This is a genomic window from Lonepinella sp. BR2474 (assembly GCF_051851555.1).
Lineage (GTDB): Bacteria > Pseudomonadota > Gammaproteobacteria > Enterobacterales > Pasteurellaceae > Lonepinella.
The window spans coordinates 1-115,343 of record NZ_JBPDVH010000003.1; the positions used below are offsets into that span (position 1 = coordinate 1).

Sequence of the window (115,343 nt, forward strand, 5' to 3'; positions counted from 1 at the left end):
CTCTCCTCATTTTCCATTTTCACCACAAGGTTTTTACCTGCAGCATAAGTTACGTTATCGCCCGCTGAGATTTGACTTGATTTGTCTGATTTCTCAACTTGGTCATCGTTGTTTGATGTACTGACAGTGTGGTATGCAGAGTTAATCGCCTCAGCAACGTTAGTCGCATTGACAAAACCATTGCCTGCATCATCAGCAACCACGCCAGCTTTACCGTCTGTGGTGGTGCTGTTTAATGCACTTTTCGGTACTTCTGGAACAACGGCGGCAATGGTAATATTGTTACCGTCTTGGGTAACAGCAATATTATCGCCTGCTGTAATGGTTACAGTTTCGCTTGGGTTTACTAACTCTTCAGTTGTGCCGTCTACTGTACCTGTGCCAGTTTTCGCAGTGGTTAATTTGAAACCGCTGTTATTGATTGCATCTGCCACAGTTGAAGCGTTTACTAATGCTTCGCCATTTTCTGGTGTCTTAACTTTACCGTCTTCGTTGGTTAAGTCGCCAGTTACCGCAGTTACATTGCCATCGTCATCAACTTTAACGGTTGTGCCGTCAGTTTTAACGTTGTATTTCACTTTAGCAACAGTGTCGCCATCCATATCAACAACTGCCTCAGTGCCGTTACCGTTTACAAAGTTGACCGTATCGTAGCCTTTAACAAAGTCTTTCGCAACGTCATTGTTTTGTAAGTTCCAACCGATATTTAAGATATCGCCCAATGTTGCAGCTTTGGTTGTATCAGCCACAGTTGGTGCTGAAACCACTGTTGGTGAATCACTTACATTTGGTAAAGTTTGCGTTAAACCTGTAATTGCGTTGTCGCCAATTTTGATTGGGCTTTCGTCATCATCATCTTGAACAGTAATATTCGTTACAGTGATGTTTTCAGTTAAGCCGTAAGTAATGGTTGGGTTTGTGCTGCCGGTGTTAGACATCGCCACATTTAAGTTTTTACCTGCTGCATAAGTGATGTTATCTGCCGCAGAAATTCGGCTGCCGTCAGTGTCGTCTTCCGCATCAACTTGGTTATTGTTATTTACCGCAGTTACAGTAAATGCCGCATTGTTGATTGCATTAACTACGGTACTTGCATTCACTAAGGCTGAACCTGCATCAGAATCCGCTAACTCAACTTTACCATCATCATATTCTGTTTTGCTGCCGTAGTTAATGCCTGTTGTAATTGCCTCAACTTCGTTGTCTGCATTGATATGAACGGTTTTGTTGTCGGTTTTAATGCTGTATTGAACCGTTGCGATTGTACCATTTTCTTTCACTTCTGCAGTGGTGTAAGTACCGTTACCATCAACAAAGTTTACAGTGTCGTATGGTTGAACAAAATCAATCGCTTTGCTGTTGTCTTGCAAGTTCCAACCTGAGTTTAATACGTCGCCTAAAGTTGCAGCGTGTTCATCTGGGTTAATTGAGCTGTCTGGTGCTGTACCAACAGTTGCTTTAAATCCACTTGCTAAGGTTGTAGTTGGGGTTTCAACGTCTGGAATATCCACAGAGAAAGTGAAGTTTTGATCGCTTTGAACAATCTTCACATTATCGCCAGCGATAAGTTTGATTTGCTCATTTTGACCAATTAACACTTGTGAATCTGCTGTGCCTTCAACTGTACCGCCATTTGCTGTTGCAGTGATATTAAAGCCATTAACTAATTTGCTCGAAACGGAGTAAAGCTGTGAACCATTGATTGCGTCAGTTGAATTTTGATTAATTGCACCTGCTGCCACGTTTTTAATTTGGCGCTCGCCACCAACTTTACCCACACTCACGTATTGACCAGCATCGGTCGGTTCACCTGCGAAGTCTTCATAAGTAATGCTTGTGCCATCTGATGTACGTACGGTGGCATTTGGTACTGCCAACACCGCATCTGATGCACCTGTTGTGCCAACCACTTCAGTTGAACCATTACCTAACACCACAGAGTTATAAGTGGTTAAAGATTTAATATTTGGACCCAACGCCACAGAGTTATTCCCTGTTACGCAGCTTTGTGTACCAATGGTTACAGAGTCTGCACCTAATGCGTGCGCATATGTACCCAATGCTGTTGCATTTTGAGTAGCTGCAGTTTCATTACCTGCTAAAGCATAGTAACCCAATGCCACAGAGTTTTGAGTATTCGCTGTTGCAACCGAACCCATTGCAATAGAGTTGCTACCATAAGAAGATGCTGCAATACCTTGTGCGATAGAACCAACACCTGAAGAGATCGCATTCAATCCAATCGCTTGTGAACCCACGCCACCTGATTGTGATGCAGGACCAATCGCAATAGAAGCATCACCGATAGCCGCAGTACGTACGTCAGTAGAATACGTTTTCGCTAAACCTGCCGCATCTGCTGTCGAACCAGAAACAAGTAGTGTAGATGATACGCCATTTCCTGTTGGATTTGGTTGCTTATTCGCTAGAATTGTCATATTGGCAATGGTGCGGCTATCTGTACGCCATCTACCATTAGTTACCCCAATCGATTTTAGTTCTGTGCCAAGTGCAGCATTTAACGCACCCCAAGCTTTAGCCGTATCATCACCACCAATCGCAAGAGATGAGTTACCGATCGCTGATGAGTCCGCCGCTAATGCAGTGGCTTGGTCGCCGTAAACGAATGAACGTGAACCAATTGCTGTTGATTGACCGATTGCAAAGTCATTATTCCAGTCATTTGTTGCACGTGCACCGATGATAGTATCGCCGGCCTGACCTGCTGCTGTAGCGTTATAACCAACCACCGTATTAGACATATTAGACCATACGTTAGTACTTGTGTCACGTGCTGATGATCCGCCCTTGTTTGGTTCAACACTGGCTGCCTTAGCACCAATCGCAATATCGCCCACATATGGGGTTGTTGAACAATCACCGATGGAAACAGAGCTATTCGTTGCAGTGATACCAGAACCTACTGCTACAGAATAACCCGCTGCTGAAATATTTGTACCGATTGCGACTGCATCAGCAGTTGCACTTACGTTATTACCCAATGCGGTAGAATAGTTCCCTGCAGCATTAGCATTTGCACCAACGGCAGTTGCATTTATCGCACCAGCACCCGTTGAAGAGTTAATACCGATTACCGTACCGTTATAACCGCCTTGCTTTAGGTTTTCACCAACCAAGACAGAATCTTTTGTACCGTTTGCGGCGGTAACATTTAAGCCGACAGCAACAGTATTGGTTGCTGCTGATCCTGAGTGGGTAACTGTACCCTGAGAAATTTCAGAAGATGTTGGACTTGTGCCAATAAATGCCCCAGAAACGGTTGTGGCAGCGATTGCGTTAGTGCTGGCTACCCCCCCCCCAGGCGGCAATGAGAGAGGCTAAAACGGCGGGTTTTAGGCTTGTACGTTTGTCTGTGCTTGATGAGGATTTACCTTTTGACTTGCTTAGTTCAGATACCACGACGAAAGATTGTGTGGAATGGTTCCAAATGACTTTAAAAATTTTATTCATGAAATTACCTGATTTGTGAATAAAGTGAAACAATATAGCCGATAATCATTTTATCGAATACGTAATACAAAATGAATTTTTACGGCAATTTGTCTGAATAAGCAGTTTCTCTTGTGCCAAACATTTTTGTCGGTAAAAAAATTTTTGTAATGGTCCGACATGTTACGACTATTGGGGTAAAAATACAAGGCAATTATGCAAAATTTGATGATAATTTGAGCAATTGTTGTTGTTGTTGTTGTTGTTGTTGTTGTTGTTGTTGGTTTTTTTGTGTTTTTAAGGGCGGGTTTCGCCCGTTGGGCGACTGACTTTTTCTTTGTTTGTGCAAAGAAAAAGTAAGCAAAAAGAAAGCACACCCGATTTTGCCTTATCTCCTGAAAATGATTAAATTTGCTTAACGGAAAAGTTGTAAACTCGCTGCGCTCAGACAGTACAACTTTTCCTACAAATTTAATCATTTTCAGGCGGCAAAGACGGGACCCCAATGGGATCGAGGGGGGAGGGGTGAGTTTGGTAGTAAATTTCCCATATGAAAGTGCGGGGGATTTTTCATTAATTTTTTATCAAATAGTTTGATTTTTTGTTTTATTTTTCTTGCGAATAGGTGCGTTTTTTTAGAAAAAATCCTACCTATTAAATTAATTAGCTATTGAGGCGAAATTTTTTTTCAATTTACCTTAATTTAGTGGTAGAGTTAACGCAGTTTGACTTTTTTGTCATATTGACGGGTTGGATAGCCAGAAATGATCTGATTTATCCATTTATTTGTAATCAACCAATTTGAAGGAAACATTATGTTAATTGGTGTACCTAGAGAACTGCTTGAGAATGAAAGTCGGGTAGCGGCAACGCCAAAGACGGTTCAGCAAATTCAAAAACTCGGCTTTGATGTACTCGTAGAACAGGGTGCGGGGTTTAAAGCCAGTTTTGAAGATCAAGCCTTTATAGATGTCGGCGCAAAAATCGGTTCGGCGCAAGATGTTTGGAATGCGGACGTGATTTTTAAAGTCAATGCGCCAACGGATACGGAAATCGGGTTAATTAAAGAGGGCGCCACCTTGGTGAGCTTTATTTGGCCTGCGCAAAATCCAGAATTAATGGAAAAATTATCGGCGAAAAAAATTAATGTGCTAGCCATGGATTCGGTGCCACGTATTTCTCGTGCGCAAGCCTTGGATGCGTTAAGTTCTATGGCCAATATTTCGGGGTATCGTGCGGTTATTGAGGCCGCCAATTCATTCGGCAGTTTCTTTACGGGACAAATTACCGCAGCGGGTAAAGTGCCACCGGCTAAAGTGTTGGTGATTGGTGCGGGTGTTGCAGGTCTTGCAGCAATCGGTGCGGCAAATAGCTTAGGCGCCATTGTACGTGCCTTTGACAGCCGTCCAGAAGTAAAAGAGCAAGTGAAATCCATGGGGGCAGACTTCTTAGAAATTGATTTCGAAGAAGAAGGCGGTTCTGGTGACGGTTATGCCAAAGTGATGTCAGAAGAATTTAATCGCCGTGCCATGGAGCTTTATGCAGCACAAGCCAAAGAAGTGGATATTATTATCACCACGGCAGCGATTCCGGGCAAACCTGCGCCACGTTTAATCACTAAAGAAATGGTGGATTCCATGAAACCGGGGTCAGTGATTGTGGATTTAGCCGCAGCGACTGGCGGTAACTGCGAATACACCAAAGCAGGTGAAATTTTTGTCACAGATAATCAAGTGAAAGTGATTGGTTATACTGACTTCCCAGCGCGTTTACCAACCCAATCTTCTCAACTTTATGGTACTAACTTAGTTAATTTATTGAAATTATTAGCACCAAATAAAGATGGTCAAATTGATATTAATTTTGAAGATGTTGTGTTGCGTGGCGTGACTGTCATTCGTGATGGTGAGGTCACATGGCCTGCTCCGCCAATTCAAGTATCAGCTCAACCGCAAAAACAAGCGGCAGCACCAGTAGCGAAAAAAGAAGAAAAACCAACCAATCCAAAAGTTAAATATGGCATTATGGCGTTGGTGGCATGCTTGTTCTTAGCCTTAGCTTCAGTGACGCCAACGGCATTTTTATCACATTTTACCGTATTCGTGCTAGCTTGCGTGGTGGGGTATTATGTGGTTTGGAATGTCAGCCACGCCTTGCATACCCCATTAATGGCGGTCACCAATGCGATTTCAGGCATTATTATTGTGGGTGCGGTATTGCAAATTGCACAAGGCAGTTTCTTTATTAGCATTTTAGCATTTATTGCCATTTTAGTGGCAAGCATCAATATTTTCGGGGGATTCAAAGTCACCCAACGTATGCTTGCAATGTTTAGAAAAGGTTAAGGAGAAAAATATGTCATTAGGTTTAGTACAAGCGGCATATATTGTATCCGCATTACTTTTCATTATGAGCTTGGCGGGTCTTTCTAAACATGAAACCGCAAAAGCAGGTTGTTGGTATGGTATCGTCGGTATGGCGATTGCGTTAGTGGCGACCATTTTCGGACCCGCCACTGAAGGGCAATTCTGGATCATTATTGCCATGATTATCGGGGCGATTCTTGGTATTCATCGTGCCTTAAAGGTAGAAATGACCGAAATGCCAGAACTGGTAGCGATTCTTCACAGCTTTGTGGGTTTAGCCGCTGTTCTTGTGGGTTTCAATAGCTTTGGTTTGCATATTCATCCTGAATTTGTGGCACCAGAGGGCATGACTTTTACCAGTCCAGATGCCTTGGAAACAGCGAAAGCGGCCTTTTTAGCCGAGCAAGATGTGCTTGCTAATATTCACAATGTGGAAGTGTTTTTAGGCATCTTTATTGGTGCGGTGACCTTTACTGGTTCTATTGTAGCCTTTGGTAAATTACGTGGAATCATCAATTCTAAAGCCTTAGCTTTACCACATCGCCATAAACTCAATTTAGCCGCTTTAGTGGTGTCTGCGTTGTTAATGGTGGCGTTCTTAAACTCACCAGATAACATCTTCCCTGTGTTATTAATGACAGCCATTGCGCTTGCATTCGGTTGGCATTTAGTGGCCTCTATCGGTGGGGCAGATATGCCAGTGGTGGTGTCAATGCTGAACTCTTATTCAGGTTGGGCAGCAGCCGCCGCCGGTTTTATGTTGAACAACGACTTATTAATCGTCACGGGGGCGTTGGTCGGTTCGTCTGGTGCAATCCTTTCTTACATTATGTGTAAGGCCATGAACCGTTCCTTTGTGAGCGTGATTGCAGGTGGTTTTGGTAATGATGTGGTAGCAAGTTCTGATGAAGAACAAGGCGAACACCGTGAAACTACCGCAGAAGAAGTGGCAGAATTATTGAAAAATGCGAGTTCTGTGATTATCACCCCAGGATACGGCATGGCCGTGGCACAAGCACAATATCCAGTGGCAGACATCACCGCCAAATTGCGTGAACGTGGTATTAACGTACGTTTCGGTATTCACCCTGTGGCAGGCCGTTTACCAGGTCATATGAACGTGTTATTAGCCGAAGCCAAAGTGCCTTATGATGTGGTATTAGAAATGGATGAAATCAATGATGATTTTGCTGATACGGATGTTGTATTAGTTATCGGGGCCAACGACACCGTTAACCCTGCGGCACTTGATGATCCAAACAGCCCAATCGCAGGCATGCCAGTCTTGGAAGTGTGGAAAGCTCAAAACGTGATCGTCTTTAAACGTTCTATGGCAGTAGGTTACGCAGGCGTGCAAAATCCATTGTTCTTTAAAGAAAATACCCAAATGTTGTTTGGTGATGCCAAAGAACGTGTGGATGATATTTTAAAAGCATTGTAATATTGCGTTAAAATTGTTTACAATATAACCGTACTTGGGTGCAAGTGCGGTTATTTTTTAAGGTATTTTTTTTATTTTTGTGATCTTGATTCCATAATTGATAAGAAAATCTTTTGTTTTTAGCAAATTCTTTTATATTGCGTGTTACAATCAAACCAATATGAGAATTTGCTTATGCAAATAGAATATGATTTACAAAAATCAGAAAAAAATGAACGAGAACGGGGATTGTCTTTTGAATTAGTGAAAGGATTCCATTGGTATTCTGCTATTATTGTTCCTGACGTTCGATTTAACTATCCTGAGCCGCGTTTTACCGCCACAGGTTTTTTGGGGCGAACACAACGTTTGCATGTCGTTTGTTTTATACCTATTGAATCAGGCGTGAGAGTGATTAGTTTTCGTAAAGCGAATAAAAGAGAGATAAAAAAATATGAAAGAGAGAGAACCCTTAACTAATGAAGATGGCGAAGTGAGAGAACTTACAGCAGAAGACTTTGCTTTGGCTCGTCCTTTAGTAGAAGTTATGCCTCCAGAGTTTGTGGAAATGGTATTGGCTCATCAAAAAGAAATGGAAGAAGAACAAGCAAAGAAAACACCTAAAAATACACAATCTGTGACGTTATCACTTTCACCTGAAGTTGTTTCCGCATTTCGCTCTACTGGACGAGGTTGGCAAACGAGAATCAATGAGGCTTTATTACAATATGTGAAAACCTCCCTTGATTTTTCTTAAATAATTGCGACAAACTTATTGTAAAAGCACCGCACTTTAAAAGTGCGGTTCTTTTTTGTATTTTATTCCGTTTGTGTTGGTTTCTTTTCTAAAATATTATTTTCATCTAATGTCAGCAAGCGAGAAATGGCATTACGATAAGAGATTTCTAGGCTTTCTCGACTGGTGGCAAGCACGCCTTGATCCACTAAAAAGCCATCATTAACATCATAAACCCAACCATGTAAAGAAAGTTTAGCACCACGATCCCAAGCAGATTGCACAATAGAGGAGCGACCAAGGTTGTAAACTTGTTCCGCTACGTTGATTTTGGTCAGCATATCGGCCCGTTTTTCAGGCGACAGATTACCAAGCAAATGGCTGTGTTTAAACCAAATATCTCGAATATGCAATAACCAGTTATTGATTAGTCCCAAATCTTGATTTTTCATGGCGGCATTAATACCGCCACAATTCGTGTGGCCGCAAATAATAATGTGTTCAATATTTAACACATCTACCGCATATTGCACTACCGATAGACAGTTGAGATCGGTATGAATGACTTGGTTTGCCACATTACGGTGGACAAATAATTCCCCCGGTTCTAAATTGGTGAGTTTCTCTGCAGGCACACGGCTGTCGGAACAACCAATCCATAAATAATGAGGGGTTTGGTGTTCGGCCAATTCTTTGAAATAATGGGAGTTTTCTTCTTTCATTCGCAATGCCCAACTGTGGTTATTGGCGAATAATTGTTCAATTCGTTTCATCATTTTTAGGTTTCCTATTGAATAATTTCATAACAAGGTTCGTAGGTGTCACCCGTCGGCAATTTCATGCGGTGTTGCACAATAAAGTCCTGTAAGAGTTGATCGATTTTATTCATCAGTTGTTGATCGCCTCGTAGTTGGAATTTCCCTAAACTGGCAATTTTATCTTGGGTTTCCGCTTTAATATTACCTGCCACAATGCCTGAAAAAGCACGGCGTAAATTGGCCACTAATTCCACCGCACTTTGGTTTAAATGGAGGTTAAGATTCGCCATATTTTCATGGGTCGGCACGAAAGGCTGTTGGAATTCCTCATCAATTTCCAGTGACCAATTAAAGCTGTAACTATCGCCTTTTTCAAAGCGTTGTTGTTGAATTTGGGTCATGGCGGCTTTCATGTAACGTGACACTGTCACAGGGTCATCAATAATAATTTGATACAGCGATTGTGCTTGTTCGCCTAAGGTTTCTTTAACAAATCGATCTATGGCATCAAAGTAGCCTTGGCTTTCTTTTGGCCCTGTGAGAATTAACGGCAAGGTTTGTGCTTGATTTTTCGGATTAAGTTTTATGCCTAAAATAAACATAAATTCTTCAAAGGTGCCGGGGCCGCCAGCGAAGATAATAATACCATGTCCCATGCGCACAAACGCCTCGAGGCGTTTTTCAATATCGGGCATGATAATCAATTCATTGACAATCGGATTCGGCGGCTCGGAGGCGATAATGGATGGCTCAGTAATCCCAATAAAGCGACTGTTTTTATAGCGTTGGTTGGCATGGCCAATGGCTGCGCCTTTCATTGGGGCCTCCATGACACCCGTGCCACAACCCGTGATGATATTCAGTTCACGCAAGCCCAATTCTGTACCAACGGCACGGCAGTATTGATATTCCACCTCGCTAATCGAATGACCGCCCCAACAGACCACTAAATTCGGTTTTTCACCCACAATCAAGGCTTTGGCATTGCGTAGAATACTAAACACCAAATTGGTAGTTTGCTCGCTAGTTAAATCTGTTTTTGAAATCATGCTGTTAACAAATAAAATATCACGTAATACGGCAAAAGAATGATATTGAATATTACGAATCATCACATCATCCACAAATGCCGTTTCAGGCGGGTGATGTAATTCAAGGGCAATGCCACGTTCCCTTGCGACTAAATTAATATCGAAATTATCGTATTTGGCTAATAATGCTCGGCTATCATCTGTCACTGCACCAGAATTGAGTACCGCCAACGTACAATTACGATAAAGTTGATAGAGTGGCGATCCCGCTTGCTTGGTGAGTTGGCAAACTTCAATATGGGAAAGCTGATCCATGCTGCCTTTCGGATTAATATAATACACTTGATTCATCTTATTGTCTGGCTAATCGTTGGTTAAGGAGAATCGGTTCAAAGTTGGAACGGAATGGATTAATATCTAAACCGCCACGACGGGTATAGCGTGCATACACCGTTAATTTTTCTGGTTGAGCATAACGCATTAAGTCAGTGAAAATCCGTTCGACACATTGTTCATGAAATTCATTATGTTGACGGAATGAGATGAAATAGCGTAATAATTTTTCTCGATCAATTTGTTTGCCCACATAATGAATTTGTACGGAGCCCCAGTCAGGTTGACTGGTAATTAAGCAATTCGATTTAAGTAAATGGCTGACTAAGGTTTCTTCCACCGGTAAATTGTGGGTGCAATCTTGTAAGTAATCCGCATTAAACGCATAATCAGTGATTTCAATATCTTGATCATCAATACATTCGCCAGTAAAATCCACAATCTCTTGCTGTCTGTAAAATTCGAGAGAATTTAACCGCACGTTGACATCACCGTTAGCACATTGTGCTAAATCCTGTTGAATGGTGCGTTGTACCTGTTCAAAAGAATCAAATTTCGTTTGGTTAAAGCTGTTTAAATAGAGTTTGAAACTTTTCGATTCAATTAAATTTAATGATCGGTAATCAATTTCTACATCCGCAATGGCGACTTGTGGCAAGCCTTTGGGGTTGAGCCATGAAATTTCATAGGCCGTCCAAATATCCGCACCGAATGTAAAGGGCTGTTGCTCCGTTATGCCGAGAGTATCACGGTTCAGTGAACGTGGCACGGGTTGCAGTAAAGTGCGGTCATAAATGGCACAATATTCTGTTTTTTGCCCGAGTTTTAACGCTTTTAAGCTGTCGTTATTGTCGTACATTATTTCTTCCAGATAATATGATATTCACGTTCATCTTCGTGATGTGAAATTAAAAATTTAGCAAATACGTCGTCCATGATGTCTTGCTCATTAACAAGACCCACCCATACTTCAACATATTCAGTTGGGTCAATCAGCACGCCAATTTCTTGCTCCCAATCCTCAGCGGTTTCTACCACTTCCACACCGCCTCGTTCTTCAAATTGCAGATTGAACAACAGAATATCGGCAGGATCTAGATTTTCGCCCGCCATTTCAAGAAAAATATCATAGGCAATATCAATCGCCGTATCGGGATCCAGTTTTTTTATCGTTTCAGTCATATATTATTACGTTTGGGAAGTTTTAAAATAAAAAAGTGCGGTGATTTTCACCGCACTTTTGCTCTGTTTCGTGCCAGTGATGGATTAGGCTTTTTTACTTGGCTTAATGGCCAATAAATTACATTTTAATTTGCTAATCACATGTTCTGCCGTGTTGCCGAGGAGAGCAGCGGATAATCCCGTACGCCCCACGGTGCCTAAAATCACTAACTCTGCCTCAATGTCTTTGGCCACTTGCGGAATGATTTCTTCTGGAAATCCCTCATACACATGCGTATGATCTTCTGCAATGCCAAAATGCTGACGGAGGGCTTTCATATTAATTAAATGTTGACCACGTACACCGTTGACGTATTCACTGGAATGAAATTCGGGTAAATCAATCGCCATGTTCATTGGGGTTGGCGGATAAGCCGCCACCAAATGCACATTGCCACGTTCCAACTGATCGGCCAAATCCATGCTGAGGGATACCAATTCTTTGTTGAAAATATCATGGTATTCTTCATCACCAGACACATTCACCGCCACTAAAATACGGCGTTGATGTTTCCAGTCGCCATCACGCACCATTAATAATGGGGTTGGGCATTTACGCAATAATTGCCAATCCATTGGCGTCACAAAGAGGGAAGTTAAACTTTCTTCTTCTTTGGTATATTTAATCACTAAATCATAATGATGATTGTCGATTTCTTCTACGATAGCCTCTGATTCATTGCTTGACCATACCACACGAGAGTGGAAGTTGATCATCGGATCGGCGTATTTTTCTAAATAAGGCAATACATCTTTTTGACGTTGTGTCACCACGGTTTGGTGCATTTCTTCCCGTTCGTCGGAAGATAGCAACGCAGACATTTCATAAGACAGATCATAGACGGGCAGAAAAACCGTGATGTTGACGGGTGTGTCACTTTTTTGTTCTTTGACCAAACGAACAGCACGTGCAAGGCCGTATTGTTTTTCATTTTCTGGGTTAAGAATAACGAGAATATTATTGAATTTCATCATAACCTCCATGGAGATGTTGCAGTTCAGTTTTATTCAATTTTGAATATAACTAGCATAGTGCGGATTGCATAAAATAACAAGCAACAGTCTTTAAAAATGTGATCTAGCCGACAAATTTTATGTGATTTATGCACCGCACTTTTTATTCAAATGCAATCTTGGTGCGGTGAATGCCCGCAATTTCGGTTAATTCTGGCAAACTGTTAATGGTAATATATTTGCCTTGTACCGCTAACACGCCGAGTTTTTGGAAACGCCCCAATAAACGGCTAATGGTTTCCACGGTTAAGCCAAGATAATTACCAATATCGCCACGGGTCATGGTTAAACGAAATTCTCTGGGTGAAAAACCTCGAGCAGAGTAGCGTTTGGATAAATTGTAAATAAACGCCGCTAAACGTTCTTCCGCATTCATTTTGGATAATAACAAAATCATTTCTTGATCGCTTTTGATTTCGCTACTCATTAATCGCATAATTTGTTGGCGTAATTTCGGCAATTTGCCTGAAAGGTCGTTTAAAATATCAAAGGGAATTTCACACACCATGGCGGTTTCCAAGGCCTGAGCATAGCTTGGGTGTTTCATATTCATAATGGCATCAAAGCCGACCAAATCACCGGGTAAATGAAAAGAGGTAATTTGCTCCTCGCCCGCCTCATTAATAGTGTAAGATTTAATGGTGCCAGAACGAATCGCATACAGGGAAACCAATTCATCCCCTGCTTTAAATAACAGGTGTGATTTTTGGATCGGTTTTTTTCGCTCGATAATATTATCGAGCTGATCTAATTCATGAGCATTCAGGGTAAAAGGAATACATAATTGGCTAATACTGCAATCTTGGCAGTGAATCGCACAGCCACCAGATTGGATACGACGAGTCATGCGTGGTTCAGATGATAAAATACTCATTATGCCTCAAAATTTATGATAAAATTGATCTAACTCAAAAATGATAGCATTAAAACGCAAAATTAAGAAGTAGAAAATTGAAAAAAGGTGGGCTATGCCAGCAGAAAAATTAACCAAAAAACGTCTTATCCAAATTATCATTATGTTTGTGATTCTACTTGTCGCTTTTGGTTATAAGACTTACCAGTATTATCATTAAAAGTTAGTAATTATAAAAAAGCTGATGAAATATTCATCAGCTTTGGTAGAGTAGATTTATAGTCAGATTAATTTAATGTAGCAAGATCTTTATCAATCATGAAAATAGATTTGCCGTCTTCCCCTAATATATTGAATTTATCTAGGATACTACCGAATAATTTTTCTTCTTCGTGTTGTTCTGCTACATACCATTGTAAGAAATTGAACGCAGAATAGTCTTTGGCTTCAAAAGTTGCACCGACTAATTCATTGATTTTACTTGTAATTAATCTCTCATGAGTGAAAGTTAATTCGATAACTTCACGTAATGATTTATATTCGTGAGCCACTTCTTCAATCGCAGAAATTTGTGCGCCCGCACCGGTTTCATTTAAATAAGTGAACAATTTACGCATATGTTCCATTTCTTCAGCCGCATGTTCACGTAAGAATTTGGCAGCACCGACATAACCTTTTTGATCACACCATGCACTCATTTGTAAATAAAGATTGGAAGAATAAAATTCCAAATTCATTTGTGCATTTAATAATTCAACGATTTTTTTTGCTAACATGATGTTGTCCTCTTATTCTAGTGTAGATAATTCTTTATCAATTAAGTAAATAGCTTTGCCGTCATTGCCTAAAATATCAAATTTATCAATGACGCCACTGAATAAGGTTTCTTCTTCGTGCTGTTCTGCCACATACCATTGTAAGAAGTTGAAAGTCGAGTAGTCTTTTGTGGCAAAAGTGACTTCGACTAATTCATTAATTTTCGCTGTCACGTGTTTTTCGTGTTCAAAGGCGATTTCTAATACTTCACGTAATGACGCATATTCGGTACGTGGCGCCTCAATTTTGCCTAAAATTGGCAAGCCACCGGTTTCGCTAACATAATCGAATAATTTTTGCATATGTTCCATTTCTTCATCCGCATGACCGATAAAGAATTTGGCGGCACCTTCGTAACCATGGTTTGCACACCAAGCACTCATTTGTAAATAGGTGTTTGATGAAAAGAATTCTAAATTGATTTGTTCATTCAATTTAGTAGTAATTGCTTGGTTTAACATGTTTTGTTTCCTCGTAAAAAAATAAAGTGGAATAAATCCAACTGTTGCTATTATAACCATCTAAATGAGAATTGCAATATTTATTTAAATATAAGTGATTAATTTAAAAGGAAAAATCAATAACAACTATTATCATTTAGAATAACTTAACAATTTCTTTACATAAACAAGTTTGGAAATAATTCGCATTTTTTAACCGCACTTTTATTTTGCTCGAAAAGAAAGTTGTCAGAACATTTGATTTATCTCATAAATTCACTATAATATGCTTTCTCGAAATGACTTTTGAGCAAATTATGGGAAATCGTTGGGTCGCCTGCGGTTTCTGTTTTTAAACAATCTTACAAGAGAACATGAAAATGGCATTTAAATTTAACGCTGAAGTTCGTCAAACGCAAGGTACGGGTGCGAGCCGCCGTCTGCGTCACAACGGTCAAATCCCTGCAATCGTTTATGGTGGCAGCGAAGCCCCAGTTTCAATCATCTTAAACCATGATGAATTAAACAACGCACAAGCACATGAGAGTTTCTATTCTGACGTGATTACATTGGTGATTGGTGGTAAAGAAGTGGCTGTTAAAGTACAAGCTATGCAACGTCACCCATTTAAACCAAAATTAGCGCATATCGACTTTAAACGTGTATAATTTTTAGTTTGTTTGTTGAAAAACACCAATAATCCCTGATTGTTGGTGTTTTTTTTATTATAATGAAAAAAATTAAACATAAGGAACAGAATATGACATTAAAAATCGGTATTGTAGGCGCAGGCGGACGCATGGGGCGTCAATTAATTCAGGCAGTACATTCTGCCAGTGGCGTAGAATTAGGGGCGGCTTTTGAACGCTCAGGATCATCTTTAATTGGGGCAGATGCTGGCGAATTAGCGGGTATCGGTGCGTTAGGCATTAAAGTGGAAGAAAAATTGGAAAATCAAGTGGATCAATTTGACGTATTGATTGATTTCACTCGCCCTGAAGGTACATTGGAACATTTAAAATTCTGCGTAGCTCATCATAAAAATATGATTATCGGTACCACGGGTTTTGATGAGGCAGGTAAACAACAGATTCAACAGGCTGCTGAAAAAATTGGGATTGTATTTGCCTCAAATTATAGTGTTGGCGTAAATTTAGTATTTAAATTGCTAGAAAAAGCCGCCAAAGTGATGGGGGATTATTGCGATATTGAGATTATTGAGGCCCATCACCGTCATAAAGTAGATGCTCCATCAGGCACGGCGTTATCCATGGGTGAACATATTGCGAAAACCCTTGGCCGTGATTTGAAAACCCATGGGGTATTTTGCCGTGACGGTATTATTGGTGAACGTAAAGCGGATGAAATTGGTTTTTCCACCATTCGTGCCAGTGATGTCGTGGGGGAGCATACCGTGTGGTTTGCGGATATTGGTGAGCGAGTAGAAATTTCTCATAAAGCATCTAGTCGCATGACCTTTGCCAATGGGGCAGTGCGTGCGGCGAAATGGATTGAAAACCAATCTTCTGGCTTATTTGATATGACTGATGTGTTGGATTTGAATAATCTATAATCGGCATAAAAATGCCCTGTGATGTTCCTTTCGCATGAGGGAAATCACAGGGCGGATAGTTAAATTATTCAGCCCACCAACGTTTAAAGTTATCCCACCATCCATTTTCTTCACGGGTGCCACCAAACACAAAAGCATGGGCGGCTTTGAGTTTGTACTCCGTTTTGCCGTCTTCGGTTTTCACTTCTTGGTAATCTGAATACACCCCTGATCCTACAAATTCTTCCGCATTAGGGCCTTTAAAACTTCCTTTAAAGAAACCTTGATCTAATTCTTGGTTAGTGATTGGATCTTTGCGTGTTACCTTACCTCGAAATTCCAATTTATCTTTGCCATCTTGATATTGGGTGGGTTGCAAAATAGCGCTGTCCATTTTTTCTTCGTTAAAAGAAATAATTTCGCCCGACACCTCATGGGTGGCAAAATTCACCTGTAATCTTACTTCCCCAATCAAACGATTTTTGGGTAGATTTTCATAATCGTGGAGGTTTAATCCTGATAATTTCATAACATAATTTTTCACCTCAATAACATTTCCATTAAGGTCTGTGACGTGAGAGTTTATAGATAGAGATGAATTTCCCCTAGGTGTCCAAGACAATACTTTGCCATGATAAGTCGCTTTTTCTCCTTTTTTAATAATGTCTGCTCGTTTGGCATAAATAGAATTTTGATTATAATTATTACCGACACTTTCATATTTTAAGGCATAATTTGCTCCACTACCGCTGCCGAAGTGAAAGGTTACATAGGAAGAATAGGTTTGATTGACAAAATAGAAATCATCCTCACCATATTGTTGTACTTGTTGCGTATCAATAGGAAAGATGGATAAATCAAACACATCTCTTGATTTTTTAGATAAGGCATCTAAACGTTCTTGTTTATTTAATTTAAATGAAATATCTAGCACCCGCCAAATACCTTGCCCATCGGCATCAGTTTCCAGTTCTTTTCTGGCCGCATCAAATATATTGTGTTCACTAAAACCATACCACCACGTGCCAAGACCCAATAATAAAATCAACGGCAAACAGCATTTGCAGCGGTGAAATATATTCCCCTTCGTAGGTATTAGCCAAGCCCATACTGATCTTGATGTTTTTTGAGGGGACTTCTTAATGGGTCTTTTTGTTCCTTTCACCATGATGCTTTTGGCATCGGAGCTTGATGAAACAGCCGTGACAGGGTGGTCGGCCAATGGTGTGTGCTGAAAAGATTGTGTTGGTTTACTCAATTCACCGACTAATACGGGTTCTTGGTTGACTTGATAAATATCATATTTGATCACCTTGAGCTTATCCAACAAGGTTTGTATTTCATTCAGTTGATCTGCGGTGATTTTTCCGATAGTTTTAAGATGCCTCAACAGCCGAGCAATCCCATTTAATCGCTCATCAATTTTTTGTTGAATGACGTCATTGGGCTTGTCGAGTTTTTCTGGTTGCCCTTGAAGTGGGCTATACCATTCTACAATATCACCTTGAATCATCGGTGTGGCAAAGAGGGTTAAGGTGCTAGGCGGTAAATGTGGCACCATCAAGGGTTGATAACGTTGGAATAGTTCGACAAAATCAAGGACGATCTTTGCATTGGGCGTGATAGTCGTTCGAGCAAGACGTTGCATATCAATTTCCTTATGATAAAAATGGATTTTGAACAACCCTTAAACGTAGAGGCGTATGTTAAAGGTTTACGATAATCAAGGTGGACGATTTCACCCTGTTCATGTTAACGAAATATGCGTTTAATTGTATAGCGAACGAGATGATTAAGCAAAAAAATCTGCACCGTAATCCGTGTAAATCCCAACGGTTAGGGTGCAGATGATAGAATTGGATGCGCTGTGTTATTTAGGCAGCGTTAATTATTTGCTTGAATAATATCCACCCATTGCACTATAAATGGCATTTTCGTTTTGAAGTACCGCATATTTCGCATTTAAGATAGCCACTTGAGAGGCTTTCTCGGTATTCGCCGCTGTTAACCATTCTCTTAACTCTGATACCCCAGCGTTATAACGATTTTGATAGTATTTGGTAATCCGTTGATCATAATCGTATTTTTTCTTCAAATTGGTATAATTTTGTTGCGATTGGGTATAAGCAAAATAGTTAGTGTCAATTTCATTTAATGCCGTGGTAATGCCTTGTTCATAGGTGACACGAGCTGACTCATAAGCTGCCTCGGAAATTTTGACATTCCATTTTACGTGGTTCCAATCTAAGAACGGTAAGCTAATGCCTAAGGCACCGGCTGCAATAGGATTGCTTAAGGCCGATCCCACTGTGGTGGCACTAGAGGACAAGGTACCACTTAAACTAAGCGTTGGGAACCAAGATTTTTGCGTCGCCTTGGCATCTTTAAATGCACTGCTTAAACGGAATAAATTGCCTTTTACATCTGGACGATTCGCAATAGTCGATACCGGTACATTTAAATTCACGCCTGCAGTTTTCACATTTAAAATATGTGGAAAATTAATATCTAACGCTTGATCTGGTTTTAAATTCAATAAATTACGTAAAGTTTGCTCTGCAGTTTTACGTTGAGTTTGGTACGCAATTAAACTGTTCCGAGCTGACAAAACCGCCTGTTGTGCTTGGTCGGTACTGGCACGGTCGGCCACACCTTGTGCTAAACGGTTTTGCATAATGTTGTTGATTTGTCCGTAGTAGCTAATCGTGTCGTTGGTGGCTGAAATCGCATCATTGAGATAAGCAAGTTGATAATAGGTCACTACAACAGAGTTAACCAAGGAAAGGCGAGTGGCCTCTAAATCTTGTTGGGTGGCTTTGTAGGTCCATTCGCCGGCATCGGCGGCATCCGCTAATCGACGCCATAAATCTAAAGTATAACTCACGCCCAATGAGCCACCATGGCTAATAGTGGAATTGGCATGGGTGTCGGTACGACGGCTAGCAGAAGAACTTGCAGAACCATTAAAACTTGGTACTAAATCTGCACCCAATAAATTGGCTTGGTAAAGAGCTGAGTTGACAGAAATAGCGGCTTTGGCTAAATCTTTATTATTTAATAAGGCTTGTTCAACCACTTGGTTTAATTGTGCATCATTGTACAATGTCCACCAGTTTTCTTTGATGTTGTATTGTTGAGTAAGCTGTTCATATTGTTGATAGTCTTGTTGGCTAGTTTGGTAGCTATCTTCAATATTACTGGCACAGCCGGCTAAGGCTGTCGATAAAATCACAGTGAAAGCGATTTTGTTTAGTTTTAACATATTTTGTCCTTTAATATAATCGTTGGGACGTATTGCATACCCCAAAAACAGATCGAGCAATAGGGCGTATGCAATACGCCCCTACATCAAATTGTAATAAATGAACGTTCGTTCATTTTGACTTGCTTATTCTAACAGAAAAATAAAAATTTTCTACTATTCTCTCGCCAAAGCATTAATCGGATTTAACTGTGACGCATTTTTCGCTGGCATATAACCAAATACCACACCAATTAACGTGGAGCAGAGTACCGCAGAAATAATCGAGAAACTGGAAAATACCATGGTGAAATCCGTCATAAACAGATTAAAAATGGTACCAAATAACACCGATAATACAATGCCAGTCAGCCCACCAATTAAACAAATTAAGATCGCCTCAATCAAAAACTGTTGCAGAATATTAGCTTGTCTGGCACCGATTGCCATACGAACCCCAATTTCTTTGGTGCGTTCTGTGACGGAAACTAACATAATATTCATCACACCAATACCGCCTACCACTAAGGAAATCAACGCAATAGAGGAAATTAACAACGTCATGGTATTGGTGGTGGCTTCAATGGTTTGTTTAATGGTATCGGTATTCATCACGAAAAAGTCTTTTTTGCCATGGCGAACTTGCAATAAATTGGTTAAGCCCTTTTCTGCCACCGTGGAATTGACATCATCACGAATTTTTACCGTAATGCTATCAATTTTTTGATTGCCTGAAATTTTATTCATGGCCGTCGTGTAGGGAAGATAAAGTTTCAAACTGCTACTACTTCCGCCCATATTATTGTTTGATTTAGCTACACCAATGACTTTCAACGGCTTTTTATTCACCATTAAAATTTCGCCAAGTGGATCTTTATTGGGGAAAATTTGATTCACCGTATTATCATCAATCACCACCACATTTTCATTATTTTTCACCTCATCTGCGGTGAAAATTTTGCCATTTTCAGTGGTTAACCCTTTCACGTTAAAATATTGTTCCCCTACGCCATACACTTGAGCAGTAAAACTTTGGCTACCATAAGTTAGCGTTCCGCTCACGGAGCTATTTGGAGTGGAACTTTCAATATAACTTTGTTTGGCGAGAATATCGCTGTCGTTAACGGTTAAATTCTGGTTTTTATCAGCGTGTCGATCACCAAAACCGGTACCGTTAAAAATGTCCATAGTATTGGTTCCCATGGAATTAATATTGGCCAGAATTTTTTGCTGAGAACCGTTACCTAAGGCCACCACACAAACCACCGACGTGATCCCAATAATAATCCCCAACATGGTTAATAGGGAACGCATTTTATGTGCCACAATGGCCTTGACCGACATACGGAATGATTCCATAAATTGATCTTTATAGAAACTGAACGCGTTTTTATTAATTTTAGGCGTAGTGTCTTTGTGGGCAATTAAATCACTTTTGCGAGTATCTTCAATAATCCGACCATCTTTAATTTCAATCACTCGATTAGCAAATTCCGCCACATTTTTGTCATGGGTCACCAAAATAATGGTATGCCCCTCACCGTGGAGTTGAGTTAAAATTTCCATCACAGTTTCGCCACTTTTGCTGTCTAATGCCCCTGTGGGTTCGTCCGCTAAAATAATTTCCCCCCCGTTCATCAAGGCTCGAGCAATACTCACACGTTGCTGTTGACCGCCTGAAAGTTGGCTCGGTTTATTTTCTAATTTATCGCCTAAGCCTAATTTATCCAGCAAACTCCCTGCACGAGCTAAACGAGTTTGTTGATCGACGCCGGCATAAATTGCCGGAAGTGCTACATTTTCCACCGCACTTAAGGTGGAAAGCAAATTATAACGTTGGAAAATAAAGCCAAATTTTTGCTGACGTAAATCAGAAAGTTGGTCACGATTTAAATGACTAACTTCTTGGTTGTCAATTTTATAAGATCCAGACGTCGCCGTATCCAAACAACCAATAATATTCATCAGGGTGGATTTACCTGAACCCGATTGTCCAATAATGGCAATAAAATCGCCTTTTTTAATGTCTAGATCAATGTCTTTTAAAATCTGCGTACGGTTTTCGCCCTCACCAAAAAATTTGGTGATGCCTTTGATTTCAATAATATTCATAAAATTATCTCTTTTTACACCGCAGTTTTAAAATATTCTTGGGCCACGATTGCTATTGCCCACGGTTTCACCCTCAGCCACTTGCGAAGTGATGACTTTATCGCCCTCGTTTAAACCCGATAAGATTTGCGTATTCACATCGTCATTTAAACCAATGGTCACGTCACGTTTTTCCACTTGTTTATTCTCGTTTAACACATTGACATACACCTTATTACCGTCTTTTTGTAAACTTGTGGTCGGCACTAATAAGGCATCTTTCACATCGGCAATGGTAATGGTATTTTGCGTGGTCATCCCAATACGTAATTTGCCCTCTGGGTTATCCACTACCACATTCGCATAGTAATACACCGCATTGGTATCCGTGACATCTTCGGTATAGCCGTTATCGGTTAAGGTCGTCATGGCCGGATCCACGGAATTAATTTCTGCATGATATTTCGTATTCGGATCGGAGAGCGTGGTAAACTCAATGGGCATACCTTGTTTCACTTTGGTAATATCACCCTCGGAAATTTCTGGTTTAATCAGCATTTTGCTTAAATCTGCCACTTGTACGATAGTCGGCGTAGTTTGATTGGCGTTCACGGTTTGTCCGACGGAAACCGGAATCGAAATCACCGTACCGTTTAACGGAGAAACAATTTTGGTATAACCTAAATTGGTTTGAGCCGTACTGACTTCAATTTCCGATTGTTTAATCGAGGCTTCCACGCTTTCAATATCGGCTTCTGCACTGGATAGGGTATTTTTCGCCGTATTCACATCATCTAAGGTGGCAGAATTTTGTTTGTATAACTTCGACATCCGATTATAAGCAGACAATGCCACATCATAAGCGGTTTTCTTGGCTTTCAATTGTGCTTGATAAGAAGAAAGTTGTGCTTGAGCCGTGTTCAGGCTGTTAACTTGGGTTTTGGAATCAATTTCCGCGATTAAATCGCCCTCTTTCACCTCTTGCCCTAAGCTCACGTGAATTTTCTCAATTTTTCCTGAAACCTGTGCACCGACTTCCACACGGTTATAGCTCCGCACCGTGCCACTGGCTATCACTGATTTTTGCAAATTGCCACGGCTTACCGTTTCGGTTAAATAGGTGACTTGTGATCCTTGATCTGCTTTAAAATAAAACCAAGCTGCCGCACCCAAGGCAAGGATAATGACCGCAATTAATAATTTTTTCATCATAATATGTCCGATAATAAATAAAAGTAATAGAAGTATAAGGGATAAATCTTAATAAATCCTTAAGTATGATTGATAGATTGCATTTTTAGGAAAAAGTTGCAGGAAAAATTTCAAAGATTTTGTCCGCACTTTGTAATCTGACCGCAAACCGTGTAGAATAACCCCAATTTTTTAACCGTTTAACTTTTGATGATATGACAACAGAAAATATTGAAACAAACGAAACTCGTCCGACGAACTTTATTCGTCAAATTATTGATGAAGATTTAGCATCAGGAAAACATAGCAATGTTTACACACGTTTCCCGCCTGAACCCAATGGCTATTTACATATTGGCCACGCCAAATCGATTTGCTTGAATTTTGGTATTGCACAGGATTATCAAGGCAAATGTAACTTGCGTTTTGATGATACTAACCCAACCAAAGAAGATGTGGAATATGTGGACAGTATTAAGCAAGATGTGGAATGGCTCGGTTTCCATTGGGAGGGTGAACCGCATTATGCGTCAGATTATTTCGATCAGCTTTATGGTTATGCTATTGAATTAATTCAAAAAGGTTTGGCCTATGTAGATGAGCTTTCACCGGAACAAATGCGTGAATATCGTGGTACTTTAACCGAAGCTGGCAAAAACAGCCCATATCGTGATCGTCCGATTGAAGAAAATTTAGCCTTATTTGAAAAAATGAAAAACGGCGAAGTAGCCGAGGGCAAAATGAGCTTACGAGCCAAAATTGATATGAGTTCGCCATTTATGGTGATGCGTGACCCTGTGATTTATCGGGTAAAATTCGCTAGTCACCATCAAACAGGGGATAAATGGTGCATTTACCCAATGTACGATTTCACTCATTGCATTTCCGATGCCATTGAACGCATTACCCACTCAATTTGTACCTTGGAATTTCAAGACAACCGCCGTTTATATGATTGGGTATTGGAGCATATTTCTATTGAACGTCCATTGCCACATCAATATGAATTTTCTCGTTTAAATTTAGAGGGAACCTTAACATCTAAACGTAAATTATTAAAATTAGTGGAAGAAAAAGCCGTAGATGGTTGGAACGATCCACGTATGCCAACAATTTCAGGCTTACGCCGTCGGGGTTATACGCCAGCTGCTTTGCGTGAATTTTGTCGCCGAATTGGGGTGACCAAACAAGATAACGTGGTGGAATTTTCGGCGTTAGAAAGCTGTATTCGTGATGATTTAAACACCAATGCACCACGAGCCATGGCCGTGATTAATCCGCTAAAAATCGTGATTGAAAACTTAAAAAATTCGGAAATTTTAACCGCACCTAATCATCCCAATCGGGAAGAATTAGGCACAAGAGAATTGCCGTTTACTCAAGAGCTTTATATCGATCAAGCAGATTTCCGTGAAGAAGCCAATAAACAATATAAACGTTTGGTATTGGGCAAAGAAGTGCGTTTACGTAATGCTTATGTGATTAAAGCCGAACGGGTGGAAAAAGATGCGGACGGCAATGTGACTTGTGTATATTGTTCTTACGACCCTGAAACCCTTGGTAAAAATCCTGCGGACGGTCGCAAAGTGAAAGGCGTGATTCATTGGGTGTCAGCCACAGAAAATAACCCAGCAGAATTTCGTCAATATAGCCGTTTATTTGATATGCCAAACCCCGGGGCAGAAGAGGATATTATTGCCGCCATTAACCCAAATTCGTTGGTGGTAAAACAAGGTTTTGTAGAAAAATCTTTAGTCAATGCAAAAGCGGAACAAGCCTATCAATTTGAACGTGAAGGCTATTATTGTGCGGATAACAAAGACAGCCGTGCAGATCATTTAGTGTTTAATCTCACCGTGAGTTTAAAAGAAGGATTTTAGATGAAAAAATTAGTGTTAGTCGTGTTGACCGCCTGTGTGTTAGTCGCCTGTTCACAACCAAAAGATATTTATTTTAATGGAGCAGAGGGATCACATTCTGGCATTAAATATGATAAAAGTAGTGAATCCTTTGGGCTAAATCCTTAAGTCCCTCACCCTAACCCTCTCCCAAAGGGAGAGGGAATTTTGTATTTATCATCAACAATGACAACATCTCAATCACTCCCTTTTTGGCAACAAAAATCGCTTTCTGAAATGACGGAATCGGAATGGGAATCCCTTTGTGACGGCTGTGGAAAATGTTGTTACCGCAAATTTATTGAGGGACGAGGCAAGCGTGAACGCTTATATTACACCCGAATTGCCTGTGATTTATTAAACCTAGAAACAGGGAAGTGCGGTGATTATTGCAATCGTTTTACATTAATTGATGACTGCACCAAACTGACCAAGAAAAATCTCGCTCAATTTAGTTGGTTGCCAGATACTTGTGCTTATCGTTTACTTTATGAGAACAAGCCATTATTTGACTGGCATCCGCTGATTTCCAATAATCCCAACTCCGTTAAACTCGCTGGTGTCATGATTAAAAACGGCATTCACGAAAAAGATGTGATTGATTGGTTTGAGTATGTCATAGATTAAATCCGATAAATATGGCATTTCCCTGTTGGCATATCCACCGCAAGGCTTAATCTTCCGCCTAGCGTTTCCACATAGCGTTTTAGCGTGGAGAGTTTTAATTCATTACCACGTTGTTCAATTTGTGCCACCGCAGGTTGAGAAATACCGAGAGATTTAGCTAATTCTTTTTGTGACATTTCTAGTTCTTCGCGTAAATTAGATAATCTTGCTTCAAGAATAAGTTCTTCGGCTTCTTGTTGTATTTCTTTTTGTTCCTCTGGGGTAAATGTGGCAAGTAAGTCATCTAAGGTTTTCATTATGTTACTCCAATGTTTTTAAATAAGTGGTAAATTCTTGATCAGCTAGACGGATCATATGCTTATAAAATAATTTGTCATTACTTTTATCACCAGCACATAGCACGATAGCTTGACGTAGTGGATCAAATGCAAAAAAAGCTCGTAATGGCCTACCATTATGTTGAATGCGTAATTCTTTCATATTGGCATATTTTGACCCATTAACAGTATCAGCATAAGGTCTTGATAAATAGGGCCCAGCCATTTTTAATATCGTTAATGCTCGAGTAACACTTCGTTGTGTTTCTCTATTTTGTTGTTGTACCCAATCCCAAAAACAATCTGTTAATAGCACTGTCCATTCTTTTTTTGGCTTTTCTTCGTCAGTATTTTCTGTATAACTCATAACTTATTCTCCTTGCATTTTATAACTTACAGCTTATTTGTCAAGTTGCTCGTTTGTACGATTGAAACGAGAACATAACGCAAAATAATACTTGCAACAAACTTTGCTGTTTAAGTTTGGAATCTAGATCACAAAAATCCATTTTACAACTCGCCCCACTGTGATCCTGCGAATGATTGACAAATATGACAAAGATCACAAAATTCAACTAAATTGATTGTGTTTATTGTTGACCTTGTTAGAATATAACCAGAAACTTGAGGTACGCCTATGAATTTAACTGAACAACCACGCTTTACTGAACAGAAAGCTGAAAAATTAGGTATCTGTCCTTCGCATTATGATATTGATGGGCATTTTATTACGGCATCGCCCGAAACATTGGATTATTTCATCGCACTTTTGTCTGCGGAAAGTAGTCAGTCTGATGCTCATTTTGATGATGTCTTAGTATTAAATGCACAGCAAGTCACAGATTACGCTTTTTCTTCTTTCTTTTCATCCATCACCACCTGTCGTTTAACCAACGAACAAAACGAATTAATCTTTGAACAACAATCCGAACAACAAATTAGTTTACCGGCACTGCCAGTAGGTTATTATCAATTAACCCTTTCAGATAAAAAACAACAACGTAAAATTCGCTTGTTGGTGCAACCTAAAACCACATTCCAATCGCCGGTGTTAGAACAGCAAAAAGCCTGGGGGATTAATGTCCAGCTTTATAGCTTGCGTTCTGAGCGTAACTGGGGAATAGGTGACTTTGCCGATTTAACGTATTTAATCCAACATGCGACGCAATTTGGAGCGGATTTTATTGGGATTAATCCATTGCATAAAATGTATTCTGCAGTGCCAGATTGGGCCAGTCCTTATAGTGCGAGTTCACGTCGTTGGTTAAATCCGATTTATTTAGCGGTAGATTTGTTGCCTGAATTTAAATTGGCGAAATCGGTACAAACTTGGCTTACTCAACAACAAACTGAATTGGTGCGTTTACGTCAGCAAGAGGCGGTAGATTATCGTGCAGTTTCTGATTTAAAAATCACTGCGCTTGAACAGCTTTTTGCATTCAGTCAACGGAGTAAAACAGCCAAGATTGTGGCTCGTCGTCAAGCGTTTTTGACGTTTGTTGAACAGCAAAGTGAAAATCTGTTAAACCAAGCCTTATTTGAGGTGTTGGATAATATTGAGCACCCGACCAAACAAGCTGATGAAAAGACGATTGGTTGGTTAGGTTGGCGGAAAGAATGGCAACAATTAAGCGAAAAAAATCATAAAGCCTTAATTAAAAAATATCAACGTCAAATTGAATTTTATATGTGGTTACAATGGTTAACCGAACAACAATTGGCCGAAGTAAAAGTTTTTGCTCAAAAAGCTGGGTTACAATTAGGAATTTATGGCGATTTAGCGGTACAAAGTTCATGCGGTAGTGTGGATGTATGGAGTGACCCTGATCTTTATTGTGTCAAAGCGACCATCGGCGCCCCGCCTGATCCTCTTGGTCCTGTTGGGCAAAATTGGGGATTACCGCCTTATAATCCGACGGTTTTAAAAGCTCGTGGTTTCCAACCTTTTATTGATATGTTACGAGCTAATATGCAACACTTTGGCGTGTTGAGAATCGATCATGTGATGGGCTTGTTCCGGTTGTGGTTTATTCCGGAAAATAAAACCGCAGTTGATGGCGTTTATGTGCTTTATCCGTTTGCTGAACTTATGGCGATTTTGGCCATTGAAAGTCAGCGTAATCAATGTGTGATTGTGGGCGAAGATTTAGGCACTGTGGCAGATGAAGTGCGGTCTAAATTAAATGAATTTTTAGTTTATTCGTATTTTGTGTTGTATTTTTCACAAGCCAATGGCGAATTTCCGCTAGCAGAAAATTTCCCACCCCAAGCCTTTGCGACTATTGGCACCCATGATGTACCGTCTTTACGTAGTTTCTGGCATTGCAAAGATTTAGAATTGTTTGAACAACTTGGTGTGTTGCAAGGCGATTTTTTACAACAGAAATATCAACAACGTTTAGAAGATAAACAGGCATTATTAAATAGTTTACATCGAGATCAGTATTTGCCCGATGATTATTATGGTGATGCGTTAAGCATGGCCATGCACGATCATCTCAATTTGGTGATTCATCGTTATTTGGCTCAAAGTGAAAGCCGTTTGATTGGCGTGCAGTTAGAGAATTTGATTGATCAGGAAGTGTCGTTTAACTTACCTGGTACATCTGATGAATATCCTAATTGGCAGGTGAAACTCGCATTGCCATTAGAGCAGATATTTAGTGACCAACGCATTCAAGCGTTGCTAAATGAAATTAACCATAATAGGAAGTCATTATGAAAAAATTAGTAGAACAATCCGTGATTGATGCGTTTTTTAATGGAACGCACGCTGATCCATTTTCCGTGTTAGGTATGCACGAAACAGAAAGAGGGATTGAAGTTCGCGTGTTAATGCCTGACGCAGATAGCGTAGTGGTGATTAATCGTGCCACGCAAGAGGTGGCAATTCAATTAGAAAAAATTGATGAACGTGGATTTTTCACTGGCGTGACAGCCCAAACCCATGATTTCTTTGATTATCAACTTCAAGTCACTTGGGGGCATGAAACCATTGTGGTAGAAGACCCATACCGTTTCCATCCAATGATTGAAGAATTAGATAACTGGTTATTAGCTGAGGGTTCACATTTACGCCCTTATGAAGTGTTGGGTGCACATTTCACTGAGTGTGACAATGTCACAGGTGTTAACTTCCGTTTATGGGCACCGAATGCCAAACGTGTGTCTGTGGTGGGGGATTTCAACTATTGGGACGGTCGCCGTCATCCAATGCGTTTCCATGCGAACAGCGGCGTGTGGGAACTCTTTATTCCGAAAGTGGCTTTAGGACAATTATATAAATTTGAATTGTTAGATTGTAATAATCAACTACGTTTAAAATCTGACCCTTATGCCTTTGCTGCACAATTACGCCCAGATACCGCCTCACAAGTGAGTGCCTTACCTGAAATCGTGGAAATGACTGAGGCTCGCCGTAAAGCCAACCAATCAGATCAGCCGATTTCTATTTATGAAGTGCATTTAGGTTCATGGCGTCGTAATTTAGAAAATAATTTCTGGTTAGACTATGACCAATTAGGAGATGAGTTAATTCCTTATGTGAAAGATATGGGCTTTACCCATATTGAATTGTTACCCATTTCAGAATATCCATTTGACGGTTCGTGGGGCTATCAACCGTTAGGTTTATATGCACCGACTAGCCGTTTTGGTACACCAGAGGGCTTTAAACGCTTTATTGCTAAAGCACACGAGGCCGGTATTAATGTGATTTTAGACTGGGTACCGGGGCATTTCCCAAGTGATACCCATGGTTTGGCTGCCTTTGACGGTACGGCGTTATATGAACATGCGGATCCAAAAGAGGGTTATCACCAAGACTGGAATACCTTAATTTATAACTATGGCCGTCATGAAGTGAAAAACTTCTTGACAGGTAATGGCTTATATTGGTTGGAACGCTTTGGCTTAGACGGCTTACGTGTGGATGCCGTGGCGTCTATGATTTATCGTGATTACAGCCGTAAAGACGGAGAGTGGATTCCAAATGAATACGGTGGTCGAGAAAACTTAGAGGCTATTGATTTCTTACGTCAAACTAACCGCATTGTGGGTACCGAAGTCCCAGGGGCAACCAGTATTGCGGAAGAATCGACCTCTTTTGCTGGCGTCACCTTACCGCCTGAAAATAACGGTTTAGGGTTCCATTTCAAATGGAATATGGGTTGGATGAATGACACCCTTTCTTATATGAAACTGGATCCGATTTATCGCCAATATCACCACAATAAAATGACCTTTGGTATGGTGTATCAATACAGCGAAAACTTCTTATTGCCATTGTCCCATGATGAAGTGGTGCATGGTAAATGTTCGTTGTTAGGCAAAATGCCTGGGGACGCATGGCAAAAATTCGCTAACTTGCGTGCTTATTATGCGTATATGTGGGGCTATCCGGGCAAAAAATTACTCTTTATGGGTAACGAATTTGCTCAAGGCCGTGAGTGGAATTATCAAGAAAGTCTGGATTGGTACTTATTGGACGATTTCCACGGCGGTGGCTGGCATAAAGCCGTTTTGCAATTAGTCAAAGACTTGAATAAAACTTACAAAGAAAACGCCGCACTTTATCAATTAGATAACAAACCAGAGGGTTTTGATTGGTTAGTGGTGGACGATTATCAAAATTCTGTATTTGCCTTTGAACGTCGTGACAGCAACGGTGAACGTATTTTGGTGGTCAGTAACTTTACCCCAGTGGTGCGTGAAAATTATCGTATTGGCGTCAATGAAGCAGGGGAATATGAAGAAATTCTCAATACCGACTCGGCTTATTATAAAGGCTCCAATGTAGGTAACTCTGGTGTCGTTACTACAGAAGAAATTGAAAGTCATGGCAGAGAACAATCTATTTCAATTGTGATACCGCCATTGGCAACGGTTTATTTGCGTTGGAAAAAAGTTGCAAAAAAGGTCAGAAAAACAGCAGTAAAGCGTACTAAAAAAGCGGAAACTGCGGTAGAAAAACCCGCAAAAACGGCTAAAAAAGCGACCACAACCAAAGTAAGCAAAGCAAAAGCAACGAAAGCGGAGAGTGTGAAAGCGGCGGTGGCCGAAAGCGAGGCGACTAAAGCAAAAACAACCCGAGCTAAATCCGAGAAATCGGATACGGTAAAAATGGATGTGAGTAAGATAACTACACCTATCGAAACCGAAATTGTGCCTACCACGGCAACAAAAACGACCGCTAAAAAGGCGACCAAAGTCACCACTAAAAAAGCGGCGTTAGAGGCAGAGCCGGTGAAAAAAACAGTGAAAGCAAAAGCGGAGACCAAAACCACCAAAGCGAAAGCGAGTACGGTCAAAAAAGTAGCCTCAGAAACTGAAACTGTGAAAAAAGCAACCAAAGCAAAAGCGAAAAAAACGGCCGAAGTATAACAGGTAGAACATTGCGTAACGGAGTGGTGTAGTTAACTACACCATTCCAAACGCTTTGATGTTAATGGATTATTTTTAAATTATTATTTTATGAGTACATTATTAGGGGCGAATGTTGAATTTCGCAATAATCAACAAGGGGTGAATTTTGCCCTCTATTCAAGCCAAGCCAGTCGCATTGAGTTATGTTTATTTGATGATAACGATCAGGAACAACGCATTGCCATGGCGAAAAATGAACAAGATATTTGGCATTGTTGGTTAGCCAATGTAGCAGTGGGGACAAAATACGCTTACCGTCTTTATCCTAAAGATGAAAAAAGTTTGAACAACCCCAACAAATTAATGTTAGATCCCTACGCCAAAAAAGTCGTTGGGAAACCTGATTTATCCACCATCAACAAACGAGCATGGTTTTTATTAAACGACGCTCGTGATAATGCGAAAGTTGCTCCGAAGGGCGTCGTGACTGCGCCTTCTGATTTTGATTGGCAAGGTGATGACCAGCTACAAATTCCGTGGGCAAACAGTATTCTTTATGAATTACACGTGAAAGGCTTTACCCAATTACGCAAGGATTTACCCGAGCATATTCGAGGCACCTATGCGGGTTTAGCCCATCCGAAAAGTATCACCTATTTAAAACAATTAGGCATTACAGCAGTTGAATTATTGCCCGTAAATTATGCGGTAGATGAACCGCACTTACAAGAAAAACGCTTACACAATTATTGGGGTTATAACCCCTTAGCCATGTTTGCATTAGAGCCTCGTTATGCGGCGACGGATAATCCAGAAAATGAATTTAAACAAGCAGTCAAAGCCTTGCATCAAGCGGGGATTGAAGTGATTTTAGATGTGGTATTTAATCACAGTGCCGAGGGCGAAAAACATTTTCCAACCTTTAGTCAACGAGGTATTGATGATGAGGCTTATTATTATCACAATGCAGATGGATATTATGAAAACTGGACAGGCTGTGGCAATACCTTAAATTTATCGACGCCACAAGGCCGAGCTTGGGTGTTGGATTGTTTAAGATATTGGGTGAAAGAATACCATATTGATGGTTTCCGTTTTGATTTAGCCAGTAGCTTAGGGCGAGAACAACCCCATTTTAATCCGCATTCTTTATTATTTCAGGCCATTGAACAGGATCCATTATTATCCCGTTGCAAAATGATCAGCGAACCTTGGGATTTAGGCGAGGGTGGCTATCAAGTCGGCAATTTCCCACCGTATTTTGCTGAATGGAATGATCGTTATCGTGATGATATTAAACAGTTCTGGTTATGGAAAAATGGCGCATTAGGTGCGTTAGCAGAACGCTTTGCTGGCTCAAGTGATATGTACCGAAAAGAGGGACAACAACCGCATAAAACGTTAAATTTTATCACCGCACATGATGGTTTCACCTTGCGTGATTTAGTCAGTTACAACCATAAACATAATCTGGCCAATGGCGAAGATAACCGTGATGGACGTAATGAAAATTACAGTTACAACCATGGTGTGGAGGGATCCGCCGATGGCTTGCCGTTAGCTGAAAAAAGTGCGGTGGAAAAACAACGATTTTTAACCAGTGTGGCGTTATTACGTACGTTGTTATTATCCAATGGGACGCCCATGTTATTGGCCGGTGATGAATTTGGGAATACACAATATGGCAACAACAACGCCTATTGTCAGGATAGCCAAATTGCTTGGTTGAAATGGTCGGCATTTAATCATGATTTATTTACGGCCACCCAGAAAATCATTCAGTTACGTAAAAAAATCAGCAGTTTATCTTGCGATCAGTGGTGGACAGACCAGAACGTGACTTGGTTAAATGAATTTAGCCACCCTATGCAAGTGGTGCATTGGAACGATAAAGCTATAAAAGCCATGCAAATCTTATTAGATGATGAATGGCTATTCGTGATCAACGCAAAAGATGAATTGCAGAATTTTGTATTACCGGAGGGAAATTGGGAAATTTTAGTGTCACAACAAGCCAAGCCATTAAAAGGGCAAGGTTTATTGCTTGAAACCTTAGATTTCTGTGTATTACAACGAAAATAAACGTTTTTTTTAATTAATTTTTTCAAAAGTTTGAAGTCTATCACAGAATTTTATTTTTATTTTCTGTATAGTGATGACAGATGATGAAATTCTCACCATTTTAACTAAACGATTAACCCGAAATTTTATTTATGGAGAATAATTATGAGTAGCAAAGTAGCAGTACCCAACAGATTCGAACTTGTTAAAGAAACCTTGGTGTTAATTTTAGCGGGTGGACGTGGTTCTCGTTTACACGAATTAACCGATAAACGTGCAAAACCTGCACTGTATTTTGGTGGTAATCGTCGTATTATTGATTTCGCTTTATCAAACTGTATTAACTCGGGATTAAACCGCATTGGCGTGGTAACACAATATGCGGCACATTCTTTGTTACGTCATTTGCAAAACGGTTGGTCTTTCTTGCCACAAGAACGTGGGGAATTTGTGGATATGTTGCCAGCGCGTCAACAAATTGATAATTCCACATGGTATCGTGGCACGGCGGATGCGGTATATCAAAATATGGCGATTTTGAAAAACCACTATAAACCAAAATATGTATTGATTTTAGCCGGTGACCATATTTATAAACAAGATTATAGCCAAATGTTGCTCGACCACGTGACCAGTGGGGCAAAATGTACCGTAGGTTGTATTGAAGTACCTCGTTCAGAAGCGTCCGAATTTGGTGTTATGGCGGTTGATGAGAATTTGAAAGTGAAAGAATTCGTGGAAAAACCTGAAAATCCACCTGCTATGTTTGGTAAACCAGATGTTTCATTGGCCTCCATGGGGATTTATGTGTTTGATGCGGATTATTTATATGATGTATTAGATCGTGAAGTTAAATCACCTTACACTTCCCATGACTTTGGTAAAGATATTTTACCGAAATCCTTGGAAGAGGGCGTATTGTATGCACATCCGTTTAGCCGTTCTTGCATGGGGCGCAATACCGATGGCGAAATTTACTGGCGTGATGTGGGTACCTTAGACAGTTTCTGGCAATCAAACATTGACTTAGTATCTGAAAAACCACAATTAGATATTTACGATCAACGTTGGCCAATTCGTGGTAATCCAGAACAAACTTATCCATCAAAATTCTTCTACAATAACCCACATGTTAAACCGGTGGATAACTCGTTGATTTCTGGTGGATGTTTGATTACCGACGCAAGCATTAGTTATTCCGTGTTATTCAACAATGTAAAAATTAAAGCCAATTCCAGTGTCGATCACTGCGTCATTTTACCACAAGTGACCATTGGTAAAGATTGTGTGTTGAAAAACTGTATTATCGACCGTCACGTGGTGATTCCTGATGGCACTCACATTGGGATAAACATTGAAGAAGATCGTCAACGTTTCCGTGTGAGTAGTACAGGTAAAGTGGTGCTAGTGACAGAATCCATGGTTAAAAAATTAACCGGTGAACACATTGGTGACGAAACCCATTTAGATTAATTTTATTCACCCTCATTACCCTCACCCTGGCCCTCTCCCAAAGGGAGAGGGGAGTTGGATTTTCGGGTGGTGAGGGTTTTATTTATTCAAGGAAAACAAAATTAAATGAGAGTATTACACGTTTGTTCTGAACTCTATCCATTACTCAAAACCGGCGGATTAGCCGATGTGATGGGGGCATTGCCTTTTGCACAAAAGCAAGAGGGGATTGATGCACGCGTTTTATTACCAGGTTATCCTGCGATTTTTGCAGGGATTCCAGAAACCTATGTGGTGGCTGAATTTTACAATTTTGCTGGCCGTATTTTATTACGTTATGGTGAATACAATGGGGTAGGCGTGTATATTATTGATGCACCGCATTTATACGATCGTCAAGGTAATCCTTATCACGATCAATGGTATCAAGATTACACCGATAACTATAAACGTTTCGCTTTACTCGGTTGGGTTGGTGCAGAATTGGCTACAGGATTAGACAGTTGGTGGAACGCCGAAGTGGTTCATTCTCACGACTGGCACGCTGGCTTAACCAGTGCGTATTTATATAACAAAGGTAAACCGGCTAAATCCGTATTCACGATTCATAATCTCGCTTACCAAGGCCGATTTGAATATCATCATTTATACGAAATTGGTTTACCTGCAGGCATGTTCCATGTGGATGGCTTAGAACTATATGGCGAAATGTCTTATTTGAAAGCCGGCTTATATTATTCTGATGCTGTCACCGCCGTGAGTCCAACTTACGCCCAAGAAATCACTCGACCAGAATTTGCTTATGGTTTACAAGGCCTATTAGGCACCTTAGCTTATCAAGGACGTTTACACGGAATTTTAAACGGGGTAGATGACAATATTTGGCATCCAAATAACGATCCTTATATTACGGACCACTATAAATTAAAATTTATGGCTGGTAAGAAAAAGAATAAGGAACAGTTACAAGCCTATTTCAATTTACCACAAAATCCAGATGTGCCGGTTTTCGTCATGATTACCCGTTTAACCGAACAAAAAGGTGTGGATTTATTGTTGGAAACCACCGATGAAATCGTTAGCCAAGGTGGACAGTTAATTGTGCTAGGGTCTGGTGCTCAACATTTTGAACAAGGATTGTGGGGCTTAACCCAATATTATCCAAACAATGTGGCGGTGAAAATCGGTTATGATGAAGCCTTATCTCACCTTATGGTCGCAGGTGGTGACGTTATTTTAGTACCAAGTCGTTTTGAACCTTGTGGATTAACCCAATTATATGGTTTAAAATATGGCACATTGCCTTTAGTTCGCAAAACAGGTGGCCTTGCTGACACCGTAGTGGACAGCACCAGTGAGAACATTAAAGCCGGTATTGCTACTGGTTTTGTATTTGAACATGCTGACCCACAAGGCTTGCGTTATGCCATTAACAATGCCTTTGCGTTATGGAAAAAACAACGTTTATGGGTGAATGTCAGAGCGAATGCCATGGCTCAAGATTTCAGCTGGGCATTAGCCGCAAGACATTATCTGGCACTTTATAACAGAATTTAGTTGTAAAAGTCGTCAAAGTGCGGTTAAAATACCGCACTTTTTATTTTTATTGATTATTTAGGATTATTTCTATGCACGAAATTCAAAATTATGCACGTCCATCTAATGACGTAGAGTCGCTGAAAAAAGCCATTGTTTATAAATTAGTTTACCTTATCGGACGTTCGCCAGAAGAAGCCAGCCAACGTGACTGGTTAAATGCCACGTTATATGCCGTACGTGATTTAGTCACCGAGGGATGGATTTCTACCGCCAAACAATCCAGAGCGGAAGAAACTCGCCGAGTTTATTATCTTTCAATGGAATTTTTAATCGGTCGTACTTTATCTAACGCTATGTTAGCGGAAGGCGTTTATACCACGGTAAGTAAAGCACTTGCCGAATTAGATGTCGATTTAGAAGATGTGTTAGAAAAAGAAGTTGACCCAGGTTTAGGAAACGGGGGCTTAGGTCGTTTAGCCGCTTGCTTTATGGATTCCTTAGCCACATTAGCTATTCCAAGTATGGGCTACGGTATTCGTTATGAATATGGGATGTTCCAACAACATATTGAGGACGGACATCAAGTTGAAAAACCGGATGCGTGGTTAGAAAAAGGTTCATCTTGGGAATTTATTCGCCCTTCTAAACGTTTTGACATTCGCTTTGGCGGTCATATTTATTTTGAAGGCAAAAAATGTGTATGGAATCCTTCCGAAGAAATCACCGCACTTGCTTATGACCAAATGATCCCTGGCTATGACAATGACAGTGCGACCACATTACGTTTGTGGTCTGCCAATGCCAGTGATACTTTTAATTTGGCAGAATTTAACAAAGGGGATTATTTTGGTGCGATTGAAGAACGTTCATCTATTGAAAACGTCTCTCGTGTGCTTTACCCAGATGATTCTACCACCGCAGGGAAAGAATTGCGTTTACGCCAAGAATATTTCTTAGTGTCTGCCTCATTGCAAGATATTATCCGCCGTCATGTGCGTATTCACGGTACCATTGAAAATCTTGCTGATCATGTAGCCATTCACTTAAATGACACCCACCCAGCTTTAGCGATTCCTGAATTAATGCGTATTTTAGTGGATGAAAATGGCTATATTTGGGGTAAAGCATGGGATATGTGTTGCCGCATTTTCTCTTATACTTGCCATACTTTAATGTCAGAGGCCTTAGAAACATGGCCAGTGGAAATGATGGCGAAAATTTTACCACGTCATTTACAAATGATTTTGGAAATCAACGATTATTTCTTAGAGCATGTGAGAAATCATGTAACAACCGATAATGACTTTATCCGCCGTGTTTCTTTGGTAGAAGAAGGCGATGTACGTAAAGTGCGTATGGGGTGGTTATCCGTGGTCGGTTCACACAAAGTCAATGGGGTAGCCGCCATTCATTCTGATTTAATGGTGACATCAACCTTTGCCGATTTTGCTCGCATTTATCCAGAACGTTTCACCAATGTCACCAACGGGATTACACCACGTCGTTGGATTGCGTTAGCCAACCCTGATTTATCGGCATTGTTTGATAAATACATTGGCACTGAATGGCGTCGTGATTTAACTCAGCTTGAACAGTTCAAAAAACACATTCAAGATCCAGATGTGAGAAAAACCATTCCAGCCATTAAACGTGCTAACAAAGTGCGTTTAGCGGATTACGTGAAAAAAGAATTGGGCGTGGAATTAAATCCAGATGCGTTATTTGACGTTCAAGTGAAACGTATTCACGAGTACAAACGTCAAAGTTTGAATGTATTGCACATTATTGCTCGTTACAATGAAATGTTGGCTCACCCAGAAAAAGACTGGACACCACGTGTTTTCATTCTTGCGGGTAAAGCAGCGTCAGCCTACTATGCTGCAAAACAAACCATTAATTTGATTAATGACATTGCGAACGTCATCAATAATGATGAACGCTTACAAGGTCGCTTAAAAGTCGTATTTATTCCAAATTACAGCGTGAGCCTTGCACAAATCATTATTCCAGCAGCAGATATTTCAGAACAAATTTCTTTAGCGGGTACGGAAGCATCAGGCACCAGTAATATGAAATTTGCACTAAATGGTGCATTAACCTTAGGTACGCTAGATGGTGCCAACGTTGAAATTCTACAAAATGTCGGCGAAGATAATATCTTTATCTTTGGTAATACCGTTGAGCAAGTAGAAGAATTACGCCGTCAAGGTTATCGTCCATTTGATATTTATCAAGCCGACGAGCAATTACGTGAAGTGGTTGACCAAATCAGTTCAGGCCGTTTCTCACCAAATGATCCAAATCGTTATCAAGATTTATTGAATGGATTAAGATACCACGACTTCTATCAAGCCTTTGCGGATTTCCGTAGCTATGTAGAAACCCAAAAAGCCGTGGATGAGAAATATAAAGATCAAGCTGCTTGGGTTGACAGTGCATTACAAAATATTGTCAACATGAGTTTCTTCTCATCTGACCGTACTATTGCGGAATATGCGGAAAAAATCTGGCATATTGAGCCACTGAAATTGGCTTAATCAAATAGCGTTTTGATAAAGTGCAACTGCGGTCAAAAAAATTGAATATTTTGACCGCAGTTTTTTATTGGGAATTTACACTAATATGTTTTAACACCGGATCATCTTGATGTACAGCCAATACATTAATACCTTGCAAGAACGTTTTATATCCCAAAGGGAGTAGAAGATTATTAACCGGTTCTAATCCCGTCTTTAGAATTTCTACCAGCATTACTGGCTTAAATCGTTTAATTAAATTTAAACCGCTTTTTAATACCTCTTCTTCCATACCTTCAACATCCATTTTAATCAAATCTAAGCGTTGTAATTCAAGGCTATCTAAAGATAATAAAGGAACTTTGATTTTCTCAGATTGTTGATAATCAATATGTTGACCAATAAATTCAGGGTGTGCTAATTGTTTTAATTCAAAACTGCCAAAGGAAGCATGTTGGTTATAATCTAATTTAGGAATAAATAAGAATTTCTGTTGGCTATCATCCCCTAAAGCAACATTTAATGCCGTAACATTAAAGCAATTATTAATCGCAATATTTCCTGCTAACGCATAATAAATACGTTCCTGAGCTTCAAAAGATAACACACTTCCCCAATGGGTCATCTCATTTCCCCAAGCAATCGAATGTGCACCAACATTTGCTCCACAATCCAAGGCTTGAACACCATCACCATAATATTGACGGCGTAGTCGTAATAATTGTAAAGCAAGATTAATTTCATGCTGATCAAATTCGGATGTTGTCAAATATTGATAACCTACGCCAAAATATTCGCCATTGGCATTAGAGGTATAATCTTGTCGATTTAAGATCATGGTTCCAGTATGGGTGGAAGCAAGAATAAAGGATATAGGCCGAGTAGTGGAATTAGTTATGGTTGTGGTTGGTTGGTTGGTTGGTTGGTTGGTTGGTTGGTTGGTCAGGCATTTTGAGTAAACTCCAATCTAATGTAAAGGGATTTTTAATACGATTATTCTAACATACTCAATATCATTGTATAGGGACCTAGTAACAAAAAATGCGATGAAAAATTCACCGCACTTTGGCTTATTTAACTAACGGTTATTTCAACCACTTATTTGTCAACGTACCTGCTACCATGGCACCATTGACATTTAACGCCGTACGTCCCATGTCAATGAGCGGTTCAATAGAAATTAATAAACCAACTAAAGCGAGCGGAAGATTTAAGCTAGATAATACCACAATCGCTGCAAAGGTTGCACCGCCACCGACACCAGCAATACCAAAAGAAGAAATGGCAACTACTAGAATAAGGCTTAAAATATATTGTACCGTGAAGGGGTCAACACCGACGGTTGGGGCGACCATGACGGCTAACATGGCTGGATAAATCCCCGCACAACCATTTTGTCCAATGGTTGCCCCAAAGGTTGCAGAGAAATTCGCAATCACGCCTTTATTGCCTAATTTATCGGTTTGCGTTTCAATATTCAGCGGAATAGAAGCGGCACTTGAACGAGAAGTAAAGGCAAAACTTAGAACCGGCAACACATTCTTGAAGTAATTTAATGGGTTAATACCGGACAATGCAAGAATAAGACCATGTACGATAAACATCAATAAAATGGCTAAATAAGAGGCCACAATAAAGCTCCCCAAATTCACAATATCTGCCCATTTTGCAGTAGAGGCCATTTTTATCATTAATGCAAACACACCATAAGGCGTTAAGCGAATAACGAAACGAACCAAACGCATCACTAATTGATTTAAGGTGTCCACACCTTGTGCAATACGGTTACCCAATTCTTCATTTTCTTTACGCAAACTCAATGTGGCAATGCCGAGTAAAGCAGAGAAAATTACCACACTAATAATTGAAGTTGGATTGGCTCCCGTGAGTTCGGCAAAAGGATTTTTCGGAATAAAAGAGAGTAGCATTGCTGGAATGCTTAAATGGCTTACTTGATCTACACGTCCATCTACTTTTGCTTGTGCCGCTAATTCACGTTCACCCGCAATTAATCCATCTGCCGATAAATCAAAAGCATACGCCATGGCAATCCCAATCGCAGCGGCAATGGCCGTGGTGACTAATAATACGCCCAATACACTAAAGCTGATTTTCCCTAATGAACTGGCCTGATTTAATTTGGTAATCGCAGACAGAATAGAAACAAAAACCAACGGCATTACAATCATTTGTAATAATCTGACATAACCGTTACCGACTAAATTAATCCAGTCAAGTGTGGTGTCAATTAATGATTTTTCTGCGAAAGTTTGCAGGGTAGCCCCGAATAATAAACCTAGCATTAAAGCGACAAATACGGTTGAGCCTAATTTTTGATTTTTACGATACAGTACATTTAAGCCGTAAAGAATGGCTAAAAATGCAATAAAAGTGACAATAAGCATGAATTTAATTCCTTATAAATAAAAAAGAGAAAATAGGCGAGTATGATACCAGAATACTCAAAATGAAGTTATGACAATTCAGAATAAGTTATAACGAGAAAAAATGACAAATACACGTGACAATGTCACATATAGTAAAAATATTATTGTCAAAATCTAGCGAGAATTTATGCCTTATCTTTTCTAGATTTCACATAGCGTTATCAACGAAAACAAACTCAAGAAATAAACCGTTCAATAAAAAACAACATCACCACAATTTTTATGGAAAAACATAAAATCTAATACTTAGTTCTCATCATGGCATGGAAACCATAAATTTCATTTTTTACCTAAACTAAATCCATATTATAGAGTAGCTGTAAACAGCCGCTTTAAATGTGACATTTTCATTACATGATTTAACATAATACACATTATGCGAAATTAGTTATAAGGTTAGCAGATACTACGAATTAAATAAATCACAGAGTTATCAACAGTCACGTTGCAACAGTTAAACAAGACAAATAAAGGTATAAACGAGATCTGTCACGGTTATTTTTAGAGGTTGTTCACATAAAGTCACGGTTTGTACTAGTGAAAAAAGAAGATTTAGACAGGTATTTCTAACGGCTATTTTTGACAACGCTACGTAAAATCTGGGTAATTATTGTTGATAGTTGTGTCAAAATTTATCTAGATGAGATAATCAGATTTAAGATGATTCACAATAGGACTTGAAAATTACGTTGGAAACCTTATAATAGAAAGACAGCAAGGGTTTCCCCTTACTGTCTTGACTGGTTATTCGTGTTACCAAGCTAACGGGCTATAAAGCAACACAAATAACACGATTAAAATTATAAATATAATTCTCATCGGTCTTTCTCCTATTTGGTTTAATTAAAACAAACTGGAGATGTGTCACTACCTGACCTGCCCGTCAGGTAATAAAAACACCTGACCAGCCGAGATGAATTATAACAAGAAAACCGCCTTATGTATATATGTACATTATGGCGGTTTTGTTTTTTATGAATTATTACAAATAAGCCTGCATACTAAAATCATATCGCTGAATCTGTGCTGGCGTTAATAGCTTTTGTTCGCATAACTGCTCTGCCACCCATTTCCAGTCAACGCAAGGAATATTATAGTGACATTGTAACTTTTTAATCCCCAATGCAATATCATCAATAATCAAATTACCATAGGCTTTGGGTGAACTGGTGAATTTATACTGTGTTGGATTGACATTAATGCCATACAATTCAATTTTATTTTGCTTAAACCAATCCAAGGCCTCGGCCAGATAACAATCTTCTGCTCGCATGGTAAACAGAATCAGATTGTGGCCATTTTTCACCAAATCACGTAACACTTGTGCTGACCCCACATCATCACCAATCTCGGGAAATTTATGGGTGACGCAAGTGCCATCAAAATCAATTAAGATATTCATGTTGTTTATCTTATCTTTGTTTACAATAATTTCGTAGCGTATTCATACACTTGCTGCAATAACGGCAATTTTTCTTCATCATTGCTGTATTCTTCAATCAGATTTTGAATTTTTTGCTCAAAATCCACCGCAGTTTTTTCCAATTTACGGCGACGATAACGCTCCCATTGCAACTGCTCTGTTCGATTTAAGGTTTTGAAATAATGTCTAGCTCGATAATGGAATAGCAACTTCTCTACCCTGTTATCTTCAAAGGTTAAACCGTGATTTGCCAATTGTTCGGGCGATAACTGGCGTAAAATGGCCATATTATTGCGATCATTTGGACTAAAAAAGCCACTGTATAATTCAGTTTCTACATTATCACGTACTTCAAATTGGCGTTCTTGGCTGAAAATGTCTTCCACTTTTGACCGCACTTGCTGTGATTGTCGGAGTTTTTGTAAATTTGCCAAGCATAATTGACGATCAATCCCTAAACGTTCGGCATTTTCAGGCAGTAATACTTTGGCTGGTGCAAGAATCGGACTTTTATTTAAATGCACTAATTTAAGCGGAACAGGCAAAATCCCCTGTTCTTCCAATTCAGATTTTTTGGTATATAAATGTGTTCGCAGTTCATCGGCGGATTTTGTGAGCAAATCGTCGATATTTTGCGATAAATCGCAGACAATCACCGCATTTTGATTTGTTGGGTGCCAGGCTAAAGGTGCAATCCAGGTGCAATTTCCCCGATAATTCCCTAGCATGCCAGAAACATGCACCAACGGTGTCATTTCAGCGATATTCACTAAACTTTCAAGGGCTTTTTTGCCCCGATTTTCAAAGAAAAATTGGAATAATTTAGGCTGTTTTTGCTTGATCAGCTTAGCCATGGCAATAGTGGCATACACATCTGCCATGGCATCGTGAGCGTTACTATGCTCAATGCCGTTGGCAACGGTCAATTTTTCCAAACGGAAACTCGGCACACCGTCATCATCATACGCCCATTCAATACCGTCAGGTCGCAAGGCATAGCACGCACGTACGACATCCAACAAATCCCACCGAGAATTACCGTTTTTCCAACTGTATTCATAAGGGTCAATAAAATTGCGATAAAAGGTATAACGGGTCATTTCGTCATCATAACGAATGCTGTTATAGCCCATTATGCACGTATTTGGCTGGCTAAATTCGGCTAAAATCTTTTCTGCAAATTCAGGTTCAGGCAAGCCTTTTTCATTACATTCTTGTGGGGTAATGCCGGTTACCAACACCGCTTCGGGACTCGGTAAATAATCATTGCTTTGCTTGCAATATAACATTACTGGTTCGCCGATAATGTTAAAATCTTTATCGGTCCGAATACCTGCAAATTGTGCAGGACGATCTTCGCTTGGGCTGATACCAAAGCTCTCATAATCGTAAATAAAAAAGCTAAATTCGTTGTTCATAATTTACAGTCTTAATAATAAGATAGCCACAATACCTAACAGGATACCCGCCATATTCATTTTGCTAATTTTCTCTTTAAAAGCAAAAGCACCCACAACGGCACCTAAACAAATCACGCCTAAATCCATAGTAGCAAACACAATGGTTGGGTTTTCTTTATAGAATTGGTGGGCATAAATATAAAACAGAATATTACCGAAATTTAATGCCCCTAATAACATCCCAGCCAGTAAACTCGGCACTGTCCATTGGGTTCGTTTAATGAGTAAATAGGCGAACATAATCACCATAGCACAGGCGAATGAGATAAATAACGTGGCTGGAAATGCCCCACCTTGTAAGGCAATTTTCTTAAATAAGATGCCAGTGGTTCCCCAAATTAACCAGACGCCCCCTAAAGCCAGTGCTGCTTTTGTGGCATTTCCCATTGCACCAGCAGGTTTAAACAACAAACCAAATAACGCAAAAAAGGCCACAACGACCCCAACAATTTTCATATCCGTTAGGGTTTCACCGAAAATCACTACCGCTGCCACAATTTGCAAAAATAATGCTAATCGCTGTGCAGCGTCGGTACGCACAATCCCGCCATGTTCCACGGCTTTTGACATAACCAAAAAGCCTACCGGTAATAATACGCCAAGGGTTAAGAAAATCGATTTAGACTCACTTTCTACCACATATTCGGTAAACCCTAATCCTTTGAAATCAGGAGATAATAGGAAATAACTCAACAATAACGCAATAATATAGCCAAATGCGACCATCTGATCAGTAGCGACGTTGTAACGTTTTATCATCTTAAATAAGATAGAAACGGAAACGCTACATAGAATAGCGAGAATGAGAAAGTGCATGTTGGCTCCTAAATAGTTTGTTTAATTAAACTCATAATATATTCCACATCACGAGAATCTTTCACGGTGATTTGATAATCCCCTGTGCCGTGATGTCCTTTTTCTGACACATCTTCCGTGATATTTTTCGGATCGTTTAATGTGCCTTTTTTCAAATTAATGAAAATTTTTAAGCTGTTTTGCTGGATTTTGATATAGGCAAGGTTTTTCTTCCCTTTTTTAAAGGCAATATAATGCTTGAGTGCTTTTGGTTCTAATTCTGCATCCAGTCTTAAAATAGCTTCTTGAAACTGTTCATACAGTTCGTATATTTCATCGCTTTTGTTGTTCAGATGATCTTGCTCCGAATAGGCTTTGATTTCACCGACCACTTTCTCTAAATCCGTATTTTGTGCCGTTTTAATTTGTTTAAAACTCGGGGCGGATTTGGATTTTTTCAGTGGAACGATGGACACAATCCCCTTTTCAAATTGATGAATTTCCCATAATTCTATTGGTAAATCTTTGAAATTCGCCGCTTGGCTCTGAAAATCCGTAAAGGCTGGTGAGACAAAAATCACCTTAGATTGCGACCAATCAAATTCATCTCGTTTTAACTTCGGCAAGCCACTTTCATAATATTCCACGATAAACTCGCCTTTGTTTTCTAGCATTAAATTCAGGTAAGAAATCCCCTGATCCACGACGCTAAAATTTTGGCTACGTTTATATTCAATAATTACAAAAGCATTATTTTCAGGGTCAAAGGCTAAGGTATCAATACGGCTATTTTTAATGCTAAATTCCGATTTTATCAGCTGATAATCGGAAATCACCGCCAGATTTTGCTCAAACAAGCGTTGAATTTCTTTTTCCAATTTAAAGGGCTTTTCTTGTAGTGAAGATAAGCCGTTTTCGTTTTGTTTAAATAGCAACATTGTCCTATTTCCGTAGGGGCGTATTGCATACGCCCTTTGCTCAATCTGTTTTGGGCGTATGCAATACGCCCCTACAATTATTGTCCAAATCCCCGAAGTCCAACAACGTGAACCTGCTCCTGATTCCCCGCAATTTTCCGCACCAGTTTATAGGTCGTGCCTTTTTCTGGGCTGATATTTTCAGGGGCGGCGATTAATAATTGCATATCTAACCGTTCGCATAATTCAAACAAGGTGGAAATGGATTTGCCGTCAAGTCGTGCGGCTTCGTCAAGGAAGAGCAAGCGGCAAGGCACAATGTCTTTGCCACGAATACGGCGGCTTTCTTCTTCCCAGCTTTGCACCACCATTAATAAGATAGACATCCCCGTACCAATGGCTTCACCTGTTGATAATGCGCCACTTTCGGCACGCAACCAGCCGTCTGCACCACGGAACACTTCCACTTCTAAATCCAAATAATTGCGGTAATCGAGCAATTCTTCGCCGATGGTTTGGGCGGTACGGTTACCCATATCAATATGCGGATTAATGCGTTGATAGAGTTTCGCCATCGCTTCTGAGAAAGTGATGCGATTGTCGCTAAATAAATCTTGGTATTCCTGCTGTTCGCCTGATAAGGCATCTAACAGCATAGCGTGGGTATCACGGATATTCACCACCAACCGCACGGATTTCACTTGTCCAAAGGAAATATTTTGTAATCCTTGGTTGAGCTGACGAATACGATTTTGTTCACGTTGAATGGTTTTTCGCATAATGTTCGCTACCGATTCGCTGCTGATCGCCAATTTTTGCTCACGCCCTGTGAGTTCGTCCGTTAAGCGGTTAAGCTCAATTTCCATTTGTTCAATGGCATCAATTGGGTCGTCGGTTTTGATAATATCTTGGCGAATCCGCTCACGCAAATGTTGATACACCGCAATAAAGAACCGCACTTTGTTTTCAGGTTTGCGGTTATCTTCCGACAAACGCAGGCTGTCACGCAGATATTCATTGTCTGCCACCGCTTGGCGTAATGCCCCAAGGGCTTTATCCGACATTGAACGCAAATCGTCTGCGGATAAATAGGCAAGCTCACGGCGGTGTAGTCGTTTTTCCACATCGCTGTTGCGAGATAACCGTAATACCACGCACCAACTGGCTTTGGCGGCGACCACGATTTCACGTTGCTGTTTATAATCTCGCTCTGCTTTGCGAATACGGCGAGTTAAATTTTCTGCATCGCTTTCAATCAAGGTGAGTTGTTTTTCCACATAAGAACGGCGTTGGCGGTTGGTGGAAAGTTGTTGATATAATTCATCTTTCCGCACTCTCGCACGCTCTTCTGCTCCAAGGTCTGCTCGTACGCCTAATTCACTCACTTCCGCCAATAATTCTTTGAGCAAATCATTTTTACTGTTATACGCACTTTGCAACTGAATCATCACCTGATTATATTGGGCAAATTGTGCTTGTTTTTGGCGGAGCTGTTCACGTTGTTGCTCACGGCGTGCTTGGGTCTGCTCCAATTTCAACCGCAGTTGCTCATTTAGGCTGTTGCTTTCGGTTTGAATGGCATCATCATAGGCAAAATGGGCTTTGCGTTGTACCACATCCTTCAGGGCAAAGATTTTCTGTTGCACTTGTTTTTGCATTGCCACGGCTTGGGCTAAATCGTCTTTTAAACGCTGGTAATTTTCAGGGTCGCTTTGCAAGCTGTTCGCTATCGGCTCTAACTGTGACAATGTCACGCCGTGATGGCGGATAAACAATTCATCTTGCTCAAGATTATCCAACTGCTCCCGACATTCTTCAATGCGGTCTTGCAGGCTTTCATCGGCAATCACGGCTAATTGTGGAATAATCCGATTGAGCAACTGCATTTTTTCTTTGGCTTGATCTAATTTCAAGCGTGCCTGTTGTTCGCCTGTGGAAAGTGCGGTTAATTCTCGCTCAATTTCATTGCGTTCCGTATTAATGGCTCGCAGGTTTTCTTCTGGGTTTGGCAAGAATGCCAAGGCTAAATGCAAGCCGACAAATTGGCTAAATTGTTGGTGTAAGCGTTGGCATTTTTGTACATCAAAGGCGACTTCGGCATATTTTTCTGTGACATTGTCACGCTCAATTTCCAATTCCGCTAAGTGTTTTTCCCGAGCCGCACGCCCGAATAACGGAATTTCAGGGAATTTGGAATAACGCACTTCCCTATCCGATACCTGCACCACCACCCCGTGTTCCAACTCATTGGCAGATAGCACGCTGTCATCAAAGGCACTTGGATCGCCTTCAATTAAATACAAATCATCAGGGCAATCGTCTAAATTGGCAAGTTGGGCTTTCACGGCGGCTAAATCACGCACCACAATGGCATGGCGAGCAGGACCATAAAGGGCGGAGAAATACGGAGCATCTTCTATCGGCACATCATCGTAAAGTTCGGACAACAACACGCCGCCAAAACGCTCTGCCAACACATTCAAACGCGCATCTTCTGAGCCATCAGGTTGGCTTAAACGTGAAATTTGTGTTTCTAACTGTTGACGTTTTTGAGCTAGCTCGTCCCGTTGCAAGGTGAACTCACGTTCTTTTACCAACAATGATTGCATATAATTCATCACATCTTGGCTGTCACCAAACTGCTCGCCCGACTGTTCGGTTAATCGTTCAAGTTCGGCTTGAGCCAATAACCACGCAGGGGCTTTTTGCGAATGTTCATTATAGGCTTGATTTAACTGCTCTCGTTTTTGACGTAAGGTAGAACGGTTTTCCACTTGATCGGAAAGTTCGCTAGTTAAATCGTCAATCATGGCTTCTTGTTTGCTGTAAAATTCTTCTAGCTCATCCGCGGTGTCCAACTGCATATTGGCACGTTGATTAAACTCTTTTAATAAACGCACCGCAGCTTGTTGCTGGGCAAAACGCTGTTCCAATTCGTGTAACTTCGCTCGTAATTGTGGGGTTTGGGTCGCATTGAGTTTTTGGGTTGGGTATTCACGCAACAGTTCTTTCGCCGATTCCCACGCTGCACTTCTTGGCACGTCACCTGCAATTTTGCACACCAACTGGTAGGCTTTATCAAATTGCGATTTTGCCGCTTCGGAAATGGACATTTTATGCTCAAGCTCTAGCACTTTTTCGGTCAGAATCTCCCCTTGAGTGGCAAACTCCTGCTGATAATCGTCCACATTTTTCACGCTCAAATCTGCCAATCCGCAGAGCTGTTTGGCTTTTTCTAACGCCGCAATGGCTTGTTGATATTGCAACGCTCGAGTTTGTTGGGCATCTAATGCTTGTTGATAATCGGCAAGCTGGCTGCGAATTTGATCCACTTCGCTTTCTAATTGCTCAAATTGGGCTTGGCTTTCTTCTAGCTGTTCTTGGCTAGTTTCCACCACCATTTTTTGTTCTTCAAGACGTTCGGTTAAGCCACCAATATCGTCTTGATAACGCTCAATTTTTTCTTGATGACGTAACGCATTTAGTACCAAATTTAAATGATCCGCCGCACTTTGATGATCTACTTCCAGCCCTTTTTCGGTTTCTGCCAATTCCTGAGCTTCACGGCTTAAATCAATCAAACGATGTTGCGATAACGCCTGTTCCGACTTAGCTTGGTACCACTCACGGCGGAACTTCAAGGCATTTTCAATATTGCCCTGACGCTCATTGGCGTTACGCATATAATCCGATGCCACATAATTGGTGGTTTCGGTAATCAAATGTTTAAATAAATCCCGATCCGCTTGGGTCAGCTTAATGGCTTCCAAAGTCATACGGTTTTCCCGCAACGCCGATTCCATATCCTGGAATGCCTTGCGAACGCCTAAATTTTCAGGCAACAAATAATCACGCAAGGATTTGGTTATGGCACTAGAAATCCCCCCATACAAGGACGCTTCAATCAGTTTATAGAATTTCGCACGATCACTGGATGAACGCAGACGTTTTGGAATAATCCCCAAATCAAACATCATTGCGTGATAATCGGCGATGGAATGATATTGCTTGAATTGTCCGCCAATATCGTCAATCTTGTCTTTAAGTTCGTTTAAATTCAACACTTTGGCTTGGCGGTCATTGACCACTTCGGTGAAAATCGTAGTGGGATTAATGGATAATTCCACTCCTTGCAGACTGAACGTTTTAATATCCACTTTCTTATCACGCCCTGCAATTTGTTGCAATCTTGCCCCAACCAAGGTGCGTTGATGACGTGAATTAATGGTATCCAACACCGCATAACACACCCCAGGGCGAAGTTTGCCGTGCAACCCTTTATCACGGGATCCGCCACTTGCCCCTGCTTCGGTGGTATTGCGGAAATGCAACAAGGTCAAATCAGGAATCAACGCCGTGACAAAGCCTGCCATTGTGGTGGATTTCCCTGCTCCGTTACCACCCGACAGCGTGGTCACCAGTTCATCTAAATCAAAGGTGCGAGCAAAAAAACCGTTCCAGTTAATCAGCGTGAGCGAGCGGAATTTGCCCCGTTCTACCCCTGCTTGCGGTTGAAATGGCGAAACGGCGGTGAAAATTTCTTCTGTTTCTTCCTGCATTTCTTCTACCACATCTTGTTGGCTTAAATCATCTTGTTCTAATTCAAACTCTGCCATTATTCCGCCCCTTCTTCATTCTCATCTTGGCTATCATCAAAATCTTCGTCATTTTCCACCGCAGTTTCTTGATTGAACGCCGCTTTTTCCGCTTGCAACGACTGTGGATTTGCCGCTTCACCGTCCCGAATCAAGCGTAATTGGGCTTCTAATGGATCATCCCCCGACCGCACTTCCGCCCCAAAACGGAACACCGATTCGGAAATGGTAAACTTACCGCTATTCTGCTCGCCCACCGTATGCAACATTCCCAAACGGCGTAACCGCCCAATGGCTGCTCGCACTTTTTCCGCCAGCTTTTGTTTATCCAAATCCGACCCACTGGCACGCAAATTAATCGCTTTCAATAATTTCGCTTCATCCGCCAAATTGAGCAACTCATCATACACTTCTTGCACCGAAAAAATCCCCTGTTGAGCCAACCGTTCAGGGCTTAAATACAGATAACAAAGCACTTTCCCCACCAACATTTCCAGCTCCGACAACACGGAACGTGAAATCAAAGTCGTGGCTTTTGGTCGCAAATAGAAAAACCCTTCGGGGGCACGAATCAGCTCCACATTATAACGGCGATAAAAACTGTCTAATTCTGCCTGAAAATCGCCTAAAAACGCATAATTATCTAAATACTCTTGCCCGATATGCCGCCCTGCCCGTAACTGGCTATCCACCGCAGGAAATAGCGGATTGGCAATAGCGGCTGCAAGTTTGGTTGAAATCACGTCTTGAAGATTGTCTGTCATTTTTTGTTCTCTTCTTTTTTATACTTAAAATGTCATCGCTAATTGGGTAGGTATTTCCCGATTAGGTTGGCGATAATAAAATGTTTTTTCTATTTTAGCGACACCCATTGCCTGTCGCATATTATCCGCAATGGCTTTCACCACAGGCACACAAACGCTATTTCCAAATTGTTTGTAGGCTTGCACATCAGAAACAGGAATCGTAAAATCCCGTGGAAAACCTTGTAATCTTGCCGCTTCTTTTGGGGTCAATTTGCGTGGATTTTTCCCTTTTTGCTCAATTAAAATCTCACTACCGTCTTTATAGTAACGAGCGGAAATGGTGTTAGTGTATTCTGAATTCGTATTAAACAACCCGTAACCAAAGCCCTTTCCGTTACGTTTATTATTTTCTTTCCGCCGTTGATGCCCTTGCCAAAGTCTGTCTGAAATGGTGTATTTTTCATCTACATCATCGTCTAAAATATCGCCCACTCTTGTGGTTAAATCAAGGGGTTTGGGAAATTCAAAAGGCACGCTATGATCCAAAAAGCCTACAATATAAATGCGTTCTCGGTTCTGCGGAATCCCAAAATCTCGGGCTTTCAACACATCATAATAAACCTTGTAACCAGCGGATTTCAAATGCTCTAAAATCACGGCGAGCGTTTTGCCCTTGTCGTGTCCTTTTAATTGTTTTACATTCTCCAATAAAAAGGCTTGCGGTTTTTGGGCTAACAAAATCCGTTCAATATCAAAGAATAACGTACCACGAGTATCCGTAAAACCTTTCTTTAAGCCAGCTTGCGAAAAAGGCTGACAAGGAAAACCAGCCAATAAAATATCGTGATTTGGCACCGCACTTTCATCAATTAGGGTAATATCACCACTGATTTTTTCATTGGGAAAATTGGCTTGATAGGTCTGCACTGCATATTTATCAATTTCTGACGTAAATACGCAATCCACTGCTCCAAAGGCTTGTTCAAAACCAAGCCGAATACCACCAATCCCTGCGAATAAATCAATTATTTTTATCATTGTGATTTACTCCAATAAGTCATAATGGCTGGAATTTCGTCTAAAAAATAGCTTTCAAAATCAATAATACTGCGTTTGTTTTTCAAATGTGCTTGTTGTTTGACGGCGTTCAATACCACCAACACAATATTATGATTGCCCATTTGAACCGCTTTATTGTCGGAAATATCATCATCTACGGTCAATAAATAAATACTTGGCACATTGGAACGGCTAACTTCTTCTACCACTTCTTGCCAACGTTCTCTTAGCGTAGTCTTCATTGACCCTACAATCACTTTATCTCGGCGTTCATTAAAGGCTTCCACACTCGGCAATAAAGAATCGACCAGTTTTCCTAGCCCTAATTTAGAAAAAGTTTGTCGCCCAATTTGCGATTGAGAATTAAAGGGATAACCAAAATACTCATATAAAAAATAAACAATCCCTTCAAACACTTTGCCTGCACGAGAACGGCGAGATTGGGTATTGCTCAAACAAAGTTGATAAATATAAGGGCTAATCGCTCCAGCATATTCGCCTACCAGTTGAATTAACTGTTCTTGGCATTGCTCAAAAGAAGAAATATCTTGCTGAAAAAAATCAAGGCTTAAATCGGTGATAAATTGCTTAGGTGTGTCAAATTGTCGGCTAATTTCTTGCAAAATCACGCTATTAAAGGCAGATTCTTCCTTTAAATATTCTTCATAACTATATTCACGCAAATGCAAAATCGCTTGTGAAATTTGCTTATCTTTCAGTAATTTATTGATTGATTTGGCATTATTTTCTGTTGCTTTTTTGGCGGTATCTTTCGGGCTAGAAATATGCAAAGCACGTTGCTTTTTAATAAACTCCGCAAAGTGTTGTTCTTCTTCCGCTGGCAATTTAAATAATTTCTCAATGCTTTTCATCAACATACCCTATTTAAATTCATCAATCACATTCGCTTGCACTTCTGCACCTGCGTTATTAATCGGTTGCCACGGGGAATAAATGCCCGAGAGATCTTGACTGGCTAAACCTAATCGCACTGCTTGATCCACGATAATGCGTGCCACGTCAAAATGGCGAGAAAGTGGATAATGTTCAAGCTGTTGTTTTAACACAAGGCTTAAATCAATCGGTTGATTGTGTTCACGTTGGGCGATGAGCAAGGTTTGCATCGTTTCTACAATTTGATCGTGCAAGTCGGAAAGCTGTTCATACTGCAATTCATCAGGCAATTCGCCTAAGGCATCTTCATCTCGCAACAGCAATTCTTCATCACGCAAATCGATTAAGCGTTCCGCTTGTGCCGTCCACAAATACCACGGGGCATCAAAATAATGATGAATGGAATTGCGTAATCGTTGGCTAAACACCCGATTTTTATCCATATCAATGGCGGTACGAATAAATTTATGCACATGGCGGTCGTAGCCGATCCACAAGTCAATGGCTTGCTGTCCCCAGCTGATAATGCGGTCAAGTTTTGCCTGCAAATCTACAATCAACTGGTCAATAAAATACAGCGTACTATTCCCGATAATACAGTCTTGAATCCGCAATAATTGGGCTTGTAGCTTGTCGCCAGCAGCATTTAAGGTATCTTGCAATTCTCGCAAATTGCCCGATGTTTCATCTAACAACCGTTCACAGCTGGCAATAGCTGCTTGCCAATCTTTGCTTAACAGATCGGCGATTTCTTGCTTAATGCCCTGCTGATTTTCGTCCATAATGCGTTGTGATAAATCAATGCTATCAAAAATCTCCGCCACGGAATATTTGAGCGGTGCAAACACATTTCGCCGCCAAAAATACGCATCTTCGTTTTTCCGCACACCTTCTTCCGCTGATTCCGATGCACGCTGAATTTCATCTGCCACAATGGCAAGCTGCACGGACAACTTAAGAGCGGAAAATTCACGTTGACGAATATAATAATCAGACACGCCCACACCCAACGGGGTCAAGCGGTAAATGGAAAGTCCTTCGGTAAACTCGCTACTAAAACGGTTTAAAAACCGCTGTTTCACCAAATCATTAATGGCATTGTTGGCTCGGGTGACGACACTCTCAGAATACTCAAATTCAGATGACACTTGACGGAAAATATCCACCAGATCAGATTCTTGCATCTCGCCGTCAAAGCGTTCGTTATTATAAAGTGCAATGGCAAGTAAAAACGCTAGCCGTTCGGTGTTGAGCGACAGCGAAAACTCTCGCTCTCTCGCCCACGACACCAGTTCGGGGATAGTTTGTGATGTTTCAGACATTAAAATTTCTCACAACCTTTGAAAATAGACATAATTGGGAAAGATTATACAGGATCTTTGTTGATATTGTAAGTTCTTGATCGTCACAAAAAAGTGCGGTAAAAATTTTAATTTTTTATTGAATTTTTTCGCCTACCCTTTACTATACACAAATCAAATTTTAATGGATAGCACCAATGACAACCGAACAAGACAAAAAACACACCTACAACCTAAACAAACTACAAAAACGCTTACGCCGTAATGTGGGTAATGCCATTGCGGATTTTAATATGATTGAAGACGGCGACAAAGTGATGGTTTGCCTGTCAGGCGGGAAAGATAGTTATACGCTGTTGGATATTTTACTGAATCTTAAGCTCAACGCCCCGATTCATTTTGATATTGTAGCGGTGAATTTAGACCAAAAACAACCGGGGTTTCCTGAGCATATTTTGCCTAGCTATCTTGCCAGCATTGGCGTGGATTACAAAATTGTGGAAGAAAATACTTACGGCATTGTGAAAGAAAAAATTCCTGAAGGCAAAACCACTTGCTCACTCTGCTCTCGTCTGCGTCGTGGGATTTTATACCGCACCGCCACGGAACTCGGTGCAACAAAAATTGCCTTGGGTCATCACCGTGATGATATGTTGGCAACACTATTCTTAAATATGTTTTATGGCGGAAAACTCAAATCAATGCCACCGAAATTGATTAGTGATGACGGAAAGCACATTGTGATTCGCCCACTGGCTTATTGTAAAGAAAAAGACATTGAGAAATACGCCATTGCGAAACAATTCCCGATTATCCCATGTAATCTTTGCGGATCACAACCGAATTTGCAACGTCAAGTGGTGAAAGAGATGTTGAACACTTGGGATCGCCAATACCCAGGGCGATTGGAAACCATGTTTAGTGCGATGCAAGATATTGTGCCATCTCATTTGTGTGATGCGAAATTATTTGATTTTAAAGGGATTAAAAAAGGTGGGGTAATTGAGGGCGTTGAGGGAGATTTGGCGTTTGATAAGGAAGAATTTTCTGCGGTGTCCTTGAATGATGAAAATGAAGATTTTGAGTTAGAGAATAAGATTGATTTTAAAGAAGTGATTTAATTTAAATCGGGTTTCGCCGATGGCGACCTACTTTTTCTTTGCTTTGCCAAAGAAAAAGTAGGCTTAATAGACAAAATGGTTGCTAAGTAGTGAGTTAAAGCCTTATAGTATCGGTATTATGTAGCAAATGCACAAAGCCTAAAACCCACTCTATCCCCTGTCCCAACAGGGGATCTTTACGCCACAGCCAAATGCACATCTTGCGGGAAATTATTTAGCAATACTTCTCCTCTAAATTCTGCTCAAATTTGGCATGATTACTCTGTTAAAAAACAAACGTTAAAAGAGCTATCAGAGACGTATCAATGTTCAATACGAACCATTCAACGACACATCAAAAAAGCCCCCAAATCGCTGCTTATTGAGCCTGAATTCACCCCTATCAATATCATCATGGATGTTACCTTCTTTGGACGTAAATTTTGGGTTATGGTTTTTATGAATTCGATTACCGATACAGTGATCTATCATCAAATTGTAAAAACAGAAAAAGCGATTTATTACAAAGTTGCAATGAACAAGTTACGAGAAAAAGGATATAAAATTCAATCCATTACTTGTGATGGGAAACATGATTTACTGAAAGATCTTTTTGATACTCCCATTCAACTTTACCAGTTTCATCAAGTTGTACTCGTTATGCGAAAGCTCACAAGGAAACCAAAATCTGAAGCAGGAAAAGAGCTACAAGAGCTGATAAAAACGCTTAAAAAAGTTCTAAAAAAGTATTTTATCGTAATCTAAATGAATGGCATCAGAAACACAAAAATTACTTGCTAGAGCGTTCAGAAAAAGCTGAACAAAATGGTAGAAAACCGTTCAAACACAAGCAACTTAGAAGTGTCTATTTCAGCTTAAAACGACATGAAAATATCCTGTTTACTTTTGAGAAATATCCTGAACTAAAGATTGAAAAAACAACAAATCGGATTGAAGGGCTATTTAAAGAACTGAAGAAGAAATTAGCTGCACATAGCGCTTTAAAAACAAAGAATAAGATCTTGTTTATACAGGATTTTTTGAATAAGAAAAGTTGCTATTCAGTTAAAGAAAATGCTAAATAGCAACCATTTTGTCCATTATGCCAAAGAAAAAGTAAACAACAAGAAAGGTAGCCCAAATTTTACATCGTTCTGAAAATGGCCCCTATTTTGTTTTCAATACTTAGCACCGGCATACTAAGTTAAGCATGGTGACGGTACTCCGTAGCTTAGGGAAAAATAACTATTTTTTCACCGCACTTTTATTTGCGTTCGATCAAAACTTGGCGCACTGTCTGAACAGTCTTTATTTAATATCTCTGGCTAAATTTTTCCTATCTGAGCGAAGATAATTCAACATGACTACCTTTCATTATGAATCTCTAAATTCGTTGCATCTTTTTCACGTTTTTTCTTGGCTTTATCATTACGTTTTGAGGCAATGCTATCTAAATATTCAGGCGTAATATCGCCGGTGATATATTGGCCTGTAAATACCGACGCATCAAATTCTCGAATAGCTGGGTTTTCTTGCTGAATGGAAATTTTTAATGCCTCCAGATCTTGGAAGATTAGACCGTCCACCCCAATTAACTGCGCAATTTCCTCAACATTACGGCCATAGGCAATTAATTCATTCTTGGTTGGCATATCAATGCCGTACACATTCGGATAACGAATTTCGGGCGCCGCCGAGGCAAAATAGATTTTATTTGCCCCCGCCGCACGTGCCATTTCGACAATTTGCTCTGAGGTTGTGCCACGCACAATGGAGTCGTCCACTAATAGCACGTTTTTGCCTTTAAATTCCGCAGAAATCGTATTTAATTTGCGTCGTACCGCACTCACCCGTTGGGTTTGCCCAGGCATAATAAAGGTACGTCCTACATAACGATTTTTCACAAAGCCTTGACGATAAGGTTTGCCCAATACATTTGAAATTCGCAAGGCAATATCATTGGAGGTTTCTGGTACAGGAATCACCACGTCAATGTCAATATCTTTCCATTCTCGAGCAATTTTCTGACCTAAACGTTCGCCCATGTGTACTCGCGCCGCATACACAGAAACGCCATCTATGGTGCTGTCAGGGCGTGCAAAATACACATACTCAAAAATACAAGGGGTGAGTTGCGTCTGTTCCGCACAAATTTCGGAAAAAATTTCGCCCTCAAAGGTCACATAAATGGCCTCACCCGGTTTTACATCTCGCACAAATTCAAAACCAACGGTATCTAACGCCACGGTTTCAGAGGCAAACATATATTCCATTTTTCCATTTTCTTCCCGTTGTCCTAACACCAACGGACGGATACCATTTGGATCACGAAACGCCACTAAGCCATGCCCAATAATCATTGCCACACAAGCATAAGCGCCTTTAATATCCTGATTCGTGGCACGAATGGCGCAAAATACATCTTGCGGAGACAGGATTTCTTTGTCGATCTGATCGATATGGTGAGCAAGAATATTCAGTAAGGCTTCAGAATCGGAATGAGTGTTAACATGGCGACGGGCTAATTTATACAGTTTATCTTTCAGTTCATCCGAATTGGTTAAATTACCGTTATGCACTAAGGCTAACCCATAAGGTGAATTCACATAAAACGGTTGCGCCTCCGACACATTAGAACTGCCCGCCGTTGGATAACGCACATGCCCAATTCCGGCATTTCCTTGTAATCGTTGCATATGCACTTGCTGAAACACATCCGTGACCAAACCATTGGCTTTGCGTAAGCGGAAACAGTTTTCGTCATCAACGGTGACAATCCCAGTGGCATCTTGCCCACGGTGTTGTAACACCATTAACGCATCATAAATAGCCTGATTAACGGGAGTTTGAGAAACAATACCGACGATGCCACACATTTGCTATGCTCCTTTTATTTCACGGGGGTTAAGGTTGAATTTAAGAAACTGGAATTGGCTTGTAATTGTTGGAAAAACCACTCGACCACAAAACCAAAGTGCGGTATTAATTGCGACGATTTCCACGCATCACTTTGTTCAAAATTAGTAAAGGTATCTACAAAGAACAGTAAAGCGGCAACAATCAATACACCACGTAAAAAACCGAAACAGGCGCCTAACACCCGATCCGTGCCTGACAGCCCTGTTTTATCCACTAATTGCGAAATGACATAATTCACAATCCCCCCCACAATCAGGGTTAATATAAACAAGATACCGATAGCCACGCCGTTACGGATATATTCAGAATCAATTTGGGTTAACAGGCCGGCTAAATAAGGGTAAAACTGGCTAGCAATAATAAACGCCACAATCCACGTTGCCAGTGACAACACTTCACGCACAAAGCCCCGTAATAAGCTCACAATCACGGAAAATACAATAATACCAATAATAATATAATCAATCACTGACATAATCATCTCAAAAATAGGAAAAACAACGTTGGCTATTCTACCGAAAATTCCGCAAAAAGAAAACGATTGCTTTTAGATTTAGAGGTCTTGCCAGAATGTGTCGGGTAAATGTTGGTTGGCTTTGTTTAATAAAAAAGCTAAATCTTGATAAGTCGGTTTATCCATCTGTGGCAACGCTACACCTTGTTGGCGAAGTTGCATAGAAATTTGCTGAAATTTCACCGCAGTTTGCTTAGGTAAACTGGTTTTGGCACGTTTGCCGAGCCAATATAGTCCTTGTAGCGGAATACACAAGGCAAACAATGCGGTTAATATTGCCGCCGCCAATGCCACTTGACTATGTGGTACAAAAAATTGTTGCCAGACAATGGCAAACACGGCAATAAAAGGCATGAGGGTTTGGGCAAATTTGGTGGTTTTAATGACCCGATTTTCAGGGAAAATTTGGTTGAGTTTGGGGTGAGGAAACCACGTTTTTTGGTAGGTTTGGCCGTTTTGTAGTGTGTTGAATAATGTCATTTTTTCTTTTTATTACAATATTTTGTTGTTTTTAAATTGGGTTTCGCCGTTGGCGACTTACTTTTTCTTTGCTCGTGCAAAGCAAAAGTAAGCAAAAAGAAAGCACGCCCCGATTTTGCCTTGTTTCCTGAAAATAGTTAAATTTGCTTAACGGAAAAGTTGTAAACTCGCTACGCTCACAAACGCTTTAGCGTTTGAACGTTGCTTTAGCAACGGCCCGTAGGGCGAACCCAGTGAGTAAACAGTACAACTTTTCCTACAAATTTAACTATTTTCAGGCGGCAAAGACGGGGACCCCATTTTGTTAGAGTATTATTTTATTTTTTCCGCTCAACCCAATGCTTACCATCAAAATCAACAATCCATTTAGTCTGCTTCCCATTTACTTCCGATGTCACATATTGCCGTTTTTCCTTACGACTAAACCGCACAATCGCCGCATTACCCTCAGGATCTTTTACTGGTGCATCGGCTAAATATTGCAATTTTTCAGGCAAACGATCTCGATATAACGCTAATTCGGCCACTTTAGGCGCTCTTGTTTCACGAGATTTCGGGAAATTATGCGCAGACATAAATACGCCACTGGCGCCATCACGCAACACAAAATAAGCGTCGGATTTTTCGCATTTCAATTCTGGGAAATGGGTCGGATCTTCTTTTGGTGGGGCAACGTCGCCATTTTTCAATACTTTACGGGTGTTGTCACATTGCGTACAGGCCATGTATTTGCCAAAACGCCCTAATTTTAAGTGCATGTCTGCACCGCATTTATCACATTCCACTACGGGACCGTCATAGCCTTTGATTTTGAAACTGCCCTGTTCAATCACATAACCATCACAATTTGGATTATTCCCACAAATATGTAATTTACGTTGCGGATCCAATAAATAGCTGTCCATGGCGGCATCACATTTTGGGCAACGTTTACGAGCAATCAAGGCTTTTGCCTCGCTTTCGCTGTCTAACACGTTTAACAATTCTGCCTCTGGAATTAAATTCACCGTGCTTTTACAGCGTTCTTTCGGCGGTAAGGCGTAGCCTGTGCAACCTAAAAAGACGCCAGTACTGGCAGTGCGAATCGCCATGTTGCGACCACAAGTTGGACAAGCGATATCGGTTTCCACCAAGCTATTCGGTTTCATGCCGCCGTCTAGTTCATTTAATTCTGCGGTGCTAAGTTGCTCAGAAAAATCTTTAAAGAATTGATTGAGTTCGGTTTTCCAATTTTTGCTACCGTTGGCAATTTTATCTAGCGTATCTTCCATATTGGCGGTGAAATCGTAGTTCATCAATTCACTGAACGATTGATTTAAACGATCGGTCACAATTTCGCCCATTTTTTCCGCATAAAAACGGCGGTTTTCGGTACGTACATAACCACGTTCTTGAATGGTAGAAATAATTGCGGCATAGGTTGACGGACGGCCAATACCTCGTTTTTCTAACTCTTTCACCAAAGCGGCCTCAGTAAAACGTGCCGGTGGTTTCGTAAAATGCTGACTTGGTAACACGGCGTCTAATTGCAATGTGTCTTGCACCTTGACGGATGGCAATTCTTGATCTTCAGGCGATTTGGTTAATTGCGGCAAGACTTTTGTCCAACCATCAAAACGTAAAATACGGCCTTTGGCTTTTAATTCATACTCCCCTGCTGTCACCGTTAACGTGGTGCTGTCATATTGCGCTTGTGGCATTTGACACGCCACAAATTGACGCCAAATTAAATCATATAAACGTTCAGCATCTTTTTCCATGCCTGATAATTGGCTTGCTAATACCTTAACATCAGAAGGACGAATGGCCTCATGCGCCTCTTGGGCATTTTCTTTACTGGAATAAAAATTCGGTTTGGCGGGTAAGTAATCCGTTCCAAATTGCTGTTCAATATAATGGCGAACCATATTTAACGCATCTGCACTTAAATTGGTGCTGTCGGTACGCATATAAGTGATGTAACCCGCCTCATATAAGCGTTGTGCCAACATCATGGTTTTTTTCACGCTAAAACTCAATCTTGTGCTGGCCGCTTGTTGTAAAGTGGAGGTAATAAACGGTGGACGTGCTTTTGATGTGGTCGGTTTGGTTTCTAAATCAGATACCACAAAGGCGGATTTTTGCAAAAAATCCACCGCACTTTGTGCTTGTTGTTGGTTTTTCGGCTCAAATTTTTTGCCTTGAAGTGCGGTGACATCTAAGCGAATTTTTTGTTTTTGGGCCGTTTGCGTATCTACTGCCACTTGCCAGAATTCTTCGGGCAAAAAGGCTTTAATTTCACGCTCACGTTCCACCAATAATTTCACCGCCACCGATTGCACACGTCCTGCGGATAAACCTCGAGCGACTTTTTTCCAAAGTAACGGCGACACCATAAAGCCCACCACTCGGTCTAAAAAACGGCGGGTTTGTTGTGCATTCACTCGGTCTAAATTTAAATGTTCTGGCTTTTCAAAGGCTTGTTTAATGGCGTTTTTGGTAATTTCGTTAAACACCACCCGACTAAAACGCGCATCATCCCCGCCAATCACTTCACGCAAATGCCAAGCAATGGCCTCCCCCTCTCTATCCAAGTCGGTGGCCAGATAAATATGATCGGCTTTTTTCGCAAGGGATTTTAATTCTGCCACCACTTTTTCCTTGCCTGGCAAAATCTGATAATTGGCTTTCCAGCCATGATAAGGATCAATCCCCATGCGCTTGACTAAAGCATTCTGATCTTTCTCTGCTTTGATACTGGCCTTTTCTTCCGCACTGAGTCCTTTGGTGGAAATAGGCTTTGCTTTTTCGCCGCTAACTGTCCCTGTGGTCGGCAAATCACGGATATGTCCAACACTGGATTTCACCACATAGTTACTGCCCAGATATTTATTAATGGTTTTCGCTTTGGCTGGCGATTCCACAATCACTAAGGATTTGCTCATATTTAGATACCTAATTTTGTTTAATTTGTGTAAAATTGATTACTTTCTTTTTTTATATTGCCTAAGGAATGGTTATTAGGTCAACAATTTTTTTTCAAAAGGGTGTTAAATGGATAAACTAAACGCAATTTCGGTCTTTTGTAAGGTGATTGAAACCCAAAGTTTTACCCAAGCCGCCCAACTTGAAAATATTTCTGTTGCCATGGCGAGTAAATTAGTCGCTCAACTGGAAGAACAATTACAAACACGTTTATTGCAACGCACAACCCGAAAAATCTCCCCAACTGAGGCAGGCTTAGTTTATTATCAACATTGCCAACCTATATTAACAGAATTACATGAGGCCGACGCAAGCATTAGTAATCTGTCATCTTCCTTACAAGGCAATCTTGTGGTGTCTGTCCCAATGGATTTTGGTTTACGTTTTATTGCGCCGAATTTAGCCGCCTTTACCAAAGCCAATCCCAATTTGCATATTGAAATGGATTTTAGCGATCGTCGTGTTGATCTGTTATCGGAGGGATATGATGTCGCCTTGCGTATCGGCACCTTGCAGGACAGTTCCTTAGTGGCCCAAAAGCTCGCCACCACAACCATGCACCTCGTTGCCTCGCCTGATTATATTGCACGAAAAGGCCAACCACAAACGCTCACGGAACTCCAACAGCACGATTGTTTGCTCTACAAAAATTCTGGCAATCAAATTTATTGGGAATTTACTCACAATGATGGTCAAGTTCAACGCATAAAAATGCCATCTAAACTCATTTCCAACAACGGCCTCACTCTTGTAGAAATGGCTAAGGCGGGATTAGGCATTATCCATCAGCCTTATTTTCTCATTGAAAAAGAACTGGCCTCTGGTGAATTAGTGGAACTGTTAACCCATTACAAACCACAAACCCTTGACTTACACGCCATTTACCCACACCGTCGCCATTTGGCGGCGAAAGTCAAAGCCTTTGTGGGATTTTTGCAAGGGTTGAAGTTAGGGGGGATAAAAAACAGCCACAATTAAAGTGGCTGTTTTGGACTGTCTAAAACCTTGTATTTGGTTCTATTATTAATTCCGCTGTATTTTTTATCAATACTATATAAAAAACAAACAACCACTTTGAAAAGCAGTTGTTTGTGTTATAATCCCTTTCGTGCTATCGGCGTGGGCGTTGTGCTATTCCAGTAGCACATTGCCTAGTCGCTTAGTCTTGTAGCACTAAGGGGGTGATTTATGTGAAAACATCAGAAGTTATTACTCTGATCTTGTTGCTAGTTTTACTAGCACTTGCAAGTAGTATTAAAGTGTCCGCTATACTGAATATACTACTTGAAGTTGTAAGCAAAATAGCCTAACGGCTAGGAAGTGGGTGGGTTCGCTACCTATCCACGACCTTTCTTTATTATAAGCCTTTCCATTTCAATTTCAAGCCTATTGTAGCAATCTTTGCCAAATTGGTATCACATTTTCAGGCAAGGTGAGGGATTTTCCTAACTCAATCCAAGCACAGGGGAAATGGAAATCAGACCCTACCGAGGCCAATAATTGATGTTCATTGGCCCAACGTGCGATTAATTGGCGTTGATCGGGCGATTGTCCACAACCGGCGACTTCAATTCCGTCACCATGCCATTGGCTGAAATCCACCACTAAACGTTTTATCCAACGATTGGTCATGTTATAACGCAAGGGATGGGCTAATACCGCCAACCCGCCAGCTTGATGAATGACGTCAATAGCGGTGGCGATATCCACCCAATCGGCTTTCACATAGGCGGGTTTACCGGCGGATAAATAGCGTTTAAAGGCTTGCGTGTCGTTGGAGACTTTGCCTATTTGCACCAAAAAACGAGCATAATGCGCACGGGTCACTTCCCCACTGGCTAAGAATTTTGCCCCTTGATAGGCGTCGGGAATGCCTAATTGTGCTAATTTTTCGCCAATTTGTATCGCTCGATCTAAACGTAAGGCGGCTTGTTTGGCTAAAAGTGCGGTCATTTCTGGCGAAGTTTCATCAAAGCCTAAGCCCACAATATGAATGCCCCGATCTTTCCCTTGCCCTGACCAACAGGTGGAAATTTCCACGCCATTAATCAAGTGGATACCTTGCTTTTGGCATGCTGTTCTGGCCTCGGCTAATCCTGCAATGCTATCATGATCACATAAGGCCAACACATTTACCCCTTTTTCGGCCGCTCGCTGTACCAGTTCGGTGGGGCTTAACACGCCATCTGAGGCGGTACTATGGCAATGTAGATCGTAAATTTTTTCGTTCATCTTTTTCACTTCAAACGGAAAAAGTGCGGTTATTTTCACCGCACTTTCGCATTCTGTTATTTGATATTTTTGACCAAGGCTTTCACTAAAGCGGGGCCATGATAAATCAAGCCAGAATAAAGCTGTAACAAACTGGCGCCCGCCTCAATTTTTTCCTGTGCATGCGGCACGCTATCAACTCCCCCACTCCCTATAATCGGGATTTCACCTTGCAATTCTTGCTGTAAACGACGAATAATGGCGGTGCTTTTTTGTTGTAATGGCTTGCCACTTAATCCACCGATTTCTTGTGAATATTTTAAACCTGTGACATTTTCTCGATCGATTGTCGTATTGGTTGCAATGACGCCGTCCATTTTGTGACGGCGTAAGGTGTCCGCCAGTTGTACCAGTTCTGCCTCGGTTAGATCAGGGGCAATTTTTACCACAATCGGCACGTATTTATGATATTGAGCCGACAATATCTGTTGTCTGGCTTTAATGCTTTGTAATAAATCTTCTAAGGCCTCGCCATATTGTAATTGACGTAAGTCAGGCGTATTAGGCGAGGAAATGTTCACCGTAATATAATCGGCATAATTATAGGCTTTATTTAAACAAAACAGATAATCGTCCTTGCCTTTTTCAATCGGCGTGATTTTGTTTTTGCCAATATTAATGCCTAATATGCCGTTAAAACGAGCCTTTTTCACATTGTCAATTAAATGATCTATCCCTTTGTTATTAAAACCATTACGGTTAATTATTCCCTCGACTTCGGGTAAGCGAAATTGACGGGGTTTGGCATTGCCGTCTTGCGCCAATGGTGTCACCGTGCCGACCTCAATAAAACCGAAACCTAATGCCGCAAAGCCATCAATGGCCTCACCGTCTTTATCTACACCAGCTGCAAGGCCAATAGGATTAGGAAAGGTTAGCCCCATTACGTTTTTTGCTTGCCCCGTAGGACAAGCCAACAGGCTTTTCACTAGCTTATTAAGTAACGGATGTCGGGCAAAATGCAAGGCAGCAATCGTGGCATTATGTGCGGTTTCTGGCGGTAGGGCAAATAAGGCTTTACGGATTAGGGAATACATAAAAATAACGCTCGCTATAATATTCCCTCTCCCGTTGGGAGAGGGCTAGGGTGAGGGTTCAACTAACTATTTAACGCTTTTTCAATTTTCTCAAATAAATCTCGAGACAAATTTTCCACCTCAAATAGGCGTTGTAACGCACGTTTCATCAACTGTTGACGTTGGCTGTCGTAACGTCTAAAACGCACTAATGGCTCAATTAAACGGGCGGCTACTTGGGGGTTACTTTGATTTAAACGGAGCAAAATTTCCGTTAAGAAACGATAACCCGAGCCATCTACCGCATGGAATGCCCGTGGATTTTGATTAATAAAACTGCCCACCAAAGCACGCAAGCGGTTTGGATTGCTAAAATTAAAACTTGGGTGATCCATAAGTTGTTGGACAATGGTCAACACATTTTCATCAGGACGGGTGGCTTGTAAATTAAACCATTTATCCATCACTAAGCCATCTTGTTGCCATTTTTGTTCAAAATCCGCCATCAGGCTATCACGGCAAGCTAATTGCGCTTTGCCGGCAGCCTGTAATGCAGCAAGGCTATCAGTCATGTTGTTGGCATGCAAATAATGTTTGTTCACTAAGACATTACCCACCTCGGTAAAGGCTAAATAATGCAAGCACAAATTGCGTAAGGCACGTTTTGCAATGTCTTGCCTATTAATTTGATAATCCTCTAAACGAATTTGATTATAGATATCTAGCCATTGCGCTTTGAGGCTTTCTGCTAAAGTGCGTTGCATAAAATCACATACAATGGCAATGCCCTCGGGATCAATCACTTTAAATTGCTCCGCAAATTCCGTTTCTTTTGGCAACGTTAAGATCAAGGTGGTTAACTCAATATTGCTTTGATAGTTGCTTAAGACTTGAGAAAGTGCGGTTAACATTTCTGGAGAAAATTCAAGTGGCAGGCCATTTTTATAGGCTTCTAATAAACGGCGTAATTCTAAGCTGAATAACATTTGCACCGCATCCCAACGCACAAATTCATTTTGCGCAGATTTTAATAAGATCACTAACTGTTCAGGGCTGTAATCATAATCTAATTTCACGGGGGCGGAGAAATCACACAATAACGCTGGCACGGGGCGGCTCGTAATATCATGGAATTCAAATACCTGATCATTTTCCGTGACATTCAAGACGTCATCCACCAATTCGCCATTTTTCAATAAGGTAAATGGAATGCCTTTTTGATTATACAAAGCAATTTTAAGCGGAATATGTAAATTCACTTTATTCATTTGATCCGCTGTCGGCGGCGTCATTTGGGACACAATCAATTTATAGCTGTGTTTTTTCTCATCATAGCTGTCCGTAACGGTTAATTCTGGCGTGCCAGATTGGCTATACCAACGGCGGAATTGGGTTAAATCCACCCCTGACGCCCGTTCCATGGCAGACACAAAATCTTCACAAGTGGCTGCTTTACCGTCATTTTCCGCAATATACAGTTGCATGCCTTTTTGGAAACGTTTTTCGCCCAATAAGGTGTGCATCATGCGAATTACTTCTGCCCCTTTTTCATACACAGTCACAGTATAGAAGTTATTCATTTCTAATACTTTTTCTGGACGGATAGGGTGCGACATTGGGCTTGCATCTTCGGCAAATTGCATGGTACGCAAGTATTGTACATTTTGAATACGATTTACCGCACGAGATCCCGTATCGGAAGAAAATTCCTGATCACGGAAAACAGTCAAGCCCTCTTTTAAGCTCAACTGGAACCAATCACGGCAGGTCACACGGTTTCCTGTCCAGTTATGGAAATATTCATGGGCAATCACCCGTTCTACATCTAAATAATCGGTGTCAGTAGCGGTTTGTGGGTTGGCTAACACAAATTTGGAGTTAAACACATTCAAGCCTTTATTTTCCATGGCGCCCATATTAAAGAAATCCACCGCCACAATCATGTAAATATCTAAATCATATTCTAACCCAAAGCGATCTTCATCCCATTTCATGGATTTTTTCAGGCTTTGCATGGCCCACTCGGCACGATTTAAATTGCCACGGTCCACATATAATTCAAGCAACACATCACGGCCACTTTTGGTGATAAAATGATCTTGTAATAAATCAAAATCCCCCGCTACTAAGGCAAATAAATAACAAGGTTTCGGGAAGGGATCTTGCCATTGCACCCAATGACGACCATCATCTAAATCCCCTTGTGCAATGCGGTTACCATTGGATAATAAATACGGATATTTGCTTTTATCTGCGGTGATGGTGACATCATAACGAGCTAAGACATCGGGACGATCAAGCATATAGGTTATTTGACGGAACCCCTCTGCCTCACATTGTGTACAAATGCCATCGCCCGATTGATACAAGCCTTGTAATGAGGTATTTTCTGATGGTACCAAATACGTCACAATTTCTAGCGTAAATTGATCCGCACTTTCAGCACTTAGTTCGCTTAAATCTAAGGTTAGACTTTCTTTATCTTGTTGATAGGCGGTAAAATCGGTGCCATTTAATTTAATACTGGCAAATTGAAAGCTATGTCCGTCTAAACGTAAGCTGGTGGATTCTGGATTTAAACGCACCACTTGGCTAACCGCTGTGACCACGGTGTGAACGGGATCTAATTGAAAATCAAGAGAAATGTGTTGAATAGTAAAATCGGGAGTACGATAATTTTTTCTGTATTTAGCTTGCATAAGAATGTCCAAATAAAGCAAATGTAATAATAAATGACAATGACGTCAAAATTTAGGAAACATCACGAATAACGTTATCCCTTAAATTCGGCGAGCTTGCCAAAATACCTTGGTCCAATAAGGGCTATTTAATGAGGAATAAATCACCCCACCTTTGGTTGACGCATGTAAAAATTTATCTTCTTTCACGTAAATGCCCACGTGATAGCCGAAAGGCCCTCGCCCTGTTTTAAAGAACACTAAATCGCCCGTTTGAATTTGTGAACGGGGTACTTTTTTGCCATAACGAGATTGTTCTTTGGTAGTTCTTGGTAGTTGAATATTAAAACGGTCTTTAAACGTGGTGCGAGTAAATCCTGAACAGTCAATACCTGAACGGGTATTTCCCCCTAATAAATAAGGTACTCCCGCCCATTCTCGCTGTTGTTCGCTTAATAAGGTGATCACCATGATCGGGTCATTTAACTGACCTTTATAATTAATCCCGTCATAATCTTCTTTATCCGCAGAAGAAAATGGCGGAGACGAAGAACACCCTGTTAAAAATAAGGGGATTAATAAGAATAGAAAACCTAATCGCTGAGAATAGTTCATCGATCTTCCTTTTTATTATTTTGCGTTAACGTTGTGTTAAAGCCATTCATCAGCAAAATGAACGGCTTTTCGCATAAAGTTTAACCTTTTGGTTTTGCTTTTTCTACTCGAGCACGTAATTTTTGACCCGGTCTAAACACCACGACACGACGTGCTGAAACCGGTACGCTTTCGCCGGTTTTAGGATTACGTCCTGGGCGAGTGGATTTATCACGTAATTCAAAATTACCAAAACCCGATAATTTTACATCTTCGCCGCTTTCTAAGAAAACACGAATCTGCTCAAAAAAACCTTCTACAAATTCTTTTGCTTCGGGTTTGGTTAATCCACATTTGTCAATGAGGTTTTCTGCAATTTCAATTTTTGTCAATGTCATAATTAATCTCTCAAGTAAGCATTAAAACGTTGTTTTAATTCGGTTAATACAACAGAAATCACCGCATTAATATCATCTTCTTCCAAGGTTTTTTCAGTGTCTTGAATGGTTAAGCTAATCGCCAGACTCTTATACCCCTCTGGCACCCCTTGACCTTGGTAAACATCAAATAAATTCACGCCAGTCATTTTTTCACCCGCTACCGTGCGACACACCTCAAGCACATCACTGGCAGCCACATGATTTTCCACTACTAAGGCTAAATCACGACGGTTGGCTGGGAATTTTGAAATCTCTTTCGCCACGGCCACTTTACGTTGTGCAATTTTATCCACCAAAATTTCACAAGCAAAGGCTTTACCATTTAAGCCAATTTTTTGTGCAATACTTGGGTGGATTTGCCCGATAAAGCCGATTTCTTCACCATGCAATACAATCGCTGCCGATTGGCCAGGGTGAAATGCTGGGAAAGCTTTAGCGATAAATTTAACCTCATTTGCATAAGCCGTCAAGGATAAAAGATTTTCTAAATACCCTTTTAGATCAAAGAAATCCGCAGTTTCTGCTTTACTCGCCCAATGTTCATTTAAACGCGCCCCCGTCATCACGGCACTGAATACACGTTCTTGACGTACACCAAATTCGGCTTTTTCATCTGGAATAAAACGTAAACCCAATTCAAATAAACGAATGCGGTTTTGTTGACGGTTTTGATTATACAATACCGCCCCGAGCAAACCTGTTAATAAGGAAACACGCATAGCCGACATTTCCACCGAAATCGGATTCGGTAACATCAACGCCGGTTGATCGGGATGTAATAATTGCTGAATTTTCGGATCCACAAAGCTGTATGTAATCGCCTCATAAAAATCATTTCCCACTAACGCCGTTTTTAAGCGAGATACATCCACCTCTGCCTCATGATGTTCACGCATTTTTAAATGGGCTAACGGTGAATTATTCGGAATTTCATTATAGCCGTAAATACGTGCCACTTCTTCCACTAAATCTTCTTCAATTTCAATATCAAAACGCCAGCTGGTTGAGGTAACAGTCCAAACATCATTGGCAAAACTCACCGCAAAACCTAAACGTTGGAAAATATCAGTAACCGTATCATTATCAATATAATGCCCCAATAAGCTGTCTAATTTCTCACGACGTAATTGAACTTGTTTGACTTTCGGTAAATGCGCCTCACTTGCCACTTCACAAATTTCACCCGCTTGACCGCCACAAATCTCAATCAATAAGGCCGTGGCTCGTTCCATGGCTTGACGAGCTAATTCAAAATCAACGCCACGCTCAAAACGGTGTGAACTGTCGGTGTGTAAGCCATATTGTCTAGCACGTCCAGTAATCGCTAAAGGATGAAAGAAAGCCGCCTCTAAAATCACCTCTTTTGTATTTTCCGCATCCACGCCACTGGCTTGACCGCCAAAAATCCCCGCCATGGCTAAAGGACCAGTTTGATCGGCAATCACTAAAGTATTGGGTTGTAAGGTTGCTGTTGAACCATCTAATAAGACTAATTGCTCCCCCTCTTTGGCCATACGCACATCAAATGGTTGCGTCACTTTTGCCGCATCAAAAGCGTGCATTGGTTGACCGAGTTCAAGCAGAATATAGTTTGTGATGTCCACAATTGGATCGATAGAACGAATATCACAACGGCGTAACTTTTCTTTTAGCCACATTGGCGTAGCCGCTTTGATATTGACATTCTTCACGGCACGCAATAAATAACGTGGGCAAGCCTCGGGTGCGGATACCTTAATTTCAACTTTATCGCTGATCGTCACTGGCACTTTAGCAAACTGCGGTGCATTTACCGCCAGTTTATTGACTACACCTAACTCACGAGCAATCCCCGCAATACTCAAACAATCTGCACGGTTTGGGGTTAAACTGATTTCAATCGCTTGATCATTTAATTGTAAATAATCACGTAAATCAGTCCCTATTGGCGCATCTGCCGGCAATTCAATAATGCCACTGTGATCTTCTGTAATGCCAAGTTCACTGAAAGAACACAACATCCCTTCGGAGGGCTGACCACGTAATTTGGTTTTCTTAATTTTAAAATCACCGGGTAATACCGCCCCCTCTGTTGCACAGGCGACTTTTAAGCCTTGACGACAGTTTGGCGCCCCGCAAACAATATCTAATAGACGTTCGCCGCCCACATTGACTTTGGTCACACGTAATTTATCTGCGTCAGGATGTTGCGCGCATTCAACCACTTCCCCAACAACTACACCGCTAAATTCGCCCGCGACACTTTCCACGCCATCCACTTCTAAACCGAGCATGGTAATCTGGTCGCATAATTGTTCGGTGGTAATGGCAGGATTCACCCATTCTCTGACCCATTGTTCACTAAATTTCATCTATTCTTCTCTCTTATTTCAATACTTCAAAGGATAAGTTTTTAAATACAATATTATTAAACTGAGCGTCTAATTTATATTTACCCACTGGGTCATTCTTATCAAATCGCCAACATCTTGACACCACATTATTTTTAACGTCTGATTTTTTCACCGATGTTGTGATCAAAAAGCCTTTTTTATCCTCATCAATTTTGATTTCAGATCCTTGTGAAATCATCGTCATCGGTTCTGGCGCAAGGATATATTCAATAAAGCGATTTTGTTCCTGAATATCCACATTTGAAATCGCCACACATAAATGACGTGGTTTGGAACGGGATAACTGATTACCTGGTAATAACTTCGGTGTTTTGCCAGAGACATCCAAAACAAATATATTGGCTGTAGGTGACAGTTTTGGCGTAGGAACCGTTCCCTTATTTTCCGTTGCAGCCCACACGGTTGTAGAAATAAAAGCCAGAGCAATAGCGGTTAATTTTTTCATTTTCTACTCTCCCATTATTTAAACTGTTTCAAGAAACGCAGATCATTTTCAAAAAACGAACGTAAATCCGTCACGTTGTAGCGCAACATGGTTAAACGCTCTACCCCCATCCCCACAGCAAAACCGCTGTATTCATTTGGGTCAATACCGACATTGCGTAACACATTAGGATGTACCATGCCGCAACCTAAGACTTCTAACCATTTACCATTTTGGCGCATAATATCCACTTCAATAGATGGCTCGGTAAACGGGAAATAAGAGGGACGGAAACGCACTTGTAAATCTTCTTCAAAAAATGCCCGTAAGAAATCATGTAATAAGCCTTTTAATTCGGTGAAATTGGCTTTTTTATCCACATACAATAATTCGATCTGATGGAACATTGGCGTATGGGTTTGGTCGTAGTCATTACGATAAACACGACCCGGTGCCATAATCCGAATTGGCGGTTGCATTTTCTCCATGGTGCGAATTTGCACGCCAGAAGTTTGGGTGCGTAACAATAATTCAGGGTTAAACCAGAACGTATCGTGATCGGCTCGTGCGGGGTGATGTTTTGGAATATTCAAGGCATCAAAGTTATAATAATCGCTTTCCACTTCTGGCCCACTTTCCACGGAGAAACCTAATTCCGAGAAGAATTTCACCACTCGCTCAATGGTAATCGCCACTGGGTGTAAGCCTCCTGTTTCAACTTTGCGACCGGGTAAACTCACATCCACACGTTCTTGTTCTAATTTGGCATTTAATACGGCTTGTTCCAACTGCTCTTTTTTCGTATTTAAATGATCTAAAATAGCTTGTTTGGCTTCATTAATCTTCGCCCCCACCGCAGGACGTTCTTCGGCCGCCACATCACGCAACCCTTGCATTAATTGGGTAAAATGTCCTTTTTTACCAAAATATTCTACACGGAAATTTTCTAACGCCTCTAAGCCTTTGTCCTGTAATTCATCCAAGGCTACCCGAGCCTGTTCCGTAATCTCTTTAAGGTTTTGCATACCTACCCTTCTTAAATTTAATGTGTTTTTCAAAAATACGCTTAATGATAATATTAACTTATTAAAAAATCACGTGATTTTTAATAGAATTCGTCATTTTTGTGGATATTTTATGACGCTCAATAAAAAAGAGAGCAAATTTGCTCTCTTTTAGGCTAAATTAACGAGAATTAATCCTTGCCTTTGAGTAACCGATTCAGGGTTGGCACCAATAATAACAGGATAACCGCTGTGGCTAATCCTATGCCACCAATCATTTCATAGAAACGGGTTGGATCGCTTTCATCAAAGCCATTTTTAAAGATTACACCGCTTAAAGTAAAACCAAGGGAATAAGATAAAAAGGTTAAGGCGACCATGGAGGCTTGGAAATTTTTTGGCGCAATTTTGGTGGCCAAAGATAAGGATACTGGACTTAACAACAACTCACTGATGGTAATCAATAAAATAAAGAAAAAGAACAGCAAGAAACTCGTACCTTGCGCTGACACCATAAAAGAAAAAGCACAATACGTGATACCAAGTGACAACATGGAAATCACAAATTTCATTGGCGTTTTCGGCTGTTTATCACCCAATTTTGTCCAAAGTGTCGCGAGTAAACCGGCTAACATGATCACCCATAGACCTTGCAATGAACCTAACCACGCAATAGGCACGGAAAAACCGAAAATATTGCGATCGATTGTTTGCTCAAAATACAAAATCATAGCCGTATCAAACTGCGCCCATAAGGACCAGAAAATACTAATCACAATAAATAGCGGAATAAACGCCACAATATTGCCTTTATTTTCCACATCACGACTGATGAGCAAACGGACAAAATAACCGATTGTTAAGCAGATCACACAGATTAACAAGACTTGTGGGAAGTTTTGTAAAGTGAGGACACCTGATAAAATGGTCGCAATAATAACGATAAGTAGTGCAGCCCAAGATACCCCTGATTTAATTTTTTCTTTGCGATTTAACGGGTTGGGTACCGGACGTTGTGGTAGATTTTTACGGCCACGAGAATATATGATTAAGCCTAATGCCATTCCGATAGCCGCCGCACCGAATCCATAATGGAAACCGTAAGATTGTTGCAATATTCCTGTTAATAACGGCCCCAATAATGCCCCGATATTAATAGCGATATAGAAAATGGAGAACCCCGCATCTCGCATATGGCGTGTATCATCGGTTTCATATAAAGATCCCAACGTTGCACTGGCTGTGGTTTTCACGCCACCGCTACCTAATGCAATCAAGATCATCCCAAGTATCAGCCCCTCTAATCCAGACACAAGGGCCAACATAATATGCCCAAGCATCACCACAATACCCGAATAAAACAAGGTTCTTTCTGCCCCTAATACACGGTCAGCTACCCAACCGCCGACTAAACAGGACAAATAAACACTTCCCCCATAGGCACCGACAATACCACCGGCGATATTCTTATCAATACCTAATCCACCCTTTGTATATTCATAATACAAGTACAGGAACAAAATGGCTTTCATTCCATAGAATGAAAAACGCTCCCACAATTCAACGTGGAACAGGCTAGACAACGCATAAGGATGCCCGAAGAAAGTTTTTTGTTGCATAATGCATTCCTCTCGGTATAGTTATTCTCTTTTCTCAAAGTATAACATAACAATTTATTAACAAAGCATGAAATATCATAATTTAGAGCATGAGCAGAAAATTTTTATCATTTAGAACGAAAAACAAAAACCGACAGCATAAATTGCTATCGGTTGAGTATATTAAAATTAAAGGAGCTATCTGACCCATTCTGTTTTTAAATAGGTTAAACGCTCAATATTGGTCATATATTTTCCCACATCTTGGGTTTCGGGTTTATAAATATAGGGAATTTCCCCCAACAAAGGCGCATCAATTTTACTACACAGGGTATCAATCATTTCCACATAATGCCCCAAACATGGGTTAATCCGATTGGCAATCCAACCAATTAACGGTACACCGAGGTTCATCAGCGATTGCACCGTTAACAAGGTATGGTTAATGCACCCTTCTTTAATCCCTACCACCAATACCACAGGCATTTGATGTGTCACTACCCAATCGGCAAAGCTAAAATGCTTATTAATCGGTGACAACCAACCAAAACAACCTTCGACCACCACGGTTTGATAGCGTTGATTTAAGCGATCTAAATCTTGGTTAATTTTTTCCAGTTGGATTTGCTCCCCCTGATCCGTAAACAACGGCATGGTATGCCCAAAGGTATAACTATTAATATCTCGATAGCTCACCGCTTGCAAAGTGGTATTCATCAAGGTTAACACATCGGCATTATCTTCCAACCCATAATCACTCTCTTGTACGACCGAATCCCCGACGGCCTCATCATCTTGCGTACAAGCAATCGGTTTATAGCCCACTATTTCAATATTTTGCGCTTGTAACGCCTGAATAATTGCCCGTGTTGCCACGGTTTTTCCCACATTGGTGTCTGTACCTGTTACAAAAAAACTACTCATAACTACATCCTTTTCCGATAAAACGGAAACGATTGTAAGGCAACTTAGCTAAAGCGTTATTGCGCTAACGCAAGTTTTTGGCGGTTTTTACCGATTTTATTACAATTTATTGATCCAAAACAAATTTTAGCCCCGATTGACGCTTGCTTTTCCGCTGTACTGCCGCTTGCCACACCGCTTTACGACAAAATACCGTAAATTCTTTTTTTGCTCGAGTAATGGCTGTGTAAATCAATTCTTTGCTTAATACTGGCGTATTATTAGGCGGTAACACCAACAAGGTATGGTTAAATTCAGATCCCTGTGATTTATGTACCGTCATCACATAAGCTGGCTCATATTGCACAGGAATCCGATGGCGAGAAATCAAGCGGTATTTTCCTTGCTTATCCAAACTATCAAAACAGACCTGATTATTCCCCACATAAATGCCAATATCGCCATTAGCTAAATTCACATTACGATCATTTTGCGTAATCATTATCGGTTTACCCAAATACCAATCTCGTTCATTTTTAAAACTCACTAGCCCAGCTTGTTGTAAGGCATAGGCAATCCGCTGATTCAGTTTTTCCACGCCCAATTCACCGCCTCGTAAAGCCGTTAAAAAACGCACGGCATTAAATTTCTCAAATAAAACTTGATAATCTGAATCCTTTAATGGTGACGAATATTGCTGTAAATATGCTAAATAATCTCGATAATTTTGCACCGCACTTTGCACTACTGGCCGCACACAATCTTGCATAAAGGCTTTTTCTTCCGTTTCTATTGAGGATAAAAATTCCACCACATGTAGCTGGTCAGCCATTGCCTTTTGTTGGAATAACGCCCAACTTTTTTCACCACAAGTTGGCGCAATATTATTCACGACGGTGGCTAAATGGCCAATGCCCGAATGCTCATCAAAACGACGGCTGTCTGGCAAATAACATAGACAACTGGAAATCGGTGATAATGGCGTTTCACTGACGACTAATTTTTCCCCTGTCACCTCGGTTAAATAATCGGTAAAATCTTGATCGTAACAAGCGATATTTTTTTGTCGTTGCAGATCAAAATACAGCCCTAAAAATTCCCCTAGCTCGCCTAAAATTGCGCCTGCCTCAACGGAAGAAAGCTGATCCTTGTCGCCTAATAAAATCAATTTACAATGCGGCGCAAGAGCAGATCTCACTTTATTCATCAAAGATAAATCAATCATTGAGGCTTCATCAATAATTAACACATCATAAGGCAAGGGCTGTTGCGCATGATATTTTGTCTGCTCCGTAAAAGGTCGTACGCCCAGTAAGCTATGTAAGGTTTGTGCTGAGATTGGCATTTTTTCAAATAAGCCATCTTGCTTGAGCAAGCATTGCAGTTTCAGCGTTTCTTCAGTAGGCACTTTCGGATTAAATTCTGCCGAAATACTCTCACTTAATCGTGCAGCAGCCTTACCCGTGGGCGCAGCTAAACCAATTTTTAATTGGCCTTGATGTAATTGTTGCAGCACCGCCAATAAACGTGCCACCGTATAGGTTTTGCCTGTCCCTGGCCCGCCAGAAATGACACAAAAAGATTGTCGTAACGCCACCGCCACGGCGATTTTTTGCCAGTTTGTTTGAGATCCAACGTCGCCGAAATAACGTTGTAAACTCTGTTTAATTTTTGCAGTATCAAGATCTGCGGTATTTTTCACCGCACTTTTTATATAGTCGGCTAAACGATATTCATCTTGCCAAGTGCGATAAAAATACAACGCATTATGTTGTAGCACCAAAGGGGCAATCTTTTCTTTCGGGTTTAACGTAAAAGCCACATGATCTTGCAAGACTTCGGCCCATTGTGATAACGGCAAATGGTCAATTTTTTGCTTGATTTGAGCGATATAATCTACATGATGTTCATCTTTAACCGAACGCAAACCAAAATAATGGTGGGCTAAATCCTGATCTAAAAATAAACAAGTATTCCCTTGCGATAAGCTATGTTGGCAAAGTGCCGCCAATAAAATGGCTAATTGCTGTTGGGTGTCTGAATAGCCCAAACCTTGCTGTTTATCAGCAATCAATTTAGCAAAATAATAATCCGCTTGGCTAATATGTTGCTGTTGGCAAAGGGTAAATAATAAATTAAGCATGGAATAAGGCCTCCAATGTTGAAATTAAGTCTGCCTTTGGTCGATCAAAAAAGACACCAGAGGTGGTTTCGCCGTTCATTCCTCGTAAGAAAGTATAGATCACTCCGCCGAAATGGGTTTCATAATCATAATCCGGATCACGTAAACGCAAATAACGATTTAAGGCCAACACATAAAGCACATATTGCAGATCATAATGTTCTTGTTGCATGGTCTTAACTAACTGATCAGGTTGATAATCTTGCGGTGATTTACCCAATAAATTGGATTTATAATCCACAATATAGTATTTGCCTTGATGACGAAAAACCAAGTCAATAAAGCCACGTAACATGCCTTGAATTTCATCAAATTGCCATGGACTTTGCCAATATGGGTGATGTTTTTCTAACGCATGATTAAAAGCCTTAACATCAAAAGTGCGGTGCAAATTAAAATAGAATTGCCATTCTTTTAAGCAATCTTTAGACGGTAATTGAGCAAGTTGCAAACCATCTGCCAATAGCGGGGTATGCAATATTTGCGTGATCCATTGCGTAAAAGGCGCTTGCCAACTATCATCTAAACCTAAACGTTGGCGATATTTTTCCACTACTTCATCGGATAACGGCAAGTTAAAAGGTATTTTTTCTAATAATTCATGTAACAAGGTACCGACTTTTGCGCCATAAGGAAAATCAACCGGCGCTCTCTGTGACGGATAACCATGCCAATCCAAGCTGTGATTGCCCACTGAGCCTAACACAGCGGTATTTACCCACTGATCATTATCTTTCACGCCATCAAAAACCTGATGATTTTCCACCGCACTTTGTGCGAATATCGGTGACTTTCCCCCTGTTTTTTGTTGATGCCGTTGATGATTTTGTACTAACGCCGTAAAGCTCGATAACGTCCAATCCCGTTCGATCTCTTGCTCAAACACGGCGGCATTAAGCGGTTTGACAGTCGCTTGTTGCGTAGCTTGCTTTTCAGGTTCAGCCTCTCCATCCCCCTCATTTAAAATAGGCTGAAAAGTTAAGTTGTCTTCGCCCCATTTTTGTTGCAAATTCATTAATAACGTCTGGCTATCATCCTTGTTGTTCGGAGAGGGTTCTAACCCAATCTGCCCTTGCGTTAAGGCATACCAAATCGCAGTCCAGTCTGCCTGCAGACTCGTTGGCAAGGTGATATTGACCTGATATTTCGCTCGGGTCAATGCCACATAAAGCAAACGCATCTTTTCAGCCATGCTTTCTTGCACCGTTAATTCTGTATATTGCGACTGAATATCCCAATATTCCTGTTTATCCTGTTCGTCATGATAGGTACTGATCGTCGCAGATTTAAGGGTTGAAAAAGCAATAAACGGCAACCACACCAAGCCATATTCCAAGCCTTTGGATTTATGAATAGTGACGATTTTCACAAGCTGATTTTCACTTTCCAAACGTAGCGGTTGTTCATCATCTCGTTCTTGTTTATTTTGAATTTGTAAATCGAACCAACGCAATAAACTGGTTTCACTTTCTTGTGTCGCACTGGCTTGTTGTAAAAGTTCGCTTAAATGTAATAAATTGGTGACTCGCCGTTCCCCATTTGACATTGCTTTCATACGAGCCAAAATACTTGATTGTTGGCTATCCGTCTGCAACAACAGCGCATACAACATTGCCAACACGCCTTGATGACGCCAACGCTGTTGACAATATTCAAACCGTTCAACCCATTTTTCAAGCAAACTATCTTGTTGTTTAACCTGATTAATTTCATCCGCAGTCAACGCAAATAAACTGGTCGATAAGGCATTTAAAATCGCTCGGGTATTTTGTGGCGTTAGACAGGCTTGTAAAATTCGGCTCAACTCTACTGCCTCATCACTATCAAAGATATTACTGCGATCCGACAAATACACTGACGCAATGCCCCGTTTACGTAAACTTTGTTGAATTAATTCCGCCTCACGCCAATTTTCCACCAATACCGCAATATCATTATCTTGCACAGGTTTTGCCTCAAGGAGAGAGAGTACGCCTTTGGCAAAAACTGCGGTTCTTTTCTCCGCACTTTTTAACCATTGGGCAATGGTATTGGCACAGGTGTCTGCAAATAATTGCTTTATTTCGCTTTCCAACACGTTATTGTTGCCATCTCGCCGTTCTTCCCAATAAAAAGCGAAAGGCGCCTGTTTTTTGCCCTGAAACCAAAAATCGGCTTGCATTTTCCCCTCTCCAACAGGCTGAAAGCCAATCTCTTGATGTATAAAGGGATAAGGGAAATCAAACAAGTGATTAATGGCTGTAATTAACGCACCATTGGAACGGTAATTTTTGTCCAGAGTAAAACATTGTTGGGCTTGTTGACTGGCTTGTAAATAGGTAAAAATATCCGCACCACGGAATTTATAAATAGCCTGTTTCGGATCACCAATCATAATAAAACCACAATCTGCTTGGTGTTGATAAATTTTAGAAAAAATTTGATATTGTTGGTTATCGGTATCCTGAAATTCATCAATCATGGCAAAAGGATATTGTTGACGAATACGTTGGGCTAATTCCTCTCCTTGTTCAGACAACAACGCATCACGCAACAGACGCAATAAATCGTTAAAACTTTTATCGGCATGATCCAATTTATAGGCAATCATTTTTTGGTTTAACGCTTGCATATAGTGATACAACACAATACGTTGATACAATGCAAAGTCAATTTGATTGATATCATCAATTTGAGCAAACAGCGGGTGAGATAAGGGTTCCGCCCCCTCCTCTACGTAAAGCGTATTTAAATTGGCTTGCGAGAAATATTTCACGCAATCTGGAAAATCAAACTGATAGGCCGCCTTTGCCCAACATTCCATTTGCTTTAACCAATTTGGCACCAAATTCGACTTAAAATTGGTACGTTTTAACCGTTTTTTCTCACCTTTACCATATTTTTTGGCTAACTCATTCTCAATTAATTGACGAATTTCCACCGCACTTTGTTGCCATTGCTGTTTTAAGCGTTGAATTTGTTGCAAGCCTTGCTGTACATATTGTTGTAAGAAGTCAGCCAAGGAATACGCCAATAACTGCGGTGCATTTATCTTCACTTTTAAAGATTCGCCATTCACATAGGATTTAATCTGCTCTAATACTTGGGTTGGGGAAGCTAATTTACGATGAATAAAATCGGTACATTCATAAGAAAGCGAATAAAAATGCTCACGCCAACATTCTGTGGCAAAACGTTTCAATAACAGGGTTTCATCTTTCACCAAGTCCAATTCAAAATGAATACCAGAATGAAAAGCATATTGCATTAACATACGGCGACAAAAACCATGAATCGTATAAATCGAGGCTAAATCCATATTTTGTTCGGCTAAACGCAAGCGTTGGATGGCAAGATCCATATCCTCAATATAGTCAACCACTTCCGCTAACGCTTGGTTATCCTTAAATACGGCTTTATCCTGCGTGATTTGATAGGCCATTAGCTGTTTTCTGGATAAGTGAATTCGCTGACGAATACGTTCTTTTAATTCTTGCGTCGAGGCTTCAGTAAAAGTCACAACTAAGATTTCTTCCACTGACAATGGACGAGAAAAATTATGTTCACCCACTTGCAATAGCAAACGAATATACAAGCTCGCCATGGTATAGGTCTTGCCGGTTCCGGCAGAGGCCTCAATCAGCGTGGTTTGGGTTAAAGGGGTGGATTTAAGGGTAAGTGCGGTGGTATTTAGCATGTTTTTTCCCAAAATAAAAGGCTAACTACTGTTAGCCTAGTTATATCATAAAATCAATCATTATACTAGTTGGGGGGGCATTGGCATTTTCCAAACCAGCCCTAATTTTACTGTCGAAAATATCATAATCCACTAAAAACGCATCATGCCCGTAATCCGAGGCAAATTCAAAATATTGCAAATTTACCTGTGCTTGCTCCAACAAGGTTTTACTCTTGCGCAAGTCATTAATTTTAAACAGCTGATCATTGGTCACTGCCACTAAGGTATAACGAGCCTTAATCCGTGCTAAGGCTGTTTTTATATTATCAAACCCTAGCGCAGGATCATACAAATCTAACGCTCGCAATAAATGCAAATAACTATTGGCGTCAAAGCGCTCAAGGAATTTTTTCCCTTGATAAGTCAAATAGCTTTCCACCTGAAACCAATCGCCCCAATACTGCCCCTCGGCTTTGGTCGCACGTCCAAAGGCTTTGGCTAACTGTACATCGGTACGATACGTCAACATGCCCAACATCCGAGCAATGGCCAATCCTTTTGCGGGAGGTTCGCCCTCATAATAATCGCCACGATTAAAATGGGGATCGTTCAAAATGGCTTGTCGCATCACATGGTTAAACCCTATTGCCTCCGCACTAAAGGTTAAAGACGAACAAAGATTAACCACATTGTCTACAAAATCAGGGTAATACACCGCCCATTGCGTAGCTTGCATACCGCCAAAAGATCCACCAACCACCGCATGTAAATGCGTAATCCCGAGATAATCAAGTAAGGCTTTTTGTACTCGCACAATGTCTTGTACAATCACATTGGGAAATTGACTCCCGTAAGGTTTACCCGTTTTAGGATTAATTGACGCAGGTCCCGTTGTACCTTTACAACCGCCTAATACGTTGGAACAAATAAAGAAATATTTCTCTGTATCAAAGGCCAACCCTTTCCCCATAAAACTCTGCCACCACCCTGTGGCATGGGGTTCCGTAGAATAGGGTTCCGCATCTCCGGTTAAGGCATGACATAATAAAATCGCATTACTCTTATCGGCATTTAATTTACCGTAAGTTTGGTAAGCAACTTCAATATGATCAAGTTTCCCCCCCAGCACAAGATCTAGCGGAGTTTGCTCAAATAGGGTAATTTTTTGTACTGCCATTGATGATCCTATTTTTAGGGGATAAGTAATTGTATGATGCAGATAAACTACCGATTATGGAAGGGATTGTCAAGAAGTTTTAGACGTTTAGATGGCTAAAATATATCAATACCAAATCTACTAAAATATAATCCGTTAACCACGCCATAACGTTTAAGAAATACGTAAAAATATGTCTCGTTATTGTTAATTTCTGTTTTTATTATAAAATTGCGTTATCAAACAGCACATAAAAAAGATTCCCCATAGCTTTCAATCTTAAAATTCGTCATTATCTTCTTCAAAATCTTCTGCCATGATTATCCTGTAACAATAATTTAAAAACAGGTATTAGATCTGCAAAAATTCCCCAACAGTATGAAAGGATCCAAACACCAAAACCACATCATTTTTCACCGCACTTTGCACCGCCGTTTTTACCCCGAGGGCAACTGAATTTTCAGTTTGAACGCTCACTGAAATTCCTTTCTTCTCTGCCACGGATTGCAATTTTTCAGCTAACTGTTCGCCCGTTTGCCCACGGTAACCTGATAGCGTCACACAATGCCAATTATCAATAACAGATAACAACGGAGAAAGCACATTTTCCGCATCTTTATCCTGTAAGATCCCGCAAACTGCGGTGATTTTTCCGCTGATTTTTTGTTTAAGTTGAGCTAATTTTTCGGCTAAATAACGAGCGGCATGGGGATTGTGTCCGACATCAATGATAATCTGCGGTAAATCAGCAATCTTTTTCTGACAAAATTGTGCCACGGCGGTTAAATTTTCAGGTTTAATGGTTTGAAAACGCCCAACTAATTCCACTTCCGCTAAAGATTGACGAATAATATTTTCAGAAATCGCAAACGGCAAGGCTTGCACGGCCGCTAAAGCTGTCGCTGCATTAGGCAATGGAATTTGGCATAGTGGTAAATTTTCTAAGCGCAATGTAGAAGTGAACCACATCCAACTCTGCCCTGTTTGCTCAAATTGCCAATCTTGATTACGACAAGAAAGCGAACAATGTAATGATTTTGCATGATCGGTCATCGTATCAGGAATATGAGGTTCACCAATAATCACGGGGTGATTAGCTCGAAAAATGCCCGCCTTTTCAAAGGCAATCTTTTCTCTGGTATCGCCTAAAAAATCCACGTGATCAATATCGATACTGGTAATCACCGCCATATCGGCGTCCACAATATTGGTGGCATCTAATCGACCACCTAAACCTACTTCTAAAATGACTACATCAAGATTAGCTTGCTTAAATAAATGCAAGGCCGACAGGGTGCTAAATTCAAAATAGGTCAGCGATTGGGTTTTATTTTGATTAATAAAATCAAAGGATTGAATATGCTTTTGATCCGCCACATCTTGATTATTTATGCGTACCCGTTCATTATAACGAATTAAATGTGGCGAAGAATACACGCCAACCTTATAACCCGCATTCAGCAAAATGGTTTCCAACAAACGGCAAGTTGTACCTTTGCCATTGGTGCCACCGACCGTGATCACATAAGGTGCTGGGCATAATAAATTCAATTTTTCCGCCACGGATTTTATGCGTTCCAAGCCAAGTTCAATGGCTTTAAAATGGCTGTTTTCTAAATAATAAAGCCACTCGTCAAGGCTAGATTGTAGCGTTGGCGACGTGGCTTTTAAACTATCTGACATAAATCAAATGATCCTATTTGATATCTGTTTCAACTGTTTCTTCGTTATGTTCAAGTAATTCAGGCTCAATAAATGGTGACGGCAAGCCCATTAATTGACTTAAAATATTCGCCAATTTTTCACGCATTTCTGAACGTTTGACGATCATATCAATGGCACCATGCTCTAATAAAAATTCCGCACGTTGGAATCCCTCTGGCAATTTTTCACGCACGGTTTGCTCAATAACTCGAGGACCTGCAAAGCCAATTAAGGCTTTTGGTTCGGCAATATTTAAATCACCTAACATGGCGAAACTGGCTGATACACCACCTAAAGTTGGGTCAGTCAATACCGAAATAAACGGCACACCTTTTTCTTTCATTTTGGCCAATACTGCACTGGTTTTTGCCATTTGCATCAGGGATAACAAGGCTTCTTGCATTCTCGCACCGCCACTGGCAGAGAAACAGACAAACGGACAATTTTTCTCAAGCGCTTGTTCCGCTGCTTTCACGAATTTTGCTCCCACAACCGATCCCATTGAACCGCCCATAAAGCTAAAATTGGAGGCTGCAGCCACAATAGGCATACCGTAAAGGGTGCCTGAAACCGTAATTAAGGCATCTTTTTCGCCGGTTTCTTTTTGTGCGGCAGTAATACGGTCTTTATATTTTTTCAAGTCTTTGAATTTTAGAATATCTTGCGGTTCAAGTTCTGCTGCAATTTCCACAATGCTATCTTTATCCAATAAGGCAGCCAACCGTTCACGGGCATCAATTCGCATGTGATGACCACATTTTGGACACACCTCTAAATGACGTTTTAACTCGTCACGATACAGCACCTGTTCGCACGAGGTACATTTTGTCCATACGCCCTCCGGTACATTCGCTTTTTTGCTTGATGAAGATGATGGTGATTTACTAAAAATTTTATCAATCCAGCTCATTATTTAACCTTAGTTTTGTTAAACGGAAATTTTTGCTATTTAACCACAAAATTTGCTTTTTTTGTAGGTTTTTCTGTAATAAATCGGCAAATCTGATCTGTATATCACTTGCCGTCAGCAGAACAAAATTTTTATTGTACGATTTTTTCCTATAACTAAAATTTTTCCTTATGGATAAAATCATAAAAATCTAATTTTAACTAGTGTTTTTTGATTGTAACAAATTGTGCAAAAAAAAAACAATGATAGAATATATTCCGTTCAAATCGAACAACAATCACTATTTTAAGGATAACATAATGAAAAAACTCAACACCCTACTCGCAGTAAGTTTACTTACCGCTTTTAGCTTAAATGCGTATGCCGAAAAAACCTTTTATGATTATAGAACAATGACAGTATCAGATCTTGAACTGGGTATCAAAAATAATACCATCACTAAAGAGGAAATTTTTCAATCTATTGATAACCAATATCCTATGGGCTATTTTTTAATTGATGTTTATAAAAGAATGATGGGGAGCGTTGTAGATGATTTAAAAAACAGTACAAAAAAAGACATCTGTTTAGAGCCTAAATATGCCTCCTTAACGAAAAATCCGATAATTATCACGGGAAAAAGTACAAGTGAAGCACAAGAAGAAATGAGTGCCTATATGAATATACTTGCAAACGCAAAACAGCTCGATAAAGAATATATGAATAAATTTGGATGTACGAGAATGACATGGGATCTTCAAATCTCAATGTTAGAAGCGGAGCTCGCTCAACAAGGACGTATTAAAGATACGCCTGCTTTAAAAGGCGTTAGAAAAGCAATGGGAATGGAATAAAATTGTCATTCAAAACTTCAGGGGGAAATTATTTCCCCCTTTTTTCTTTAATCCCCCAAAAACAACGGCCCTAACGGCGTTTTCGGCAAATCAAACCGCTCGGGATATTGCACATTCACCAAATACAAGCCATCAGGTTTTGCCGTTGGAGCTGCCAAACTGCGGTCTTTTTTGGCTAAGATTTCTGTGATCCATTCAATCGGTTCTCGTCCACAACCGACTTCTATCAGACTGCCGACAATGTTACGCACCATATGATGCACAAAGGCGTTAGCTTGAATATCCACCACAATATAATCACCTAAACGGTCGACTTTCAAATGATGCACATTTCGCCACGGCGTTTTAGATTGGCATTGAGCAGCACGGAAACTGGTAAAATCATTTTCGCCGAGTAATGCCTGCCCTGCTCGTTGCATTTTTTCCGTATCTAAGTCTAAATGGGTATGGGTTACGCCATAAGGCAAAATGGCGGGGCGTAATTTATTACTGTATAAAATGTAACGATAACGCCGTGCTGTTGCCGAAAAACGAGCATGAAAATCATCAGGCACGATTTTCGCCCATTTCACCGCAATATCATCAGGCAAATTGGCATTGGTACCAAACGCCCAGGCTTTTTCAGGGCGAATCACATCAGTTTCAAAATGCACCACTTGCCCTGTGCCATGCACGCCGCTGTCAGTGCGACCTGCACAAAATATATCAATAGGAACGTTGGCGACAAAAGACAAGGCTTTTTCTAATTCGGCTTGCACGCTCGCCACGCCTTGTTGTCGTTGCCAACCGAAATAATTTTTGCCGTTGTATTCAATACCTAAGGCGATTTTCATCAAAACGTCTCCTTTTTACACCGCACTTTTCACTTGAATATGCACTGTGATTTCTTCTCGGTCGTGATATAAATGTTTGGCTTTCAGGCGAAATTTGATACCGTGGCTATCCAGTTTATCTGCCAACTGTTGCAGACATTGTTGCACTTCTTGATAACGTTTTTTCATGGGTAATTTCAAGTTAAAAATGGTTTCCCGACACCAACCGTTCAGCAACCATTTAGCGATTAAATCGGCAATGCGACTCGGTTTTTCCACCATATCACACACCAACCAATCAATTTTTTTACGTTTCGGTGGTTGAAATTTAAAGCCATCTTCGGGGCAATGTTCAATTCGCCCTGTGTCATGCAAACTGGCTGCCATTTTGCCGTGATCTACGGCATACACAAACAAGCCACGACGCACTAATTGGTATGTCCAACCACCGGGGCAAGCCCCGAGATCCACGCCAATCATGTTGTCATTTAGGCGTTTCGGTTCATCTTCTTTAGGGATAAACGTTAAAATCGCATCCTCTAATTTTAGGGTAGAACGACTTGGGGCGTCCGCAGGGAATTTTAGCCGTGGAATCCCCATAAAATGGGCGGAATGATTGTTGTTATAGGAATAGCCCACATAACAAGCATTATTGGCGACAAACAAACAATGCAAAGTTACGCCGCTTTTTTTAATTTCTTTAAAGCCTAATCCGCCCTGTTTTTTCAAGGCTTGGCGGAGTGGTACGGTGAATTTTTTACAAAAGCCTGATAGTTCTTTGGCCTCATTGGTATCGGCGGTTTCGACCCAAATTTCGGTACTTTGTTTTAGATTAAACTGCGGTGAAAATTCAACGAATTTTTCCACAATCGGGCTAATGCGATCGGCGAGATCAAGATCGATCAATAAATCCGATACCACCAGCATTTGTCGAGCGAAAATCAGTTGATTAAACGGCATTTCTCGAGCAAGGCGATCCGCCTCACCAGTTTGATAACATTCAAAAATCACATAACCGCTGTTTTCCTGTACTCGAGCAAAACCGAACACGCCAAGGGCAGTAGCTTTATCGGTAATTTCAGCGGCGACTTCTTTTTCAAAGCCAATGCGGCAATATAGGGCGAGTTTATTCAAAATATTCCCCTATTTTTTGGCTAAATTGGAACGAACGGATACCACGAATAAAGTGATCCAACCGAGCAAAAAGGCGACACCGCCAACAGGAACAAGCATAACGATCACTCTTGTGTTACAAATAGCCATGGTATAAAGGGAACCGCTAAATAACAGTATGCCGGCTACCCATGAAAATCCCATGATATTCACCGCAGTTTGGCGGCATTTAGGCGTATTTTGTGACGTTGTCGCAGAAATAAAAAAGCCTAACGCCAACAAAACAAGCGTATGAAAAACATGGTATTTCCACGCTGTATCAAACCAACTTATTTGTTGTTCAGAAAAATTGGCTTGTAAGGCATGCGAAACAAAAGCCCCGAGAGCAACACAAAGTAATCCGCTGAAAGCGGCTAAAGATAAAAAACGATTTCCCATTATTTTTCCTTATTAATATCGGGTTGATTAATTTCTTGTATGATCCAATCTCGAAAGGCTTGGATGGTTTTTTCATTATTTCTAACCTGATTATTCACCACATAAAAAGATTTAGGATCAGGTAATTTCATTGGCAACACAATTTGCAAATTACCCTGATTAATTTCCTGTTGTGCCAACATCTGATTGGCTAAAATCAAGCCCTGACCATATAAAGCCGTTTGCAACGCCATTAAGGTATGGCTAAACACCACGCCATCTTGCACATTCGGCAATTCCACGCCCAAAGCATGGGCCATCATTTGCCAGTTTTCATGGTGATGAATGTGAATCAGTTTATGTTGCTGTAAATCGACGGCAGAATGAATCGGCTTGTCTTGCAACAATTTAGGCGAGGCCAACATCACCAAATCGGCTTTCGCCAATAATGCCACCTGTAAATTTTCCCAATTTCCGTAACCATAATAAATGGCCACATCAATGTCTTTATTTAAAATGCCCTCATCTTGTTCAGCCGCACGAATCCGTACGTCAATATCTGGATAGCGTTGATTAAAATGGATTAATCTAGGTACAAGCCATTGAATAGCAAAGGTTTGTGGCACACTAATTGTCAAGGTCGATTTATTTTGTGAGCAAATTTTTTCTGTTACACTGGCCAGTTTTTGTAAGATTGGTGAAATTTCACCATAATACCATTTTCCCTTTTCCGTTAATTCTAATAACCGATTTTTACGCACAAAAAGCTCCAGCCCCAAAAAATCTTCCAATAATTTAATTTGGTGGCTCACCGCTGCTTGCGTAACAAAAAGTTCTTCTGCCGCTTTGGTAAAACTCAAATGCTTGGCAGAACTTTCAAAGGCTTTCAACGAATTTAAGGGCGGTAAACGTTTCCCCATAATATTTTCCTAATGTTATGTTGTAGGATTAGTTTTTTTTATTCGACAGATAAATTTTTCTTGGTTGTCTGGTCGAGCCAGTGACATTATACTACACTCATACTTAATGATGAGTAATTCTTTCATTAATTATGTTGTGTTTGCATATTGTTCGGGAAACCGAACATAACTTCCTGTATATTTTGCCCTAAATTTGGGGTGATAACACCGTACTTTGCAAGTGCGGTGTTTTTTTATCATACAATTTTACCACTAGCCCGCCGAAAATCTCAAATAATAGTTTTCAATCCTCGTATTATGATGTAGATTTAGAAAACTCTCTTTTTCAAATTCAATTAAGGATAAATTATGAAAGATCTTGACTGGAATAATCTCGGATTTAGTTATATCAAAACAGACTATCGTTACATTGCCTATTGGAAAAATGGCGAATGGCAAAAAGGCGAATTAGTGACAGATAATGTGCTACATATTAGCGAAGGTTCCACGGCACTGCACTACGGACAACAATGTTTTGAAGGTTTAAAAGCCTACCGCTGTAAAGACGGTTCAATTAATCTATTCCGTCCTGATGAAAATGCCAAACGTATGCAACGTAGCTGTCAACGTTTGTTAATGCCAGAAGTGCCTGTTGACATGTTTGTAGAGGCTTGTAAGCAGGTCGTAAAAGCCAATGAAGAATGGGTTGGCCCTTACGGTTCAGGTGCCACATTATATTTGCGTCCATTTTTAATCGGTGTCGGGGATAATGTCGGCGTTAGCCCTGCACCAGAATATATTTTTTCGATCTTTGTTTGCCCGGTGGGGGCTTATTTTAAAGGCGGATTAAAACCGACCAATTTTATGGTATCAGATTATGACCGTGCGGCCCCACAAGGCACAGGTGCTGCTAAAGTCGGTGGCAATTATGCAGCGAGCCTTTATCCAGGTAAAAAAGCGAAAGCCTTGGGTTATGCCGACTGTATCTATTTAGACCCCACCACACACACCAAAATTGAAGAAGTAGGATCCGCCAATTTCTTTGGGATTACCAAGGATAATAAATTTATCACCCCAATTTCACCGTCTATTTTGCCAAGTATTACCAAATACTCACTACTCTATTTAGCCAAAGAACGCTTTGGCATGGAGGCGATTGAGGGTGATATTTATATTAACGAACTGGATCAATTTGCTGAAGCCGGTGCTTGTGGCACAGCCGCCGTGATTACCCCAATCGGTGGCATTTTAAATGGCGACGATTTCCATGTTTTCTATTCTGAAACCGAAGTGGGGCCAAAAACACGTGCGCTTTATGAAGAATTAGTGGGAATTCAATTTGGTGATAAACCTGCGCCTGACGGTTGGGTTGTTAAGGTAGAATAAAAATCACTTGATTTTAATCCTGTTAATGATTAAGATCGGAGCCATCGGGGGAAATCTCTCACAATATTCCCCCTTTGGATTATCTTTTATTAATAAGCATAATTGCTAATAATGAGTAAGATAATTAGGATGATGATTCTGATACACATATCCTAACTCCTTTTTTAGAATCCCCACGTTCTACAAGGTGGGGTTTCTTGTTTCTAGCGAACGCCAGAAATAGCATTATAACAAACTGTTTATAAATCCACTATAAATATTTTCATTGTAATTCCCCCTTGAATTTCTGAACATTTACCCCATTTTCTTGTCATATTCATACACAAGCGATTCATTTAATTTTTAAAAAGGAAATGTTATGAAAATGAAAAAAACCAGTTTGGCTTTAACGGCTATCGCATTAGGATTAAGCGTATTAAGCACCCCAATGACCAGTATGGCTGAATTGCCAAGTGATGTCGCAGGCGTTGCCGTGCCAAGCCTTGCACCGATGTTGGAAAAAGTATTGCCTGCGGTGGTCTCCATTGATGTCGAAGGCAAAGAAAAAAGTACGGTAAACGATCAACAAATTCCTGAAGAATTTCGTTTTTTCTTTGGGGATGATTTCTTTGGTAATCGTGGCAGTCGCTCGCCTCGCCAATTTAAAGGGCTCGGCTCAGGCGTGATTATTAACGCTGAAAAAGGTTATGTTTTAACCAATAATCATGTAATCGACAAAGCCGATAAAATCACGGTGACACTACAAGATGGACGTGAATTTAAAGGTAAAGTGTTAGGAGCTGACAAACAATCTGACGTCGCATTAGTGCAATTAGAAAAACCGAAAAACCTCACTCAAATTAGCATTGCCGACAGTGATAAATTACGTGTTGGTGATTTCACTGTGGCGATCGGTAATCCTTTTGGTTTAGGTCAAACCGTGACTTCGGGTATTGTTTCTGCCTTGGGTCGTTCTACGGGATCCGACAGTGGCACCTATGAAAACTATATTCAAACTGATGCGGCGGTAAACCGTGGTAATTCAGGAGGCCCATTAATCAACTTAAAAGGGGAATTAATTGGAATCAACACGGCCATTATTTCTCCAAGCGGTGGCAATGCAGGAATTGCCTTTGCCATTCCTTCCAATATGGCGAATAATTTGGTGCAACAAATTATCGAATTTGGTGAAGTTCGCCGTGGCGTATTAGGCATCAAAGGCGGTGAACTCAATGCAGATTTAGCCAAGGCCTTTAATATTGATGCACAACAAGGTGCATTTGTGAGCGAAGTTTTGCCAAATTCAGCTGCTGCTAAAGCCGGCTTAAAAGCAGGTGATGTGATCACGGCATTAAACGGTCAAAAAATCAAAAGTTTTGCTGAATTACGAGCCAAAATTGCCACCTCTGGTGCTGGTAAGAAATTTGAATTAACCTACTTACGTGACGGAAAAACAGAAAAAGCCGAAGTAACATTACAAGCAGATGATTTTGCGAAATCTGGCGAAACCAGCACTGACGGCATTCTTCCAGCACTTGAGGGCGCCGCATTAACCAATGGTAAAGACGGTATTGAGATTGAAAAAATCGAGAAAAATTCACCTGCAGCACAAGTTGGCTTGAAAGTCGGTGATGTCATTGTCGGGGTTAACCGTCAACCGGTCAAAACCTTAAAAGAATTACGTGATGCCATTGATGAAAAACCATCTGCCGTAGCATTAAATGTTAAACGTGGACATAATAATTTCTATTTATTAGTACAATAATCTGTACAACGTAACGAAAGTGCGGTAAAAATATTGAAAGAATTTTTACCGCACTTTTTTGTCAATTGAAAAAAGTTAGCAAAGATAACGAGGGACAACCGATTTTTGGCATTAATTTAGTGCCGTTAAATTCAGGTGTGATTCGGGTTGGTGATAAGGTAGAAATATTAAGAACAATGCAGTAAAACAAAGGGCGTCATAAGACGCCCTCGTGAAAAATTATTACTTATTAATCAAACTCAAAAACTCTTTTCGGGTTTCCCGATCTTCTAAGAAAACACCACCAAAAGCTGATGTTACCGTGTAACTATTGCTGTCTTTAATTCCTCGGCATTTTACGCAAAAATGCGTGGCTTTTACATAAACTGCCACATCTTCGGTTTCCAAAATAGTTTGAAACGCCAATAACACTTGCTCAGTCAAACGCTCTTGTACTTGCGGACGTTGCGCAAAAAAGGCCACTACTCGATTAATTTTAGATAAGCCGATCACCCATTTTTTCGGGTAATAGGCCACAGACACGGTGCCATCAATAGTAACAAAATGATGTTCGCAAGTACTGGTCAACGTCACGTCATTGACCAATACCATTTCGCTCACTTTCATACGATTTTCAATGTTGGTAATTTTCGGGAAATTGGCGTAATCCAGTCCACTAAAAATTTCATCCACAAACATTTTTGCCAAACGGTGCGGGGTTTCTTCAATACTATCGTCCGTTAAATCTAAGCCGATCAACGCCAACACATCACGCATTTTACTTTCAATTTCATCACGGCGTTGATCTTTACTCTTGGTCAAATTAACCATTGGGGTTTCAATCCCTTTTGCCACTAAGGCATCACGCACCTTAATGGCTTCTGCTGAAATATTGCTCATTTACAACTCCAATAAAATAATGGGCTATTCTAACAAACATTCAGCGAAGAATAAAACCAGAATATTCATTAACATCGTGAAAAATTTTAGTATAGAATAAGGATATGATTAATATTCAATAACAGGATTACCATGCTCACACTACAACAAGCCCTAGATAACATTCTCAATACCTTACCCACGCCCACTAAACATCAGCAAGTTTCCCTTGATCAAACGGTCAATTTAGTCTGTGCGGAAGATGTGATTTCGCCGATTAATGTGCCGTCTTTTGATAATTCGGCCATGGACGGCTATGCGGTTCGTTTAGCGGATATGGAAAAATCGTTAACCCTTTCCGTTGCAGGAAAATCTTTCGCCGGCAGTCCATTTACAGGCGAATGGCCAGCTCAAAGTGCGGTGCGAATTATGACCGGAGCCATGTTGCCAGCGGGGGCGGATACCGTAGTGATCCAAGAAGAGGTTATCGTCAATGATGACGGCACCATTACCCTTTCCACTGTACCAAAAAATAACCAAAATATTCGTCGTATTGGCGAAGATGTAAAAATTGGTGATGTGGTGTTAAAAAAAGGCCAAAAACTCACCGCAGTTTCTTTGCCATTATTGGCCTCTTTAGGGATTTCAACGGTTGACGTTTATCCACGTTTAAAAGTCGCCGTACTTTCCACCGGAGATGAACTCGTGCCTGTTGGACAACCGTTGCAAGCGGGACAAATTTACGATACCAATCGTTTTACGGTAAAACTGATGTTAGAAAAACTCGGCTGTGAGGTGCTAGATTTTGGCATTTTGCCAGATAATGAGCAACAATTTGAACAAGCCTTTTTGAACGCTCAGGCTCAAGCAGATTTGGTCATCACCAGTGGCGGTGTATCGGTTGGCGAGGCGGATTTCACTAAAACCGTATTAGAAAAAGTGGGCGAAGTCAATTTCTGGAAAATTGCCATGAAACCTGGTAAGCCGTTTGCCTTTGGTAAATTGCCAAATGCGTGGTTCTGTGGTTTACCGGGTAATCCTGTTTCGGCGTTAGTCACGTTTTATCAGCTTGTTCAACCGGTGATTGCTCGCTTATCAGGCGCAGATTATCAACCTGCTACACTACTTCAAGCGATAGCCATTGCCCCAATGAAAAAAGCCGTCGGACGCATGGATTTTCAACGTGGCTTTTATCAAGTCAATCCACAAGGAAAAATTGAAGTGCAATCCGTAGGCTTTCAAGGTTCCCATTTATTCAGTGCCTTTGTGAAAAGTAACTGCTTTATTCGTATTGAGAAAGAACGTGGTAATGTGGCTGTGGGGGAAACTGTCACCATTGAACCTTTTAGTGATTTATTGAGATAAACCATGTCTGAATTGAACTATGCAGAAGAACTCCGTTACAACCGCCAAATTATTTTAAAATCGGTGGATTTTGACGGGCAAGAAAAACTCAAAGACAGTCGCATGTTGATTGTTGGATTAGGCGGTTTGGGCTGTGCAGCAAGCCAATATTTGGCTGCTGCAGGTGTGGGACATTTGACCTTGTTGGACTTTGATACGGTTTCCCTTTCCAATTTACAACGCCAAGTCTTGCATACAGATGAACGCATTGATATGCCGAAGGTCACATCCGCCAAAATCGCCTTGCAAGCCCTTAATCCACATATTGAAATTCACACGATCCATGAAAAACTGGACGAAAAAAAATTAGCTGAACTGATACAGCAATTTGACGTGGTGTTAGATTGTACCGATAATGTAGAAAGCCGTAACCAACTTGATCTGGCTTGTCAATCGGCATTTGTGCCATTAGTTTCAGGTTCCGCGATTCGCATGGAAGGGCAAGTTTCGGTGTTTAGCTATGAACCCAATACGCCAACTTATCACCATTTAAGCCAATTATTCGGTGACAATGCGTTAAGTTGCGTAGAGGCAGGCGTTCTCTCCCCGATTGTGGGAATTGTCGGTTCAATTCAAGCCATGGAGGCGATTAAAGTGCGGTTAAAAATCGGCAATATTTTAGCAGGGAGATTACTCATGATTGATGGATTTTCCATGACCTTTCGTGAATTGAAATTACCTTGTTAATGTTGTAATGCAACGTATTTATTCCCTTTTTTGAATAAATCGTTTATCTACTTTTTTTATTTTTAACCACTATTTAGGGGTACAGCAATGAAAAAATCATTGTTGGGCTTAGCTATTGTCGGGGTAATAACGTTAATCGCTAAAGCCTTATCTTTCTCAACACTCGCCAGCCAATTACATCTTGGCGCCTTAACCCTTGCTATTTTATTGGGGTTACTCGTCGGTAACACGCTATATCCCAAATGGCAACAACAATCCCATGCGGGTGTCACCTTTGCTAAAGGGCGGTTATTACGCATAGGGATTGTGTTATACGGTTTCCAAATCACCTTTCAAGACATCGCCCAAGTAGGGGCAAACGCCATTATTAGCGATGCGATTATGTTGATTTGCACCTTTTTCATCACCTGTACATTGGGCATTTATCTGTTAAAAATAGACAAACAAATTGTCTATCTCACCGCATCTGGTTGCAGTATTTGTGGTGCAGCCGCTATTTTGGCGACTGAACCAGTGGTGAAAGCGGATTCACATAAAGTATCCGTTGCCGTTGCTTTAATCGTGATTTTCGGCACAATTTCCATGTTTCTCTACCCGATTCTCTACCAATATATTCAGGGATTAAGTGACAATCAATTCGGCATTTATATCGGCTCATCAGTACATGAAGTCGCACAGGTTTATGCGGCTGGGAAAAATATCAACCCCGAAGTTGCCAATATTGCCGTCATCACCAAAATGCTCCGAGTCATGATGCTCGCCCTGTTTTTAGTTGTATTATCTTATTATTTACACAAACAACAAGCTCAAACGGGTGAGAAAAGCCCATTTAATATGCCGTGGTTTGCCTTGTATTTTATTTTGGTAGCGGTGTTTAATTCTTTCCAATTATTACCTGCTCAACTGGTCCAATTTTTAATTCAACTAGACGGTATTTTATTGATGATGGCAATGACCGCTCTCGGTCTAACCACTCATATCAGTGCCATTAAACAAGCTGGCATTAAGCCGTTGATTTTAGGTTTTTTGGTGTTTTTATGGTTGGTGATTGGGGGATTTGTGGTGAATTTTGTGATGCAAAACTTATTTATGTAAATAGATTTAAAAAGTGCGGTAAGAAATAGCTGATTTTTGATCTCTCCCTCTAAAATGGCTACAATCAAAATATCAAAGAACAGCAAACTCCATCATTAAGGATAAACACTATGCACCAGACCATTCCAATGCAAACTTTTTATTATGGTTTTCCCGTGGTTCTACTGACCACTTGCGATGAACAAGGACATAGCAATATTTCACCAATTTCATCCAGTTGGTGTTTAGGTGATAATATCGTGATTGGTTTAGGAACTTGCGGCAAAGCCTTTGAAAATCTACAAGTTTGCCCTGAAGCTGTTTTGAATTTACCTGATAACACAATGTTTCAACGAGTCGAAAGCATAGCACCTTTCACGGGTAAAGCTGAGATTCCTAAACATAAACAAGGTATTTATGCTTATTGTTCGGATAAATTTGCTCAGGGAAAATTAACCGCTCAAACATCAATACAAGTTCGCCCGACTCGTATTGCGGAATGCCCCATTCAAGCCGAAATGCGGTTGCAACAAATTAGCCAGCGAGATGGTTATGCCATTATAGAATTTAAAATTGTTCAACTGCACGCACAACAGCATTTAGTGAATGAACAAGGGCATATTCGCCCAGAATCTTGGCAACCGTTGATTTATAATTTTCGCCACTATCACGGATTAAGTGAGTCATTAGGTAAAAATTTTCGGGCGAGATAGCAGAATAAAAATGCGGTGAAAAACAACAAAATTTTTCACCGCATTTCGAGCAAAATCTGATTAAATTAGAAATTAATCACCTTATCCGCCCACAATGTCCAAGCGGAAACATCATCTAATGTCCCGACACTCACCCCTTGCACTAACGGCAAATGTGTAATGCCTCGTGCTTTGGTGCAACTGGTGCAAAGTTTGGCCTCGGCACCTAAACCCGTTAAGACTTCAAGAGTCTGTTGTACATTGTAACCGTCATTTGGATTTTGGCCGGCTAAACCAGACAACACCGAATCAGAGAAGAAAAAGGCTTTGATTTCAACGTCTTTACCGTTTTCTTCCAATAAGTTCACCGCAAAACGCAAACCGTTAAAGGTTTTCTCGGTGCCGTAAGGCGATTCGTTAAAAATAAATAATAATTTTTGCATAACATGTCCTTGTTGTTAGCCAATCCAAATAAATTTAATTAAGAATAAAATCGATACCACCCAAACTGAGGCATTAATTTCTTTCCAACGGCCAGTACAGGCTTTCATCACGCAGTAGGTGATAAACCCAAAGGCAATCCCCTCGGTAATAGAATAAGTGAATGGCATTAATGCGGTGGTAATAAAGGCAGGGGTGGCCTCGGTTAAATCGCTCCATTCCACTTCAATTAAGCTAGATGCCATTAAGATTCCAACGAAAACTAACGCCCCCGCAGTGGCATAGGCTGGCACTAAACCGGCTAATGGAGAGAAGAAAATGGTTAATAAGAATAAGATACCGACCACAACAGCGGTTAATCCCGTACGACCGCCTACCGAAACACCTGAACCACTTTCAATGTAAGTACTGATGGCAGATGTTCCCATAAATGAGCCTACCATGGCGGAAGTACTGTCTACTAACAACGCTTGTTTCATTTTCGGGAAACGACCTTGTTCATCAGCAAAACCCGCTTTGGTGGTGACTGCAATTAAGGTGCCTGATGAGTCAAATAAGTTAACCAACAGGAATGAGAAAATAATACCCAATAAGCCTAAATCAAAGGCTCCCGCAATATCCACTTGGCCCACCACCGCATCTAAACTCGGCGGCATAGACATAATACCATGGAATTGCACGGCGGGATCGAAGATTAACGCTAAGGCGGTAATCACCACGATAGAGGCTAATACGCCAGAATGCACGCCTTTGGCGGATAACACCACGATAATGAAAAAGCCTAAAATGCCCATCAGAATTTTTGGATCGTGCAAGTCACCCAACGCTACCAGTGTGGCCTCGTTCGGGATAATTAAGCCCATGTTTTTAAAGCCAATTAAGGCAATTAACAAGCCAATCCCCGCACCAATCCCTACTCGTAAGCCTTTTGGAATGGCGGACATAAACCAGTAGCGAATTTGTAACACGGTAAGCAAAAATAAGCCAACGGAACCTAAGAAAATAGCCCCCATGCCCACTTGCCAAGAATAGCCCATTTTAATCACCACGCCATAAGCAAAAAAGGCGTTTAATCCCATTGCTGGCGCCAACGCAATCGGCAAGTTACTAAACAAGCCCATGGCAATAGTACCAAAGGCAGCAATTAAACAGGTGGTGACGAACACCACTTGAGTGTCCATGCCGGCTGCACCCAATACCGCAGGGTTAACAAACACGATATAGACCATGGTGAAAAAGGTAGTGATACCGGCTACAATTTCCGTTTTGGTGTTGCTACCCTTTTGTTTTAGCTGAAAAAGTTTTTCTAGCATATTGATTTCCTAAGTTAAGGTTGTTGATTAAAAAGTCTTTCCAATAATTGAACAGCCAAGCACGCTAAATTAAAACGTTGCTCATCTGCGACCGTCCAAAATTCTACGCCATTTTCGCTTATTTTTAAATCACTAATATGTAATTTTACGGTTTCTTCATTATTTTCTTGTTCACCGTTGAGAACCGGTGTGATTTTTTCCTCAAGTTGAATAAGATCCTGTTGTTGCCATGTGGATTTAATTTGCTCAAGGTCGATTTGATAATCCGAAAGTGCGGTGATTTTTTGAGCTAAACCATAAAAAACAGGCACTTGAATGCTGTGATAAACCACCGATAAGGTCGGAAAAATTTTGTTGATTTGGGTAGCGTAACTGCTTTCCAAGGGTGCGACATCAAAGGCAAAACGTGGCTCATTTTCATCTAACGGAATGCCATTCAGTAATCGAGCAGTTTGTCCGACCAGTTTGCTCACGGTTTCACCGTTGTGATAAGAGGCCGGCACAAGCGAACTAACGATTGCTTGGTTAATAGGATATTGTGCCATGAATGCCGACAAGGCCAATACAGTTTGGGTGATTTGTGGATTCGGCAAGGCAATAATATTATGCAAGGCGTTACGTTGTCGCAACTCTGTAATTAGTTCATCATTGACCGTCGGCACAATCACGGGAACCGCAGAAATACTGGCACACAGCCCCAACATATCGATCACCACACAACCCTGTTCTGCGGCATTGGCAATATGCGGTGCTTGCTCTGTTTTACCGGCAAATAATACATAATCAAATGCTGACCAGTCCACCTCAGCGACTGGAATTTGCGCCACCGATTTATTGTGAAAACGTACGCCTTGTTCTTCATTAAAGGGGTAAATTTCTACCACCGTTAATTGGCTAATTTCAAGGCGACTTTGCTGTAAAAATTCGGTAATTTTTTCACAAAGCTCAAATTCCGCCGCAATGGCGAGATTTAATTTATTCATTTTTTGCCCTCATCGTAATAAAATAACGCTACATTCTATACTTTTTCAGGGAGAAAAGAAAATGACACCCGCCATAGATTTACTAAAAAAACAAAAAATTGCTTTTACCTTACACACCTACGATCACGATCCAAATAATACCCATTTTGGCGACGAGGCAGCGGAAAAATTAGGCTTAAATCCGAATCAATCTTTTAAAACCTTACTGGTGGCAGAAAATGGGGATCAGAAAAAATTAGCCTGTTTTGTGTTGCCCACCGCCAATATGCTTAACCTGAAAAAAGCCGCCAAAGCTATTGGTGTGAAAAAAGTCGATATGGCAGACAAAGAATTTGCGCAGAAAAGTAGCGGTTATTTGGTCGGGGGAATCAGCCCGTTAGGACAAAAGAAACGGCTCAAAACCGTGATCCACCAAAGTGCGGTGAATTTTGAGCACATTTTTGTCTCTGGCGGAAAAAGAGGATTAAGTGTGGAACTGGCACCACAGGATTTAGCGCAAGTATTGGGCGCAGAATTTGTGGATATTGTGGATGATGAATAATACAAAAAAGTGCGGTGATTTCACCGCACTTTACCTGTTAATTTGCCCTGTTGATTTGCCCTATTTATCAATCATGTTGGCGATGATCATTGGCTTGTTGTAATAATTGACGGCTCTCTTTCATAAATAAATCCGAATATTCCCCAAACCATTGGCTCACTTGATTAAAGGTATCAATAAAGCCTTGTTTATCGCCGGTTTCAAAAAATTTCAGGCTTTCCACATAGCTGTCTTTGAGGCTTTCAATCACGGCTAAATTTTCGGGTTTATCCAGAATAATATCCGCATATAAGCCGCCATCTTGGGCAAATAAACGCCCGATCATAGCCAATTCTAAGCGATAAATCGGTGATGATAAGGCTAATAAATTGGCTAATTTTACCGGTTGTTTGGATAAATGTAGGCCGTTGGCAAAAGTGGAAAAATGGCGTAAGGCTTGGATATAGGTCATGCTGTGATCATGTTCCGCCGCCTCGACCTGATAAATTTTCGCCCCCCAAATCGCCATTTGCTCAAGCAACCATTGATAACGTTCAGGATAACGCCCATCACAACGCACAATGACCTGTTTTGCCATACTGGCGACATCAGGGCCGAACATAGGATGTAACCCCACAACTGCCCCATGATGGACTTCCAACATTTTTTGTAATGGCTGACGTTTAACCGAGGTTAAATCCGTTAATAACATATTTGGGGTTAAATAAGGTTGCAAGCGTTTAATGGTGTCTAAGGTATTGGCAATCGGTACACAGACAATGACCACATCAGTATTGGCCAAAATGTGCTCCGCACGTTGCCAATCTTGGCGACCTAATATCTCCACGGTATAACCAGATAAACCTAAGAAACGCACAAATAATCCGCCGAGTTTACCATTCCCCCCGACCACCACAATTTTTTTGATGTCAGGGTTAACGGTTTTAAAACCAAAATGATTTTCACTGGTGTAAGACTCCCGCATAAAACGGCGTAACACATCTTCAATTAAATCCGCTGGTACCCCGATTTTTTCCGCCTCTTGACGGCGAGCGGCTAACATATCTGCCTCCCGTTCAGGCACATAAATGGGCAAACCATGTTGATGTTTCACTTCACCGACTTTTTTCACCAACGCCAAACGTTTAGCAAACAGCTTAATCAGTTCGCCATCTACGCTATCAATTTCAGTTCTAATCTCTTTTAATACGTCCATTTTATCTTCCGTCAAGATTCAAGTGCGGTCTATTTTACTTGATTTTTTAAGCCATCTGCAATGTTATGTAATAAGCGTTCGGTGGTGTCCCAATCAATACACGCATCCGTAATTGACACGCCGTATTGCATTTCACTGACGGGCTGTTCTGCGGATTGATTGCCCGCATGAATGTTGCTTTCCAACATCAAACCAATAATCGAACGATTGCCATTAATCAACTGTTGTAACGCATTTTCTGCCACAGCGGGTTGTAAACGATAATCTTTATTGGAATTGGCATGGCTGCAATCGATCATAATGGCGGTTGCTAAGCCCGCTTTTTCTAATGCCTGTTCACATTGTTGGACAAATTCAGCTTGGTAATTCGGGGCTTTGCCACCACGTAAAATCACATGACCATCAGGATTGCCCTCTGTATGCAATAAATTCACCTGTCCTTTTTGGTTAATCCCGATAAAACTATGTTGCATTGCGGCCGCTTTCATGGCATTAATGGCCGTTGCTAAACTGCCGTCTGTGCCATTTTTAAAGCCAACGGGCATGGACAAGCCCGAGGCTAATTCACGGTGCGTTTGTGACTCGGTGGTTCTGGCGCCAATAGCTGACCAACTGAATAAATCCGCCAAGTATTGTGGCGTAATCGGATCCAATGCCTCGGTGGCTAGCGGTAAGCCCATTTCTGCTAAGTCCAGTAATAATTGACGAGCGATATGCAAGCCATTTTCCACATCAAAGGTACCATCAATTTTAGGATCGTTGATCAACCCTTTCCAACCCACGGTGGTACGAGGTTTCTCAAAATAGACTCGCATGACAATATACAGTTGATCTTGCACGTCATCAGCCAATGCTTTTAAGCGTTTCGCATAATCCAATGCGACCACGGGATCATGAATAGAACAAGGACCAATCACCACCAATAAACGGGGATCTTTTTTATGAATAATATTGGAAATATCTTGGCGGTGTTGCTCAATTTGATGACGTAAATGAGGAGATAAAGGCAATTTTTGCTTTAATTCACGTGGGGTAATTAAGACTTTTTCGTCGACGATATGGACGTTATGAATGCTATCTTTGTTCATTTTTATTTCCTTTTGTAAATTTATAATTACACTTAATGTAAAAATAAAATTACACGATAAATAAAAAAATAGCAACCCATTTTTATAAAAAAATAAGGCGTATTTTAGATACGCCTTATTTTAGGATTTATTCAGCTTAAAGTGCGGTCAAATTCTGTAACGTTTTCTCCCCCACTTGTGTCAACATATCCTTACGTTCTTGATCGCTAATCACATATAAATCACCAAATAATTGATGATCAATATCGGTAATCCCACAATAATTAAACAAACCATTGACCAAACACACATCCAATGCTTGTGCAAAGCCTTTGGCTTGATAAGCCTCTACGTTATTGCCGATATTAATAAACTGTTGCATTTTTTTACCTTGCAACAAACCAACCGAACCTTGTTCACTGCTTTGATAAGCAAATCCATGGGTAAACACACGATCTAAATAGCCTTTTAACATGGCGGGAAAACCCATCCACCATACGGGATAAACCAAGGTGATCAAATCCGCTTGTTGAATTAATTTCTGCTCATACAGCACTTCTTCAGGAATAATGCCTTGCCATGCGCCTTGCATTTCTTCTTGCGATAAGACAGGGTTAAAATTCATGGCGTAAAGGTTTCTCACCACCGTATTTGCGCCAAATTGCTCACTGCTTTTCACTACTTCATCCACAAGGGCTTTGGTGAAACTGTTGTTATTGGGGTGAGCAAAAATAATGACATGTTGTTTCATTGATTCACCTTTTGCACGATTAATGTGATGCCTTGTACACTCAGCACTTGAATGCTATCGCCGACGCATAGTTTGTCATGCTGTGCCGATTGAATCCGCCAAGTGGTATCACCAAAATGGCCTCGCCCAATGCCATTGTCATGGATTTCTTGCACAAATCCAACGCTGCCAAGCATGGCATGATCTCGTTGATTTAAGTGACTGCGTTTTTCATCAGACAGATCTTTTTGATGTTGATATTTCCACCAACCTAGACTTAATAACGTGGCCAAAATGGCGTAAATAATGCCTAAACTGGCCAGTGAAAAATCAGGGAAACATTTCATTACGCCCGCCACAGCAATAGCGGCCAGTCCCCACCAAAGGAGGAAAATACCAGGTAGTGCCAACTCTGCAATTAACAAGGCAAAGCCCAGAATTAACCAATGCCACACTGTCCACGTTTCAAACCATTCCATGAATTATCCTTATTTTTTATCGCCCTTTAACAATTCCGCAATGCCGGCTACTGAACCAATCAAATTGCCCGCCTCTAACGGCATTAATACCACTTTGCTGTTGTTTGAACCGCCAATATGTTTTAAGGCCTCGGTGTATTTTTGCGCAATAAAATAATTAATCGCTTTGGTATCGCCGTTGGTAATCGCCTCGGAGACCATTTGGGTCGCTTTGGCCTCGGCCTCCGCCGCACGTTCTCGAGCCTCGGCTTGTAAAATCGCCTCTTGTTTTTCCCCTTCCGCACGTAAAATACGAGATTGTTTTTCCCCCTCGGCACGTAAAATTTGGGCTTGACGTACCCCTTCGGCCTCTAATACTTCCGCCCGTTTATTCCGTTCCGCTTTCATTTGCGCATTCATGGCCTCGCTTAATTCACGTGGCGGACGCACATCTCGAATTTCAATACGAGTGACTTTCACACCCCAAGGATTGGTCGCCTCATCCACGATCGCAAGCAAACGCCCGTTAATGCTATCACGTTGTGACAACATTTCATCCAGTTCCATACTCCCTAACACGGTACGAATATTAGTCATCACCAAATTGACAATCGCCTGTTCTAAATGATTCACTTCATACGCCGCACTACGAGCGTCAATCACTTGCACAAAGCACACCGCATCAATGGACACATTGGCGTTATCTTTGGAAATCACTTCTTGTGATGGAATGTCTAGCACCTGTTCCATCATATTAATTTTACGCCCAACCCGATCCACAAAAGGAATCACAAAGTTCAAACCGGGTGAAAGGGTTCGGGTATAACGCCCAAAACGCTCAATGGTCCAGTGATAACCTTGTGGTACGGTTTTTAAAGTTGAATATAAAATAAACGCAACTAAAGCAATAAACACTATCGTTGCGACAGGTAAGCCATCATAAAAATCCATCTTGTCCTCCTTTATAAACTAAATATCCCCTCTCCCTCTAGGAGAGGGCTAGGGTGAGGGTAAAACAATGCCATTCTACCCTCACCTCCCGAAAATCCTAAGGATTTTCTCCTTCCGCTCCCAAAGGGAGAGGCTATAATAAAATACCATTTTACACCGCAGTTTGTACATATTGATAGCCATTTTCTTTTGGCACAAATTCAAAAATATGTGTAATACATTGCGGGGCATCTTGATCTTGGTGGGATACAAATAATAACTGTGTGCCACTGTGTTTCACGAGCTGATCAATAAAAGATTTCACCAAGCGACGATTTAAGCCATCAAGACCTTGCAAAGGTTCATCCAAAATTAAGACAGGGGGATATTTCACCATGGCACGGGTGATTAACAATAAGCGTTGTTGTCCCCAAGATAGCGAACGAAAGGGCTTTTTCGCCAATAGGGCTAAATTAATGCGTTCCAACCATTGCATGGCTTTCACGCGTAATGCGTCGGGAACACGTTGATACACACCAATGCTGTCAAAAAAACCAGAAATAATCACATCTAATACCGAGCAATTTACCCGATAATCCATGTGCAGTTGACTGCTAATATAGCCCATTTTAGATTTAATTTCCCAAATGGTTTCTCCCGAACCTCGTTGACGTCCAAAGAGACGAACAATGTTGCTGTAAGCTTGCGGATGGTCGCCCGTCAGAATAGACAACAAGGTGGATTTTCCTGCACCGTTCGGCCCTTTGATCCACCAATGTTGTTGCGGTAATACTCGCCACGTTAATTGATCTAAAATGACTTTATCTGCATATTGAATAGTCACCTTTTCTAATTCAAAGTGCGGTGTATTTGGGTCAAGTTTTTGCATGGGTTCGGTACATTCAGGTAAAGGTACATCCATCACATTTTCGGCATATTGTAGCTGTTGGAAAATACTCTGCTGTTCTATTTCGGCCCGCTCTCCCTGTAAAATCACTTCACAATGATCCAATAAGGCAATCTGTTTGGCGGCAGTAGGAATATCATTAAAACGATTGACGATCAGTAACAAACTGGTTTGTTGGGCTAATCTTTCCAGTAAATGTTGCCAATCTTGCACGGATTTTTGATCTAATCCCTCAAAAGGTTCATCTAAAATCAACAAATCAGGCTGTTGCACTAAGGTTTGTGCCAATAATATTTTACGGCTTTCCCCCGTGGAAAGGTGCATAAAAGGACGATCTAATAATGAGGTTATCCCCAATAGTTCGGCATATTGCTGACACAAGGCCTCATTTTTCGTCCCATTAAGAATGGTTTCACGGGCCGTTTTACCAAAATCATCCGGACTGATGCTGTCATTATTGCGTTCACGAAAGGTTTGTTCTAAGATTTTTTGCTGTTTTTCAAAAGAAAATTGCTGAATATGCTGAAAACTATTTTCATATTCTCCACTATAAACCGGTATTTTTCCCTCAATAGCCAGAGAAAATGCCGTTTTACCACTGCCATTACTCCCCACAACTACCCAGAAATCCCCTTGTCGAATTTGAAAGTGCGGTATTTTTAAACGATTTTTTTGTTGTAATAAAAATTCGGCTTGAATAATCTTGACCTGTTTCATTCCGTTTCCTTTTGCGAGTAACAATCCTTAGCCATAATATATCTGACAAACAAGCAAAAGAAAAGGCTAAACCAAAGTTTAGCCTTGCAATCAATCAAAATCTAAAATTATTTTTGATAGTAAGGTGTTGGGCCTTTAGGACCAGCAACTTTACTTGATTCAGATTGTTGTAAAACGGTACCTGACGCTTTGATTTCTACACGACGGTTTGGACGTAAACAATCTTTTAATGCTTGACCATTTTCGCCATCACAAGCCTTAACTTGGTTTGCTTTACCATGACCAGTCGCCACAAAGTTAGCTTGAACGCCTTGTTCAATTAAACGAGCTTTAACACGTTCAGCACGACGTTGAGATAAGTTTAAGTTGTAAGATTCAGAACCTAAACGGTCAGTATAACCGTCAACAGAAACATCTTTCGCACCTGAAGCTTTTAATTGTGAAGCAACGCTATCAACAACTTCTTTACCTTTTACAGTTAATACATCTTTATCGAAATCGAATAAGAAGTCACCGCTTAAGTTGAATGATGAGTTACCATTACAACCATTTGGGTACCAGAAGAAACTTTGTGCATTCATGTTTTTGTCAAATAAGATTTTGTATTGACAAATTTTGTGTTCACCGTTTTCACGATAGTTAAATGCGTAATCCCATTCACGAACACCGTATAAACCTTCAGCAAAATGTGGACGACCTAACAAGTTATATAATTGGTCTTTATTCATGCCACGTTCAACCATACGAACGTTGTCCCAGTTTGGCCATGAACCAAATTGTGAACCATCGTGGTTAAATCTTGATTGATCAATTTCAGGCCATACAAGATTTGCTACGGCTTGTTCTGCTGTCTCACCAGCTGGTTGACCTTCATCAGTAATATTACTTGAGTTTCCACAAGCAGCTAATGTGGTTGCAGCAACTGCTGATAAGAAAAAATGTGATAATTTCATTCGTTTTACCTTAATAAATGTTTCTATAATCCTATATTGAATAGTTATAGTTAAAATCACATAGTTTCAAATGCCGAAAACAATTTCACAACAAACGCAATATATGAACTCAACTATAATTCCCGTGCATAATAATATTAAATAGGCTGAAAGTAAATTAAATTTCGCTTTTTCGACAGACTTTTTTGTAAAGAAAAGTCAATTTTGCTACAAAAATGTCCGTTCATCACGCTTTAACCAACGCAACAAAAGATTATTCGCACTTTCTTCGGTTTGCTTACCAAACTTCTGTAACAAAGATTTCTTCTGTTTATATTGCACGCCAAGTACAGATTTTTCATCCATTGCTTGCAAAATGACATCATCACTGGTGGCAATGTCATCCACTAACCCTAAATCCAAGGCTTGTTGACCAAACCAATGTTCACCCGTGGCAATTTTCGCTACATCTAACTGAGGTCGATGTTGTGCCACAAATTGTTTAAATAATTCATGGGTTTCTTCCAATTCTTGTTGGAATTTTTGTTTACCTTTTTCAGTGTTTTCACCCAAAATAGTCACGGTGCGTTTATATTCGCCCGCCGTCATCACATCCACATCCACATCATGTTTCTTCAATAAACGATGAATATTTGGAATTTGTGCCACCACCCCAACAGAACCAATAATTGCAAAGGGGGCAGAAATAATACGATCTGCCACACAAGCCATCATATAGCCCCCACTGGCTGCCACTTTGTCCACCGATACGGTAAGTTTAATCCCTTTTTGTTTTAAACGAGCAAGCTGTGAAGCCGCTAAACCGTAGCCATGCACTACGCCACCGGGGCTTTCTAAACGTAATAACACTTCATCTTTTGCAGGATCGGCCACTTGCAAAATGGCACTAATTTCTTCACGTAATGCAGTGGTTTCAGATGCCTGAATATCGCCTTTAAAATTCAACACATACAAAGTCGGTTTCGCCTCTTGTTCGACAACTTCACCTTTTTTACGTTTGGCTTTCAAGGCTTTCGCTTTGGCTTTTTCCGCCTTTTTCTCGGCTTTTTCTTGCTCTTTTAATTCATCTTCCGTTAAATGAAAATCACGCAATTTTTTGCTGTTATCCTCATATTGTTCCGATAAATCAGTAATCTCCAATTCCCCATGGGAATGAGCCGATTTCTCTTTTAACGCCATAATCACGGCGACAATCCCCGCAATCACTAATAAAATGGTTAAAATTTCTAAAATAAAAATCCCATAACCAATTGCAATTTCAGACCACATTTCTGTTGTTTCTCCTATAAAAATACCTAAAAATACACCGCACTAGGGCGTGTCCCTATTTCATAAAGCGATGGATTTTGGAGGGAAAAAGCACATATTCAAGGCAAAAATTGCAGCCATAGTGGTGCTATGGCGAGAATTTTTAACGCAGAATAAGCGCTTTTTACCCCAAAAGACACGATTTTATGAAATAGGGATACGCCCTAACTACGCAACCCAATACCACGACGAATTAAATAATACGCTATGCCGTATAACACGGAAATAAACAAAATCAACACCGTAAAAGTATAAACCAACGGCACATCACTAATGCCTAAAAAACCATAACGAAACCCATTGATCATATACACAATCGGATTGAGTTTCGATACCCCTTGCCAAAATGGCGGTAACAGGGAAATCGAATAAAATACTCCCCCTAAATAGGTTAGCGGTGTCAACACAAAGGTCGGAATAATACTGATATCATCAAAAGATTGGGCAAAAACCGCATTTATCAATCCCCCTAAGGAAAAAGTTGCGGTAGTAAATAACAAGGTCAACGCAATCACGCCCCAAGAATGAATATCAAAGGACACAAAAAATAACGATACCATGGTGACTAATATCCCCACCAACAACCCACGAGCCATACCGCCGGCCATATAGCCTAAAATAATAATATGGGACGACACAGGGGAAATCAGTAATTCTTCCACATTACGTGCAAATTTGGTGCTATAAAAAGATGAAGCCACATTGGCAAAAGAATTGGTTAAAGATGACATCATAATCAAACCGGGGACAATAAATTGCATATAACTAAAACCGCCCATTTCGCCGATTCGGCTACCAATTAACTGCCCGAAAATCACAAAATATAAGGTCATGGTAATCACTGGAGGCACCAATGTTTGTACCCAAATTCGCATAAAACGGCGAATTTCTTTGCGTAGAATGGTATAAAATGCGACCCACATTAATTGCATGTTATTTCTCCTCTGTCACGGGTTTATTTAACGCCATTCGGACAAATAATTCTTCTAAACGGTTAGTTTTATTTCGCATACTGAGTACCTGTACTTGTTGCTCTGCCAGTTGAATAAACAGGGAATTTAGCCCTTGCTCTCGGTGAACTTCGACTTCAATAGAACATTGTTCTAAGGCGGTTATTTTGTAATCTTTAATTTGTGACAACGTCGCATTTTTATCCAAATCCAGAATAAAGGTTTCTATTTCCAATTTAGCCAGCAGATCTTTCATCGCCATATTTTGCACTAATCGCCCTTGCTGAATAATCCCAATATGGCGACATAACATTTCCGCTTCTTCTAAATAATGGGTGGTTAAAATAATGGTGGTACCTTGCTGATTAATTTCCGCCAAAAACGTCCACAAACTACGGCGTAATTCAATATCCACGCCGGCAGTTGGTTCATCTAAAATCAATAATTTAGGTTGGTGCATTAAAGCCCGTGCGATCATCAAACGGCGTTTCATGCCCCCTGATAATCTTCTCGCTTGCTGATGGCGTTTATCCCATAAATCTAATCGCTTTAACCAAGTTTCAGCACGTTGTAAGGCATCTGCACGAGTAATGCCATAATAACCGGCTTGATTAATTAAAATATCGATCACGTTTTCAAACTGGTTAAAATTAAATTCCTGTGGCACTAAACCGATACATTGCTTGACTAAATTCAACTGTTGATCTAAATCATAGCCAAACACCTTGACCGTGCCACTGGTTTTATTCACCAACGAGCTAATAATGCCGATAGTCGTCGATTTCCCTGCCCCATTATGTCCCAACAACGCATAAAAATCACCGCGTTCTACGGTTAAGTCAATCCCCTGTAACGCTTTGACACCATTTTTATACGACTTCGTTAAGCCTTTTATTTCTAATGCAAACATTTGCGTTTACCTTTTTTGTTATTCTTCTTATTTCAAGCCGACTATGATAACGTTTTTTACAAAATCAAGCAAAAAACACCGCACTTTTTCCGCCCTATTTTCGGGTTATTCAAGAAAAAATAATAATTCCCCTTGACAAAATTCTTTTGTACTAGTTTAATAGTACAAAAGAATTTTAATAAGGATATTTTATGTTTCAACCTTATATTCAGGTATTGAATAAACAAGTAGATTATCATCTTGATCTCACCCAAGTGCTAACCACCCTTTGTCCACCCAATACGAATAGTTTACTGCTCGAAAGTGCGGAGATTTCGAGCAAAAATAGTTTAAAAAGTTTGTTACTGATCAATGCGGCAGTAAAAATTTCTTGCACAGGACAAATTGTCACATTTAAAGCATTAACGGATAATGGAAACACCGTTTTAATTCACCTTGAAGAAAAGTTACAGGGTTTAGCTACACTCACGAAACTTAATCAAACTACCCTGCAAGCAGAATTTGCGGCACTCGATCAAAATCTTGATGAAGACAGTAAATTACAATCTGCCACCGTGTTTGACGGACTTCGTCAAATTGCTACGCTGTATTCTCATAGTCAAACACCCATTTTTTTAGGCGGATTATTTGCCTATGATTTAGTGGCAAATTTTATTCCAATGGACGGTATTCAGTTACAAGATGATGGTTTAACCTGCCCCGATTATGTCTTTTATCTAGCAGAAAATTTACTGCGTTTTGATCACCCAACTCAACAGGCGACATTACAAACTTTCTGTTTTAATTCCAAAGCATTAGTGGATTTGCAACAAAGTGCGGTGAAAATTTCGCAAGATTTACAGAATTTGAAACCGTTACCCGCCATTCAAAAAGCGGATACGCAGGTACAAATTAATCACGATGATGACAAATTTAAACAAATTATCACCGCACTTAAACGTCATATTTATGACGGTGATGTATTCCAAATCGTGCCATCTCGCCGTTTTTCGTTGCCTTGTCCCAATACGCTTGCAACCTATCGTCAGTTAAAATTGAACAATCCAAGCCCCTATATGTTCTTTATGCAAGATGATGAATTTACTCTATTCGGAGCATCACCTGAAAGTGCATTAAAATATTCGGCGGAAAATCGCCAGTTGGAAATTTACCCGATTGCAGGATCTCGCCCACGGGGATTTGATGCCAATGGTCAGATCGATCCTGAACTTGATGCTCGTTTAGAATTAGAAATGCGATTAGATCATAAAGAATTAGCCGAACATTTGATGTTGGTAGATTTAGCTCGTAACGATATTGCTCGAGTCTGCGAAAGCGGTACACGTCAAGTGTGTGATTTAATGCAGGTCGATCGCTATTCACATATTATGCACTTGGTTTCTCGTGTAGTGGGTAAACTTCGCCCTGAATTAGATGCCTTACACGCTTATCAAGCCTGTATGAATATGGGAACGCTAACAGGTGCACCGAAAATTAAAGCCATGCAGTTAATTTATCAATTTGAGCAAGAAAAACGCCATAGCTACGGAGGTGCAGTGGGCTATTTAGGTTCAGACGGTAATTTCGACACTTGCATTGTGATTCGTTCCGCCTTTGTACAAAATGGCATAGCACACGTGCAAGCAGGTTGTGGCGAAGTGTTGGATTCCGATCCACAAATGGAAGCGGACGAAACTCGTCATAAAGCTCGTGCGGTGTTAAATACCATTATTCAAACTAACCAACTCGCATAAGGAACAAATTATGGCAACTATCGTATTTTTAGACAATTTTGATTCCTTTACTTACAATCTGGTGGATCAATTCCGCACGCTGGGGCATAACGTAAAAGTCTATCGCAACGACTGCGATCTGGATTTTTTAACCAAAATCTGCCTTGAACCTGACAGTATTTTGGCACTCTCTCCCGGACCTGGTACACCTGCTCAAGCTGGCAATATGCTTGCCTTAATTGAGAAAGTCAAAAATCAAGTGCCGATTATTGGGATTTGTTTGGGACATCAAGCCTTAATTGAATCTTTCGGCGGCAAGGTGGTTCATGCAGGCGAAGTGTTACACGGCAAAGTGTCAAAAATCAACCATGATGAACAAGCCATGTTTAAGGATTTACCTAATCCGATGCCCGTGGCTCGCTATCATTCCCTAATGGGAACCGAATTACCCGATGAATTAATCGTCAATGCAGAATATCACCATATTATTATGGCAATTCGTCACCGCACCTTGCCAATTTGTGCCTTTCAATTTCACCCTGAAAGTATTTTAACTGTTCAAGGTGGAAAATTATTAGAAAATTCAATTCGTTGGTTAGTTAACCGATAAGAGGAAATTATGATTATTGTTTATGGTTTAAAACACACGCTTGCACCACGAAAACAGCAGATTATGCAGGCAATTTACGATTGCTTAAATATGCAACTGGATATTCCCCCACGTAAACATACTTTACGTTTTATCGGCTTAGAACGAGAAGATTTTTTCTGTCCCGAGGGGCGAACAGACGATTTTATTGTGGTTGAAATTAATCTAATGCAAGGGCGTTCCGAAGATACCAAAAAACGGCTAATAAAAATGCTGTTCTGTGAATTGGAACAACGGGCGGATATTAATGCCATTGATGTGGAAATCACCATTAAAGAACAACCGCCACATTGCTGGGGTTTCCGTGGTATGACAGGCGATGAAGCCAACGACTTAGCTTACAGTATTTATCGTTAAGGAAAGTATTATGCAAACTGAACAACTATTATCCCAACTCTTTGAAAAACAACCATTAAGCCAAAAACAAGCAGAACAACTATTTAACGCTGTTATGCACGGCGAATTAGCCAATGAACAATTAGCAGGGGCATTAATTGCTTTAAAATTACGTGGTGAAACACCAGAAGAAATCAGTGGTGCGGTCAATGCTGTGGTGGCAAATGCTCAACATTTCCCTACCCCACATTATGATTTTGCCGATATTGTCGGAACAGGTGGAGATGGTGCCAACACCATTAATATTTCCACTGCCTCTGCCATTGTGGCTGCCAGTCTTGGCTTTAAAGTCGCCAAACACGGCAATCGTAGTGTATCGAGCAAAACAGGGGCGAGTGATGTACTGAGTGCATTAGGGGTAAATATTGCGATGAATGCCAAAACTGCTCGTCAAGCCTTAGATGAAACCAATATCTGCTTTTTATGGGCACAACAATATCATCAAGGTTTTAAATATGCCGCCCCAGTTCGCCAAGCCTTGAAAACTCGCACATTGTTTAACATTCTTGGTCCACTATGCAACCCTGCTCGCCCAACGCATCAATTATTAGGGGTGTATTCGCCAGATTTAATTCAACCTTATGCGGAAACGGTAGTCCGTTTAGGCGGTAAAAATACCATTGTGGTACATGGTTCTGGTTTAGATGAAGTGGCGATTCACGGCAAAACCGATGTGGCAGAAATACGTCACGGCGAGATTACTTATTACAGCGTAACCCCTTATGATTTCGGTTTTGAACCACAACCACTAGAAAGCCTACGTGGGGGTGAACCCGCAGAAAATGCACAATTTCTCACCGCACTTTTACAAGGCAAAGGCAAAGCCGAACACGTTCAAGCCGTGGCAATGAACGTAGCCATGTTAATGAAAGTGTTTGGTCATCAAGATTTGAAACAAAATGCAGAACAAGTCCTTGGTGTGATAGCAAGCGGTAAACCTTATCAAACTTTGCTACAATTAACCCAGTATTAACATATAAACATTGTAGGGGCGTATTGCATACGCCCAAAAATCCTACATAAATCATGAATAATGATAAAATTGAGCGTTAGGGCGTATGCAATACGCCCCTACAACTGTCAAAATAATCCAGAAAAAAAATATGAACATCAACAAAAACGCCCCCACCATTTTACAAAAAATCGTACTCGATAAATTAGATTGGGTAAAACAGAAAAAAACCGAATTTCCGCTAAGCGAATTTCAACAAAAGATCACAAATTCTGACCGCAGTTTTTATCAGGCTCTAATGTCATCAAAGACACAAGGCAATCATCAACAACCTGCTTTTATTTTAGAATGTAAAAAAGCCTCGCCGTCTAAAGGCTTAATTCGTGCCGAATTTAATTTGGCAGAGATTGCCAATGTGTATAAACATTATGCGACTGCTGTTTCTGTACTGACTGATGAAAAATATTTCCAAGGCGATTTTGCTTATATTCAGCAAGTGCGAAATATCGTCAGCCAGCCCGTGTTATGCAAAGATTTTATGGTCGATGAATATCAAGTTTATCTCGCCCGATTCCATCAAGCAGATGCGATTTTATTGATGCTTTCCGTGGTAGATGATGAAACCTACCAAAAATTATCTCACCTTGCTCATCAGCTTGGCATGGGTGTATTAACCGAAACCAGCAATGAAGCGGAATTTGAACGAGCTTTGAGCTTAGGGGCAAAAATTATCGGGGTAAATAACCGTAATTTGCACGATCTCACGGTGGATTTAAATCGGGTGAAATATTTGGTAGAAAAATATCAACATCATATTCCAGCCGATACCCGAATTATCAGTGAATCAGGAATTTACACGCACGCTCAAGTGCAACAGCTAAAATCTGTGTCACACGGCTTTTTGATTGGCAGCAGTTTAATGGGAAGTCACGATTTAAATAACGCCGTACGTTCGGTGATTTTCGGCGAAAATAAAGTCTGCGGTTTAACCCGTCCGCAAGATGTGCAAGCAGTTTACAGCCAAGGTGCCTTATACGGCGGTTTAATCTTTGCGGAAAAATCCCCTCGTCAAGTCAGTCTTAGACAAGCACAAGAATTAGTCACCACTGCCCCACTGCGTTTTGTCGGTGTTTTTCAGAATCAAGAAATTGATTTTATCGTAAAAATTGCCAGCCAACTGCAACTTTTTGCAGTGCAATTACACGGTTCAGAAAATGCCGAATTTATCACCGCACTTCGTCAACAATTACCTGAAAATATTCAAATCTGGCAAGCGGTTTCGGTGGATATTGAAAAACAAACTGCGGTGCAAATTGATGAAATTCCAGAGATCAATCGCTATGTTCTTGATAGTAAACTTGGCAATCAACAAGGCGGTACAGGCAAGCCCTTTGACTGGTCAAAAATTCCTGCGGAATTGAAAAATCGTATTATGCTAGCAGGTGGAATTAGTCCAGAAAATATCGATCTTGCCTTACAA

At 40.6% G+C, this 115,343-nt stretch carries 95 protein-coding genes and 2 pseudogenes (1 of these 97 running past the window's edge); 32 read left to right on the forward strand and 65 right to left on the reverse strand.

Going from position 1 to position 115,343, the window contains the following annotated elements:
* The 3 genes from ACTG7Q_RS05035 to ACTG7Q_RS05045 form a co-directional block, all read right to left on the reverse strand.
* The coding region (locus ACTG7Q_RS05035) for a beta strand repeat-containing protein (RefSeq protein ID WP_439241535.1) at nucleotides 1–3,329 on the reverse strand (3,329 nt) is incomplete at its 3' end.
* The gene (locus ACTG7Q_RS05040) at nucleotides 3,298–3,471 is read right to left on the reverse strand and encodes an ESPR domain-containing protein (protein ID WP_439241537.1); all 174 of its coding nucleotides are present in this window, start codon (nucleotides 3,469–3,471) and stop codon (nucleotides 3,298–3,300) included. The genes ACTG7Q_RS05035 and ACTG7Q_RS05040, both read right to left, overlap by 32 nt.
* 50 nt (nucleotides 3,472–3,521) lie before the next feature.
* A complete protein-coding gene (locus ACTG7Q_RS05045) occupies nucleotides 3,522–3,929 on the reverse strand; it encodes a hypothetical protein (protein ID WP_439241539.1) in 408 nt (135 codons plus the stop codon).
* A 336-nt stretch (nucleotides 3,930–4,265) separates the two neighbouring features.
* On the opposite strand from ACTG7Q_RS05045, the gene pntA reads away from it, so the two are divergent.
* From pntA to ACTG7Q_RS05065, 4 genes are all read left to right on the forward strand, one after another.
* Entirely contained in the window at nucleotides 4,266–5,795 is a 1,530-nt protein-coding gene (gene pntA, locus ACTG7Q_RS05050) for a Re/Si-specific NAD(P)(+) transhydrogenase subunit alpha (protein ID WP_439241541.1), read from the forward strand.
* Nucleotides 5,796–5,805: 10 nt separating this feature from the next.
* Nucleotides 5,806–7,257, forward strand: coding sequence for a Re/Si-specific NAD(P)(+) transhydrogenase subunit beta (gene pntB, locus ACTG7Q_RS05055; protein WP_439241543.1), 1,452 nt, complete (start codon nucleotides 5,806–5,808; stop codon nucleotides 7,255–7,257).
* 174 nt (nucleotides 7,258–7,431) lie between these two features.
* Nucleotides 7,432–7,716, forward strand: a complete 285-nt coding sequence (locus ACTG7Q_RS05060) for a BrnT family toxin (protein WP_439241545.1) — start codon at nucleotides 7,432–7,434, stop codon at nucleotides 7,714–7,716.
* The gene (locus ACTG7Q_RS05065) at nucleotides 7,691–7,993 is read left to right on the forward strand and encodes a BrnA antitoxin family protein (RefSeq protein WP_439241547.1); all 303 of its coding nucleotides are present in this window, start codon (nucleotides 7,691–7,693) and stop codon (nucleotides 7,991–7,993) included. Before ACTG7Q_RS05060 ends, ACTG7Q_RS05065 begins: the two co-directional genes overlap by 26 nt.
* 62 nt (nucleotides 7,994–8,055) lie before the next feature.
* Here the strand turns inward: ACTG7Q_RS05065 and can are convergent, their stop codons facing one another.
* From can to ftnA (ACTG7Q_RS05105), 8 genes are all read right to left on the reverse strand, one after another.
* Entirely contained in the window at nucleotides 8,056–8,745 is a 690-nt protein-coding gene (gene can, locus ACTG7Q_RS05070) for a carbonate dehydratase (protein WP_439241932.1), read from the reverse strand.
* Between the two features lie 14 nt (nucleotides 8,746–8,759).
* Entirely contained in the window at nucleotides 8,760–10,112 is a 1,353-nt protein-coding gene (ppnN, locus tag ACTG7Q_RS05075) for a nucleotide 5'-monophosphate nucleosidase PpnN (protein WP_439241549.1), read from the reverse strand.
* Between the two features lies 1 nt (nucleotide 10,113).
* Nucleotides 10,114–10,953: an NADPH-dependent 7-cyano-7-deazaguanine reductase QueF gene (queF, locus tag ACTG7Q_RS05080; protein WP_439241551.1), complete on the reverse strand. Its 840-nt coding sequence runs from the start codon at nucleotides 10,951–10,953 to the stop codon at nucleotides 10,114–10,116.
* Entirely contained in the window at nucleotides 10,953–11,276 is a 324-nt protein-coding gene (locus ACTG7Q_RS05085) for an HI1450 family dsDNA-mimic protein (RefSeq protein ID WP_439241553.1), read from the reverse strand. Before ACTG7Q_RS05085 ends, queF begins: the two co-directional genes overlap by 1 nt.
* 84 nt (nucleotides 11,277–11,360) lie before the next feature.
* Complete coding sequence (gene uspE, locus ACTG7Q_RS05090) at nucleotides 11,361–12,287, reverse strand: universal stress protein UspE (protein WP_439241555.1); 927 nt, start codon at nucleotides 12,285–12,287, stop codon at nucleotides 11,361–11,363.
* Between the two features lie 145 nt (nucleotides 12,288–12,432).
* Complete coding sequence (locus ACTG7Q_RS05095; protein ID WP_439241557.1) at nucleotides 12,433–13,203, reverse strand: FNR family transcription factor; 771 nt, start codon at nucleotides 13,201–13,203, stop codon at nucleotides 12,433–12,435.
* A 266-nt stretch (nucleotides 13,204–13,469) separates the two neighbouring features.
* On the reverse strand, nucleotides 13,470–13,958 hold the full coding sequence (gene ftnA, locus ACTG7Q_RS05100; RefSeq protein WP_439241559.1) for a non-heme ferritin: 489 nt from the start codon (nucleotides 13,956–13,958) through the stop codon (nucleotides 13,470–13,472).
* A 12-nt stretch (nucleotides 13,959–13,970) separates the two neighbouring features.
* A complete protein-coding gene (gene ftnA / locus ACTG7Q_RS05105; RefSeq protein ID WP_439241561.1) occupies nucleotides 13,971–14,459 on the reverse strand; it encodes a non-heme ferritin in 489 nt (162 codons plus the stop codon).
* A gap of 359 nt (nucleotides 14,460–14,818) precedes the next feature.
* On the opposite strand from ftnA (ACTG7Q_RS05105), the gene rplY reads away from it, so the two are divergent.
* Both rplY and dapB read left to right on the forward strand, forming a co-directional pair.
* The gene (gene rplY, locus ACTG7Q_RS05110) at nucleotides 14,819–15,106 is read left to right on the forward strand and encodes a 50S ribosomal protein L25 (protein WP_439241563.1); all 288 of its coding nucleotides are present in this window, start codon (nucleotides 14,819–14,821) and stop codon (nucleotides 15,104–15,106) included.
* A gap of 92 nt (nucleotides 15,107–15,198) precedes the next feature.
* Complete coding sequence (gene dapB / locus ACTG7Q_RS05115; RefSeq protein WP_439241565.1) at nucleotides 15,199–16,011, forward strand: 4-hydroxy-tetrahydrodipicolinate reductase; 813 nt, start codon at nucleotides 15,199–15,201, stop codon at nucleotides 16,009–16,011.
* A 64-nt stretch (nucleotides 16,012–16,075) separates the two neighbouring features.
* Here dapB and ACTG7Q_RS05120 read toward each other — a convergent pair whose 3' ends face one another.
* The 4 genes from ACTG7Q_RS05120 to ACTG7Q_RS05135 form a co-directional block, all read right to left on the reverse strand.
* Nucleotides 16,076–17,638 (reverse strand): hypothetical protein, encoded by a 1,563-nt coding sequence (locus ACTG7Q_RS05120; RefSeq protein WP_439241567.1) that lies wholly within the window; start codon nucleotides 17,636–17,638, stop codon nucleotides 16,076–16,078.
* Between the two features lie 240 nt (nucleotides 17,639–17,878).
* Nucleotides 17,879–19,252 carry a toxin/drug exporter TdeA gene (tdeA, locus tag ACTG7Q_RS05125; protein WP_439241569.1) on the reverse strand — a complete coding sequence of 458 codons (1,374 nt, stop codon included), beginning with the start codon at nucleotides 19,250–19,252 and terminating at the stop codon, nucleotides 17,879–17,881.
* A 156-nt stretch (nucleotides 19,253–19,408) separates the two neighbouring features.
* Nucleotides 19,409–21,343 (reverse strand): MacB family efflux pump subunit, encoded by a 1,935-nt coding sequence (locus ACTG7Q_RS05130; RefSeq protein WP_439241571.1) that lies wholly within the window; start codon nucleotides 21,341–21,343, stop codon nucleotides 19,409–19,411.
* 27 nt (nucleotides 21,344–21,370) lie between these two features.
* On the reverse strand, nucleotides 21,371–22,534 hold the full coding sequence (locus tag ACTG7Q_RS05135) for an efflux RND transporter periplasmic adaptor subunit (protein ID WP_439241573.1): 1,164 nt from the start codon (nucleotides 22,532–22,534) through the stop codon (nucleotides 21,371–21,373).
* A gap of 194 nt (nucleotides 22,535–22,728) precedes the next feature.
* On the opposite strand from ACTG7Q_RS05135, the gene glnS reads away from it, so the two are divergent.
* The 3 genes from glnS to ACTG7Q_RS05150 are packed head-to-tail and all read left to right on the forward strand — an operon-like array spanning nucleotide 22,729 to nucleotide 25,038.
* Entirely contained in the window at nucleotides 22,729–24,393 is a 1,665-nt protein-coding gene (glnS, locus tag ACTG7Q_RS05140) for a glutamine--tRNA ligase (RefSeq protein ID WP_439241575.1), read from the forward strand.
* The gene (locus ACTG7Q_RS05145; RefSeq protein WP_439241577.1) at nucleotides 24,394–24,540 is read left to right on the forward strand and encodes a hypothetical protein; all 147 of its coding nucleotides are present in this window, start codon (nucleotides 24,394–24,396) and stop codon (nucleotides 24,538–24,540) included.
* A gap of 57 nt (nucleotides 24,541–24,597) precedes the next feature.
* The gene (locus ACTG7Q_RS05150) at nucleotides 24,598–25,038 is read left to right on the forward strand and encodes a YcgN family cysteine cluster protein (RefSeq protein WP_439241579.1); all 441 of its coding nucleotides are present in this window, start codon (nucleotides 24,598–24,600) and stop codon (nucleotides 25,036–25,038) included.
* On the opposite strand, the gene ACTG7Q_RS05155 is transcribed toward ACTG7Q_RS05150, so the two are convergent.
* Nucleotides 25,035–25,334 (reverse strand): helix-turn-helix domain-containing protein, encoded by a 300-nt coding sequence (locus ACTG7Q_RS05155; RefSeq protein ID WP_439241581.1) that lies wholly within the window; start codon nucleotides 25,332–25,334, stop codon nucleotides 25,035–25,037. The genes ACTG7Q_RS05150 and ACTG7Q_RS05155 overlap by 4 nt on opposite strands.
* A 4-nt stretch (nucleotides 25,335–25,338) precedes the next feature.
* Nucleotides 25,339–25,722 (reverse strand): type II toxin-antitoxin system RelE/ParE family toxin, encoded by a 384-nt coding sequence (locus tag ACTG7Q_RS05160; RefSeq protein ID WP_439241583.1) that lies wholly within the window; start codon nucleotides 25,720–25,722, stop codon nucleotides 25,339–25,341.
* Nucleotides 25,723–25,992: 270 nt separating this feature from the next.
* On the opposite strand from ACTG7Q_RS05160, the gene malQ reads away from it, so the two are divergent.
* The 6 genes and pseudogenes from malQ to ACTG7Q_RS05190 all read left to right on the forward strand — a co-directional run bounded on the left by malQ (nucleotide 25,993) and on the right by ACTG7Q_RS05190 (nucleotide 38,308).
* Nucleotides 25,993–28,077: a 4-alpha-glucanotransferase gene (gene malQ, locus ACTG7Q_RS05165; protein ID WP_439241585.1), complete on the forward strand. Its 2,085-nt coding sequence runs from the start codon at nucleotides 25,993–25,995 to the stop codon at nucleotides 28,075–28,077.
* Nucleotides 28,074–30,377: pseudogene (glgB, locus tag ACTG7Q_RS05170) on the forward strand (1,4-alpha-glucan branching protein GlgB); the annotation flags it as partial. The gene malQ and the pseudogene glgB, both read left to right, overlap by 4 nt.
* A gap of 450 nt (nucleotides 30,378–30,827) precedes the next feature.
* On the forward strand, nucleotides 30,828–32,801 hold the full coding sequence (gene glgX, locus ACTG7Q_RS05175; protein ID WP_439241587.1) for a glycogen debranching protein GlgX: 1,974 nt from the start codon (nucleotides 30,828–30,830) through the stop codon (nucleotides 32,799–32,801).
* A 144-nt stretch (nucleotides 32,802–32,945) separates the two neighbouring features.
* Nucleotides 32,946–34,253: a glucose-1-phosphate adenylyltransferase gene (gene glgC / locus ACTG7Q_RS05180; protein WP_439241589.1), complete on the forward strand. Its 1,308-nt coding sequence runs from the start codon at nucleotides 32,946–32,948 to the stop codon at nucleotides 34,251–34,253.
* Between the two features lie 105 nt (nucleotides 34,254–34,358).
* Nucleotides 34,359–35,789, forward strand: coding sequence for a glycogen synthase GlgA (gene glgA, locus ACTG7Q_RS05185; protein ID WP_439241591.1), 1,431 nt, complete (start codon nucleotides 34,359–34,361; stop codon nucleotides 35,787–35,789).
* A gap of 71 nt (nucleotides 35,790–35,860) precedes the next feature.
* Nucleotides 35,861–38,308: a glycogen/starch/alpha-glucan phosphorylase gene (locus ACTG7Q_RS05190; protein ID WP_439241593.1), complete on the forward strand. Its 2,448-nt coding sequence runs from the start codon at nucleotides 35,861–35,863 to the stop codon at nucleotides 38,306–38,308.
* Between the two features lie 64 nt (nucleotides 38,309–38,372).
* Here ACTG7Q_RS05190 and ACTG7Q_RS05195 read toward each other — a convergent pair whose 3' ends face one another.
* The 11 genes from ACTG7Q_RS05195 to mukF all read right to left on the reverse strand — a co-directional run bounded on the left by ACTG7Q_RS05195 (nucleotide 38,373) and on the right by mukF (nucleotide 53,945).
* A complete protein-coding gene (locus tag ACTG7Q_RS05195; RefSeq protein ID WP_439241595.1) occupies nucleotides 38,373–39,125 on the reverse strand; it encodes an FkbM family methyltransferase in 753 nt (250 codons plus the stop codon).
* A 247-nt stretch (nucleotides 39,126–39,372) separates the two neighbouring features.
* A complete protein-coding gene (locus tag ACTG7Q_RS05200) occupies nucleotides 39,373–40,692 on the reverse strand; it encodes an L-cystine transporter (RefSeq protein ID WP_439241597.1) in 1,320 nt (439 codons plus the stop codon).
* Nucleotides 40,693–41,716: 1,024 nt separating this feature from the next.
* Nucleotides 41,717–42,136, reverse strand: coding sequence for a hypothetical protein (locus tag ACTG7Q_RS05205; protein WP_439241599.1), 420 nt, complete (start codon nucleotides 42,134–42,136; stop codon nucleotides 41,717–41,719).
* Nucleotides 42,137–42,156: 20 nt separating this feature from the next.
* Complete coding sequence (sbcB, locus tag ACTG7Q_RS05210) at nucleotides 42,157–43,575, reverse strand: exodeoxyribonuclease I (protein ID WP_439241601.1); 1,419 nt, start codon at nucleotides 43,573–43,575, stop codon at nucleotides 42,157–42,159.
* Nucleotides 43,576–43,578: 3 nt separating this feature from the next.
* Nucleotides 43,579–44,433 (reverse strand): EamA family transporter, encoded by an 855-nt coding sequence (locus ACTG7Q_RS05215; RefSeq protein ID WP_439241603.1) that lies wholly within the window; start codon nucleotides 44,431–44,433, stop codon nucleotides 43,579–43,581.
* Nucleotides 44,434–44,441: 8 nt separating this feature from the next.
* Entirely contained in the window at nucleotides 44,442–45,350 is a 909-nt protein-coding gene (locus tag ACTG7Q_RS05220; protein ID WP_439241605.1) for a DUF5655 domain-containing protein, read from the reverse strand.
* Nucleotides 45,351–45,427: 77 nt separating this feature from the next.
* Nucleotides 45,428–49,945: a chromosome partition protein MukB gene (gene mukB / locus ACTG7Q_RS05225; protein WP_439241607.1), complete on the reverse strand. Its 4,518-nt coding sequence runs from the start codon at nucleotides 49,943–49,945 to the stop codon at nucleotides 45,428–45,430.
* Nucleotides 49,945–50,688 (reverse strand): chromosome partition protein MukE, encoded by a 744-nt coding sequence (gene mukE / locus ACTG7Q_RS05230; protein ID WP_439236003.1) that lies wholly within the window; start codon nucleotides 50,686–50,688, stop codon nucleotides 49,945–49,947. The genes mukB and mukE overlap by 1 nt, the downstream gene beginning before the upstream one ends.
* Before the next feature lie 24 nt (nucleotides 50,689–50,712).
* Nucleotides 50,713–51,708 (reverse strand): DNA cytosine methyltransferase, encoded by a 996-nt coding sequence (locus ACTG7Q_RS05235; protein WP_439241610.1) that lies wholly within the window; start codon nucleotides 51,706–51,708, stop codon nucleotides 50,713–50,715.
* The gene (locus tag ACTG7Q_RS05240) at nucleotides 51,705–52,601 is read right to left on the reverse strand and encodes a type II restriction endonuclease (protein ID WP_439241612.1); all 897 of its coding nucleotides are present in this window, start codon (nucleotides 52,599–52,601) and stop codon (nucleotides 51,705–51,707) included. The genes ACTG7Q_RS05235 and ACTG7Q_RS05240 overlap by 4 nt, the downstream gene beginning before the upstream one ends.
* A gap of 9 nt (nucleotides 52,602–52,610) precedes the next feature.
* Nucleotides 52,611–53,945, reverse strand: a complete 1,335-nt coding sequence (gene mukF / locus ACTG7Q_RS05245) for a chromosome partition protein MukF (protein WP_439241614.1) — start codon at nucleotides 53,943–53,945, stop codon at nucleotides 52,611–52,613.
* A 176-nt stretch (nucleotides 53,946–54,121) separates the two neighbouring features.
* On the opposite strand from mukF, the gene ttcA reads away from it, so the two are divergent.
* From ttcA to ACTG7Q_RS05260, 3 genes and pseudogenes are all read left to right on the forward strand, one after another.
* Nucleotides 54,122–55,045: a tRNA 2-thiocytidine(32) synthetase TtcA gene (gene ttcA, locus ACTG7Q_RS05250; RefSeq protein ID WP_439241616.1), complete on the forward strand. Its 924-nt coding sequence runs from the start codon at nucleotides 54,122–54,124 to the stop codon at nucleotides 55,043–55,045.
* Nucleotides 55,046–55,246: 201 nt separating this feature from the next.
* Nucleotides 55,247–55,789: pseudogene (locus ACTG7Q_RS05255) on the forward strand (IS256 family transposase, variant Zn-binding type); the annotation flags it as partial.
* A gap of 29 nt (nucleotides 55,790–55,818) precedes the next feature.
* Complete coding sequence (locus ACTG7Q_RS05260) at nucleotides 55,819–56,109, forward strand: hypothetical protein (protein ID WP_439241618.1); 291 nt, start codon at nucleotides 55,819–55,821, stop codon at nucleotides 56,107–56,109.
* Nucleotides 56,110–56,388: 279 nt separating this feature from the next.
* Here the strand turns inward: ACTG7Q_RS05260 and purF are convergent, their stop codons facing one another.
* From purF to topA, 4 genes are all read right to left on the reverse strand, one after another.
* Nucleotides 56,389–57,900, reverse strand: a complete 1,512-nt coding sequence (gene purF, locus ACTG7Q_RS05265) for an amidophosphoribosyltransferase (RefSeq protein WP_439241620.1) — start codon at nucleotides 57,898–57,900, stop codon at nucleotides 56,389–56,391.
* A gap of 14 nt (nucleotides 57,901–57,914) precedes the next feature.
* Nucleotides 57,915–58,412, reverse strand: a complete 498-nt coding sequence (locus tag ACTG7Q_RS05270; protein ID WP_439241934.1) for a CvpA family protein — start codon at nucleotides 58,410–58,412, stop codon at nucleotides 57,915–57,917.
* 84 nt (nucleotides 58,413–58,496) lie between these two features.
* A complete protein-coding gene (yfbV, locus tag ACTG7Q_RS05275) occupies nucleotides 58,497–58,937 on the reverse strand; it encodes a terminus macrodomain insulation protein YfbV (RefSeq protein WP_439241622.1) in 441 nt (146 codons plus the stop codon).
* A 317-nt stretch (nucleotides 58,938–59,254) separates the two neighbouring features.
* A complete protein-coding gene (topA, locus tag ACTG7Q_RS05280; RefSeq protein WP_439241624.1) occupies nucleotides 59,255–61,861 on the reverse strand; it encodes a type I DNA topoisomerase in 2,607 nt (868 codons plus the stop codon).
* Between the two features lie 109 nt (nucleotides 61,862–61,970).
* Here topA and ACTG7Q_RS05285 point away from each other — a divergent pair, with 109 nt between their 5' ends.
* On the forward strand, nucleotides 61,971–62,879 hold the full coding sequence (locus tag ACTG7Q_RS05285) for a LysR family transcriptional regulator (RefSeq protein ID WP_439241626.1): 909 nt from the start codon (nucleotides 61,971–61,973) through the stop codon (nucleotides 62,877–62,879).
* A 408-nt stretch (nucleotides 62,880–63,287) separates the two neighbouring features.
* On the opposite strand, the gene ACTG7Q_RS05290 is transcribed toward ACTG7Q_RS05285, so the two are convergent.
* From ACTG7Q_RS05290 to accD, 15 genes are all read right to left on the reverse strand, one after another.
* Nucleotides 63,288–64,133 (reverse strand): PHP domain-containing protein, encoded by an 846-nt coding sequence (locus ACTG7Q_RS05290; protein ID WP_439241628.1) that lies wholly within the window; start codon nucleotides 64,131–64,133, stop codon nucleotides 63,288–63,290.
* A gap of 56 nt (nucleotides 64,134–64,189) precedes the next feature.
* Nucleotides 64,190–65,209 (reverse strand): quinone-dependent dihydroorotate dehydrogenase, encoded by a 1,020-nt coding sequence (pyrD, locus tag ACTG7Q_RS05295; protein ID WP_439241630.1) that lies wholly within the window; start codon nucleotides 65,207–65,209, stop codon nucleotides 64,190–64,192.
* A 62-nt stretch (nucleotides 65,210–65,271) separates the two neighbouring features.
* Nucleotides 65,272–67,893, reverse strand: a complete 2,622-nt coding sequence (pepN, locus tag ACTG7Q_RS05300; protein WP_439241936.1) for an aminopeptidase N — start codon at nucleotides 67,891–67,893, stop codon at nucleotides 65,272–65,274.
* Nucleotides 67,894–67,968: 75 nt separating this feature from the next.
* Complete coding sequence (locus ACTG7Q_RS05305) at nucleotides 67,969–68,481, reverse strand: C40 family peptidase (protein WP_439241632.1); 513 nt, start codon at nucleotides 68,479–68,481, stop codon at nucleotides 67,969–67,971.
* Nucleotides 68,482–68,561: 80 nt separating this feature from the next.
* The gene (locus ACTG7Q_RS05310; protein WP_439241634.1) at nucleotides 68,562–68,858 is read right to left on the reverse strand and encodes an integration host factor subunit alpha; all 297 of its coding nucleotides are present in this window, start codon (nucleotides 68,856–68,858) and stop codon (nucleotides 68,562–68,564) included.
* Nucleotides 68,859–68,860: 2 nt separating this feature from the next.
* Complete coding sequence (gene pheT, locus ACTG7Q_RS05315) at nucleotides 68,861–71,251, reverse strand: phenylalanine--tRNA ligase subunit beta (RefSeq protein ID WP_439241636.1); 2,391 nt, start codon at nucleotides 71,249–71,251, stop codon at nucleotides 68,861–68,863.
* A gap of 13 nt (nucleotides 71,252–71,264) precedes the next feature.
* Nucleotides 71,265–71,738 (reverse strand): hypothetical protein, encoded by a 474-nt coding sequence (locus ACTG7Q_RS05320; protein ID WP_439241638.1) that lies wholly within the window; start codon nucleotides 71,736–71,738, stop codon nucleotides 71,265–71,267.
* Nucleotides 71,739–71,752: 14 nt separating this feature from the next.
* The gene (gene pheS, locus ACTG7Q_RS05325) at nucleotides 71,753–72,742 is read right to left on the reverse strand and encodes a phenylalanine--tRNA ligase subunit alpha (protein WP_439241640.1); all 990 of its coding nucleotides are present in this window, start codon (nucleotides 72,740–72,742) and stop codon (nucleotides 71,753–71,755) included.
* A 170-nt stretch (nucleotides 72,743–72,912) separates the two neighbouring features.
* The gene (locus ACTG7Q_RS05330; protein WP_439241642.1) at nucleotides 72,913–74,340 is read right to left on the reverse strand and encodes a peptide MFS transporter; all 1,428 of its coding nucleotides are present in this window, start codon (nucleotides 74,338–74,340) and stop codon (nucleotides 72,913–72,915) included.
* Nucleotides 74,341–74,517: 177 nt separating this feature from the next.
* Nucleotides 74,518–75,243: a dethiobiotin synthase gene (bioD, locus tag ACTG7Q_RS05335; RefSeq protein WP_439241644.1), complete on the reverse strand. Its 726-nt coding sequence runs from the start codon at nucleotides 75,241–75,243 to the stop codon at nucleotides 74,518–74,520.
* A gap of 106 nt (nucleotides 75,244–75,349) precedes the next feature.
* A complete protein-coding gene (gene recD / locus ACTG7Q_RS05340) occupies nucleotides 75,350–77,365 on the reverse strand; it encodes an exodeoxyribonuclease V subunit alpha (RefSeq protein ID WP_439241646.1) in 2,016 nt (671 codons plus the stop codon).
* On the reverse strand, nucleotides 77,358–81,080 hold the full coding sequence (gene recB, locus ACTG7Q_RS05345) for an exodeoxyribonuclease V subunit beta (protein WP_439241648.1): 3,723 nt from the start codon (nucleotides 81,078–81,080) through the stop codon (nucleotides 77,358–77,360). The genes recD and recB overlap by 8 nt, the downstream gene beginning before the upstream one ends.
* A 40-nt stretch (nucleotides 81,081–81,120) precedes the next feature.
* On the reverse strand, nucleotides 81,121–82,239 hold the full coding sequence (gene metX / locus ACTG7Q_RS05350) for a homoserine O-acetyltransferase MetX (RefSeq protein WP_439241650.1): 1,119 nt from the start codon (nucleotides 82,237–82,239) through the stop codon (nucleotides 81,121–81,123).
* 330 nt (nucleotides 82,240–82,569) lie between these two features.
* Nucleotides 82,570–83,901, reverse strand: coding sequence for a bifunctional tetrahydrofolate synthase/dihydrofolate synthase (gene folC / locus ACTG7Q_RS05355; RefSeq protein WP_439241652.1), 1,332 nt, complete (start codon nucleotides 83,899–83,901; stop codon nucleotides 82,570–82,572).
* Between the two features lie 13 nt (nucleotides 83,902–83,914).
* The gene (gene accD / locus ACTG7Q_RS05360) at nucleotides 83,915–84,832 is read right to left on the reverse strand and encodes an acetyl-CoA carboxylase, carboxyltransferase subunit beta (RefSeq protein WP_439241654.1); all 918 of its coding nucleotides are present in this window, start codon (nucleotides 84,830–84,832) and stop codon (nucleotides 83,915–83,917) included.
* A 299-nt stretch (nucleotides 84,833–85,131) separates the two neighbouring features.
* Here accD and ACTG7Q_RS05365 point away from each other — a divergent pair, with 299 nt between their 5' ends.
* Complete coding sequence (locus ACTG7Q_RS05365) at nucleotides 85,132–85,665, forward strand: hypothetical protein (protein WP_439241656.1); 534 nt, start codon at nucleotides 85,132–85,134, stop codon at nucleotides 85,663–85,665.
* Between the two features lie 47 nt (nucleotides 85,666–85,712).
* Here the strand turns inward: ACTG7Q_RS05365 and truA are convergent, their stop codons facing one another.
* Genes truA through ACTG7Q_RS05385 form a run of 4 tightly spaced genes read right to left on the reverse strand, consistent with a single transcriptional unit; the run spans nucleotide 85,713 to nucleotide 88,927 of the window.
* Nucleotides 85,713–86,498 (reverse strand): tRNA pseudouridine(38-40) synthase TruA, encoded by a 786-nt coding sequence (gene truA, locus ACTG7Q_RS05370; RefSeq protein ID WP_439241658.1) that lies wholly within the window; start codon nucleotides 86,496–86,498, stop codon nucleotides 85,713–85,715.
* Nucleotides 86,499–86,513: 15 nt separating this feature from the next.
* On the reverse strand, nucleotides 86,514–87,611 hold the full coding sequence (gene rlmM, locus ACTG7Q_RS05375) for a 23S rRNA (cytidine(2498)-2'-O)-methyltransferase RlmM (RefSeq protein ID WP_439241660.1): 1,098 nt from the start codon (nucleotides 87,609–87,611) through the stop codon (nucleotides 86,514–86,516).
* Nucleotides 87,612–87,620: 9 nt separating this feature from the next.
* Nucleotides 87,621–88,028, reverse strand: a complete 408-nt coding sequence (locus ACTG7Q_RS05380; RefSeq protein WP_439241662.1) for a DUF423 domain-containing protein — start codon at nucleotides 88,026–88,028, stop codon at nucleotides 87,621–87,623.
* Complete coding sequence (locus ACTG7Q_RS05385; RefSeq protein ID WP_439241664.1) at nucleotides 88,028–88,927, reverse strand: transcriptional regulator GcvA; 900 nt, start codon at nucleotides 88,925–88,927, stop codon at nucleotides 88,028–88,030. Before ACTG7Q_RS05385 ends, ACTG7Q_RS05380 begins: the two co-directional genes overlap by 1 nt.
* Before the next feature lie 345 nt (nucleotides 88,928–89,272).
* Between ACTG7Q_RS05385 and ACTG7Q_RS05390 the strand changes: the two genes are divergently transcribed.
* Entirely contained in the window at nucleotides 89,273–90,292 is a 1,020-nt protein-coding gene (locus ACTG7Q_RS05390) for a branched-chain amino acid aminotransferase (protein WP_439241938.1), read from the forward strand.
* Between the two features lie 364 nt (nucleotides 90,293–90,656).
* Nucleotides 90,657–92,036: a Do family serine endopeptidase gene (locus ACTG7Q_RS05395; RefSeq protein WP_439241940.1), complete on the forward strand. Its 1,380-nt coding sequence runs from the start codon at nucleotides 90,657–90,659 to the stop codon at nucleotides 92,034–92,036.
* A 222-nt stretch (nucleotides 92,037–92,258) separates the two neighbouring features.
* On the opposite strand, the gene folE is transcribed toward ACTG7Q_RS05395, so the two are convergent.
* Nucleotides 92,259–92,915: a GTP cyclohydrolase I FolE gene (folE, locus tag ACTG7Q_RS05400; protein ID WP_439241666.1), complete on the reverse strand. Its 657-nt coding sequence runs from the start codon at nucleotides 92,913–92,915 to the stop codon at nucleotides 92,259–92,261.
* A gap of 132 nt (nucleotides 92,916–93,047) precedes the next feature.
* Between folE and moeA the strand changes: the two genes are divergently transcribed.
* The 4 genes from moeA to ACTG7Q_RS05420 all read left to right on the forward strand — a co-directional run bounded on the left by moeA (nucleotide 93,048) and on the right by ACTG7Q_RS05420 (nucleotide 96,772).
* Nucleotides 93,048–94,259, forward strand: coding sequence for a molybdopterin molybdotransferase MoeA (gene moeA / locus ACTG7Q_RS05405; RefSeq protein ID WP_439241668.1), 1,212 nt, complete (start codon nucleotides 93,048–93,050; stop codon nucleotides 94,257–94,259).
* Between the two features lie 3 nt (nucleotides 94,260–94,262).
* Nucleotides 94,263–94,985 (forward strand): molybdopterin-synthase adenylyltransferase MoeB, encoded by a 723-nt coding sequence (gene moeB, locus ACTG7Q_RS05410; RefSeq protein ID WP_439241670.1) that lies wholly within the window; start codon nucleotides 94,263–94,265, stop codon nucleotides 94,983–94,985.
* A gap of 87 nt (nucleotides 94,986–95,072) precedes the next feature.
* Nucleotides 95,073–96,080 (forward strand): YeiH family putative sulfate export transporter, encoded by a 1,008-nt coding sequence (locus ACTG7Q_RS05415; RefSeq protein ID WP_439241672.1) that lies wholly within the window; start codon nucleotides 95,073–95,075, stop codon nucleotides 96,078–96,080.
* Nucleotides 96,081–96,190: 110 nt separating this feature from the next.
* A complete protein-coding gene (locus ACTG7Q_RS05420) occupies nucleotides 96,191–96,772 on the forward strand; it encodes a flavin reductase family protein (RefSeq protein WP_439241674.1) in 582 nt (193 codons plus the stop codon).
* A 65-nt stretch (nucleotides 96,773–96,837) separates the two neighbouring features.
* Here the strand turns inward: ACTG7Q_RS05420 and ACTG7Q_RS05425 are convergent, their stop codons facing one another.
* The 3 genes from ACTG7Q_RS05425 to ACTG7Q_RS05435 are packed head-to-tail and all read right to left on the reverse strand — an operon-like array spanning nucleotide 96,838 to nucleotide 99,488.
* Entirely contained in the window at nucleotides 96,838–97,194 is a 357-nt protein-coding gene (locus ACTG7Q_RS05425; RefSeq protein ID WP_439241676.1) for a DsrE/DsrF/TusD sulfur relay family protein, read from the reverse strand.
* 15 nt (nucleotides 97,195–97,209) lie between these two features.
* Complete coding sequence (locus tag ACTG7Q_RS05430; protein ID WP_439241678.1) at nucleotides 97,210–98,505, reverse strand: NCS2 family permease; 1,296 nt, start codon at nucleotides 98,503–98,505, stop codon at nucleotides 97,210–97,212.
* A gap of 14 nt (nucleotides 98,506–98,519) precedes the next feature.
* Complete coding sequence (locus ACTG7Q_RS05435; RefSeq protein WP_439241680.1) at nucleotides 98,520–99,488, reverse strand: oxidoreductase; 969 nt, start codon at nucleotides 99,486–99,488, stop codon at nucleotides 98,520–98,522.
* A gap of 61 nt (nucleotides 99,489–99,549) precedes the next feature.
* Between ACTG7Q_RS05435 and ybaK the strand changes: the two genes are divergently transcribed.
* Nucleotides 99,550–100,029 carry a Cys-tRNA(Pro) deacylase gene (ybaK, locus tag ACTG7Q_RS05440; protein WP_439241682.1) on the forward strand — a complete coding sequence of 160 codons (480 nt, stop codon included), beginning with the start codon at nucleotides 99,550–99,552 and terminating at the stop codon, nucleotides 100,027–100,029.
* A gap of 67 nt (nucleotides 100,030–100,096) precedes the next feature.
* On the opposite strand, the gene tyrA is transcribed toward ybaK, so the two are convergent.
* The 10 genes from tyrA to ACTG7Q_RS05490 all read right to left on the reverse strand — a co-directional run bounded on the left by tyrA (nucleotide 100,097) and on the right by ACTG7Q_RS05490 (nucleotide 110,154).
* The gene (tyrA, locus tag ACTG7Q_RS05445; protein WP_439241684.1) at nucleotides 100,097–101,224 is read right to left on the reverse strand and encodes a bifunctional chorismate mutase/prephenate dehydrogenase; all 1,128 of its coding nucleotides are present in this window, start codon (nucleotides 101,222–101,224) and stop codon (nucleotides 100,097–100,099) included.
* Nucleotides 101,225–101,253: 29 nt separating this feature from the next.
* Nucleotides 101,254–102,312 (reverse strand): 3-deoxy-7-phosphoheptulonate synthase, encoded by a 1,059-nt coding sequence (locus ACTG7Q_RS05450; protein ID WP_439241686.1) that lies wholly within the window; start codon nucleotides 102,310–102,312, stop codon nucleotides 101,254–101,256.
* Nucleotides 102,313–102,448: 136 nt separating this feature from the next.
* On the reverse strand, nucleotides 102,449–103,042 hold the full coding sequence (locus ACTG7Q_RS05455) for an NAD(P)H-dependent oxidoreductase (protein WP_439241688.1): 594 nt from the start codon (nucleotides 103,040–103,042) through the stop codon (nucleotides 102,449–102,451).
* Entirely contained in the window at nucleotides 103,039–103,500 is a 462-nt protein-coding gene (locus ACTG7Q_RS05460) for an NfeD family protein (RefSeq protein ID WP_439241690.1), read from the reverse strand. Before ACTG7Q_RS05460 ends, ACTG7Q_RS05455 begins: the two co-directional genes overlap by 4 nt.
* A 9-nt stretch (nucleotides 103,501–103,509) precedes the next feature.
* Nucleotides 103,510–104,430 (reverse strand): SPFH domain-containing protein, encoded by a 921-nt coding sequence (locus ACTG7Q_RS05465; protein WP_439241692.1) that lies wholly within the window; start codon nucleotides 104,428–104,430, stop codon nucleotides 103,510–103,512.
* Nucleotides 104,431–104,581: 151 nt separating this feature from the next.
* Entirely contained in the window at nucleotides 104,582–106,033 is a 1,452-nt protein-coding gene (gene modF / locus ACTG7Q_RS05470; protein ID WP_439241694.1) for a molybdate ABC transporter ATP-binding protein ModF, read from the reverse strand.
* A 107-nt stretch (nucleotides 106,034–106,140) separates the two neighbouring features.
* Nucleotides 106,141–106,986: an OmpA family protein gene (locus tag ACTG7Q_RS05475; protein ID WP_439241696.1), complete on the reverse strand. Its 846-nt coding sequence runs from the start codon at nucleotides 106,984–106,986 to the stop codon at nucleotides 106,141–106,143.
* Nucleotides 106,987–107,193: 207 nt separating this feature from the next.
* Nucleotides 107,194–108,255, reverse strand: coding sequence for a protease SohB (gene sohB / locus ACTG7Q_RS05480; RefSeq protein ID WP_439241698.1), 1,062 nt, complete (start codon nucleotides 108,253–108,255; stop codon nucleotides 107,194–107,196).
* Between the two features lie 203 nt (nucleotides 108,256–108,458).
* Entirely contained in the window at nucleotides 108,459–109,226 is a 768-nt protein-coding gene (locus ACTG7Q_RS05485; protein WP_439241700.1) for an ABC transporter permease, read from the reverse strand.
* 1 nt (nucleotide 109,227) lies between these two features.
* On the reverse strand, nucleotides 109,228–110,154 hold the full coding sequence (locus ACTG7Q_RS05490; RefSeq protein ID WP_439241702.1) for an ABC transporter ATP-binding protein: 927 nt from the start codon (nucleotides 110,152–110,154) through the stop codon (nucleotides 109,228–109,230).
* A 191-nt stretch (nucleotides 110,155–110,345) separates the two neighbouring features.
* Between ACTG7Q_RS05490 and trpE the strand changes: the two genes are divergently transcribed.
* From trpE to trpCF, 5 genes are all read left to right on the forward strand, one after another.
* Nucleotides 110,346–111,887: an anthranilate synthase component I gene (gene trpE / locus ACTG7Q_RS05495; RefSeq protein ID WP_439241704.1), complete on the forward strand. Its 1,542-nt coding sequence runs from the start codon at nucleotides 110,346–110,348 to the stop codon at nucleotides 111,885–111,887.
* 10 nt (nucleotides 111,888–111,897) lie between these two features.
* Nucleotides 111,898–112,476: an aminodeoxychorismate/anthranilate synthase component II gene (locus tag ACTG7Q_RS05500; RefSeq protein WP_386686329.1), complete on the forward strand. Its 579-nt coding sequence runs from the start codon at nucleotides 111,898–111,900 to the stop codon at nucleotides 112,474–112,476.
* Between the two features lie 9 nt (nucleotides 112,477–112,485).
* Nucleotides 112,486–112,872, forward strand: coding sequence for a tautomerase family protein (locus ACTG7Q_RS05505; protein WP_132302453.1), 387 nt, complete (start codon nucleotides 112,486–112,488; stop codon nucleotides 112,870–112,872).
* A gap of 10 nt (nucleotides 112,873–112,882) precedes the next feature.
* Nucleotides 112,883–113,884 carry an anthranilate phosphoribosyltransferase gene (gene trpD / locus ACTG7Q_RS05510; protein WP_439241707.1) on the forward strand — a complete coding sequence of 334 codons (1,002 nt, stop codon included), beginning with the start codon at nucleotides 112,883–112,885 and terminating at the stop codon, nucleotides 113,882–113,884.
* A 130-nt stretch (nucleotides 113,885–114,014) separates the two neighbouring features.
* A protein-coding gene (trpCF, locus tag ACTG7Q_RS05515) for a bifunctional indole-3-glycerol-phosphate synthase TrpC/phosphoribosylanthranilate isomerase TrpF (RefSeq protein ID WP_439241709.1) crosses the window boundary here: on the forward strand, nucleotides 114,015–115,343 show its 5' portion. It continues 105 nt past the right edge of the window; only the first 1,329 of its 1,434 coding nucleotides appear in the window; its start codon is at nucleotides 114,015–114,017; its stop codon lies beyond the right edge, outside the window.

Coding starts and splice junctions, on each gene's coding strand:
- glgC (WP_439241589.1), top strand. CDS start 32,946: ATGAGTAGCAAAGTAGCAGTACCCAACAGATTCGAACTTGTTAAAGAA.
- ACTG7Q_RS05135 (WP_439241573.1), bottom strand. CDS start 22,534: ATGATGAAAAAATTATTAATTGCGGTCATTATCCTTGCCTTGGGTGCG.
- pntA (WP_439241541.1), top strand. CDS start 4,266: ATGTTAATTGGTGTACCTAGAGAACTGCTTGAGAATGAAAGTCGGGTA.
- bioD (WP_439241644.1), bottom strand. CDS start 75,243: ATGAGTAGTTTTTTTGTAACAGGTACAGACACCAATGTGGGAAAAACC.
- trpD (WP_439241707.1), top strand. CDS start 112,883: ATGCAAACTGAACAACTATTATCCCAACTCTTTGAAAAACAACCATTA.
- ACTG7Q_RS05285 (WP_439241626.1), top strand. CDS start 61,971: ATGGATAAACTAAACGCAATTTCGGTCTTTTGTAAGGTGATTGAAACC.
- ACTG7Q_RS05235 (WP_439241610.1), bottom strand. CDS start 51,708: ATGATAAAAATAATTGATTTATTCGCAGGGATTGGTGGTATTCGGCTT.
- pheS (WP_439241640.1), bottom strand. CDS start 72,742: ATGCAAAACCTTAAAGAGATTACGGAACAGGCTCGGGTAGCCTTGGAT.
- ACTG7Q_RS05415 (WP_439241672.1), top strand. CDS start 95,073: ATGAAAAAATCATTGTTGGGCTTAGCTATTGTCGGGGTAATAACGTTA.
- moeB (WP_439241670.1), top strand. CDS start 94,263: ATGTCTGAATTGAACTATGCAGAAGAACTCCGTTACAACCGCCAAATT.
- ACTG7Q_RS05120 (WP_439241567.1), bottom strand. CDS start 17,638: ATGCAACGTCTTGCTCGAACGACTATCACGCCCAATGCAAAGATCGTC.
- trpE (WP_439241704.1), top strand. CDS start 110,346: ATGTTTCAACCTTATATTCAGGTATTGAATAAACAAGTAGATTATCAT.
- pntB (WP_439241543.1), top strand. CDS start 5,806: ATGTCATTAGGTTTAGTACAAGCGGCATATATTGTATCCGCATTACTT.
- mukF (WP_439241614.1), bottom strand. CDS start 53,945: ATGTCTGAAACATCACAAACTATCCCCGAACTGGTGTCGTGGGCGAGA.
- tyrA (WP_439241684.1), bottom strand. CDS start 101,224: ATGGACGTATTAAAAGAGATTAGAACTGAAATTGATAGCGTAGATGGC.
- ACTG7Q_RS05430 (WP_439241678.1), bottom strand. CDS start 98,505: ATGCTAGAAAAACTTTTTCAGCTAAAACAAAAGGGTAGCAACACCAAA.
- can (WP_439241932.1), bottom strand. CDS start 8,745: ATGAAACGAATTGAACAATTATTCGCCAATAACCACAGTTGGGCATTG.
- ftnA (WP_439241559.1), bottom strand. CDS start 13,958: ATGTTAGCAAAAAAAATCGTTGAATTATTAAATGCACAAATGAATTTG.
- glnS (WP_439241575.1), top strand. CDS start 22,729: ATGACAACAGAAAATATTGAAACAAACGAAACTCGTCCGACGAACTTT.
- ACTG7Q_RS05200 (WP_439241597.1), bottom strand. CDS start 40,692: ATGCTTATTGTCACTTTTATTGCATTTTTAGCCATTCTTTACGGCTTA.
- ACTG7Q_RS05320 (WP_439241638.1), bottom strand. CDS start 71,738: ATGAAAAAATTAACCGCTATTGCTCTGGCTTTTATTTCTACAACCGTG.
- ACTG7Q_RS05155 (WP_439241581.1), bottom strand. CDS start 25,334: ATGAAAACCTTAGATGACTTACTTGCCACATTTACCCCAGAGGAACAA.
- folE (WP_439241666.1), bottom strand. CDS start 92,915: ATGAGCAATATTTCAGCAGAAGCCATTAAGGTGCGTGATGCCTTAGTG.
- uspE (WP_439241555.1), bottom strand. CDS start 12,287: ATGAAATTCAATAATATTCTCGTTATTCTTAACCCAGAAAATGAAAAA.
- ACTG7Q_RS05385 (WP_439241664.1), bottom strand. CDS start 88,927: ATGGGGAAACGTTTACCGCCCTTAAATTCGTTGAAAGCCTTTGAAAGT.
- ppnN (WP_439241549.1), bottom strand. CDS start 10,112: ATGAATCAAGTGTATTATATTAATCCGAAAGGCAGCATGGATCAGCTT.
- mukB (WP_439241607.1), bottom strand. CDS start 49,945: ATGGCAGAGTTTGAATTAGAACAAGATGATTTAAGCCAACAAGATGTG.
- truA (WP_439241658.1), bottom strand. CDS start 86,498: ATGAAAATCGCCTTAGGTATTGAATACAACGGCAAAAATTATTTCGGT.
- ACTG7Q_RS05060 (WP_439241545.1), top strand. CDS start 7,432: ATGCAAATAGAATATGATTTACAAAAATCAGAAAAAAATGAACGAGAA.
- yfbV (WP_439241622.1), bottom strand. CDS start 58,937: ATGACATTATTCAACACACTACAAAACGGCCAAACCTACCAAAAAACG.
- ACTG7Q_RS05455 (WP_439241688.1), bottom strand. CDS start 103,042: ATGAAACAACATGTCATTATTTTTGCTCACCCCAATAACAACAGTTTC.
- mukE (WP_439236003.1), bottom strand. CDS start 50,688: ATGACAGACAATCTTCAAGACGTGATTTCAACCAAACTTGCAGCCGCT.
- sohB (WP_439241698.1), bottom strand. CDS start 108,255: ATGTGGTCTGAAATTGCAATTGGTTATGGGATTTTTATTTTAGAAATT.
- ACTG7Q_RS05215 (WP_439241603.1), bottom strand. CDS start 44,433: ATGCACTTTCTCATTCTCGCTATTCTATGTAGCGTTTCCGTTTCTATC.
- pheT (WP_439241636.1), bottom strand. CDS start 71,251: ATGAAATTTAGTGAACAATGGGTCAGAGAATGGGTGAATCCTGCCATT.
- ACTG7Q_RS05425 (WP_439241676.1), bottom strand. CDS start 97,194: ATGCAAAAATTATTATTTATTTTTAACGAATCGCCTTACGGCACCGAG.
- ACTG7Q_RS05145 (WP_439241577.1), top strand. CDS start 24,394: ATGAAAAAATTAGTGTTAGTCGTGTTGACCGCCTGTGTGTTAGTCGCC.
- ACTG7Q_RS05305 (WP_439241632.1), bottom strand. CDS start 68,481: ATGAACTATTCTCAGCGATTAGGTTTTCTATTCTTATTAATCCCCTTA.
- malQ (WP_439241585.1), top strand. CDS start 25,993: ATGAATTTAACTGAACAACCACGCTTTACTGAACAGAAAGCTGAAAAA.
- ACTG7Q_RS05465 (WP_439241692.1), bottom strand. CDS start 104,430: ATGGATTTTTATGATGGCTTACCTGTCGCAACGATAGTGTTTATTGCT.
- ACTG7Q_RS05190 (WP_439241593.1), top strand. CDS start 35,861: ATGCACGAAATTCAAAATTATGCACGTCCATCTAATGACGTAGAGTCG.
- ACTG7Q_RS05065 (WP_439241547.1), top strand. CDS start 7,691: ATGAAAGAGAGAGAACCCTTAACTAATGAAGATGGCGAAGTGAGAGAA.
- ACTG7Q_RS05420 (WP_439241674.1), top strand. CDS start 96,191: ATGCACCAGACCATTCCAATGCAAACTTTTTATTATGGTTTTCCCGTG.
- ACTG7Q_RS05460 (WP_439241690.1), bottom strand. CDS start 103,500: ATGGAATGGTTTGAAACGTGGACAGTGTGGCATTGGTTAATTCTGGGC.
- ACTG7Q_RS05240 (WP_439241612.1), bottom strand. CDS start 52,601: ATGAAAAGCATTGAGAAATTATTTAAATTGCCAGCGGAAGAAGAACAA.
- tdeA (WP_439241569.1), bottom strand. CDS start 19,252: ATGTTAAAACTAAACAAAATCGCTTTCACTGTGATTTTATCGACAGCC.
- purF (WP_439241620.1), bottom strand. CDS start 57,900: ATGTGTGGCATCGTCGGTATTGTTTCTCAAACTCCCGTTAATCAGGCT.
- ACTG7Q_RS05130 (WP_439241571.1), bottom strand. CDS start 21,343: ATGAATATTATTGAAATCAAAGGCATCACCAAATTTTTTGGTGAGGGC.
- ACTG7Q_RS05310 (WP_439241634.1), bottom strand. CDS start 68,858: ATGACATTGACAAAAATTGAAATTGCAGAAAACCTCATTGACAAATGT.
- sbcB (WP_439241601.1), bottom strand. CDS start 43,575: ATGAACAACGAATTTAGCTTTTTTATTTACGATTATGAGAGCTTTGGT.
- ACTG7Q_RS05045 (WP_439241539.1), bottom strand. CDS start 3,929: ATGATTAAATTTGTAGGAAAAGTTGTACTGTCTGAGCGCAGCGAGTTT.
- ACTG7Q_RS05365 (WP_439241656.1), top strand. CDS start 85,132: ATGAAAAAACTCAACACCCTACTCGCAGTAAGTTTACTTACCGCTTTT.
- ACTG7Q_RS05330 (WP_439241642.1), bottom strand. CDS start 74,340: ATGCAACAAAAAACTTTCTTCGGGCATCCTTATGCGTTGTCTAGCCTG.
- ACTG7Q_RS05160 (WP_439241583.1), bottom strand. CDS start 25,722: ATGAGTTATACAGAAAATACTGACGAAGAAAAGCCAAAAAAAGAATGG.
- ACTG7Q_RS05290 (WP_439241628.1), bottom strand. CDS start 64,133: ATGAACGAAAAAATTTACGATCTACATTGCCATAGTACCGCCTCAGAT.
- ACTG7Q_RS05220 (WP_439241605.1), bottom strand. CDS start 45,350: ATGTTGCTATTTAAACAAAACGAAAACGGCTTATCTTCACTACAAGAA.
- ACTG7Q_RS05380 (WP_439241662.1), bottom strand. CDS start 88,028: ATGGGAAATCGTTTTTTATCTTTAGCCGCTTTCAGCGGATTACTTTGT.
- ACTG7Q_RS05195 (WP_439241595.1), bottom strand. CDS start 39,125: ATGATCTTAAATCGACAAGATTATACCTCTAATGCCAATGGCGAATAT.
- ACTG7Q_RS05505 (WP_132302453.1), top strand. CDS start 112,486: ATGATTATTGTTTATGGTTTAAAACACACGCTTGCACCACGAAAACAG.
- ybaK (WP_439241682.1), top strand. CDS start 99,550: ATGACACCCGCCATAGATTTACTAAAAAAACAAAAAATTGCTTTTACC.
- folC (WP_439241652.1), bottom strand. CDS start 83,901: ATGTCAGATAGTTTAAAAGCCACGTCGCCAACGCTACAATCTAGCCTT.
- ACTG7Q_RS05205 (WP_439241599.1), bottom strand. CDS start 42,136: ATGAATATCTTAATTGATTTTGATGGCACTTGCGTCACCCATAAATTT.
- ACTG7Q_RS05475 (WP_439241696.1), bottom strand. CDS start 106,986: ATGAAATTATCACATTTTTTCTTATCAGCAGTTGCTGCAACCACATTA.
- ACTG7Q_RS05150 (WP_439241579.1), top strand. CDS start 24,598: ATGACAACATCTCAATCACTCCCTTTTTGGCAACAAAAATCGCTTTCT.
- ACTG7Q_RS05040 (WP_439241537.1), bottom strand. CDS start 3,471: ATGAATAAAATTTTTAAAGTCATTTGGAACCATTCCACACAATCTTTC.
- rplY (WP_439241563.1), top strand. CDS start 14,819: ATGGCATTTAAATTTAACGCTGAAGTTCGTCAAACGCAAGGTACGGGT.
- dapB (WP_439241565.1), top strand. CDS start 15,199: ATGACATTAAAAATCGGTATTGTAGGCGCAGGCGGACGCATGGGGCGT.
- ftnA (WP_439241561.1), bottom strand. CDS start 14,459: ATGTTAAACCAAGCAATTACTACTAAATTGAATGAACAAATCAATTTA.
- accD (WP_439241654.1), bottom strand. CDS start 84,832: ATGAGCTGGATTGATAAAATTTTTAGTAAATCACCATCATCTTCATCA.
- pyrD (WP_439241630.1), bottom strand. CDS start 65,209: ATGTATTCCCTAATCCGTAAAGCCTTATTTGCCCTACCGCCAGAAACC.
- recB (WP_439241648.1), bottom strand. CDS start 81,080: ATGCTAAATACCACCGCACTTACCCTTAAATCCACCCCTTTAACCCAA.
- glgX (WP_439241587.1), top strand. CDS start 30,828: ATGAGTACATTATTAGGGGCGAATGTTGAATTTCGCAATAATCAACAA.
- ACTG7Q_RS05435 (WP_439241680.1), bottom strand. CDS start 99,488: ATGAATAAATTAAATCTCGCCATTGCGGCGGAATTTGAGCTTTGTGAA.
- ACTG7Q_RS05095 (WP_439241557.1), bottom strand. CDS start 13,203: ATGAGTATTTTATCATCTGAACCACGCATGACTCGTCGTATCCAATCT.
- ACTG7Q_RS05395 (WP_439241940.1), top strand. CDS start 90,657: ATGAAAAAAACCAGTTTGGCTTTAACGGCTATCGCATTAGGATTAAGC.
- ACTG7Q_RS05490 (WP_439241702.1), bottom strand. CDS start 110,154: ATGTTTGCATTAGAAATAAAAGGCTTAACGAAGTCGTATAAAAATGGT.
- ACTG7Q_RS05485 (WP_439241700.1), bottom strand. CDS start 109,226: ATGCAATTAATGTGGGTCGCATTTTATACCATTCTACGCAAAGAAATT.
- ttcA (WP_439241616.1), top strand. CDS start 54,122: ATGACAACCGAACAAGACAAAAAACACACCTACAACCTAAACAAACTA.
- glgA (WP_439241591.1), top strand. CDS start 34,359: ATGAGAGTATTACACGTTTGTTCTGAACTCTATCCATTACTCAAAACC.
- modF (WP_439241694.1), bottom strand. CDS start 106,033: ATGAAACAGGTCAAGATTATTCAAGCCGAATTTTTATTACAACAAAAA.
- recD (WP_439241646.1), bottom strand. CDS start 77,365: ATGCTTAATTTATTATTTACCCTTTGCCAACAGCAACATATTAGCCAA.
- metX (WP_439241650.1), bottom strand. CDS start 82,239: ATGGCAGTACAAAAAATTACCCTATTTGAGCAAACTCCGCTAGATCTT.
- ACTG7Q_RS05500 (WP_386686329.1), top strand. CDS start 111,898: ATGGCAACTATCGTATTTTTAGACAATTTTGATTCCTTTACTTACAAT.
- topA (WP_439241624.1), bottom strand. CDS start 61,861: ATGAGCAAATCCTTAGTGATTGTGGAATCGCCAGCCAAAGCGAAAACC.
- ACTG7Q_RS05085 (WP_439241553.1), bottom strand. CDS start 11,276: ATGACTGAAACGATAAAAAAACTGGATCCCGATACGGCGATTGATATT.
- ACTG7Q_RS05450 (WP_439241686.1), bottom strand. CDS start 102,312: ATGAACAAAGATAGCATTCATAACGTCCATATCGTCGACGAAAAAGTC.
- moeA (WP_439241668.1), top strand. CDS start 93,048: ATGCTCACACTACAACAAGCCCTAGATAACATTCTCAATACCTTACCC.
- queF (WP_439241551.1), bottom strand. CDS start 10,953: ATGTACGACAATAACGACAGCTTAAAAGCGTTAAAACTCGGGCAAAAA.